Source organism: Modestobacter sp. VKM Ac-2986, from assembly GCF_026967795.1.
Taxonomy (GTDB): domain Bacteria; phylum Actinomycetota; class Actinomycetes; order Mycobacteriales; family Geodermatophilaceae; genus Modestobacter.
Map to the genome: position 1 here is coordinate 1 of NZ_JAPVBH010000006.1, position 113116 is coordinate 113116.

The window sequence follows — 113116 nt, forward strand, 5'->3', positions numbered from 1 at the left end:
TGCGGGTCGGGCCGGTGGAGCTGCGCGAGTCGCAGGTGATGAAGCTGTCCCGGCTGGCCGAGGGCGCCACCTACAAGGAGGCCGTGCGCACCGTGTCGATCAAGGCCCCCGTCGGGCCCGACCGCCGCACCCCGCTGCGGGACGTCGCCCTGCTGGAGAAGCTGCACACGCTGCTCACCGCCGTCCTCGCCCAGCCGGTAGCCGTCGCCGCTTCCCGCTGAGGGTCCTGGGCTCACTCCCGCAGCCGAGGGCCCTCGCCGGTGGGGGAGCAGGTTCGGCGCTGGGTGACCAGTCGGCCACCCCGGCGGACGACGGGCCGGTGACGGCCCGTCCAGGGGCGACCGGTGCGTCCCGGTCGATCCGCATGACCACGTGGTGGGCGCCGCGGTGGACCGGCCGATGGCGACGAGCTGGTCGGTCCCGCTGGTGCACGGTCCGGCGGGACCACGGCACGACCGGCGCGACGCCGGGGCGCCGCCCGCCCGGCCGGACGGCGTCCACGGGCCGGTGCGCGTCGGGTCGTCCCGCGTCGGCTCGAGGTGGCGGCGTCGCCCGACCGGGTGAACTCAGCACCTCGGAGGGCTGAGCGGAGGCCCGCATCGTGGGGCGACCGGGGGCAGTCGCGTGACGATCGACCCACGCGCTCGAGGACTCATCCGGAGATCGGGCGGCCGCTGCGCGTCGGCGTGCGAGCTGCCGACACGGGAGATCGAGGTGCCAGCTGAAGACCAGTGATCGGGTCACCCACCGGCGTCGTGCGCTGCACGTGGTCTGTGCCGTCGGCGTGCTGCTGACGACGGTCGGCAGCCTGGCGGTCACCAGCCAGCTCCTGGACGGCGGGGCGGCCGGGGCCGGCGCCCAGGCCGCAGCCCCGGCCCCGGCCCCGGCCCCGGCACCCCCGGCTCCAGTGGTGCCTCTCGACGGTCCTCCCGGCCTCCGGTCCGACTGGACCCCGGTCTTCGTCGACGAGTTCGACGGCCCGGTCATCGACGCGTCGAAGTGGCGCTCGAACCGTTACGGCGGGGAGACGAACGACGGGGCGTTCAACCCCGAGATCGAGGACGCCTACTACTCACCGGGCAACGTCAGCGTCGTGGACGGCACGGCCGCCCTGACCATCCAGCCGGATCCGCGCACCGTGGACGGGGTCGAGTACACCCACTCGTCCGGGTGCATGACGACACAGGGCAACTTCCTCGCGCAGGACGGTGACTACATAGAGGCGCGCATCTGGATCCCGATCGGGGACGGTCTCTGGCCCGCGTTCTGGACCGTCCCGGACGACAGATGGCCCCCGGAGATCGACATCATGGAGTACTTCGACACCTCGATCCTGCGGCCCCCGGCCTTCGTCTACCACTTCCCGGGACCCGTCGGCATGAGGGGCGAGCACTCGATCCAGCCGTACGGCGACGCAGCCGTCGACTACCGCGACTCGTGGCACACGTACGGACTGCTCCGGACGCAGGGGCGGGTGGTGCCCTACCTCGACGGTGTCGCCTACCCCGAGGCGGGTGTGTCGGCAGGGGTGGACGACCTGCCGCAGTTCCTCACGCTCAACCTCGCGATGTACACCGACCGAGCGCCGACGCCGGGGACGCAGATGCGGATCGACTGGGTGCGGGTCTGGCGACCGAGCTGAGGCCGTGAGCGGCGTCGCGGCCGTGGTGCACGGAGCGGGACCTGCGGCGGGCGCTGTCCGGGAGGGCAGCGGAGACTGAGGGGGTGCCGGCACCCACCTTCGTCACCGTCAGCCCTCGACTGCCCGGGCTCCTCGGCCCTGCAGCCTGGCAGCTGGTCTCCGCAGCCGACCGGCTGGTCGCGCTGCCGGGGGCGGTCGCCACGGCGGAGGCGCTCCGTGTCGCGGGGACGTCCGTCACCGACCTCGCCTCCCTCGCCGAGGTGCCCGCCGGCGCGGTCTGCCTGCTCACCCCGGCCGAGGTCCCCGAGGGCGCGACGGTCCTCGCCGGCGCCCCCGAGCCACCCGGCGCCCGGCTGCTGGACGTCGTCGCGGTGATGGACCGGCTGCGCTCACCCGGCGGCTGCCCCTGGGACGCCGAGCAGACCCACGCCTCGCTGCGCGGTTACCTGCTGGAGGAGGCGCACGAGGCCTACGACGCCATCGTCGAGGAGGACCCGGTCGGCATGCGCGAGGAGCTCGGCGACGTGCTGCTGCAGGTCGCGTTCCACGCCCGGGTGGCCCAGGAGGCGCCCTTCGGCGTCCCCTTCGACGTCGACGACGTCGCCGGTGACCTGGTCGAGAAGCTGGTGCGCCGGCACCCGCACGTGTTCGCCGACGCCGGGCCCCGGGACGTCGCCCAGGTCGAGGCCGGCTGGGACGAGATCAAGAAGACCGAGAAGCAGCGCCGCTCGCCGACCGAGGGCGTCTCCCGCTCGCAGCCGGCCACCTCCTGGGGCGCCGCACTGGCCGGCCGGGCCGCGCGGGCCGGGCTGCCGACCCCGCCGGCCGCCGAGCTGACCGCGACCGACGCCGCCGAGCTGGGGGAGCAGCTGCTCGGCATCGTCGTCGCCGCCCGGGAGCGCGGCTGGGACGCCGAGGACGCGCTGCGCACCGCCGTCCGCCGGTACGCCGACGCCCTGGACGCCGCCGCCCACGCCCGCACCCCGGAGGCGTAGGGCCCTGCCTCGCCCGGCTGTGGGTGAGCACACGGCCGGGACGGGGGCCACGCCCAGCAGCGGCACCTAACGTGGAGCGTTCCGGCCAACGGCGTGCCCGGTCCTCCCGCCCGCGCCACCGCCAGGAGCTGCTGCCGCATGCCCGTGTCCTCCCCGTTCGTCCTCGCCGCCGACGACACCGTCTCCGAGGTGCTGCCGCAGTCCACCTGGCTGCTGCTCCTGGTCGTGGTCGGCGCCGCGCTGGCCGCCTGGCTGGTCGCGGTGGCCATCGGCACCGTCGTCCGCCGCTTCGCCGGCCGCAGCACGGCCGTCGCCGACCTGTCCCGGCGCGGACGCCGTCCGCTGCGGGTGCTGCTGGTGCTCGTCGCGGTCACGGTGGTGCTGGACTCGGCGACCCGCGTCGGGGAGTGGCGCGACGTCGTCGTCCGGGTGCTGGGGCTGGCGCTGATCGCGGTGGTCGCCTGGCTGGTCGCGGTGGCCGCCTTCGTCGTGGAGGACCTCGCGCTGGCCCGCTACGACGTCGACGTCGTGGACAACCGGCACGCCCGCCGGGTGCGCACCCAGGTCACGCTGGTGCGCCGGCTGACCGTGGCGGTGCTGGCCCTGCTGGCGATCGCCGGGATGCTGCTCACCTTCCCCGCGGCCCGGGCGGCCGGCACCTCGATCCTGGCCAGCGCCGGGGTGCTGTCGGTCGTGGCGGGTCTGGCCGCGCAGACCTCGCTGGCCAACGTGTTCGCCGGGCTGCAGCTGGCCTTCACCGACGCCATCCGGGTCGACGACGTCGTGGTCGTGCAGGAGGAGTGGGGGCGGATCGAGGAGATCACGCTGACCTACGTCGTCGTCCACGTCTGGGACGACCGCCGGCTGGTGCTGCCCTCCACGTACTTCACGACGACGCCCTTCCAGAACTGGACCCGCACCGAGTCCGCGGTCCTGGGCTCGATCGAGATCGACGTCGACTGGACGACGCCGTTCGACGAGATGCGCACCGCCCTGGACCGGATGCTGGAGGAGAACAACCTCTGGGACGAACGGGTCAAGGTCCTGCAGGTGACCGACGCGGTGGGCTCGGTGATCCGGGTCCGGGTGCTGGTCAGCGCCAAGGACGGGCCGACCCTGTTCGACCTGCGCTGCCAGGTGCGCGAGGCGCTGGTGGTCTGGCTGCAGCGCGAGCACGGCGCCTCGCTGCCGCGGGTCCGCACCGAGGGCGTGGGCGGCTTCGGCGTCGAGCGCGTCCCGGCTCCCGCGTCGCCGGGGTCCACGGACGCCGTCACCTCACCCAACGCCGGCCTGTTCACCGGCAGCGTCGAGGCCCGGGAGCGGTCGAGGGCCTTCGCCGGCCCCAGCCCCGAGGAGCTCGCCGAACGGTCCCGCAACACCGCCGAGTCCAGGGACGACCGGCCCGCCTGACCGGGGTCCTTCAACTACTGGGTGGTGGCGCTCGGGTCGGAGCCCAGCAGCTGGGGCAGCCAGAACAGCACGGCCGCACACAGCGCGGTCGCGGCCAGGAAGCCCGGCAGGCCGCTGCTGTCGACGTAGGCCCACAGCAGCCCGAGCACCGGGGCCAGGAAGGGCAGGACGCCGTCGGCCCGGGCCTGCCGGGCCATGCCCAGCTCGGTGGCGCCGGGGACGACGGGCGCCTGCCGCACCTGCCCGCGGGGCTCCTTGCCGCGCAGCCGGCCCGAGGGCCACACCTCCGCACCCTCCAGCACCGGCAGCACGGGGCGGCGGCCGGCGGGGTCGCCGTGCACCGTGACCCGGGTCCCCGGCGTCAGCCGGTCCAGCTCCGGCGCCCAGTGCACGGGCAGCCAGCGCCGTCCGGTCGGCGTCGTCAGCTCCAGCCAGCTGCGCACCAGCAGCCCCTGGGCGACCACGACGTGGGTGGCCGGCACCGCCGTCCCCGGCCGGGTGCGCAGCCGGGGCCGCCCGAGCAGCCGGGCCAAGGTCAGCGCGGTGACCACGAGCAGCACCAGCACGACGAGCACCAGCCCGAACAGGACGCCGCCGGCCGCGGCATGGGCGGCGTCCCCGTCGGTGTGCACCAGCGCCCGTGCCCCGGCCGGGGCCGCCGGGTCGTACTGCACGGTCAGCCGCGCGCCCACCGGCACCGGCAGGGGGCGGGGCAGTTCGAGGACCCCGGTGCGCGCGGTGCCGGCGGCGTCGGTGAAGGCGACGTCCAGCCCGCGGCCCTCCGGGGCCGTGCCGGTCGCGGTCACCGTGGCCGGGGCGGTGGCGCTCGCCGCGGCCAGCGGCTCCCGCGCCGACCCGAGCCGCACGCCGAGCACGACCAGCAGGACCAGGCCGACGACGAGCACCGGCACCAGCCCGAGCCGGAGCTGACGGACGGCGCGACGGTGCGGCCGCGGCGGGGGAGGCGGGGCGGGCGAGGTCATCGCCGGTCATGCTCCCAGGCCACCCGGTTGCGGCGCGGTGTGTCCGCGGACCGCGCAGCCTGGCTAGGCTGCAGCCCGTGGCCAGCATCGAAGCCGTAGGCGCCCGAGAGATCCTCGATTCACGAGGCAACCCGACCGTCGAGGTCGAGGTCGCCCTCGACGACGGGACCATCACCCGGGCCGCCGTGCCCAGTGGTGCGTCCACCGGAGCCTTCGAGGCGGTGGAGCTGCGCGACGGCGGCACCCGCTACGGGGGCAAGGGCGTGACCCAGGCCGTCGACGGCGTCCTGGACGTCATCGGCCCCGAGCTCGTCGGCTTCGAGGCCGCCGAGCAGCGGCTGGTCGACCAGCGGCTCATCGACCTCGACGGCACCCCCGACAAGTCCCGCCTGGGCGCCAACGCGATCCTCGGCGTCAGCCTCGCCGTCGCCAAGGCCGCCGCCGAGTCCTCCGGCCTGCCGCTGTTCCGCTACGTCGGCGGCCCGTCCGCGCACCTGCTGCCCGTGCCGATGATGAACATCGTCAACGGTGGCGCCCACGCCGACAGCAACGTCGACGTCCAGGAGTTCATGATCGCCCCGATCGGGGCGGCCTCCTTCGCCGAGGCGCTGCAGGTCGGCACCGAGACCTACCACGCGCTCAAGGCCGTGCTGAAGAAGCGCGGGCTGTCCACCGGCCTGGGCGACGAGGGCGGCTTCGCCCCGTCGCTGCCCAGCAACCGCGACGCCCTCGACCTGATCGTCGAGGCCGTGCAGAACGCCGGCTACACCGTCGGCACCGACATCGCCTTCGCCCTGGACGTCGCGGCCAGCGAGTTCCACAGCGCCGAGGGCTACGCCTTCGAGGGCGCGACGAAGACCTCCGACGAGCTCATCGAGTACTACACCGGCCTGGTCGACGCCTACCCGATCGTCTCCATCGAGGACCCCCTCGACGAGGAGGACTGGGACGGCTGGGTCGCCATGACCGCCGCCCTGGGCAACCGCGTGCAGCTGGTCGGCGACGACCTGTTCGTCACCAACCCGACCCGGCTGGCCGACGGCATCGCCCGTGGCGCGGGCAACGCGCTGCTGGTGAAGGTCAACCAGATCGGCACGCTCACCGAGACCCTCGACGCGGTCAACCTGGCCCACCGGGCCGGCTACCGCTCGATGATGAGCCACCGCTCGGGCGAGACCGAGGACACCACGATCGCCGACCTCGCCGTGGCCACCGACTGCGGCCAGATCAAGACCGGTGCCCCGGCCCGCAGCGAGCGCGTGGCCAAGTACAACCAGCTGCTGCGCATCGAGGAGGAGCTGGACGACGCCGCGCGCTACGCCGGCGCCGCCGCGTTCCCGCGGCTGGCCGCCCGCCAGGGCTGATCCCCGTATGAGCACCGCCCGCACCCGTCGCGCCCGGCCCGGTGGCTCCCGCCGCCGGACCTCGTCGCGGCCGGTGCGGGCGGGCTCGCGCGGTGCCGCCGACAGCCGGCCCGGCCGGCGCACCACCCGCAACCCGGCGCGCACCACGCCGGTCAGCCGGGGACCGCGGTTCACCGGCCGCACGGTGCTGCTCGCCGCGACCGTGCTGCTGCTGGCGCTGACCCTCGCCGGGCCGCTGCGGCAGTACGTCGCCGGCCGCCAGCAGCTGGCCGAGCTGGCCGCCGAGCAGTCCGCGCTGTCCCAGCGCGCCGCCGACCTGCAGGCGCAGCTGGACCAGCGCACCGACCCCGCCTACATCGAGCAGCAGGCCCGCGAGCGGCTCACCCTCGTGCCGCCGGGCAGCCGGCTGGTCATCGTCGGGGACGACGGCGGCCCCGGTGACACGGCCGAGGTGCCCACCGGTGTGCCCGACCCCGGCGCCCCGCTGCCCTGGTACGAGGCGCTGCTGGACTCGGTGGCCCGAGCCGACGGCTGACGGACCCCGTTGCCCCCCACCACGGGCGAGCTCGCGGCGGGACCCTGCAACGGGGCCGGAGGGGCCGTGTGCGAGGCGCAGTCGCTGTCACGCAGACTCGGGGTGTGAGCGAGCGCCCGACCGGAGAAGTGAGCAGCCCCGACGGCCCCGGGCCGGTGGTGGCCCCGCCGTCCCCGCCGGTCACCGAGGAGGAGCGCGCCGTCGTCGGCCGCCAGCTCGGCCGTCCGCCGCGGGCCCTGGTCGGGGTGGCGCACCGCTGCCCGTGCGGCCAGCCCGACGTCGTCGAGACCTCGCCCCGGCTGGAGGACGGCACCCCGTTCCCCACGCTGTACTACCTGACCTGCCCGCGGGCGACCGCCGCGGCCAGCCGGCTGGAGTCCGCCGGCCGGATGCGGGAGTGGCAGGAGGAGCTGGGCCGAGACCCCGAGCTCGCCGCCGCCTACCTCGCCGCCCACGAGAGCTTCCTGGCCACCCGCGACGCCCGGGACGTGCTGCCCACCCGGGCCACCGCCGGCGGCATGCCCGACCGGGTCAAGTGCCTGCACGCCCTCGCCGGCCATGCCCTGGCCGCCGGCCCGGGGGTGAACCCCATCGGTGACCGTGCGGTCGCCGAGATGGGGGAGTGGTGGGCCGCCGGCCCGTGCGCCCAGCCCAGCCCCACCGACCCGGAGGACGTGCGATGAGGGTCGCTGCCATCGACTGCGGCACCAACTCCATCCGGCTGCTGGTCGCCGACGTCCCGCCCGAGGGCCCGGCGACCGACCTGCTGCGCCGGATGGAGGTGGTCCGGCTCGGCCAGGGCGTCGACGCCACCGGCCGGCTCGCCCCGGAGGCGATCGAGCGCACCCGCCTGGTGCTGGCCGAGTACGCCGCGCAGGCCCGCGAGCTCGGTGCCGAGCGGGTGCGGATGGTCGCCACCAGCGCCAGCCGGGACGCCGCCAACCGGGCCGACTTCGAGCAGATGGTGCTGACCACCCTCGGCCAGCTGCCCGACGTGGTCCCCGGGGTGGAGGAGGCTGGGCTGTCCTTCCTCGGCGCCACCGCGTCGCTGACCGGGATCACCGCGCCGTACCTGGTCGTGGACATCGGCGGCGGGTCGACGGAGTTCGTCCTCGGTGACGCCGAGGGGGTGCGGGCCGCCCGCTCGGTCGACATCGGCTGCGTGCGGCTCACCGAGCGGCACCTGCGCAGCGACCCGCCGCCGCCGGACGAGGTGCAGGGCGCCGAGGCCGACATCCGGGCCGCGCTCGCGCTGGTCGCCGCCGAGGTGCCGGTGGGGGAGACGGTGACCCTGGTCGGGGTGGCCGGCACGGTCACCACCGTGGCCGCGCTCGCCCTCGGGCTGCCCGCCTACGACCCGGACGCCATCCACGGCTCGCGCATCCCGGTCGCCGCCGTCCGCTCGGTCGCCGCAGGGCTGCTCACCGCGACCCGCGCCAAGCGGGCCGCGTACCCGGTCATGCACCCCGGCCGGGTCGACGTCATCGGCGCGGGCTCGCTGATCCTGCGGGTGGTCATGGACGCCTTCGACCTCGACGAGGTCGTCGTCAGCGAGCACGACATCCTCGACGGCATCGCCCTCCGCCTCGCCCGCGACTGACCACCCTGTGGGGCCGTGTTCGCGAACACGGCCCCACCGGGTGCTTCAGGCGGCGCTGTCGGCGTTCATGTCCGGGGGCAGCTCGCCGGTGATCGCCTCGTAGACCGCGGTGGCCGCGCGCGCGGCCACCAGCCGGCCGGCCGCCACGAGGACGCCGGAGACCGCGGCCCAGGCGAGCGCCTCGCCCCAGCCGACGCCGGGGGCGGCCGGGTTCTTCGGCGGCGGGTAGCCCCGCACCTTCTCCCACGCCATGTCGGCGAGCTTCTTGACCACGATCCCGGTCGGGACGGCCAGCCCGAGCCCGAGGAGCTTGTAGAGCCCGGGCTCCTTCTCCGCCTGCTTCTTCTTCGCCACGACCCGATCCTGCCCCAGGGGGCCTGCGGCGCGCCCACCGGTCGCGTGCTCTGCTGGTGCCATGGCACGCGACGCCGACGGCTTCCCGGTCACCCGCAGCGCCGGCGGGGTGCGGCGCGGGGCCGCCGGGTCCCGGGAGCTCGCCGTCCTCGACGAGCGCATCTCCGGCTGCCGCGCCTGTCCCCGGCTGGTCGCCTGGCGCGAGGAGGTCGCCGAGGTCAAGCGGGCCTCGTTCCGCGACGAGGAGTACTGGGGCCGCCCGGTGCCCGGCCTCGGGCCGGCCGACGCCCGGATCGCCGTCGTCGGGCTGGCGCCGGCCGCGCACGGCGGGAACCGCACCGGCCGGGTGTTCACCGGTGACCGCAGCGGCGACTGGATCTTCGCCGCGCTGTGGCGGGCCGGGTTGGCCAACCAGCCGACCTCGGTCCACAAGGACGACGGGCTGGCCCTCACCGACGTCCGGGTGTGCGCCGCCGTCCGCTGCGCCCCGCCGGCCAACGCCCCGACGCCGGAGGAGCGGGACACCTGCTCGCCGTGGCTGGCCCGCGAGCTGGCGCTGCTGCCCCGGCTGCGGGTGGTCGTCGTCCTCGGTGGGTTCGGCTGGCAGGCGCTGTGGCCGGTGCTGGCCGAGGCGGGGGTGCCGCTGCCCCGGCCGCGGCCGGCCTTCGGGCACGGGGTCGAGGTGTCGCTGACCGGACCGAACGGGCCGCTGACCCTGCTGGGCAGCTACCACGTCAGCCAGCAGAACACCTTCACCGGCAAGCTGACCGAGCCGATGCTCGACGCCGTCCTCGGCCGCGCGACGGAGCTGGCAAGCTCACGCACCGACGAGCCCTCGTAGCCCAATCGGCAGAGGCAGGCCCCTTAAAAGGGTCCCAGTGTCGGTTCGAACCCGACCGGGGGCACTCGTCCGGGTGACCGGGGCGGGGCGGGAACTAGCCGCCCCCACGTGGCGTTGGAACAGACAGCGTGGGGCGTACACAGCCCCACGGCCCGACCAGTCACCTCGAGGAGATGACGATGCCCAGCAGCAACCCGGCCTTCAGCCGGGGCTTCGCCGCGGCCGGCAACAGCCCGTACGCCGGCTGGGGCGCAGGCCCGCAGCCGACCACCGGCGGAGCGCCCACCCAGTACGACCCGTACGGCAAGCCGGTCCAGTCGCCGTACGCCGCGACCGACCGCGCCTACATGACGATGGACGACGTCGTCACCAAGACCGGCATCAGCTTCCTGGTGACGGTGCTGTCCGCCGCCGCCACCTGGGCGCTCCTGCCCCAGGGCCTGGCCTGGGGCCTGGCACTGCCGTCGGTGCTGGTCGCGTTCGTGCTCGGCATGGTGATCTCGTTCAAGCAGATCGCCAACCCGGCCGCGACGCTGGCCTACGGCATCCTGTACGGCGTCGCGCTCGGCGCCATCAGCGAGGCCTTCAACGACATCTACCCCGGCATCGTCATGCAGGCGCTCATCGGCACGTTCGGCGTCTTCGCCGGCATGCTGGTCGTCTACAAGACCGGCGCCATCCGGGTCACCCCGAAGCTGACCCGCTGGGTCGTCGGCGCCCTCGTCGGTGCCCTCGTGCTCACGCTGGTCAACGTCGTGGTCGGCCTCTTCACCGACGGTGACCCGCTGAACCTGCGCGACGGCGGCCCGGTCGCCATCGGCTTCAGCCTGCTGATGATCGGCATCGCGGCGTTCATGCTGCTGCTGGACTTCGACGCCGCCGACGAGGCCATCCGCCGCGGCGCCCCGCCGAAGTTCGCCTGGTACATCGCCTTCGGCCTGCTCGTCACGGTCGTCTGGCTGTACATGGAGATCCTGCGTCTCCTGTCGTACTTCCGCGAGTGAGCTGACCCAGCACCAACCGACCGTGGCCCGGTCCCCGCGAGGGGGCCGGGCCACGGTCGTGTCCGGGGCTGTTCGTGTCCGGGGCTGTTCGTGTCCGGACGACGTCGTGTCCGGACGACGCCGCGGCTCAGGAGCCGACGGGCTCGGTGGGCACCTGGTCGGCGTCGGCCACCGTGATCTCCGTCGGTGCCCGGCGGCGCAGCCGCGCCCACGGCCCACGCGGGCCGCTCTCGGACCCGCGCACCTCGGTGGGCTGCACCTCGGTGCCGGTGCGCCCGGCGGCCTTGGCGGCGGCCTGCGCGATCGGGCGCACGGTGTTGCGCCGCAGCCGCAGACCGCGGTCCAGCGCGGCCGGCCAGACGCCGAGGGAGTCGGCGACCGAGGGCAGCAGCACGGCTGCCGCGGCGGCGTACCCGGCCGCCGAGGGGTGGAACTCGTCGCTGCTGAACATCGCCCGGTCACTGGCGAACGCCGGGCCGAGCACCGAGCCGAGGGAGACGGTGCGGCCGCCGGCGGCCACCACCGCGATGGTCTGCGCGGCCGCCAGGTTGCGGCTCCACCGGCGGGCCAGCAGTCGCAGCGGCTGGCGGATGGGCCGGATCGTGCCCAGGTCCGGGCAGGTGCCCACGACGACCTTGCACCCCGACTCCTCGAGCCGGCGCACCGCGTCGGCCAGGTGCGCGACGGAGACGGCAGGGCGGGTGCGGCTGGTGACGTCGTTGGCGCCGATCATGACCACCGCGACGTCGGGACGCTCGGCCAGCGCCAGGTCCACCTGGGCGTCGAGCCTGCTCGAGGTCGCCCCGGACACCGCGAACTTCACCAGCCGGACGGGGCGCTCGGCCAGCTCGGCCAGCGCCGAGGCGACCAGCACGCCGGGGGTCTCGGCGGCGCGCTCCACCCCGAGCCCGACCGCGCTGGAGTCACCCAGCACCGCCAGCACGATCGGGGTGCCCGGCCCGCGGCCGTAGCGGCCGTTGCCGGTGGGCGGGTCGGCCTGGGTGCGGTGGGACTGCACCGTGCGGCGGGCCGCCCGGGCCTCCTGGCGCAGCAGCGTCACCAGTGCCGCACCGGCCAGGCCGACACCGCCGCCGCCGTAGACGGCCCCGGTCGCCAGCCTGCGGGCCCTGCTCGCTCGCGTCACGCGGTCCCGCCCCTCTGCACCGGCCCCACCGTCGCGTCCTGCGCGTGGGGCACCGTCTCCCACGTTAGTTGCCCCCTAGCGTGGAGCCGTGGCCGACCGAGCTGATCTCACCCCTCCGAACGAGCGCACCGACGACGTCGCCCGCAGCCAGCAGATCATCGACGTCCTGGTCGACGCCTTCTCCGATCTCATGGCCGCCGACGCGGACGCCTTCCGGACCAAGTTCCGCAAGATGGCCGCCGACCCGTTCGCGTTCTACCGCGGCTCGGCCTGCCTGTTCTACGCCGACATGGCGACGCTGGAGGACCGCTGGAGTGACGAGCGGACGTCGCGGGTGTGGATCCAGGGCGACCTGCACGCCGAGAACTTCGGCACCTACATGGACGGCGAGGGCCGCATCGTCTTCGACGTCAACGACTTCGACGAGGCCTACCTGGGGCACCTCAGCTGGGACCTGCGCCGCTTCGCCGCCAGCTTCGCCCTGCTCGCCTGGCGCAAGGCGCTGGGCGACGACGTCATCGGCGAGCTGCTCGAGGTGTTCCTCGGCTCCTACCTCGACCAGGTCGAGGCCTTCACCCGCTCCGACGAGGACCGATCCTTCGCCCTGACCCGGGACAACACGCAGGGCGCGGTGCACGAGGTGGTCCTGGCGACGACCGCCCGCACGCGCATCGGGCTGCTGGACCGGCTGACCGTCGTCGAGCGCTACGAGCGACGGTTCGCCGACCTGCCCCGCAACCGCCGGCTGGAGGACGACGAGCGGGCCGAGGTGCTGGCCGCGCTGGACCGCTGGCAGGGCACGGTGCACCCGCCCCGGCGCCGGCACGACGTCGCCTACGGGGTGAAGGACGTCGTCGGCACCGGCGGCTTCGGCATCGGCAGCGCGGGGCTGCCGGCCTACACGGTGCTCATCGAGGGCTACGACCAGGCGCTGGAGAACGACGTCGTCCTCTCGCTCAAGCAGGGCAACGTCGCCGCGCCCAGCCGGGTCGTCCGCGACCCGGAGATCAGCTCCTACTTCGAGCACCACGGCCACCGGACGGCGGTGAGCCAGCGGGCGCTGCAGGCCAACGCCTCACAGTTCCTGGGGCACACCGAGATCGGCGGGGTCGGCTTCGTGGTGCAGGAGCTCTCGCCCTACGAGAGCGACCTGGACTGGGAGGACCTGACCGAGCCCGCGGAGATCACCACGGTGCTGACCCAGCTGGGCCGGGCGACGGCGAAGCTGCACTGCGTGGGCGACGCCGACAGCGACCACACGATGGTGCCGTTCCAGACCGAGGAGGCGCTCACGGAGCTCCTCGGCGGCCGGCGCGAGGAGTTCGTGGCCGACATGGTCGCCTTCGCGCACTCCTACGCGCGGCGGACCCAGGACGACCACCGGCTGTTCGTCGACGCGTTCCGGGCCGGGCGGATCCCGGGGATCAGCTCCAGCGGGGCCCACCCGACGCGCTGACCCCGCTCAGCGGATCGGCAGCTCGATGACCATCCCGCGGTGCGGGCCGACCGGACGCAGGTCGTACTCCTCGGTGACGCTGGTGAAGCCGATCCGCTCGTAGAAGCCGACGGCGGCACCGCGGGCGTCGCACCACACCAGCTGGCCACCGCGGGCCGCCACCCGGGACAGGCCCTCGGCGACCAGGGCCCGGCCCACGCCGAGCCCGCGCACCCGCGGGTCGGTGGCCATGCCACGCAGCTGCCAGGAACCCTCACCCTCCCGCCACGGGCAGTCGCGCGGGTGGAAGCGGACGACGCCGACGACCTCGCCGTCCTCGAGCCGGGCGGCCAGGTGGACCGTGTACGGGGCGTCGTCCTCGTCGATCTCGGCGGGCCGGCCCTGGCGCAGCTCCTGGACGCGCAGCGGGTAGGTGGTCGCTGCGTCGACCTGCTCGATCGTGATCGTCCCGGTGGGTGCCTCGGTGCTCACGCCGTCCATCCTCCCCGATGCGCCGCCGGTGGCCCGGGTGAGCCGGGCCACCGGCGGTCGGCCCCGCTGCAGGGTCCCGCCGCGAGTGGGAGGACCCCGTCCTCCTCACCACTCGCGAGCTCGCGGCGAGCCTCGGGACGCGGCCGGGGCAGCGGGTCCTCCGACTAGCGGCCGCGGCGGCCCTTGCGGGCCTGGAGGTAGTCGGCCACCACGTACTCGCCGAGCCGGTCGCTGGAGGGCTGGAACACCCGCCCACCGGCCCGCGCGGTGATGTCGTGCACGAACTCGACCAGCCCCGGCTCCGGGTCCAGGGCGAAGACGTTCATCGTCGCGCCCGAGCGGGCCACCTTCTCCACCTCGGCGACCGTGCGGGCGATCGTCTCCGGCATCGGCGGCCAGCAGAAGTACGGCGTCCCGTCGTCCTCCAGGTGGGCGGTCGGCTCGCCGTCGGTGACCACCAGGACCACCGGCTCGGCGTCCCGGTGCCGGGCCAGGAACCGGCGGGCCAGCATCAGCCCGTGCTGCAGGTTGGTGCCCTGCAGGGTGTCGACGCTGAGCTCGGCCAGCTCCTCGGGGCGCAGCACCTGCGCGGTGGAGGAGAACCCGATGATCTCGATGGCGTCCTGCGGGAAGCGGGTGGTGACCAGCGAGTGCAGCGCCATCGCGGTGGACTTCGCGTCGCCCCACGTGCCGCGCAGCGCCATCGAGTAGGACAGGTCGACCAGCAGCGCGACCGCTGCCCCGGTGCGGCGCTCGGTCTCGACCACCTCGAAGTCCTCGACGGCGATCTGCACCTTCCGCTGCCCGTCCTCCCGCGGCGTGCCGGCGCTGCGCAGGACGGCGTTGCGCACCGTCCGGACGACGTCGAGGGGCTGCTCGTCGCCGAACCGCCACTCCCGCGAGGCCCCGGTCAGCTCACCGGTGGCGCCGGCGTCGGCGACGTCGTGCTCGCCGCGGCCGGTGGACGCGAGCTTCGCGAACACCCGCCGCAGCGCCGTGGCGCCCAGCCGGCGGACCGCCTTGGGCGACAGCTCCAGCTTGCCGTCGCTGCGGTTGAGGTAGCCCTGCCGCTCGAGCTCGCGCTCCAGCTGGCGCAGTGCGGCCAGGTCGTCGACGGCCGAGCGGCCCAGCGCCTGCTCCAGCAGCTCCTCGTCGACGTCGGCCAGCGAGGCGCCGGCGTAGCCCTGCGACAGCTGCTGGCTCAGCGCCTCCAGGTCCGCCAGCTCAGCGACGGCGCTGGTGGCGTCGCCCATGCCCAGCCCCTGCTCGCCGTCGGGCACCGGACCGCCCTGACCCCACGGCAGGTCGGGGCGGGCCTGCCGCAGCGCGTCGTTGAGGTGCGCCATCTCGCTCTGCAGACCCAGGTCGCCCATCGCCTGGCCCATGAGGTCCTGCAGCTCGGCGCGCTGCTCCGGCGACAGCCCGGCCATCATCCGCTGCTGGGCGGCGGCCCGGCGGGCGAGTGAGTCGATCAGCTCCTCGACCGACTCGGGGGAGTCGGGGAAGAACTCCCCGTGCTTCTCCATGAAGTCGGCGAACTGCTGGTCGGTGTCCTCGCCCCGGTTGTGCGCGTCGACCAGCGCGGACAGGTCGGCGACCATGTCCTTGACCGCCTGCATGCCGGCGCCGTCGCCGTCCTGCATCTGCTGCAGCGCCTGCTTCATCCCCTGGAACTGGCTGTCCAGGACCTCCTGCTGGAGCAGGTCCTTGATCTGCTGGTAGGCCTGCGCGGCCTCCGGCGAGCGCCACTGCTTGTCCTTCAGCGCCCGCACCGCACCGGCGGTGTCCTCGGGCAGGGCGTCCAGCTCCTGCTCGGCCAGCCGGGCGGCGTCGTCGGGGTCGGGGAACAGCGCCGTCCGCTCGGCCTCGACCGCGCGGTCCAGCAGCTCCCGGACCTCCTCCAGCGTGCCGTCCATCCGGCCGGCCTGGCGGGCCTGCTTGAGCCGGTCGCGGACGGTGCGCCGCAGCTGGTCCAGGCCGCGGCGGCCGTCGACGCCGCGGCGCAGCAGGTCGCGCATCGCCTCCCGGACGCCGGCACCGGCGAGCACCTGGTCGCCGATCTCGTCGACCGCGGCGGCCACGTCGTAGGGCGGGGCCAGCGGGTCGGGCCCGCCGGCCCACCTGCCGTACCGGTACCCCTTCGGCCTGCGATGTCCCGGCACGTCAGGCCCCGTAGACCGTGCGCGAGCCGTCGGTGTCCTTGGCCAGCCGCCGGGTCAGCCACAGCCCCTCGAGCGCGAACTCGACGGCGGCCGCGGCCTGCTCGGCGGACTCCTCGCCCTCGGGCACCCCGAGCCGGCCCAGCAGCTGGGCCAGGTTCGGCACGGTGCCCAGCTGGCCGAGCAGCCGGGTGGCCGGCACCAGGTCGCCGGACTCGACGGTGTCGCCGCCGGTGAAGTGCTCCTGCAGGCCGGTCAGGTCCAGCCCGCCGCAGCGGGCGCGGAAGGTCTGCGCGGTGGCCTGCCGGAGCAGGTGCTCGAGCACCTCCAGGTCCCGGTCGTCGTCGCTGTCGGAGCCGGAGTCGGCGAACTCGACCTTGCCGCGGCTGGCCGGGACGATGCTGGGCAGGTCGACGACCCGGGCCACCGGTCGTGCCTCGCCGGCCACCGCGGCCCGCCGGACGGCGGAGGCCGCGACGGTCTCCAGGCCGGCGATGGCGAACCGGGCGCTGACGCCCGAGCGCTGGTCGACGTGACTGGACTCGCGCACCAGCCGGGTGAACCGGGCGACGATCTCCACCAGGTGCTCGGGCACCAGCGGGGTGTCCAGGGCGTCGTTGCTGAGCCAGGAGGTCTGCGCCTCCTGGTGCAGCAGCCGGATCTCGTCGGCGAGCTCCACGGGGTAGTGCGTGCGCACCTCGGCGCCGAAGCGGTCCTTGAGCGGGGTGATGATCCGCCCGCGGTTGGTGTAGTCCTCGGGGTTGGCGCTGGCGACCAGGAGCAGGTCCAGCGGCAGCCGCACGCGGTAGCCGCGGATCTGGATGTCGCGCTCCTCGAGCACGTTGAGCAGCGCCACCTGGATGCGCTCGGCCAGGTCGGGCAGCTCGTTGATGCTGAAGATGCCGCGGTTGGTGCGCGGCACCAGGCCGTAGTGGACCGTCTCGGGGTCGCCCAGGGTGCGGCCCTCGGCGACCTTGATCGGGTCGACGTCACCGATGAGGTCGCCGACGCTGGTGTCGGGGGTGGCCAGCTTCTCGCCGAAGCGCTCGCTGCGGTGCTGCCAGCCCACCGGGGTCGCGTCACCGTGCTCGGCGACCTGGCGGTGCCCCCAGACGCTGATCGGGGCCAGCGGGTGCTCGTTGAGCTCGCTGCCGGCGAGCACCGGCGTCCACTCGTCGAGCAGGCCGACCAGGGTGCGGATGAGGCGGGTCTTGCCCTGCCCGCGCTCGCCGAGCAGGACCAGGTCGTGGCCGGCGATGAGGGCGCGCTCGACCTCGGGGACGACGGTGTCCTCGAACCCGACGATGCCGGGCAGGGTGGGCTCACCGGCGGCGAGCCGGGCGAGCAGGTTGGCGCGCAGCTCGGCCTTGACCGGCCGGGCGGTGACCCCGGTGGCGCGGAGCTCACCGAGGGTCGTGGGAGCGGGAGGGGTGGGGGACTGCGAGGTCTGCTGCGGTGCGGCGTCCGTCACCTCGACCACGGTACGACGCAGGAGTGACAGTCGGGTGTCCGTCACGTGTGCGCCCGCCGGGCTGGGAGGATCGCGCCGTGGTCGCCCCGAGTGCAGTGCCCCTGGTCAGCGGAGCCGACGTCGAGGCGGCCGCCGCGCTGCTGGCCGGCGTCGTCCGCCGCACCCCGCTGGAGCACTCGCGGGCGCTGGCCGACCGGGTCGGCGGTCCGGTGTGGCTCAAGTGCGAGAACCTGCAGCGGGCCGGCTCGTTCAAGATCCGCGGCGCCTACACCCGGATCGCCCGGCTCACCGACGCCGAGCGCGCCCGCGGCGTCGTCGCCGCCAGCGCCGGCAACCACGCCCAGGGCGTCGCGCTGGCCGCCCGCGAGCTGGGTGCGGCGGCGACGGTCTTCATGCCCGAGAGCGCGCCGCTGCCCAAGGTGGCCGCCACCCGCGGGTACGGCGCGGAGGCCCGGCTCGGTGGGGCGACGCTGACCGAGGCGATGGTCTCGGCGGTCGAGTTCGCCGCCGCCACCGGCAAGGTCTTCATCCACCCCTTCGACCACCCCGACGTCATCGCCGGGCAGGGCACCGTGGGCCTGGAGGTCCTCGAGCAGTGCCCCGAGGTCGCCACGGTCGTCGTCTGCACCGGCGGCGGTGGGCTGGTGTCGGGGATGGCGGCCGCGGTCAAGGCCCGCCGTCCCGACGTCCGGGTCGTCGCGGTGCAGGCGGCTGCGGCCGCCGCCTTCCCCGCGTCGCTGGCCGCCGGGCACCCGGTGCAGCTGGCCGCGATGGCCACCATGGCCGACGGCATCGCCGTCGCGGCCCCCGGCGACCTCACCCTGGCCCACGTCGCCGGCCTGGTGGACGACGTCGTGACGGTGACCGAGGGCGACCTGTCCCGGGCGCTGCTGTTCTGCCTCGAGCGGGCCAAGTTGGTCGTCGAGCCGGCCGGGGTCGCCGCGGTCGCCGCCGTCCTCGCCGACCCCGGTGCCTTCGCCCCGCCGGTGGTCGCGGTCGTCTCCGGCGGCAACATCGACCCGGTGCTGATGATGAAGGTCGTCCAGCACGGCATGACCGCCGCCGGCCGCTACCTGTCGCTGCGGGTGACGGTGCCCGACCGGCCCGGCTCGCTGGCCGGGCTGCTGCGCGAGCTGGCCGGCCTGCGCGCCAACGTGCTCTCCGTCGAGCACGAGCGGACGACGCCGGCGCTCGACCTCGGTGAGGTGCTAGTGGGCGTCCACCTGGAGACCCAGGGCCCCGACCACGCCACCGCCGTGCTGGCCGCGCTGTCGGCCGCCGGCTACCCGGTGAGCGTCGACTGACCCACCGATGAGTTCCCCCGGCGGCGCCGGTCTCCACCTCCGACCCGCCGCCGCGCCCGGTGGCGGGGAGCCGTGCGTCGTCGGAGGAGTGCTCATGCAACGGACCCACCGGGTCTGCCGGGAAACCCCTGGGAACTGTCGGCGGGGGGCCCTACCGTGCGCGGCATGAACAACGCCGTCGTCGTCGAGGGGCTGGTCAAGCGCTTCGGGGAGAACACCGCGCTCGGTGGGGTCGACCTCACCGTGTCCGAGGGCACCGTCCTCGGGCTGCTGGGACCCAACGGGGCGGGCAAGACCACCGTCGTCCGGATCCTCAGCACCCTGCTGCGGCCCGACGGGGGCCGCGCCGAGGTCAACGGCCTCGACGTCGTGACCCAGGCCGGCCAGGTGCGCGCCACGATCGGGCTCACCGGCCAGTACGCCGCCGTCGACGAGTACCTGACCGGCCGGGAGAACCTGGAGATGGTCGGACGGCTGTACCGGCTCAGCGGCAAGGAGTCCCGCACCCGCGCCGGGGAGCTGCTGGAGCGCTTCGACCTCGTCGACGCCGCCGGGCGCCCGGCGAAGACCTACTCGGGGGGCATGCGCCGCCGGCTCGACATCGCCGCCTCGCTGATCGCCCGGCCGCGGGTGCTGTTCCTCGACGAGCCCACCACCGGGCTCGACCCGCGCAGCCGGCTGGGCATGTGGGAGTTCATCGCCGACCTGGTCCACGACGGGACGACGATCCTGCTCACCACCCAGTACCTGGAGGAGGCCGACCGCCTCGCCGACCGGATGGTGGTCATCGACCGCGGCCGGGTCATCGCCCGTGGCACCGCCGACGAGCTCAAGGCCCAGGTCGGCGGCGAGCGGCTGGAGCTCACCGTGCGCACCGCCGAGCAGCTGGCGGCGGTGGGCGAGGCGCTGCGGCCGCTGGCGCACGGCGAGCCGCAGGCCGACCCGCAGACCCGGCGGCTGTCGGTGCCGGTCACCGGCGGCACCGACACCCTGGCCGAGGCGCTCCGCCGGCTGTCCGGTGTCCGGGCCGAGATCCTCGACATCGGGCTGCGCCGACCCGACCTGGACGACGTCTTCCTCACCCTCACCGGCCACAGCGCCGAGGACGCCCAGCCGGCCGCCGAGACCACCGAGCACGACACCGTCAGCGCAGGAGCCCCCCGATGACCACCCTGGCCGAGACCGTCTCCGACAGCATCGTCATCACCCGGCGCAACCTGATCAAGGTCAAGCGGGTGCCCGACCTGATCGTCGCCGCGACCCTCTCGCCGATCATGTTCGTGGTGCTCTTCCGGTACGTCTTCGGTGGCGCGATCGAGCTGCCCGACGGCATCACCTACGCCGAGTTCCTGCTGCCCGGGATCTTCGCCCAGACGGTCATCTTCGGGTCCACGATCACCGGGGCGAGCCTCGCCGACGACATGCAGAAGGGGCTCATCGACCGGTTCCGGTCGCTGCCCATGTCGCGCTCGGCGGTGCTGATCGGTCGCACGGTCGCCGACCTGGGGCTCAACGCCTTCTCCATCATGGTGATGGCGGTGACCGGGCTGCTCGTGGGCTGGCGGATCAACAGCTCGATCGCCGAGGCGATCGGTGGGTTCCTCATCCTGCTGGTGTTCGCCTACGCCATCTCCTGGCTCATGGCGCTGGTCGGCCTGCTGGTGCGCACGCCCGAGGTCGTCAACAACGCCAGCTTCATCGTGATCTTCCCGCTGACGTTCGTCGCCAACACGTTCGTGCCGCTGGAGAGCTTCCCGACGGCCCTGCGGCGCTTCGCCGAGTGGAACCCGGTCTCCACGGTGACCCAGGCCTCTCGTGAGCTGTTCGGCAACATCCCGGCGAGTGCACCGGAGCCCGCGGCCTGGTCGCTGCAGAACCCGGTGCTCTACACGCTGCTGTGGGCGGTGGCGATCCTGGCGGTGTTCATCCCGCTGTCGGTGCGGGCGTACCTCCGCAGCACCCGCTGAGCAGGGGCCTCCTCGCCCCCCACCACGCGCAGGCTCGTGGCGGGCCCCTGCGAGGAGGCCGACCCCGGCCGGTCGTCCAGGTGACGGCCGGCCGGGGTGCGGGACGAAGATGGGGACGATGAGCACCGCTGAACCGGCTGCGACGCCGGCACCCGAGACCCTGTCCCCGGCCAACCCGTTCGCGGCCCCCTCGACGCTGCCCTACGAGCTGCCGCCCTTCGCCGACATCACCCTCGAGCACTGCCGCGAGGCGCTGGTGGCCGGGATGGCGGCCCAGCGGGCCGAGGTCGCCGCGCTGCTCGCCGACCCGGCCGCGCCCACCTTCGACAACACCGTGGTCGCCCTCGAGCGCTCCGGTGCGCTGCTGGGCCGGGCCGAGGCCGTCTTCTGGAACCTCTCCTCGTCGATGTCCAGCGACGAGCTGCGCGGGATCGAGCGCGAGGTGGCGCCGCTGTCGGCCGCGCACTCCGACGCGCTGCGGCTGGACCCGGCGCTGTTCGCCCGGATCGACGCCGTGCACGCCGGCCGGCACGAGGCGGGGCTGGACGACGAGCAGCTGCGCCTGGTCGAGCGGTACCACCTGGACTTCGTGCTCGCCGGGGCCGGACTCGACGACGCCGGGCGCGAGCAGCTCCGCGAGCTCAACCAGCGGCTGTCGGAGCTGTCGACCACCTTCGGGCAGAACCTGGTCGTGGCCACCGAGGCCGCCGCGGTGCTGGTCACCGACGCCGCCCAGCTCGACGGTCTGAGCCCGGCCGAGGTCGAGGCCGCGGCCGGGGCGGCCACCGAGCGCGGGCAGGAGGGCTTCCTGCTCACCCTGGTGCTGCCCTCGGGTCAGCCGGCGATGGCCAAGCTGCGCGACCGGGAGCTGCGACACCGGCTGCACGAGGCCTCGCTGACCCGCGCCTCGGCCGGTGAGCACGACAACGGGCCGATCGCCGCGGAGATGGCCCACCTGCGCGCCGTCCGCGCCCGGCTGCTGGGCTTCGACACCCACGCCGACCTGATCGCCGCCGACCAGACCGCCCGCACGTCGGCCGCCGTCGACGAGCTGCTCGGTGCACTGGTCACCCCGGCGATGGCCAACGCGCGCGCCGAGGCCGAGGTGCTCGCCGAGCTCGCCGCCGCCGACGGCGTCGAGCTGGCCGCCTGGGACTGGGCGTACTACTCCGAGCGGGTGCGCGCCGAGCGCTACGCCGTCGACAGCGGTGCCCTGCGCCCGTGGTTCGAGCTGGACCGGGTGCTCGTCGACGGTGTGTTCCGTGCCGCCGAGCTGCTCTACGGCTGCACGTTCACCCCGCGCCCGGACCTGCAGGGCTACCACCCCGACGTCCGGGTCTGGGAGGTCTTCGGCGCCGACGGTGCAGCGGTCGGGCTCTACCTCGGCGACTTCTTCGCCCGCGACGGCAAGCGCGGCGGGGCCTGGATGAGCTCCTTCGTCGACCAGTCGGAGCTGCTGGGCACCCGCCCGGTCGTCTTCAACTGCCTCAACGTCACCCGGGCCGCGGCCGGTCAGCCCACGCTGCTGACCATGGACGAGGTCACCACCCTCTTCCACGAGTTCGGACACGCGCTGCACGGGCTCTTCTCCGCCGTCACCTACCCGCGGTTCTCCGGCACCAGCGTGCCGCGGGACTTCGTGGAGTACCCGAGCCAGGTCAACGAGATGTGGGCGCTGTGGCCGGAGGTGCTCTCGCACTACGCCCGGCACGTGGAGACCGGCGAGCCGCTCGCCCAGGACGCCGTCGACGCGATGGAGGCCGCCGCGCTGTGGGGCGAGGGCTTCGCCACCGTCGAGTACCTGGGCGCCACGCTGCTGGACCAGGCCTGGCACCGGCTCACCCCCGACACCGAGGTCACCGACGCGCAGGCGTTCGAGGCCCGGGCGCTCGCCGACGCCGGCGTCGCCTTCGACCTGGTGCCCCCGCGCTACCGGACGACGTACTTCCAGCACGTCTTCGCCGGCGGCTACTCGGCCGGCTACTACTCCTACATCTGGTCGGAGGTGCTCGACGCCGACACCGTGGAGTGGTTCAAGGAGAACGGCGGGCTGCGCCGGGAGAACGGCGACGTCTTCCGCGGCCGGCTGCTGTCCCGTGGCGGCTCGGTCGACCCGCTGGGCGCCTTCCGCGCCGTGCGCGGCCGGGACGCCGACACCGGCCCGCTGCTCCGCCGCCGCGGCCTCACCCCGGCCTGACGTGGGTGGGCTCCGCGGACGACGTCCGCGGAGCCCACCGCCGTCCCACCTGCGCCCGGGCAGGACCGCCTGCGGGGAGGGGTCAGTACATGTCGTCGACGTACTCCGGCGCCTCGCCGGCCGGGAAGTCCTCGTAACCGGGCGGGGGCTGCTCGCCGTCCGGCGCGCAGGCGAGACCGGAGTCCGAGGGGTCCACGGTGCGCACCGGGTGCTCGCCGGAACTGCAGACGCGCTCCCGGTAGGAGCAGCCGCTCGCGCCCGCCGCCGTGAGCACGAGCAGCGGGACCAGCAGGGTCGTCAGGCGCCTCGACACGACGCGCAGCCTACGGAGCCGGCCCGGCGCCCGGGGGCCTCAGAGCCAGGGGAGCTCGAGCACCAGGTCCAGGTCGTCGGGCGCGGCGCCGTCCCGCACCAGGCGGTTGGGCTGGCGGTGGCCGCAGGCGGTGCAGCGGTGCACCACCTGCCAGCCCTTGCCCGACTTCTCCACCAGGCCGATCGGCTCCATCAGCTGCCGGCACTCGCTGGCCCGGTCCCCGGGCAGCTCGTCGACGTGCAGCGACCACAGGCACCACGGGCAGTGGTTGCGGTAGTGGCCGTCGGTGTTGGCCGGCACCAGCGTCGAGCAGTGCCCGCAGACGAAGTCGGTGTTCTCCGCCCGCCGCCCGCGGGCCCGCCCGCCGTCCACCGTGCTGGTCACGCGCTCGCTCAGGGGACGAACGGCTCGACGGCCAGGACCTTGACCGAGATCGTCTTGCCGTTGGGCGCGGTGTAGGTGACCGTCTCGTCCGGCGCGGCACCGATGATGGCCGCGCCCAGGGCCGACTCGGGGGAGTAGACGGTGAGGTCGGTCGTGCCGGCGATCTCGCGCGAGCCCAGCAGGAACTTCTCGGTGTCGTCCTCGTCGCCGTCGAAGGCGATGGTGATGACCGTGCCGAGCGCGGCGTTGGTGGCCTCGGTGGGCGCGGCGCCGACCTGGGCCTTGCGCAGCAGGTCGGTGAGCTGGCGGATGCGGCCCTCGGCCTTGCCCTGCTCCTCGCGCGCCGCGTGGTAGCCGCCGTTCTCCTTGAGGTCGCCCTCCTCGCGGCGGTCGTTGATCTCCTTGGCCATGGCCGGGCGGTTTGCGATCAGCTGGTCGAGCTCGGCCCGCAGCCGGTCATGGGCCTCCTGGGTCAACCAGACGCCCTGGTCCTGCTGGTCGGTGGGGGATCCCACGGATGACTCCCGGTGCTCATGAGGCGACCCCCGGCGACGGGGGTCCTCTCTGGTCAATCCGGGCAACCTAACACCGGCAGGTGGCCGTGTGCAGCCGTCCACAGGACGCCGACGTGGCGCGGGGCACACCAGGGGAGGCCCGGGTGCCCGGCCGGAGGGCCCGGGGGAGGGGGATGATGGGAGGCCAGCAGCACGGCATCGTCGGGCACGGGCCCGACGGGCGCAGCGAGGAGAGATCGTGACCGAACCGGACCAGTTGCGCCTGCTCGCGGTGCACGCCCACCCCGACGACGAGTCGAGCAAGGGCGCCGCGACCATGGCCAAGTACGTCGCCGAGGGCGCCCGCGTCCTGGTGGCCACCTGCACCGGTGGTGAGCGTGGCTCGGTGCTCAACCCGGCGATGGACCGCCCCGAGGTGTGGGAGCGGATGACCGAGATCCGCGCCGCGGAGATGGACCGCGCCCGCGAGATCCTCGGCGTCGAGCAGGAGTTCCTCGGCTTCGTCGACTCCGGCCTGCCTGAGGGCGACCCGCTGCCGCCGCTGCCGGAGGGCTGCTTCGCGCTGGTGCCCCTCGAGGAGGCCGCCGCGCCGCTGGTCGAGCTGATCCGCCGCTTCAAGCCGCAGGTGATGACCACCTACGACGAGCGCGGTGGCTACCCGCACCCCGACCACATCAAGACCCACGAGGTCTCGATGTACGCCTTCGAGGCCGCCGCCGACCCCGACCGGTACCCCGACCTGGGCGAGCCGTGGCAGGTCAGCAAGGTCTACTACCAGATGGGCTTCACCCTCCCGCGCACGAAGGCGCTGCACGAGGCGGTGCTGGCCACCGGCGGTGAGTCGCCGTACACGGAGTGGCTGGCCAACTGGGACCCGGCCAACGACATCTCCCACCGGGTGACCACGCGGGTGCCGTGCGCCGAGTACTTCCCGGTGCGGGACGCCGCGCTGATCGCCCACGCCACGCAGATCGACCCGACCGGGCGCTGGTTCTCCGTGCCGCTGGACCTGCAGACCCAGACCTGGCCGACCGAGGACTACGAGCTGGTGCGCTCGGTGGTCGACGCCTCGACGCCCGAGGACGACCTGTTCGCCGGCGTCCGCACCTCCGAGCGCGTCTCGTGACCGAGGCGTGGACGGTCCTGGCCGCCGCCCAGCAGCAGGTGCCCGAGGACGTCGGCAAGGCCGGCCCGCTGGGGCTGCTGATGATGGTCCTGCTGCTCATCGTTGTGCTGTTCCTGGGCCGGTCGATGGGCCGGCACATCAAGAAGGTCCCGGTCAGCTTCGACCCGGCCGACCAGCCGGTCTCGGTGCCCGACAGCCCCGCGGAGCTGATCGACGGCCCGCAGCCGCGGCAGGTCCCGCAGCCGGGGCAGGAGCTGCTGGACACCCTGCGCCGGGCACCGCTGGCCATCGAGCCGCCGCGCCCCGGGGACGACGGCCGGCCGCAGCCCCGGGGCTGACGGCCGGCCGCGCCCTGCGGCCTACCAGCGGTGCGCCACGTCGATGACCAGTCGGTCACCGGCGGCGCCGGGGAGCACGGACACCCGGAAGGGCAGTGTCGCGCGGGTCCCGACGGCGAGGGTGGTGTAGCCCTCGAAGCTCCCCGCCCAGGCCACCTGGCGGAGCGTGCGGTAGCCGGTCACCGGCACGACCGAGCGCTCGTCGGCCACGCGCACGGTCGGCCGGCCGGCCGCGTCGTACGCCGGTGCGTGCACCACGACCTGCAGCGCGGCGCCGCCGAGGACGGGCACCGGCGTGCCCGAGCCGTCCCGGTGCACGACCGGGACGTAGCGGACGTCGTACCCGCCGAGCGGGCGGCCGCGGAGGTCGACCACCAGACGGTCGAAGCAGGCGTGCTGGCCGGCGCGGACACCGGTCACGGCGACGCCGGCCGAGGTGCCGGCGTCTCTCTCGGGGGTCGAGCCCCAGGTGATGCCGCAGTAGGAGGCGGCGGCCGTGGCCGGGCCGGTGAGGCCCAGCACGGACCCCGCGCTCACGGCGAGGACGAGCAGGAGACGGGACAGGGGACGGGGACGGTTCATGGCGGACCTCCTGGTGTGATGTGCGCCACAGAGAGCGTCCTGCGACACGCCGGTCGGCACCAGATCCCGAGGGACACAGCGACCGCCGAACTCGCGCGTGCCCGTTGGTCACTTCTCGTCGTCGTTGTCCAGCGCCACCGTCCGGGGTGGCCGCGGCGCCGTGGGCGGCGGTCCGCTCAGAGCGCAACGGCGGGAGGGTGCAGCGGCTGATTACATGATTACAGTCGGGTCGTCCGCATCCCTGAGGAGGAACCCGTGCACGCACACCACCGTTTCCCGCCCGAGGGCTTCCCCGGTCGTGGCCGGGCCCGTGGCCGGTCCGCCGACGCCCCGCCGCCGGTCGAGCGCGCCGAGGTCGCCGGCTGGTTCGCCGGCCGGCTGCCCGACGGGTGGTTCACCGGACCGGTCGAGCTGAGCATCGACCGCGACGAGATCACCGTCGTCGGCGCCGTCCCCGAGCCCGACGCCGGCGACGGCGACCCGACCGCCGCCCGCGCCGGCCGCATCGCCCGCTTCCGCGAGCAGACCCGCGGCCAGCGGATGGAGATCGCCGACGCCGCCCAGGCCCGCTACGGCCGGTCGGTCGCCTGGGGCGCCACCTGTGGCGACGTCCGCGAGGTGTTCACCACCCTGTCGGTGCCGGTGATGACCCGGCTGCGCCAGCCCGAGCGGATGGTCCTGGACACCCTGGTCGACGCCGGGGTCGCCCGGTCCCGGTCGGAGGCGCTGGTCTGGGCCGTCCGGCTGGTCGGTGAGCACAGCGACGACTGGCTGACCGAGCTGCGCGAGGCCATGGCCCACGTCGAGGAGGTCCGCGCCCGCGGGCCCCGCTGACGGTCCGCCGGGCCCGTCGCCGGGCAGGGGACACTGGACCGCGTGCCTGAGACCGCAGACCCGACCGACACCGACGTGCTCGTGGTCGGTGCCGGTCCGGCCGGCTCCGCGGCCGCGGCCTGGGCCGCCCGGGACGGCGCCGACGTCGTCCTGGCCGACGCCGCCGTGTTCCCCCGGGACAAGACCTGCGGCGACGGGCTGACCCCGCGGGCGATCGCCGAGCTGGACCTGCTGGGGCTCGGCGACTGGGTCCGCGGGCACGCCCGCAACCGGGGCCTGCGCGCGTCCGGCTTCGGCCAGGAGCTGCTGCTGCCCTGGCCCGGCGGTGCGCTGCCCGACCACGGTGGCGCGGTGCCGCGGACGCAGCTCGACGCCCGCATCCGGCAGGTCGCGCTGGACTCCGGGGCCGCGCCGCTGGAGGGCGCCCGGGCCGTGGACGTCGAGCGCGAGGGCGACCGGGTGTCCGCGGTGGTGTTCCGCCGTCCCGACGACACGACGACGACGGTGCGCTGCCGGAAGCTGGTCGTGGCCGACGGCGTCCGCTCGCCGCTGGGCAGGGTGCTGGGCCGGGAGTGGCACCAGGACACCGCCTACGGCGTCGCCGCCCGCGGCTACGTGACCAGCGGCCGCAGCGACGACGAGTGGATCTCCTCCCACCTGGAGCTCCGCGGCGCCGAGGGGGAGCTGCTGTCGGGCTACGGCTGGGTCTTCCCGCTGGGCGCCGCGGCAGGCGAGGTGAACGTCGGGGTCGGCACGCTGGCCACCGGGAAGCGCCCGGCCGAGGTGCGGCTGCGCAGCCTGCTGGAGCTCTACACCGACCAGCGGCGCCAGGAGTGGCAGATCGAGGGCGCGGTGCGGGCCCCGGCGTCCGCGCTGCTGCCGATGGGCGGGGCCGTGTCCGGGGTGGCCGGGCGCAACTGGGCGCTGGTCGGCGACGCCGCCGGGTGCGTCAACCCGCTCAACGGCGAGGGCATCGACTACGGCCTGGAGACCGGCCGCGAGGTGGTCGGGCTGTTCGGCGAGGACGACTGGTCGCAGGCCTGGCCGGCGACCCTGCGCCGGCACTACGGCGAGGCGTTCTCCATCGCCCGCCGGCTGGCCGGGCTGCTCACCGTGCCGCGGCTGCTCCCGGCGGCCGGCCCGGTGGGCATGCGGTCGAAGGTGCTGATGACCGTCGCGCTGCGGGTGATGGGCAACCTGGTCACCGAGTCCGACCGGGACGTCGTCGCCCGCGCCTGGCGGCTGGCCGGCCGCGCCTCCCTGCGCCTGGACCACCGCCCGCCCTTCACCTGATCAGGGCAGGATCGCGCCGTGCGGATCGCGGGGGTGCTGGGTCGTGTCGGTGCCGAGGGCGTCGACCACGGCCTGACCCTCGCCGCCCCCGTCGACGACGTCTGGGCCGCGCTGGTGGAGCCCGACCGGGCCGCCGCCTGGCTGGGCCGCCTCGAGCCGGGGCCGCAGCGGGCCGGTGACCGGTTCGCCGTCCGGCACGACGGGACGACGACGTCGGAGCACACGGTGGTGACCTGGGCACCGGGCCGCCGGCTGGAGCTGACCTGGGAGTTCCCCGGCGAGCAGCCCAGCCGCCTGGCCGTCGCGCTCGCCCCGACGGCCGCCGGGACCCGGCTCGCCCTGCGGCACACCGGTCTCGAGGACCCGGTCGCCTACGCGGCCGGCTGGCACCGGCATCTGGAGCACCTCGGAGCGCACCTGGCCGGCGCGCAGGGCCCGCCGGCCTGGGCCGGCTACGACGAGCTGGTCGAGCGCTACCGGGTCGTTCAGACGAAGGGCGAGTTGTAGAGCGTGAAGTAGACGGCGATGTAGTGGCAGGTGGCGGCCACGATGGTCATCGCGTGGAAGACCTCGTGGTAGCCGAACGTGCCCGGCCACGGGTTGGGGCGCTTCATCGCGTAGGCGACCGCACCGATGCTGTAGAGCACGCCGCCGACGGCCAGCAGCACCATCGCCGTGACGCCCACCAGACGCACGATGTCGACCAGCACGAACACCGCCGCCCAGCCCAGGACCAGGTAGATCGGCACCCCGAGCCAGCGCGGGGCGTGCGGCCAGACCACCTTGAGCGCCACACCGAGGGCGGCACCGGTCCAGACCGCGGCGAGCAGCCACCAGCCGGTCGGCTCGGGGACCGCCAGGAAGGCGAAGGGCGTGTACGTGCCGGCGATGAACAGGAAGATCATCGAGTGGTCGGCGCGTTTCATCAGCTTCCAGCCGCGCGGTGACCACCGCCGCCGGTGGTAGGTGGCGCTGACGCCGAAGAGCCCGAGGATGGTCAGGCAGTAGAGGGCCACCGGCCACCCGGCCCGCGCGCCCTGGACGAACGCGAGCGGGATGAGCACCGCCCCGGCGACGATCGCGCCGAAGAAGGCGAACAGGTGCAGCCAGCCGCGCATCCGCGGCCGGGTGTCGGGGTGGTCGTAGTCGGCGTCGCCGTAGTCGGTGAGCAGGTGGTCGCCCTGGTGGGTGACGCCCTCGACCCGCTCGCCCTCCTCGCGGACGGCGGTCAGCGCCTGGCCGAGCGGTGCCTCGAGCTCGGCGCCGTCAGCGGTGACCCGGACGTCGTCCCCGCTGTCTGAGGAGGAGGTCATGACCCGAGGTTAGGCAGCGCGCTGGGTGCCGTCACCCCGAGCGCCCTGTGAGGTCGCCGGGAGCCGCGCCGGGCCGCCGCCAGCCGTCCGGGCGCCGGGGACCTACTGTGACCACGTGGGGCTGCGCCAGGAGATCCGGGACGCGCTCACGGTCGTCTACGAGCACCGGCTGGCCCGCGGTCTGGTGGGCGCCGACACGCCGCGGCACGTGGGCGTGATCATCGACGGCAACCGCCGCTGGGCCAAGGCGATCGGCCTGGAGGACGTCAGCGAGGGACACCGCCGCGGCGCGGACAAGATCGCCGACCTGCTCACCTGGTGCGACGAGGCCGGGGTCGAGGTGGTCACCCTCTTCCTGCTCTCCACCGACAACCTCACCCGCCCCGAGCCCGAGCTCACCCCGCTGCTGCGGATCATCGAGGGCGTCGCGCAGGACCTCGCCGGCTCCGCACGGCGCTGGCACCTGCGCGCGGTCGGCGCCCTGGAGCTGCTGCCGCCGGAGACCGTCGCCGTCCTGACCCAGGCCGAGCACGACACCCGCGACCGGCCCGGCGCCACGGTCAACCTCGCGGTCGGCTACGGCGGGCGGCGCGAGATCGCCGACGCCGTCCGCTCGCTGCTGGCCGAGCACGTCGAGCGCGGGACGACGCTGCCGGAGCTGATCGAGGTGCTGGACGTCGAGCACATCGCCGAGCACCTCTACACCCGCGGCCAGCCCGACCCCGACCTGGTGATCCGCACCAGCGGCGAGCAGCGGCTGTCGGGCTTCCTGACCTGGCAGACCGCGCACTCGGAGTTCTACTTCACCGACGTCTACTGGCCGGAGTTCCGCCGGGTCGACTTCCTGCGCGCCCTGCGGGCCTACGCCGCCCGGCACCGCCGCTTCGGCAGCTGAGGGCCCTGCCCGGGCCCGGCCCGACCGGCTGGGAGACTGCAGGCATGGCAGCCGGTGCGGTCGACGTCCCCCTGGAGTACGTGCGGCTGGGGCTGCGCTTCGACCGGCTCGAGCCCGGGTTCGTCGACGCCTACACCGGTGACCCGCGGGTGCGGGCCCGGGTGGCCGACGAGCCGGCGCCCACCGCGCCGCAGCTGCGCGACCAGGCCCGCGGGCTGCTGGCCGAGCTCGACTCCGCGGCCCTGCCGGCCGGGCGCACGGCGTTCCTGCGCGGGCAGCTGACCGGCCTGGAGTGCTCGGCCCGCAAGCTGGGCGGGGAGCCGGTCGGCTTCATCGACGAGGTCGAGGCCTACTTCCAGGTGCGGGTCACCCTCGGCGACCCGGCCGAGTACGCCGCCGCGCACGCCGAGCTGGAGCAGTTGCTGCCCGGCAGCGGCACCCTGTCCGAGCGCTACGCGGTGCACCGCCGGCGCGAGGAGTGCCCGCCGGCGAAGCTGGGGACGGCGGTGCACGCGCTGTCCTCGGCGCTGCGGGACCGGGTCCGGGCGCAGTACGGGCTGCCCGAGGCCGAGACGGTGACCTACGAGGTGGTCACCGACAAGCCGTGGTCGGGCTTCAACTACTACGAGGGCGACTTCCACTCGCGGGTGGCGATCAACGCCGACCTGCCGCACCGGCTGAGCCAGCTGCCGCACCTGGTCGCCCACGAGGCCTACCCCGGCCACCACACCGAGCACTGCCGCAAGGAGATGGGCCTGGTCGAGCGCCAGCACCACGTCGAGCACACCGTCTTCCTGGTCAACACCCCCGAGTGCCTGATGGCCGAGGGGCTGGCCGACCTGGGCGTCGAGGCCGCGATCGGCGAGGGCTGGGGCCCGTGGGCCGCCGAGGTGCTCGGCGACCTGGGCCTGCGCCTCGACGGGCACCTGGCCGAGCGGATCGCCGCCGCCGCGGCCCCGCTGAACCGGGTCCGCCAGGACGCCGCGATCCTGCTGCACGACCGGCACGCCGACCCCGACGTGGTCACCGCCCACCTGCAGCGCTGGGGCCTGGTCAGCCACGACCGGGCGGTGCAGCAGCTGCGCTTCCTCACCGACCCGCTGTGGCGGGCCTACATCTCCACCTACGTCGAGGGCTACGACCTGCTCGCCGCGTGGCTGGCCGCCCGGCCGGCCGGGCAGCCGGTGGCCGACCGGTTCCTGCGCCTGCTCGACGAGCCGCTGACCCCGGCCGGGGTCGGCGCCGAGCTCGCGGCCGGGTGACGCGCCGGACGGCGGGGGAGCGGCGCACGCTGGGCCTGTGGACGGCGGGCTGGCTGCTGCTCTTCCTCCTCATCGGGCTGCTGTGGGTCGGGGACGCGTCCCTGATGTGGCCGGTGCTGTTCGTGCCGGTGGTCTGGGCGGCGGTCGCGCTCCGGCCACGCCGGGACGGCTGAACACGGTCGACTTCCGTCGGTGCCCGGGTGGACACTGCGCGGCGTGATCCACGCCCGCGGCCTGGCCCGCACCTTCCGCAAGAAGAAGCAGGAGGTGCACGCCGTCGCCGGGGTGGACCTCGACGTCGAGGCTGGGGAGATCGTCGGCTTCCTCGGCCCCAACGGCGCCGGCAAGACCACCACCCTGCGGATGCTCACCACCCTGCTCGCCCCCACCTCGGGCACCGCGACGGTGGCCGGCTGCGACCTGATCGGCGACCCGGTCGGGGTGCGCCGCCGGATCGGCTACGTCTCCCAGAGCGGGTCGACCGCACCCGAGGCGCGCGCCGGGGAGGAGGTCGTCGACCACGCCCGGCTCTACGGCATCAGCACCGCCGAGGCCACCACGCGGGGCCAGCAGCTGTTCCGCGACCTGGACCTCGACGGCCTCTGGGAGCGCCAGCCCAAGACGATGTCCGGTGGGCAGCGGCGGCGGCTGGACATCGCGCTGGGGCTGGTGCACGTGCCCGGCCTGGTCTTCCTCGACGAGCCCACGACCGGGCTGGACCCGCAGGCCCGGGCGAACCTGTGGCAGCACATCCGCGGCCTGCGCGAGGAGCGCGGGACGACGGTCTTCCTCACCACCCACTACCTCGACGAGGCCGACGCGCTCTGCGACCGGATCCTGGTCATCGACGCGGGCTCCATCGTCGCCAGCGGTACGCCGGACGAGCTGAAGTCCGACGTCGGCGGTGACGTGCTGACCGTGACCGTCGAGCGCGCCGAGCAGGCGGCCCAGGTGGCTGCGCTGATGGCGGCCCTGCCGGGTGCGGAGGCCCCGCAGGTCACCGACACCCGGGTGGTCGGCCGGGCACCGCACGGCGGCGCTGCGCTGGTCGCGCTGGTGCGCGAGCTGGACGCCGCCGGGGTCGCGGTGGCCGGCATCGAGAGCCGGCGGCCCAGCCTGGACGACGTGTTCCTCGGCCTCACCGGCCGGTCCCTGCGCGAGGAGTCCGCGCCCGCCCGCCCCGCCGAGCAGCTGGAGACCGCGCGATGACCGGCACCACCACGAGTGCGCTGGCGACCAGCAACCTGGCCCGCGACACCTACACCGTCTTCGCCCGGGCCATGCGGATGTCGCTGCGCAACCCGGCCTGGCTGGTGATCAGCCTGATGCAGCCTGTCCTCTACATCCTGCTGTTCGGCCCGCTGCTGGAGCCGCTGTCCGGGCAGCTGGGCGGCTCCAACGCCTACCAGGTGTTCGTCCCCGGCATCCTCGTGCAGCTGGGCATCTTCGGGGCGCTGTTCGTCGGGTTCGGCCTGATCGCCGAGTACCGGGCCGGCGTCATCGAGAGCCAGCGGGTCACCCCGGCCAGCCGCACCGCGCTGCTGCTCGGGCGGGTGCTGCGCGACGTCGTCGTCCTGCTGGTGCAGGGCACGCTGTTGGTGCTGGTCGCCATCCCGCTGGGGCTGCGGGCGCCGCTGGTCGGCGTCGTCCTCACGCTGGTGGTCATCGGCCTGCTGGGCGCGGCGTTCGCGTCGGTGTCCTACGCGCTGGCCCTGACGCTGAAGAGCGAGGACGCGTTCGCCCCGCTGCTCAACGCCGTCGTCCTGCCGGTGCTGCTGCTGTCGGGCATCCTGTTGCCGATGACGCTGGCCCCGGGCTGGCTGCAGGCGGTCAGCGACGTGAACCCGCTCAAGCACGTCGTGGAGGGCACCCGGTCGTTGTTCGACGGCGACTACTCCAGCGGCACCGTGTGGTGGGGCCTCGGGCTGACGGTGGCGATGGGCGTGGCCGGGTGGTGGTTCGGCGTCCGACGTTTCCGGCAGGAGTCCAGCTGACGAACTGACGCCCTCGCGTCACACGTTCGCGTGTCAACGGGGTGCTCCTGTCGGTGGCAGGGCCTAGCGTCCGCGGTGGAGGACGAGCTCACCTCGTCGTCCACGGGAGGCCCGGTTGGTGCGACTCAGGTTGTTCACCAAGGGGGCCGCGTCCCGGCCCCAGCGCCGGGACCCGGCCACCCTCGAGCCGGGGCGCGCCGTGCGCCCCACGGGAGTCGACTCGTGACCACTCGCCGCACGTTCGTCCTCGACACCTCCGTCCTGCTCTCCGACCCGGGCGCGCTGCTGCGCTTCGAGGGGCACGACGTGGTGCTGCCCCTGGTGGTCATCAGCGAGCTGGAGGCCAAGCGCGACCACCCCGAACTCGGGTGGTTCGCCCGGCAGACGCTGCGCGCCCTCGACGACCTGCGGGTCCTGCACGGCCGGCTCGACGCCCCCGTCCCGGTCGGTGACGCCGGCAGCACGCTGCACGTCGAGCTCAACCACAGCGACGCGTCGGTGCTGCCCGCCGGCTTCCGCAACGACAGCAACGACAGCCGGATCATGGTCGTGGCGCTCAACCTCCGCGCGGACGGCAAGGACGTCTGCCTGGTCACCAAGGACGTGCCGCTGCGGGTCAAGGCCGCCGCCCTGGGCCTGGAGACCGACGAGTACCGGGCGCTGGGCGCCGTCGACGCCGGCTGGACCGGGATGGCCGAGCTGGGGCTGGCGGAGGAGGAGATCCAGGCCCTCTACGAGCACGGGACGGCGCACGTCCCGGCCGCCGCCGAGCTGCCCACCCACACCGGGCTGGTGCTGATGAGCGGCCGCGGTTCCGCCTTGGGGCGGGTGGCCCCGGACAAGTCGGTGCGGCTGGTGCGCGGTGACCGCGACGCCTTCGGGCTGCACGGCCGCTCGGCCGAGCAGCGGATCGCCCTGGACCTGCTGCTGGACCCCGAGATCGGCATCGTGTCGATGGGCGGGCGCGCCGGCACCGGCAAGTCCGCGCTCGCGCTGTGCGCCGGACTGGAGTCGGTGATGGAGCGCCGGGCGCACAAGAAGGTCGTCATCTTCCGGCCGCTGTACGCCGTCGGCGGGCAGGAGCTGGGTTACCTGCCCGGCGGTGGCGAGGAGAAGATGGCGCCTTGGGCGCAGGCGGTCTTCGACACCCTCGGCGCGCTGGTGTCCGCCGCCGTGCTGGAGGAGATCATCGCCCGCGGGCTGATCGAGGTGCTGCCGCTGACCCACATCCGCGGCCGGTCGCTGCACGACTCGTTCGTGATCGTCGACGAGGCGCAGTCGCTCGAGCGCGGGGTGCTGCTGACCGTGCTGTCGCGGCTGGGCACCAACTCCCGCGTCGTCCTCACCCACGACGTCGCCCAGCGGGACAACCTCCGCGTCGGCCGCCACGACGGCGTGACCGCCGTGATCGAGGCGCTGAAGGGACACCCCCTGTTCGCCCACGTCACCCTCACCCGCTCCGAGCGCTCCCCGATCGCCGCCCTGGTGACGGAGATGCTGGAGGACCTCCCGCTCTGACCACGTTGCACGCACTCCGGTCGCTGTGCACGTGGTGCAGCCCGTGCACAGCGACCGAAGAGCGTGCAGTGCGGGTCAGCGAGCGCGATCGAGGGCGCGGGTCCACCGGGCGATCAGGGCGCCCGGTGTGGCGAGCTCCGCCCACACCCAGCGGACCACGCCACGTCCCTCGTCCCGGAGGGCGTCCTCTCGGCGCTTCTCCTCGAACACGGCATCCCCGGGATGCTGGCCGGGGCTTAGCAGGCGCCCGTACTTGACCCGCCCGTCGAACTCCCCGACGACGTCGTGCTCCCGCCAGCCGAAGTCGCACCGGCCGATCAGCGTCCCGTCGGGCCGCCGGACCTCCACCTGCAGGTCCGGGAGTGGCAGACCGGCGTCCAGCATGAGCGCACGGCTGCGGCTCTCGCCCACGCTCTCGCTCCTGCGGTCAGCAGCCAGCACCACCCGGCGTGCCGACCGGCTGCCACGGGTGCCGGCCCCGGCATCGAGTGCGGCGCGCAGCTCCTCGGGCGACGTCAGATCGCGTGCCAGGGCTGCGTCCGCGACGGCCAGGGCGGCCGGGAAGGGGACCGCTCGGGCGATGTCCAGGACCGTCCGGGCGACGCTGGTGACCGCGGTCCCGTCGACCAGGACGACGTCCTCGGGTGCCAGACGAGCGACGTGTGACCGGAGCCTGCCCTCGTCACCGCTGCGGGCCGGTGGCTGCCGGGTCACGTGCACCTGGCGGAGCGGCAGCCCCCACAGCGGCAGGTCGTGCAGGACAGCGGCCGACACGTGACTGACCACAGCAGGCACCCGGAGCCCGGCCAGGGTCGCGCGGACCATCAGTTGGTGCTGGAGCCTCGGGCCGGGCTGGGCTGGCCCGACCAGATAGGCCCCGCGTTGCAGCACCGACCACTCGCCTCGCCTACGCCGTCGGCGTATCTCGTCGTCGACCAGACCGGCGTCGAGGGCCTGGCGGCGCAGGACGAGGAACGGGGGCTCGGCAGAGGGACTCACCGCCGCAGCCTCACCCGGCGACCGGTGCGGCGGGCCGGGGGACGACGGTCTGTGGACGGCGGGCCGCGCTGTGGACCGGCTCATTGCTCGCCGTTCGCGCGCGGTGCACGTGCTGCAGCGCGGGCAACGGGGAAGAAGACCGTGCAGTGCGGCCGGCGGACACCGGTGCCCGGCAGAGCGGCTGTGGATCAGGCGGTGGGGGCGGGTTCGCCGTCTGCGGGGGCGGTGGCGGGGTGGGTGCCCGTGCGGCTGGGCCTGACCGGGGGCGGCGGGGTGCTGGCCCAGCGCAGCAGCGCCACCACCGCCCAGCCGGCGGCCAGGCACCACGGCAGCCGGGTCAGGACGTCGTCGGCGCTGAAGTCGCCGCGCAGTGCCAGCAGGAGGACCGGGACGGCCAGCACGAAGCCGGTCATCACGACGTCCCACCGGAACGGGCTGATCATGCGCCCATCTCCTCCAGGCGCTCGCACAGCAGGGAGGCCCAGCGGTGGGCGGTGGCGCGGGCGCCGTCGACCAGCGCGACCGGCACGTCCACGTGACCGAGCACGGAGGCCGGGTCGGCGGTGGCGTCGGTGTCCTGCACGATCACGGCGTCGACGCGGGGGAGCGCGTCCAGCCACGGCACGAGGTCCTCGGGCTTGCGGGTGGAGTCCATGACCGCCCAGACGGTGGCCGGTGCCCACACCGAGAGCATGTGCTCCAGCCACGGGCCGCCCGAGGTCCGCAGCGGGGCATCGACGGCGACGATGGTGACGGTGTCGCTCGTGGCGGTGCGGCGGCGCTCGAGGGCGGTCTCCAGCGAGGTGATGCGGCTGGTGCTCTGCGCCATGCCGGCCAGCGCGCCGGCGGCGGCCCACTGCACGTCCTCGGGCTCCAGGCGCAGCGACAGGGCCAGCGAGCGGGCCGCGGCGAAGGTCTCCGCGCCCGGGCCGACGACCATGATCACGTCGCCGGGCTCGGCCACCACGTAGGGCGCGGGGGCCAGGTGCTCGGTCAGCGTCCGGGTCAGGGCCGCGTAGACGCCGCGGGTGGCGGCGTCGGCGGAGAAGTCCGGGCCGAGCATGACGTCGGGGACGCCGAGGGTCAGCAGCTGGAGCTCGAGCTCTTCCGGGCCGGTCATCGCGAAGGGGGCCAGCGCGGTGGACGGCGCCGGGACCAGCCGGGTGACGGTGGCCAGCGTGGTCCCGGTCTCCTCCGCGGAGGGCAGGGCCGTCGCCGGACGGGACGCCGGGGCGATGGACACCGGGGCGGTCGCCTGGTGCGGACGGGCGGTCACCGCGGGCCGCGTGGTGGCCGGCACCGGGGGCCGGCCGCGGCGCACCGGGGGCACGCCGGGACGCCCCAGCAGCGCCGGGCGGCCCGACCCGCCGAGCGCCTGCGGCATGAGGGACAGCGCCGGGAAGGCCGTGGTCGCGTCGAGGGGCAGCGGTGCCGGGTCGCTGGCGGTACGGGCCAGCGTCACCGGGACGGCGGACCGCTGCTGCTCGGGCGTGCGTGCGTCCATGTGGCGGACCTCCTCGGCCGGGGACTCGTCGACGACGACGGCGTCCACGACCATGGTCTGGGCGGCGGCCACCTGGGCGGCGCGCTGGGCGACACGGGCGTCGCTGGCGTAAGCGGTGCCGCGCTGGGCGGCGACCCGGTGGGAACCGGTGTCGTAGGCGCTGGGCGCGGTGGTGTCGCAGGCCCACGGCTCGGGGACGTCGCGGACGCGGTCCTCGGCCAGGGCGTCGGGGAAGCGGTGACGCCCGCGGCCGGAACCGTTGGCCGCCAGCACCTCCTCGAGCAGGTCGGCGAGCTCCTCGTCGGCGGTGCGCACCGACTCGACCATCGACAGCGCCGGCACGTCCACCTTGACGGGCGCGACCAGCGCGGCCACCTCCGCCCGGACAGCCGCGGCACGCGCAGCCTCGATGCGGGCAGCCTCGACACGCGCGGCCTCGATGCGGACGGCGTCGATGCGGACGGCCTCGGCAGCTTCGGCCTCGGCCTGCAGCCGGGCGGCCTCGACGCGCACGGCCTCACGGTGGGCGGCCTCGAGGCGGGCAGCCTCGGCGCGGGCGGCTTCGATGCGCGCCGCCTCGATGCGCGTCGCCTCGATGCGCGCGGCTTCGATGCGCGCTGCCTCGATCCGGACGGCCTCGAGCTCGGCCTGACGGCGAGCTGCCTCGACGGCCGCCTCGGCCTGGAGCCGGGCAGCCTCGGCGCGGGCGGCCTCGGCGGCCTCCGCCTCGGCCTGCAGCCGGGCGGCCTCGATGCGGACGGCCTCCGCGCGAGCGGCCTCAGCGGCCTGCGCCTCGGCCTGGCGGCGGGCGGCCTCGGCAGCCTCCAGCTCGGCCTGCAGCCGAGCGGCCTCGAGACGCTCGGCCTCGAGCCGGGCCGCCTCAAGACGCACGGCCTCGAGCCGGGCGGCCTCGATGCGGGCGGCCTCGGCGGCCTCCGCCTCGGCCTGCAGCCGCGCAGCCTCGAGACGCTCGGCCTCGACGCGCTCTGCCTTGAGCCGAGCGGCCTCCACCCGGGCAGCCTCCAGCCGGGCGGCCTCGACACGGGCAGCTTCGATGCGGGCGGCCTCGGCGGCCTCCGCCTCGGCCTGCAACCGCGCGGCCTCGAGGCGCTCGGCCTCGAGACGCTCGGCCTCGACACGGGCGGCCTCGACACGGGCGGCCTCGACACGGGCGGCCTCCAGCCGGGCAGCCTCCACGCGGGCAGCTTCGATGCGAGCGGCCTCAAGACGCGCGGCCTCGAAACGCGCGGCCTCGAGACGCGCGGCCTCGAGACGGGCGGCCTCGAGACGGGCGGCCTCCTCGGCCTCGGCCTGCACCTGGGCGGCCTCCGCCGCGACGGCAGCGGCCGCGGCGGCCTCCGCGGCGGCGCGGGTCCGGGCGGCCTCGGTGCGGGCGGCTTCGACACGGGCGGACTCGACACGGGCGGACTCGACGCGGGCCGACTCCGCTGCAGCGGCCCGGGCCTGCTGACGTGCGGCCTCGGCGGCGGCTGCCTCGACCCGGGCGGCGGCGGTGCGGGCTGCCTCGGCAGCGGCCGCCTCGACGGCGGCGGCCTCCGCGAGGGCGGCGGACTCCTCGGCGGCCTCAGCGGCGGCCACCTCCGCAGCCACCTCCGCGGCGGCCTGGACCGGGCTGGAGGCCACCATCCGGGTCAGCGCAGCGGCGAACGGGGAGGGACGCACGGGCTCCTCGACGGCCGGCTCGGCCGCCGGGCGCTGGGCCCGCAGCTCCTCCGCCGACAGCATCAGGGTCGCCTTGGCGGGAGCGAACGGCTTGGGCGCGGCGGCACCACGCCGGCCGGCAGCGGCTGCAGCGGCGGCGGTCCGCCCCGGGGAGCGGGGCGCGGACCGGACCGGTGCCGGCTCGTCGATCCACTCGTCGACCCACTCGGGGGTGGCGGCGCGGGCGGCGGCGACGGCCCGCGCCGGGCTGGCGACCCGGTCGGCGGCGATCCGGTCGGCGGCGAGGGCGCGGGCGGTCACCGGGCGGCGGGCCGGCTCGGCCGGGGCGGCGGTGGCGCCGGCCCGGTCGTACAGCGCAACCTCTGGTGTCTGCGGGGCGGCCGCACCGAGGAGCTCGGCGAGCTCGGCCATCCGGTCGTCCAGGGACGGCGCGGCGGCCGGGCGGGGGGTGCGGGCGGCGTCCTGGGGCACGGCGGACGCGGCGGCTGCACCGGCGTCCGTGGCCTTGGGGACCTCCACCTCGGCGATGAACCGCTCGTTGGTGAAGAAGCCGAACATCCCGCCGGAACGGATGCGGCGCACCCCGACGACGCGGGCCGAGGGCCCGAACTGCTCACGCGCGGCGGCGATGGCCTCGTCACGCGTGGCGGCCTCAACGGACTGCGTAGGCACCGCTCACCACTCCCAGGGACTCGATCTGTGCTGTGCGGGACACCTCGTTGTAGGAGATGACCGACAACCGGGGCAGGACCTGGCGGACCAGGCGGGACAGTGCGGCGCGGACCTGCGGGGAGCAGACCAGCACGGGGGAGAGGTTGAGCCGTTCGGCGTCCTCGAGGAGGTCGGTGCAGCCACGGACCAGGACGTCGACGGTGTGGCCGTCCAGGGCCAGCACCTGACCGCCCTCGGTCTGCCGCACCGACTCCAGGAGCCGCTGCTCGAACGAGGGGTCCAGGGTGATCACGTGCAGCCGCTCGTCCTCGGTGACGTAGGGGTGACTGATCGCCGCACCCAGCGCGTTGCGCACGGCCTCGACCAGGCCGTCGAGGTCGGTGGAGACCTTCGCCCGCAGCGACAGCGCCTCGAAGATGCGCACCAGGTCGCGGATGGAGACGTTCTCCTCCAGCAGCGCCTGGAGCACCTGCTGCACCTGCCCGAGGCTCAGCAGTGCGGGGGTGAGCTCGTCGGCGACGGCGGGGTGCGAGCGGCGGACCATCTCCACCAGCACCTTGACGTCCTCGCGGCCCAGCAGGGCGGAGGCGTTCTGCCGGACGACCTCGGCCAGGTGCGTGGTGATGACCGAGGAGCGGTCGACCACCGTGGCGCCGGCCATCTCGGCCTGCCGCTGCAGCTCGGCGGGCACCCACTTGGCGGCCAGCCCGAAGACCGGCTCGCGGGTGGCCTTGCCGGGCAGCCCGTCGAGGTGGTCGCCGATCGCCAGCACGGTGCCGGCGGGCGAGGAGCCCTTGGCCGCCGGGACGCCGTTGAGCCAGATGACGTACTGCGAGGCGGGCAGGTCGAGGTTGTCGCGGGTGCGGACCAGCGGGATGACCAGGCCGGTCTCCATGGCGACCTTGCGGCGCAGCGCCTTGACGCGGTCCAGCAGGTCGCCGCCGCGGGCGGTGTCGACCAGCTCGACGAGGTCGAAGGCGACCTCGAGCTCCAGCGGGTCGACCCGCATCCGGTCGGCGATCGCCTCGGGGGAGTCCGGCTGCGGCTCGGCTGCGCCCTGTGCCGCGGCCGCGGCCTCGGCGTCCTCGTCGACCTCGGGCTCCTCGGTCATGCGTGCGGCGAGGACGAGGAAGAGGCCACCGACGAGCAGGAAGGGGAGCTTCGGCAGGCCGGGGATCAGGCACAGGCCGAGGGAGGCGCCGCCGGCGATGCGCACCGGCATCTTGAACCGGCCGAGCTGGGCCATCAGGTCGCTGCCCATGTCGCCGTCGGTGGCCGACCGGGTCACGATGATGCCGGTGGCGGTGGACATCAGCAGGGCCGGGATCATCGACACCAGGCCGTCGCCCACGGTCAGCAGCGAGAACGTCGTCACGGCCTCGGCCGGCGCCATCCCGCGCTGGATCACCCCGATGGCGAAGCCACCGATGAGGTTCACCAGGGTCACGATGATCCCGGCGATGGCGTCGCCCTTGACGAACTTGGACGCACCGTCCATCGAGCCGTAGAAGTCGGCCTCGGCGGTGACCTCGTGGCGGCGCCTGCGCGCCTGCGCCTCGTTGATCAGGCCGGCGTTGAGGTCCGCGTCGATGGCCATCTGCTTGCCGGGCATCGCGTCGAGGGTGAAGCGGGCGCCGACCTCGGCGACGCGGCCGGCACCGTTGGTGATCACCACGAACTGCACGACGGTCAGGATGATGAAGATGACCATGCCGACGACCAGCGAGCCGCCGATGACGATGTGGCCGAAGGCCTCGATCACCTTGCCGGCGTAGCCGTCGGTGAGCACCAGCCGGGTCGAGGACACGTTCAGCGAGAGCCGGAACAGCGTCGCGACCAGGAGCAGCGAGGGGAAGACGGCGAAGTCCAGCGGCCGCCGGATCTGCATGGCGACCAGCAGGACCAGCAGCGAGATCGCCAGGTTCAGGCCGATCAGCAGGTCCATCAGCGCAGCGGGCAGCGGCACCACCAGCATGAGGACGATGGCGACGACTCCGATGGGTACTGCCGCCTTGGCCAGCTTGCCCATGGGACCTCGTTCCTGTGCCGCTGAGGTGCCGGTGCGCTCCTCACCGACCTTCTCGGCAGCCGTGGGAACGGTCCGTACCGCTGGGCCGGACGCGGGCAGCCCGCAGACCCCGCTGGTCACACCCGGCCCCACCGGCCCCGCGGCGGTGGTGGGGGAGTGACCCACGGGTCAGGAGGGTCCTTCCTCAGCGGCGGCGGCGGCCCGCCTTGGGCAGGTCCTCGACGGCCGGGGCCTCGAAGCCGGGGCGGTGGACGCCGCCGCGCACCCCCTTGGCGGACAGGTGCATGACGAAGGCGAGCACCCGGGCGACGGCGGTGAACAGCTGGGCGGGCACCTCCTGGCCGACCTCGCAGGAGCCGTGCAGGGCCCGGGCCAGCGGGATGTCCTGCACCATCGGCACCCGGCACTCCTCGGCCCGCGCGCGCAGCTTCGCCGCCACCTCGCCGGCCCCCTTGGCGACCACCCGGGGAGCGCCGCGGAGCGGGTCGTACTTCAGCGCCACCGCCACGTGCGTGGGGTTGACCAGCAGCACGTCGGCGTCGGCGACCTCGGACATCATCCGGTTGCGCGACATCGCCATCTGGGTCGCCCGCCGCTGGGCCTTCACGTGCGGGTCGCCCTCGGCCTGCTTGTTCTCCTGCTTGATCTCGGTGTGGCTCATCTTGAGCTGCTTCATCATCTTCTTGCGGACGACGACGTAGTCGGCGACCGCGATGGCCAGGCCGGTGATGCCGACGACCCGGAACATCAGCACCGCCGAGTCGGTGAAGGTGCGGGTCACCTCCGACAGCGGCAGGGCGCCGGAGGCGGCGACCAGCTCCTGCGCCCGGTCCGAGGTCACGACGATGACGACGGTCAGCGCGACCGTCTTGATGATCCCCTTGGCCGCCTCCCACAGGCCCTGGGTGCCGAACATCCGCTTGATCCCGGGGAAGGGGTTCAGCTTCTTCAGCGTCGGCTTCATGCTCTTGGTGGCGAAGGTGACGCCGCCCTGGGCCGCCGAGGAGAGCGTGCCGATCAGCATCATGGCCAGCGCCGTGGGCAGCAGGGCGAACATGAAGACGCTCAGCGCCTGCCCGAGCAGCGCCGAGATGGCGGCCGGTTCCGGGTTGCCGGCGATGGCACCGATCTGGACGAACAGGGTCTGGACCTCGCCGAAGCCCTTCTCCACCAGCATCGGCAGCAGCACGCTGGCCGCCGCCGTCCCCAGCCAGGTGCCCAGCTCCTGGGTCCTGGGGATCTGCCCGTCCTTGCGGGCCTTCCTGAGCTTCTCCGGTGTCGGCTTCTCTGTCTTCTCACCGCCCGGTCCGTCCTTGGCCATCAGTCACCTCCTCCCGGGTGGTCGCGCACGTCAGCCGCTGCGCAGCGAGGTGATGGCCTCGAGCGCGTTGTCCATCAGGCCGTCGAGGGCGGAGGGCAGCAGCGGGAAGGTCAACCCGAGCATGGTCAGGGTGATCATGATCTTGACCGGGAAGCCCAGCGAGAAGATGTTCAGCGCGGGCGCGGCCTTGGACAGCAGCGCCAGGGCGACGTCGGCCAGCATCAGGACGGCGACCATCGGCCCGGCGATCTGCACGGCGGCCAGGAACATCATCGAGAACGCCGTCAGCATCACCGGCCCGAGCTGCTCGGCCGGCAGCGAGCCGCCGAGGGGCAGCCCCTGGTAAGAGGTGACGAACCCGCGCACCAGCAGCATGTGCGCGCCGCTGGTGAACAGCAGGGTGATCGCCAGCAGGTGGTGCAGCCGGCCGATCACGCCGTGCGAGCTGAGCGACAGCGGGTCGTAGGCCGGCTGCATGGTGAAGCCGCCGGTCACGTCGATGAGGTCGCCGGCCAGCTGCACGGCGGCGAAGAACAGCTGGACGATGAAGCCCAGCGCCGCGCCGATGACCGCCTCGGTGATCGCCGTGACGACCAGGAACCCGGCGGTCACCTCCGGCACGGTGCCGACGATGTGCGGGAAGGCGACCAGCGACAGCGCCAGGGCGAGCGCGGCCTTGGCCGGCTTGGGGATGCTGCCGGAGTTGAACGGCGGTGCCATGACGATGAACCCGGTGGCCCGCGCACTGGCGAGCAGCAGCGCCGCCAGCGTGGCCGAGGGGACAGACAGGTCCATCGTGACCTCAGGTCCGGCCGAGCAACCGCGGCAACGACTCGAACAGCTGGTTGGTGAAGGAGACCAGCTCCGCCAGCACCCAGTTGCCGGTCACCAGCAGCACGATGGCCACCGCGATGATCTTCGGGACGAAGGAGAGGGTGGGCTCCTGGATCTGGGTCGCCGCCTGGAACAGCGAGATCAGGAAGCCGACGAGCAGCGCGGTCAGCAGCACCGGGGCGGCCACCTTGGCCCCGAGGATCATGGTCTTGACGGCGATGTCGGTGACGTCCGCGTCGCTCATGCGTAGGACCCCACGAGGGCCGAGGCGATCAGCGACCACCCGTCGACGACCACGAACAGCAGCAGCTTGAACGGCAGCGACACGACCGTCGGCGGGACCATCATCATGCCCATCGCCATCAGTGCGGCGCTGACCAGCATGTCCAGCACCAGGAACGGGATGAACACGACCAGCCCGATGATGAAGGCGCTCTTGAGCTCGGAGAACACGAACGCCGGCACCAGGGTCAGCATGCTCACCGACGCCTCGTCGGCCGGCCGCTCCTCACCCGACAGCCCGATCATCATCTTGAGCTCGTCGTCGCGGGTGTTGTCCAGCAGGAAGGTCTTCAGCGGCGCGACGCCGCTGTCGTAGGCGGCCGAGGCCGAGATGGAGCCGTCGAGGTAGGGCTGCACGGCGACGTCGTTGATGTCGCCGAACACCGGCCCCATCACGAAGATCGTCAAGAACAGCGCGATCCCGGTCAGCACCTGGTTCGGCGGCGAGGTGGGCAGGCCCAGTGCGTTGCGGGTCAGCGCCAGCACCACGAGGATCTTGGTGAACGAGGTGACCAGCAGCAGCGCCGAGGGCGCGATCGACAGCACGGTGATCGCCAGGATCAGGGTCACCGCGCTGCTGGGGCTGTCCCCGCCGATGGAGATGTCCAGGCCGCCGCCGTCGACGACGGGGGCGACCGGCTCGCTGGGCGCGACGGGTGCGGTCGGGGCGGCGAGTGCGGGCCCGGCGAGCGCGAACAGGGCGCCGGTGACGGCCAGCATCAGCAGCGGCATCAGCCACGAGAGGCGGCGGACGCGGTGGGCGGCGGCCGGCATCCCGAGGGAGGTGGCCATCAGTGGCGCACCGTCCGCTCGCGCAGCTCCTGCACGACCGACGTCCAGGTGCTCTTGTCCAGGACCGAGCCGGCCAGCGCGCCCGGGCCCGTGGGCACCGGGATCCGCCGGGTCATCGGCACCGGCTCACCGTCGGTGCTGGCCTTGGCCGGCCCGAGCTGGGCGGCCAGCGCGGCCTGCAGCTCCTCGTCCTCCACCTCGGCCAGCAGGGTGACCTGCTCCTCGGTCGAGCCGACGACCAGCACCCGGCCGGCCACGCGCAGCACCGAGACGGTGCTGGCACGGCCCATCCGCTGCCGCGCGACGACCTCGATGACGCCGGTGGCACCGCCGAGCCCGCGCTTCTGCGCCAGCTTGCTCGCGTAGAACAGCACCCCGGCGATGAGCCCCAGGCACAGCACCAGGCGGATGACCATCCACGTCATGACTCGACTCCGAGCTCGTTCCGCTCCTCGGTCGCTGGCGCTCCCTGCGATGCTCGCTCGCTCATCGTCTTCGTGGTCATGCGCCCGGCGCCCCGTACTCGCCGGAGTCGGTCACGATCTCGCTGATCCGCAGCCCGAAGTCCTCGTCCACGACCACGATCTCGCCGCGGGCGATGAGCGTGCCGTTGACCAGCAGGTCGGCCGGTGCGCCTGCGGCCCGGTCCAGCTCGATGACCTCGCCCGGGTGCAGGGAGAGCAGCTCGGCGACCGTCATCCGCGTGCGGCCGATCTCGACGGTGACCTCCATGGCCACGTTGCGCAGCAGGTCCAGGCTGCCGCGCCGCTCGCGCGGACGGGGCAGGGTGACCTGCAGGGCGAGCGTCGCGCAGATCTCGTTGCCCTGCAGCAGCGGGACGGCGAGGAAGACGCCCTTGTCGCGCAGGCCGTCGAGTGCGGGGACGACGTCCTCGACCCGCTCGGCGGCGACCCGGACCTTGCCCAGCGCGGCGGCGGCGGCCTCGAGCGCGGGGCGCAGCGCGGTCGCGACGTCCATGGCGCCGACGGGGGAGTTGGTCAGCGCGCTGACGATCTCCTCCGAGAGCACCAGCACGATGTCGCCGCTGACCTCGCCGCCCAGTGCGGCGGTGACGGCCGCGCCGGGGGCCGGGGGCAGCGGGACCGCCTCCGGGTCGGCGACGGCGTCCCCGGCGCGCAGGTCCAGCTCGGCGGGCATGGCCGCCGCTGCGGCCTGCGCGGCGGCGGCGACCGCGGCGGCGATGGTGTCGGAGTCGGACGGGGTGCTGAAGGCGGTGGTCATGGTCGATCCTGTTCGCCGGTGCCGGTGTCGGGGACGATCTCGGCGGCCAGACGGCGCCGGTGGTTGCTCGGGAGTGCCTGGGCGAAGACCACGTCGTTGGTCGTGACCTCCAGCGGGGAGTCCTGCGCGTGCCGCAGCAGCAGGACGTCGCCCTCGGCCAGCGACAGCAGGTCGCCGGAGGGCACGACGATCGGGTTGAACCGCACGCTGACGTCGACGGGGACGTCGTTGAGCCGCTCGGTCAGCGCCTCGAAGGCGCGCTGCCGCTTGTGCCGCGCGGACTCCGACAGCTGCGGGGACGCCGCGTTGGTCAGCGACGGCGCGAAGGCGGCGAAGGGCAGCACGAGGGTGGCCTCGGGCTCGCGCTCGCCGATGCGCAGGCTGTAGGACCCGACCATGACCGTCTCGGACCCCGAGGCGGCCTGGGCCAGTTGCGGGTTGTACTCGACGCCGTCGACGACCGGCTGCAGTGGCGTGATGTGCGCGAAGGCCTCGGCCAGCTCGCCGAGCAGCCGGTCGAGGAGGTGGCCGGTGATGGCGCTCTCCATGCCGGTCATCGGCCGGACGGGCTGCTCGCCCTCGCCGGACCCGCCGAGCATGTGGTCGACGATCGCCATCGCCGTCTCCAGCGGGTAGGCCAGCAGGCCCTTGCCCGGGAGCGGCTCCAGGGTGAAGACGGCGAGGAAGTAGGACGGCGGCAGGGTGGCGATGTAGTCGTCGTAGGAGAACTGCTCGATGCCGACGAGCTCCATCCGGGCCCCGGTGCGCAGCATCGAGGTCAGGGTGGTGGTCGCCTGGCGGGCGAAGTTCTCCTGCGCGATCTGCAGGATGCGGACGTGCTCACGGGAGAGCTTCGTCGGGCGGCGGAAGTCGTACGTGCGCGGTACGCGACGGCGCGAGCGCCCCTGCCCCTCCGGGCTCCGGGGGGCAGGGACGCTGGGCGCGTCGGCCGCGATGTCGGACAGGCTCACGCATGTCCTCATCGGCGGGGCCCGGGGGGACCCTGACCGCCGGGGACCAGCCGGCACCGGGGAACCGGCACCGGCTGGTACGGGAGCGCCCCGGTGGGGGTGAAGCGTCAGGAGTGGTGCTGGCCGGCCCCCTCGCAGGGGCCCGGCACGAGCTGGCGAGTGCCGGGGGGCGAGGGGGTCCTTCGTCTACTGGGTGACGTAGCTCGTGTACCAGATCTCGTAGACGTCGCCGTGGTAGGCCTCGATGACGGCCTCCTCGAAGTGGGCCTTCATCGCCTCGCGGTTGTTCTGCACGTCGGGCAGGGCCGCACCGGAGAACTGCGAGATGGCGATGTCCATGGCCTTGGAGCCGTCGGGCTTGGCGCCGGCGCCGTGCCCGCCGCCGGCGTGCAGGTCGTAGGCGGCCGACATCTGGAGGGTGAAGCCCAGCTTGAGGTAGCTGCCGCCGGCGAGGTTGATCGCCACCGGCTCGACGGCGAGCACCACGGTGCCGGCCTCGGGGGCGGGCTCCGCCTCGGCCTCGCCACTGCCGCTGAAGACGAAGAAGTACGCCGCCGCACCGATCGCCAGGACGGCGACCAGCCCGATGATCAGCAGCTTCTTCTTGCCGCCCTTCGTGCCCTCCTCGTCCGCGGGCTTGGCGTCCTTCGTGGTCCTGTCCTTGCTCATCCGTGTCCTCCCTCGGAGTCGGTGGTGCCGTGACCTGCGTCTTCGGTGGTGCTGACCGTGGTGGCCCCCTGCGTGCCCGCGGCCGGTGCGGCGGTGCCGTCCTGTGCCGCCGCCTCCAGCCCGGGGAGCAGGGCGTTGGCCCCGGGGGACGCGGTGGACGCCACGACGATGTCCACCCGCCGGTTGACGGTGACGAAGCTGGGGTCGCTGTCGGGGACCAGCGGCCGGGTGCTGCCGTAGCCGGCCGCCGACATCCGGTCCTCGGCGAGGCCGTCGGCCTCGGACAGGTGCCGCAGCACCGTGGTGGCGCGGATCGCCGACAGCTCCCAGTTCGACGGCCAAGGGCCGCCGCGGGTGACCGGCAGCGAGTTGGCGTGCCCCTCGACGCGGAGCGGGTTGGGCAGCGCGGACAGCCCGGGCGCCAGCGCGTCCAGCACCGTCTTCCCGGCGGGCAGCAGCACGGCGGACTCCGGCTCGAAGAGCACCGGGTCGGAGACCACCCGCACGACCAGACCGCGTTCGTCGATGACGAACTCCGCCGACCCGGCCTGGCCGGCCGCGGCGACCGCGGCCGCCAGGGCCTCACGTGCCGCCGCCAGCTGGTCGTAGACCGCCTTCGCCTCCGCGGCGGTCCGCTCCGCCTGGTCGGCGGCGACCGCCTCGGCGGCCGCGGCCTCGGCCGCGGTCTGCGCGGTGCCGTCGATCGCGGCCTCCTGGGCGACCTGGACCGGCTTGAGCGGGCTGTCGTTCTCCGTCGGGGCGTCGATGGCGGCGCCGTCGTTGAGGATGGTGACCGGCGCCCCGCCGCCCTCGCGGGCGCCCTCGGCGAAGGCGGTGAACTTCGCCGCGTCGATGGAGCTCATCGCGTACAGCACCACGAACAGCACGAACAGCAGCGTCATCATGTCGAAGCCGGACACCAGCCACCGTTCGTGGTTCTCGTGCTCCTCGTGCTCCTCGTGCTTCTTGGCCCGGCCGCCGTGGCCGCCGTGACCGCCCTTCCCGCTCTTGCCGGTCTTGCTCATGCCGCCTCGCGCTCCTGCTCACTGGGCGGCACGAGGGAGGTGAGCTTGGCCCGCACGGTGCGCGGGCTGGTGCCGGCCTGGATCTCGGCGATGCCCTCGACGAGCAGCTCCATCTGGGCGGCCTCCAGCGCGCTGACGCGCAGGATCTTGGCGCCCATCGGCAGGAACCAGAAGTTGGCCGCCATGACGCCCCACAGGGTGGCGATGAACGCCGCGGAGACCATCGGGCCCAGCGCCTCGGGGTTGCTGAGGCTGCCCATGACGTTCATCAGGCCGACGATGCAGCCGAGGATGCCGATGGTCGGCGCGTAGCCGCCCATGTTGTTCATGAACTTGGCGGCGACCTTGTCCTCGGTCTTCTTGGCCGTGATCTCGCCCTCGAGGATGGTGCGCAGGTCCTCGGGGTCGGTGCCGTCGATGCTCATCTGCAGACCGCGCTTGAGGAACGGCGACTCGATCTTCTTGACCTCGGCCTCGAGGGCCAGCAGGCCTTCCTTGCGGGCCTTCTCGGCCAGGCTGACCAGGACCTGGATCTGCTCGGTGGCCGGCGGCACCTTGCCCGGCACCAGGGCCATCTTGAACCAGGTCGGGATCTTCTTCAGGTCGGCCATCGTCTGGCTGGCCAGCGCGGCCCCGAAGGTCGCGATGATGACCAGGATGATCGCCGGGAGGAAGATCAGCGACGTGGGGTCGGCGCCCTCCAGGACCATGAAGACGAAGAAGGCGACCAGGGAGATGACGAACCCGATCAGGGTGGCGGGGTCCATGGGTCAGCGCTCGTCTCGGCTCGGGAAGGGCACGACCGAGGCGTTCTCGGTCCCCTTCAGATCTGTGGTCGTGGGCGGGCGGTACTCACCGCGGTCCATCTGGAAGGCGACCGCCTGGATGCCCGCGCGGTAGTCGCGGACCTCGCGGACGACCTGGTCGACGGTCTCGGTGACGACGTACTTGGTGTCGTCCCGGAGCGTGACCACGGTGTCGGGGTGGCCCTCTACGCGCTGGATCAGCTCGGCGTTGAGCACGAAGTGCTCGCCGTTGAGGCGCGTCAGACGGATCACGGGGGAGCTCCTGGGGTCGGGGCGACGGCTGCCGGTGCGGGCGTCGTCGCCGTCGCACTGGTGTCATCGGGAGGTGGTGCGGGGTGCTTGAGCCCGGCGGCCCGATCCCCCCGCGGGGGTGAGCGGGCCGCCGGGGCCGGTCATCAGCGCTTGAGCTGGACCAGGTCCTGCAGGATCTCGTCGGAGGTGGTGATCACGCGGCTGTTGGCCTGGAAGCCGCGCTGGGCCACGATCAGGCCGGTGAACTCCTCGGCCAGGTCGACGTTGGACATCTCCAGCGCCCCGGCCGACAGGGAGCCGCGCCCGCCGGTGCCGGCCGCGCCGATCAGCGGGTTGCCGGCGTTGCCGGCCGCGCGGAAGGAGCTGTTGCCGGCCTTCTCCAGCCCGCCGGGGTTGGTGAAGGTGGCCAGGGCAAGCTTGCCGAGGGACTGCTTGAGCCCGTTGGAGTAGGTGCCGACGATCGTGCCGTCGTTGCTGAGCGAGTAGCCCTGCAGGACGCCCATCGCCGAGCCGCTGTCCTCGGTGGTCTTCGCCGCGGCGTCGTTCTTGCCGCCGAACTGGGTCAGGTTCGCCAGGTCGACGGTCACGGGGCCGGACGGGCCGGTGAGGGTGAGGGGGGCCTGACCGGCGGGCAGCGTGCCGTCCGCGTTGAAGGTGATGGTGGGGGGGTTGGAGGCCATCGGCACCGGCGAGCCGGAGAAGGCGTCGGCGAACTCCACCGACCAGGTGTTCGCCCCTGCCAGCTTGGTCATGGTGACGCTGACCGGGTGGGCGTTGCCCAGGTCGTCGTAGACGCTGATCTGCGAGGTGACCGGGGTGGTCGACCCCGCCGCGGACAGGTTGCCGCCGAGCGCGAAGCCGGTGGTGGCGACCGGGGCGAGCACCTGGCCGGAGGGGATCCGCAGGTCACCGATCGGGCCGTTGACGTCGACGGTGCCGTCGGCGCCCGCCGTCCAGCCCTGCAGCTTCGCCCCGTCGGGGGTGACCAGGTTGCCCACGCCGTCCAGGTCGAAGGACCCGGCGCGGGTGAACAGGTTCTCGTTGCCCTGCTTGGTGACGAAGAAGCCGTCGCCGCTGATCATGAAGTCGCTGGCGCGGCCGGTGTTCTGGGTCGAGCCCTGACCGAAGTTCGTGGTGATGCCGGCGACCTTGACGCCCAGGCCGACCTGCGCCGGGTTGGTGCCGGCGGTGTCGCCCTGCGGCGAGGACCCGTTGCGCAGCACCTGCGACAGGGTGTCCTCGAAGACGGTCTGGCTGCCCTTGAAGCCGACGGTGTTGACGTTGGCGATGTTGTTGCCGGCGACGTCGAGCTTGGTCTGGTGGGCGCGCAGGCCGGAGATGGCCGAGAACATGGAACGCAGCACGGGAGGACTCCTCGTGGTCGGTGAGCGGGGTGGTGGGCGGGCGCGGCGGCCCCGGGGTCAGCCGGCGGGCGGCGTGGTGCTGGACGGCGTGCTCGCCGGGGGGGTGGTGACGGGGGTGGCCACCTCGGCGACGGTGATCTCGGTGATCCGGCCCAGCGGCACGGACTTGCCCCCGACGATCGCCTGGGGCTCGGAGCCGGCGGCGACGAGCACGGAGGACACCGCGCCGGTGAGCGTGGTCCCGGTGTCGTCGGTGTAGGCGACGTGCTTGCCCACCAGCGCACCGGCGCTCAGCGAGCGCTGCAGGGTCAGCAGCTCGGCGTTCTGGGCCGCGATCTCCTCGAGCTTCTCCACCTGGGTGAAGGTCGCGGTCTGGGCCATGAACTCGCTGCTGCTGGTCGGGTTGCTGGGGTCCTGGAAGCGCATCTGGGCGACCAGGAGCTTGAGGAAGGTGTCCTTGCCCATCTGGTCGGCGCGGTCGGCGCTGGGGCTGGCGGTCTGCGTCGGGGTGCCGACGGTGCCGGTGATCGGGGTGGTCATCGAGCGGCCTCCTGGTCAGACGCGGACGTCCACGCCGGACGACGTGGACGTGTCGGTGGTCGGGGTGCCGGTGGTCAGGTGCTCCGGAGCAGCTCCCCAGGCGCGGCCGCGGGGGGCCTGCTGGCCGGGCTGGCCCGCGCCCTGCTGCCCGGCGCGGGCGTCCAGCAGCTGCTGCTGGGCCGAGCGCGAGCCGGCGCCGCCGTCGCCGGGGGCGGTGCCCACCTCGAGCGAGTTCAGCGAGAGGCCGGCGCCCTCGAGGTCGCGGCGCAGGTCGGGCAGGGCGTCGAGCAGGGCCCGCCGGCTCGCGTCGTGCGCGCCGAGCAGGGAGAGGTCGAGCGCGCCGTCGGTGACGGTCACCGCGACGGTGACCGGGCCGAGGTCGTCGGGGGTGACGACGACGGTCATCGTCTGGCTGCCGTCGGGGGCGTGGCGCAGCACCGCGAGGTGCCGGCCCAGCTGCTCGGCGACGGGCGGCTGCGGGACGGGGACGGCGGGGGTCGCCGCAGCGGCCGGCGCGGTGGACGCGGCCGGTGCCGCAGCGCCCAGGGTGAACGCCGGCTCGGTGTCGACGGTGACCGCGGGCGCCTCGGCTGCGGGCGCGGCCGGGGCGGTGGGCTCGTCCGACGAGCCGTCGGGGGTGCCGGCGGAGGTGCCCGCCCACGCCGGGGGCGGGAGCAGCAGCGGGGTCACCTCGCCGGCCGGCGAGGTACCGGGCCCGGTGCCCGGGCCGGAGGTGGTGACCGGCGCCGGGTCGAGGACGACGGTGAGGGCGGGGAGTGCGGGGTCCTGGTCGACGGCGGCAGCCGGGTCGGCGGGGACACCGGCCCCCGGCTGCGGGACGGCTGGGCCGGTCGCCGGGACGGGCAGCGGGGGAACGGTGAGCGCGGGGACGGGCAGCGTGGCGGCCGGCAGCTCGCCGGTGGGGCCGGCCACGGTGGCCGCGACGACGACGGCGGCGGGCAGGGCCGCGGCGGGGTCGGCGACCTCCCCGGCGGGCGCGGTGGCCACCGGGGCCGCGGCGGCCAGCAGCGCCCACAGGCCCGGCGGCAGCGGGACGGGGACGGCGGCGTCGGTCGCGGGCTCGGTGTCCTCCGCGGGTCGCTCGCCGTCCGCGGGGTCGGTCGTGGTGGCGTCGGTGGCCGGCGTTGTCGCGTCGTCCCGGACCGGGGTGCGGTCCGTCGCGTCGGTCGTGGCGCGGTCGCTGCGGGCGCGGGCGCGGGCCGCGTCGTCGGCGCGGCTGTCGCGGGGGGTGTCGCGGCTGGTCTGCAGGGCGCTGTCGAGCGCGCTGGCGAAGGCCGGGGCGCTGTCCGGGGACGAGGACGCCGCATGGCGGGCGCCGGCGCGGGTCGCGGCCGGCACCGGGGGGAGGACCGAGGGAGCTGTCATGACCAGGCCTTCGCGGTGTCGGTGACCTTCTGGACGTAGGACTTCGTCTCGCCGTACGGCGGCACGCCACCGGCGCGGCTCACCGCACCGGGGCCGGCGTTGTACGCGGCGAGCGCGAGCTCGGTCGAGCCGAACTGCTGCGTGAGGCTGCTGAGGTAGCGGGCCGCGCCGTCGATGGAGGACGCCGGGTCGCCCGCGTCGACGCCCAGGCTCTTCGCGGTGGCCGGCATGAACTGCATGAGGCCCCGGGCGCCGGCCGGGGAGACCGCCGAGCTGTCGAAGCCCGACTCGGTCTTCGCGACCGCGGCCAGCAGCGCGGGGGAGACCCCGTGCCGCGCGCCGGCGGAGGCGAACAGGTCGGCGTAGGGGAGGCCGGCGAGGGCCCCGCCGCCGGCGGGCGGAGCGGTCGCGGCGGCCGCGCCGTCGGGCAGCACCCGGCGGATGAGGGTCGGGGTGCCGACGTCCTGCACCTTCACCACCTCGCCCTCCTGGGGCGCGGCGATCATCTTGCCGCCGCCGAGGTAGATGCCCACGTGGTCGATGCCGGCGCGGGAGGACGAGTGGTCGAACAGGACCAGGTCGCCGGGCTGGGCCTCGGCGAGGGAGGCGACCGGGCGGCCGGCGGTGGCCTGCTGCGCGGAGGTGCGCGGCAGGTCGATGCCCAGGTCGGCGTAGACCCGCTGGACCAGCCCGGAGCAGTCCAGCCCGGAGGCGTCGGTGCCGCCCCACTTGTAGGGGACGCCGAGGTACTTCGTCGCCGCGCCCACGACCTCCGCGCCGGTCCCGGTGTCGGCGCCGGCCGGGGCGGTCGCGGGCGCGGGGGCGGCGGTGGCCGAGGCGGTGCCGGTGAGCCCGGCGGCCGTGGCGGCGCTGGTCCAGGAGGCGGCCGGCGCCGCGGGCACCGGCGGCAGGAAGCGGGCGTGGATCGCGCTGATCCGGCTCTGGACCGCGGCTAGTCCGTCCACGTCTCCTCCTCCTCCGTCGTCCGGGTGCTGTGCGCGCCGGTGACCAGGTCGTCGATCGCCCGGGCCTCGGCCGCGTCGGCGGCTGTCTGCAGTGCGGACACGTGCCGCTCCCGCAGGCGTTCCAGGGCCTTGGTGCGCTGCGCGGCGGCTGTCCACCGTGCGCGCACCAGTTCGGCCTGCTCCGCCTGGGCGAGTGCGAGTGCCCGTGCAGCAGACACATCGGCAGCCGCGGCGGCCGACGCGACCATCGCGGCGATGAACGCACCGCCGGAGGGGTGCGCGGGCAGCGCCCGGGAGGTCAGGGCGACGGCGGCCCGCTCGGCCCGCTCGGCCGCCTCGGTGGCCTGCTGGGCGGCCTGGGCGGCCGCGAGGGCGGCGGTCCGCTCCTCGGTGCGGCGCAGCCGGAGCACCGGTTCCAGCCGGAAGGCGGGCTGCTTCACGACGCGGTGCCGGGGTCGCCGGTGGTCCCGCGACGGGGGCTCATGCGGCGGTGGCGAGGGCGTGCAGTCGGGCGAACGCCTCCGGTGGCGGGGTGGCGTCCTCGACCGACTGCCGCAGGAAGGCGTCGATCGCCGGCACCAGCCGGCGGGCGCGGTCCACGAGCGGGTCGGTGCCGGTCTGGTAGGCGCCGATCTCGATGAGCTCCCGCACGTCGCGCAGCGCGGCCATCATCCGGCGCACCTCCCGGGCGTCGGTCATCTGCGCACCCGGCACGATCGTGGTGGCCACCCGGGAGATCGACTCCAGGACGTCGATGGCCGGGAAGTGGCCCTGGGTGGCGAGCTTGCGGGTGAGCACCACGTGCCCGTCCAGGATCGACCGGGCGGTGTCGGCGATCGGCTCGTTGTGGTCGTCACCCTCCACCAGCACGGTGTAGAGCCCGGTGATCGACCCGGTGGTCGACGTCCCGGCCTTCTCCAGCAGCTTGGGCATCATCGCGAAGACGCTCGGCGGGTAGCCGCGGGTGGCCGGCGGCTCACCCGCGGACAGGCCGACCTCGCGCTGGGCCATGGCGGTGCGGGTGATCGAGTCCATCATCAGCAGCACGTCGCGGCCCTGGTCGCGGAAGCCCTCGGCGATCCGGGTGGCCACGAACGCGGCCTTGAGCCGCACCAGCGGCGGCTCGTCGGAGGTGGCGACGACGACGACGGTGCGCGCCATGCCCTCCGGGCCCAGGTCCTCCTCGAGGAACTCCCGGACTTCCCGCCCGCGCTCGCCGATCAGCCCGATCACCCGGATGTCGGCGTCGGTGCCGCGGGTGATCTGGCTCATCAGGGTCGACTTGCCCACGCCGGAGCCGGCGAAGATGCCCAGGCGCTGGCCGCGCCCGATCGGGACCAGGGTGTCCAGCGCGCGGACCCCGGTGGCCAGCTGCCGGTCGACCCGGGCGCGGGTCAGCGCGTTGGGCGTCTCGCTGGTGAGGTCGACGAAGCGGGTGGTGCCGCCCAGCGGCGGTCCGCCGTCCATCGGCCGGCCCAGGCCGTCGAGCACGCGGCCGAGCAGCTGCTCGCCGACGGGCACCTGCAGCGGCATGCCGGTGGCCCGGACGCGGGCGCCGGAGCGCACCCCGGACAGGTCGCCCAGCGGCATGCAGGTCAGCCGGTCCTTGCTCAGGGCGACGACCTCGGCCAGCAGCGGCCGCGGCCCGGTGGCCACCTCCACGAGGTCACCGACCGCGGCGGCGACGCCCTCGACGGTGAGGGTGAGCCCCATCGCGCCGGTCACCATGCCGGTGAGCTGCGGGCGGGCGGCCGCGCGGGCGCGGGTCAGGACCTCGGTGGCGCTCACGGGCGGAGCACCTCGCGGACCCGCTGGAAGGCCGCCGACAGCTGGGCGTCGACGCGCTGGGTGCCGGCCTCGGCCAGGGCCCCGGCGCGCTCGACGGTCTCGTCGCCGACCACGGTGACCGACCCGGGCAGCGAGGCGAGCGCCTCGGCGGGGACCTCGGCGAGGTCGTCGGGGTGCAGCCGCACGCGGACCGGGACGTCGGTGGGACAGAGGACGAGGGCGCGGCGGACGGCGTCCATGCCGGCGCTGTCGGCGAGGGCGACCTCGCGGCCGAGCAGGTCGCCGACGAGCAGCACGACCATGTCCAGCACGTCCTCGCGCAGCTGGTCGACGACGGGCACGGCGGTGGCGTCGAGGCGTTCGACCGCAGCGCCCATCGCGGCGGTGGCCGAGGCCAGCCGCCGCTCCCAGCGGGCCTGCACCGCGGCGAGCCGCTCCTCGGCGGCCTGCTCGGCGGCGCGGACCACGGCCTCGGCGGCGACCAGGCCCTCGGCGTGGCCGGCGGCCCAGCCGGCGCGGCGGGCCTCCTCGCGCAGCTTGGCCAGCTGCTCGGCGTAGACCTCGCCCAGCCGCAGCCCGACCCGGGTGGTGGAGGCGGCGTCGGCGCGGGCGGCGGCGTCGGGGACCGGGACCGGGGCGACCCGGACCGGCGGGACGGGCGCCCGGGGCGCGGTGACCGGGGGGACCTCGTCGCGGGGGGCCGGCACCGGCTCGGCGGTCGGGGCCTGCGGGGCGGCGCCGTCGGTCGCGCCCCGGGGGCCCGAGCGCCGTCCCCACGTCGGGGCGCCCTGCGCCCGCTGGTACGGGACGGCGTCGGCGGCCGAGGCCCCGCGCAGGAGCAACGTCTCACGCGACGAAGTCATCGTCCCCGCCACGCGAGATGGTCAGCACGCCCTGCTCCTCGAGCACGCGGATGACCGCGACGATCTTGGCCTGGGCCTCCTCGACGGTGCGGGTGCGCACCGGGCCGAGCAGCTCGATCTCCTCCAGGAGGTTCTCCCCGGCACGCTCGGAGAGGTTGCGGACCACCTTGTCCCGGACGTCCTGCTTGACGCCCTTGAGCGCGGTGGCCAGGTCGTTGGCCTCGACGTCGCGCAGCACCAGCTGCAGCGACCGGTCGTCGATCGTGACGATGTCCTCGAAGACGAACATCTGCGAGCGGATCCGCTCGGCGAGCTCGGGGTCGCTCTTCTCCAGCCACTCCAGGATCGAGCGCTCGGTGGGCCGGGAGGAGCGGTTGATGATCTCGACCAGGGTCTCCACGCCGCCGACGGTGGCCATGTCCTGGTAGGCCAGCAGCGACCCCATCCGGCGGCCGAGCTCCTCCTCGACCATCCGGACCATCTCCGGGGCGGTGCGGTCCATCATCGCGATCCGGTAGGCGACGTCGGCCTGCTGGTCCGGCGGGAAGCCCGACAGCACCTCGGCCGACTGCGGCGCGGGCAGGTGGGCGAGCACGAGGGCGACCACCTGCGGGTGCTCGTCCTTGAGGAAGGTGACCAGCTGCCGCACGTCGCTGTTGCGCAGCGATGCGAAGGGCAGCTCGGTGTAGACGACGTTGAGCCGGGACAGGATGCCGTCGGCCCGCTCCTCGCCGAGCCCGGCTGCGAGGACCTCGCGGGCGAACTCCACGCCGCCGGTGCCCACGAAGCGCCGGGCGTTCATCAGCGTGTGGAACTCGGTGAGGACGTCGTCGACGTCGGCGCCGTCCACGCCCTGCAGCCGCATGAGCTCACCGGTCAGCTGCTCGACCTCGGAGGGGCGCAGCTGCGCCAGGACGGCGCCGGCCTCCTCCTTGGACAGCTGGGCGAGGAACACCGCTGCCTTGCGCAGCCCGGGCAGTTCCCTGCGGGGGACCGCGATCTGGGCGGTCGCCGGCATCCCGACGAGCTGTTCGACGCTGGCGATGCTCATGGCCGGACCCCGCGCTCGTTCCGCTCCTCGGTCGCTGGCGCTCCCTGCGATGCTCGCTCACGCGGTGTCGTCCCGGCGATGCTCACTGCTCAGTCCTCCTGTCACCGGACGCGTTCGGCGTCCCCTTCTTCCATCGGCAGTCCGGGACGCCGACGGGCCGGGTCCGGTCGGACCCGGCCCGTCGGCGTCGCGGTGTCACCTCGACTCGGCGAACCAGCCGCGCAGCATGGTGGCGACCTCGTCGGGACGGTCGCTGACCATCTCGGAGATCTCGCCGCGGACCTTCTCCCGCTGCGCGTTGGCCAGCTGGGCCGCGCGGTCGTCGAGCTCGGGGTCGCGGATGCTCTCGACCTGGATGCGCTCGTAGTCCAGGGGCTCGTCCTCGAGCTCCTCGTACTCCTCGCGGTTGCGCCGCGAGCGGAGCCAGACGACCAGCACCAGCAGGGCGATGCCCAGCGCGATGCCGCCGGTCTTGATCATCGACCACATCTGGGCGGCTTCCTCGGCCTCCCGCTCGGCGGCGAGGTCGGCGGCGGCCTGCTCGGCGGCGGAGGTGTCGAAGGCCATCGTGGCCACCGTGATCGCGTCGCCGCGGGCGATGTCCAGCCCGATGGCGGTGCTCACCAGGTCCTGCACCTGCTGCTGGTTCAGCCCGCCGGCCGCGGCGGAGTCCATGGCCACCGAGACGGTCAGCCGCTGCACGTCGCCGGGGGCGTTCTGCACCGTCTCCACCGTCTTGTCGACGGGGTTGTTCGTGGTGGTCGACTCCTTGTTGTAGGCGGAGTCGCCGCCGGGGGTGCCGGCCGTGTCCTCGGCGCCCAGCACGCCACCGACGGCACCGGCGGTGCCGGTGTACTCCTCGGTGGTGCGGGTCTCCGACGTGGGCACGTTGGCCGGGTTGTACTGGTAGCTCTCCTTGGTGGTGTCCCGCTTGGAGAAGTCCAGGTCGGCCCGGACGGAGACCACCGACCTCCCCGGCCCGGCGACCCGGTCCAGGATCTGCTGGGCGTTGGCCGCCAGCCGGGCCTCGTAGCCCTGCTCGGCCTCGGCCTGGGCGTCGCCCCCGCCACCGGTCACGCCCTCGCCGGCGGCCGACAGCACGGCTCCTGTGGAGTCCGCGACGGTGACCGCGTCCGGGGCCATGCCCTGGATGCTGGAGGAGACCAGGTGGGTGACGGCGGTGATCTGCTCGCCGCCCAGCTCCGCGCCCGGAGCCAGGTCCAGCAGCACCGAGGCGGTGGGCTCGCCCTCGTCGGTGGCGAAGACGTCGTCCTTGGGCATCGCGACGTGCACGACCGCGGACCGCACGCCGTCCAGCGCCTTGAGGGTGGTCGACAGCTCGCCCTCCAGCGCCCGCTGGTAGCTCACCTGCTGCTGGAACTCGCTGGTGGTGATGCCCTGCTTGTCCAGCAGCGCGTACCCGGTCTCGTTGCCCTCGGGCAGGCCCTTCCCGCTCATCGCCAGGCGCAGGTCGTACACCGCGTCCTGGGCGACCATGATCGTCCCGCCCCCGTCGGCCAGCTGGTAGGGCACGCCCTGGGCGGTGAGCTCCTCGACGATCGCCGAGGCGTCGGCCGAGGCCAGGTTGCTGAACAGCGGCGACAGGGTCGGCGCGGTGATCCAGCGCGTGAAGACAAAGCCGCCGAGCAGCAGACCGGCCAGCAGCAGGCCGATCACGATCTTCTGCCCGACGCTGATCGTCGACAGCAGCGTCTTGACCCGGTTCAGCGGGCCGGCGAGGGCGGGGGGCATCAGACCGGCATCCTCATGATCTCGGTGAAGGCGGCGACGGCGGAGTTCTTCAGCGTGACCACGGTGTCGGTGGCCAGGCGGGCCTCGGTGCTGGCGATCATGTAGTCGTGGGCGTCGCGCAGGTCGCCGGTGGCCGCCTTCAGCGCCAGGCTGTCCACGTTGCCCTGGACGGCGTTGAGCTGGTCGATCTGGCCGGTCAGGACGTCGGCGAACCCGCCGTCGCCGACGGCGGAGGTCGCCGACGGGCTCATCGAGACGCCGGAGACACCGGACGTCCCGTCGATGTTCGGCGTGGGCATCCCGGCGGTGAACGCGGAGATGGCGGAGATCGGCGAGGTCATGGTCAGCCCTTCCCGAGCTGCAGGGCCATCTGATAGGCCTCGGTGGCGCTCTTGATGGTGGCGAGGTTCGCCTGGTAGCCGCGCTGGGCCATGAGGAGCTGGGTCATCTGGTCGCCGAGGTCGATGTCGGGGCGGCGGACGTAGCCCTCGGCGTCGGCCAGCGGGTTGCCCGGCTCGTAGACCATCCGGCCCTCGGCCGAGCCCAGCTCGGTGCGCGCGACGCGGACGCCGCCCTCACCGGAGCCGTAGTCGACCGCCTGGGCGACGACCATCCGCTCCTGGAAGGCGTCCTCGCCGGCCGGGTTGACGGTGTTGATGTTGGCGATGTTGTCCGAGACGGCGTCCATCCACTTGCGGTGGACGAACAGCGAGGACCCGGCGATGCCCAGGGTGTCGAAGGCGGCCACGTCACTGCGTCCGGAGTGCGGAGCGGAGGAGGGCGTACTTGCCGTCGAGGGCGCTGATCGACAGCTGGTAGCGCAGGCCGGTCTCGGTGGCGATCACCGTCTCGGTGTCCAGGTTGACGTTGTTGCCGTCGGTGCGGGTCGGGTCCAGCGAACGGCTCGTCATCGACCGGCCGACCACGGGGGTCTCGCCGTTGGCGATCTCGTTCTGCAGGGCCGACTCGAAGTCCACCCGGCCGGCCAGGAAGCCCGGCGTCTGGACGTTGGCGATGTTGTCGGCGGTGACGCGCTGACGCTGCTGGAGTCCGGTCAGGGACGCGTGCAGCGCGGTCATGGTCGAGTCGGTGATGATCACCGGACGCTCGGCAGGGAGCGACGGAGCACGGGGTTCCTCCGGGTACGGCGGGACGCGCGCCCAGGGGGTCCTGGGAGCGAGGGGCCGCCGATCCGTGGCGAATGGTGCGTTCCGTGCTCCTGCCTTCTCGGCAGGGCGGGCGCCGATCATGACCACATGCACCCGATCGGATGCATGCAGTCACACAATGCACACGTCCCCCGGGGCCAAAGTCGCGCTTTTGGCCCCGGGGGACGGGGGAGTGCGGTGGGGCTGGTGGGAGCTACAGGGCCCGGTCGATGAAGGAGGCGACGGGGCGGGTCGGTGCGTAGGACATCCGGGCGGCCACGTCACGCTGCTTCTGCGACTGGGTGATCCGCTCGACCAGGGCCTCGGCGACGGCCAGCTGGTGCTGGAGCAGCCGGGCAGCGCGCTCGCGCAGGTCGTCGGGCAGCGGGCCCAGGTTGCTCGGGGGGATCCAGTCGGTGGACCGGCGACCCCAGGCGGCGATCTCGTCGGCCCGGCCGCGGGCCAGGGTCGCCTCGGCCTCGAAGACGTCGCCCTCGAGCGCGTCGAGGACGGCCGGCCAGTTCCGCGCCCCACCGTGGGCGACGGGGGAGTCCCCGACCCGGTTGCGGGAGGCGTGGCCGGCGGTCATGCGGGGCTCGAGGCGAGGGAGGCCGCGGCCTCCCGCCACGCGTCGCGCAGCGGCTCGACGATCTTGCGGCAGTCACCCACGCGGCGCAGGTCGCCCTTGACGTTGGCGCGTACCAGCTCGCCGTGCAGCCAGGTGTAGAGCGCGGACAGGCGGGGACCGCCCTCCCACGACTCGACCTGCAGGCTGGACTGGAGCTCCAGCACGATGTCCTGGGCGTGCTGGAGCAGGTTGTTGGCCTGCTCGCGGTCGCCGGTGGTCAGTGCCGACTCGGCCCGCTCGAGGTCCAGGGCGAGCCGGTCGTAGAGCATCACCAGCAGGCGCTGGGGCGAGGCGGTGCTGACGGCATCGCCGAGGTAGCGGTTCCGCAGGGTGGCGGCACTCATCGGGTTTCCTCCGGGGGAGCGGTGGGTCAGGAGCTCTTCGACAGGGACGCGAGCTGGGAGGACAGCCAGGACGACTTGCTCTGCAGCGTGCCCAGGGCGGTCTCCATGGCGGTGAACCGTGCGGTGATGCTGGCCTCGCGGAGCTCCAGCCGACGGTCCCAGTCCGAGATCTGGCCGGTCAGGCCGGCGGCCCGCTCGTCCTCGCCCTTGGCCCGCAGGGTCAGGATGCCGGTCGTGGTGTTGCTCGCCTGCTTGGACAGCTCGAGCAGCCGCTGGGCGACGCCCTGGACGGCGACGGTGTCGTCGGCGTCCCCGGTCGTCCCGTTCGGCCCGGCGGTGGCGTCGGTCCCGTTGACCAGGGCCTGCACCTTCGCCGGGTCGGCGGCGAGCGCGGCGGTGAACTTCGCGGAGTCGAAGGCGAGCTTGCCGTCGCGGGTCAGCGAGATGCCCACGGTGGAGGCCGAGGCGCCGCCGATGGACGTGGAGATGGTCGACAGGACCGAGCTGGTCAGCGAGCGCAGCGTGCTGTCGCCCTTGAGCGCGGCCTTGCTGCCCGCGGCGGTGTCGGTCTGGGTGGCGATCGCGGACAGCACCCCGTTGGCGGCGTCGACGAGCGCCTTCACCTTGTCGGCGACGGCGCTCGGGTCGCTGGCGACGCCGACGGTGACCGTCGAGCCGTCGACCTTGGCGGCGGTGATGGTCACACCGGGCAGCAGGTCGGTGAACACGTTGCTGGTGGAGCTGGCCGTCAGGCCGCTGCCCAGCGTGAGCTGGGCGTTGCGCCCCTGGTCGTTGAGCAGGAACCCCGTGGCGGGCCCGGAGCCGGTGACGTCGAAGGCGCCCGCGGCGCCGCCGGTGCTGGCGGTGAGCTGCAGCCGGAACTCGTTCGCCCCCAGCTGGACGACCGACGCGGTGACGCCGGCCTTCGCGCCGTTGATGGCGGACGCGGCATCGGCGAGCGTGGCGCCGGCGGGGACGGCGATCGAGGTGGCGGCCTGGGTGGCGGAGTTGGTGACGGTCATCGACCACGCGGAGCCGTCGGCGGTGGCCGAGGCGGTCCGGGAGCTCCACTGGCTGCCGCTGACCATGCTGTGCGTGCCGGCGAGCGAGCTGACCGTGAAGGTGATGGACGAGCCCGGCGTGGCGGTGGTCCCGGCGGTCGCGACGACGTCGGGGCTGGAGCTGCTCGCCTTCGCGGCGGCGAAGGTGGCCGACCTGGTCATGGCCTCGGCTGCGCTGCGCAGCGCGTCGAACTTGGTGTTGACGGCGCGGTAGGCGGCGGCGTCGGCCTTGACGTCGACCAGCTTGTTCTGCAGCAGCTTCTGCGGGTTCGCCTCGATCTGCATCAGCTGGCTGATCATCGTGTCGTAGTTGATGCCCGAGATCAGGCCCGTGCTCACGCTCATGCCGGCCATGTCGGTTCCTCTGCTCTCGGGCTCGCGGTGGTGACCTGCGGTGGGGGGGAGGACGCCGATGAGGGGGGAGGCCGTGGGGCCTCCCCCCTCACCGGGTGGTGCTCAGGTGGTGCGGGTCGATCAGCCGCGCAGGAGGGAGAGCAGACCCTGCGTGGACTGGTTCGCCTGGGCCAGCATGGCCGTGCCGGCCTGGCTCAGGATCTGGGTCCGGGAGAAGTTGGTCATCTCCTGGGCCATGTCGGTGTCGCGGATGCGGCTCTCCGACGCAGACAGGTTCTCGACCGTGGCGTTCAGGTTGTTGATCTTGTGCTCGAGGCGGTTCTGGGTGGCACCCAGCTTGGCGCGCTCGGTGGAGACGGTGCCGATGGCGGTGTTCACGGCGGTGATGGCCGCCGAGGCGCCGGCGGCGGTGCCGATGGCCGAGGCGTTGACCGACAGGCCGGAGGCGCCCATGTTGCCGATGGACAGCGACAGGGTCTCGCCGGCGTTGGAGCCGACCTGGAAGTTCTTGGCCGTGTAGGTGCCGTTGAGCAGGTTGGTGCCGTTGAAGGTGGTCTTCGTGGCGATGTCGTCCAGCTCGGACTTGAGGGCGGTGAACTCCTCGTTGGCCTTCGCCTTGTCGGTGTCGGACAGCGAGCCGTCGTTGCTGGCCTGCACCGCGAGGTCACGCATGCGCTGCAGGATCGAGTGCGTCTCGGTCAGGGCGCCTTCTGCGGTCTGCACGACCGAGATGCCGTCCTGGGCGTTGCGGGAGGCGACCTTGAGGCCACCGATCTGCGAGCGGAGACCCTCGGAGATGGCCAGGCCGGCCGCGTCGTCGGCGGCGCGGTTGATCCGGAACCCGGAGGAGAGCTTCTCCAGGGACTTGCTCATCTGGCCGTCCGTCACCGACAGGTTGCGGTAAGCGTTCATGGCGGCGACGTTGGTGTTGACGCTGAGACCCATGGTGTTCCTCCGTGGAAGTGGGTTTTCTGGGTGGTACCCGCTGCATCCGTGCTGCGGGGCGTTGCCTCACCTGTAACGGCGCCCGGGGCACCGTCCTTGAGCCGAAACGCAGAGATTTCCCGGACTCCCTCGGGCGGGTGGCACGAGCGGGTGTCCGGGCAGGTCGCAGCGGTCGGCGTGGTGCCGGCGGGTGCGCGCGGTGCCGATACCGGGACCGACGTCTCCTGCGCCGCGTGGCGCGGGCCCACCTCCACGGACCAGGCGGCAGTCTGGCCGGTGAGGGGAGGTGGGCCGAGGCCCGACCGGGGAGGACCCCGCGACCGTGAACGTCCTGCTGTGCACCACCGTATTCAGCGGCTCCAAGTACCACCGCATGACCGAACCCGCGCGGGCGGTGCAGGAGGCCGGTCTGGGGGTGGACGTCACCCTCAGCCACGGCATCTCCACCACGCTGGTCCAGCGCCCCGGCGACGCCGAGCTCTCCATCGGCTCAGTCGACGCCCGGGGTGCCGACGTCGTCGTGCTGCAGCTGCCCAAGACGGTGGCGATGCTGCAGATCGTGCGGCTGCTGCAGGCCCAGGGCGTCGCCGTGGTCGTGGAGATGGACGACCTCTTCTCCGCGGTGCCCTACGGCCACACCGGGCACGACACGCTCGTGCGCGGCGGCATGGCGAAGCTGGCCCTGGCCTGCGCCCGCGAGGCCGACCTGGTCACGGTGTCCACCCCGGCGCTGCTGGGCGAGTACGCCCCCCGCGGGCGGGGCGTCGTGGTGCCCAACGCCATCCCGCGCCGGATCGCCGAACTGCCGCCGGCCTACGCACGCGACCCGGAGACGGTCACCATCGGCTGGACCGGGTCGGTCGGGGTGCACCCCTACGACCTGCAGGTGATGGAGTCCGGGCTGGAGCAGGCGCTGGAGCGGACCAGCGGGCGGAGCCGCTTCCTGGTGGTGGGCGCCGCCGACGACGCCCGGGAGCGGCTGCGGCTGACCCGCGACCCGGAGACCGTCCCGTGGGTCGCGGACGTCGAGGAGTACCTGGGGCTGGTGGGGGAGGCGCTCGACATCGGCATCGCCCCGCTGCGTGACGACCGTTTCAACGCCGCCAAGAGCTGGCTCAAGGTGCTCGAGTACGCCGCCCGCGGGGTCTACGCGGTCCGCTCTCCGAGCGCGGAGTACGAGCGGCTCGGGCTGGGCCGGCGGGCGAAGTCGCCCCGTGACTGGGCCACGGCCCTCACCGCCGCCGTCAAGGACCCCGACCGCCGGCGTGAGCTCGCCGAGGCCGACCGCGAGGCGGTGCTGGCCGGTCACCTGACCGAGCACACCGCGCCCCGCTGGGTCGACGCCTGGCGGCAGGCCCGGGAGAACCGCACCCGCAGCCAGCGACTCAGCGCCTGACCGAACGACGACGACGAAGGCCCTCTCCTCCGCACCGGAGGAGAGGGCCTTCGTCGTCGTGTGTGCCGCCGACCGGGTGGACGTGCGCGTGCCCCCGGCCGACGTCGCCGTCGACCGGGGGCACGGTGGTGCGGGGGTCAGGTGGTGCGGGGGTCAGGCGGACTGCACGGCCGCGTCCCGCTCGGGGAGGATCCAGCGCTGCCGCGAGCGGGGCCGCGGCTGGGGCACCGTCGCAGCCGGCGGGGCTGCGGTCTCGCGGGCGGCCGACTGGCCGGAGGTGACCCGGTCGACGTAGGCCCGCTGCTGGTTGCGGGCCCGCACCCCGCCGGTCGGGGGCACCACGGTGCCGTCCCAGATCTCGCTCATGGCGGCGTGCAGCAGGGTCAGTGCCCGGGCCCGCATCTGCGAGACGCGCGACAGCGTGACCCCGAGGGAGTCCGCGATGTCGGTCAGCGACTCGTCACCGAAGAAGTTGCGCTCGACGACCTCGTCGAGGCGGTCGGGCAGCGCCCGGATCGCCTCGTGCAGGTGCCGGGCCCGCTCGCCGCGCAGCAGGGCGCGCTCGGGGGAGTCGCCGGTGTCGGGCAGGTCCAGGCTGCCGCCCTCGGTGCCGGTCTCGGCGTCGATGCTCACCATCACCGCCCGGTGCACGTCGATCTGCAGCGAGTCCAGCTCCGAGCGCGGGACGCCGAGGCTGGTGGCCAGCTCCTCGCGGGTCGGCGGCCGGCCCAGGCTGAGGGTGAGTGCGTCGGCGGCGGCGTCGGTGCGCCGGGCCGCGGCCCGCACCGACCGGCTCGCCCAGTCCCCGGAGCGGAGCTCGTCGAGGACGGCGCCCTGCAGGCGGGGGAGGGCGTAGGTGGCGAAGGTGGCGCCGGCGTCGGGGTCGAAGCGCCGGGCGACCTCGACCAGCGCGATGCTCGCGCAGGAGAGCAGGTCGTCCCGGCTCACGTGGCTGGGCAGGGAGATGCGGGAGGCCACCGCGTTCACCGCGAACTGAGCCAGCGGGAGATGGGTGGTCACCAGCGCGTCGACGTCGGTCGGTCGGCGGTCGAGCACGGCGGAGCGGGCTGGGGTCACGGCCCTGTACTCGGCTGGTCCGGGCCTGCACGAGACCGGGCTGCGCCACATTTCTCCGCCGGGCAGATCTCGACTTGACCACGCCCGGCGCGATGCCGATGCCACATCGACAGCGCCCACCGGACAGGTGGGCCCGGCCTGCACCAGGGCTGCACACGACCACCACGGAAGGCGGCCTGCGTGGACCACCAGCACCTGTCGACGTTGCTCTGGCGGGAGCAGGAGCTGCTCGACCTCCTGCTGTTCAAGGCCGAGGAGAAGCAGTACCTGATCCTCACCGGCAAGAGCCGGTGGCTCGCCCGGATCGCCCACGAGATCGAGGTCGTCCTCGAGCAGCTGCGGACCCTCGAGGTGGAGCGCGCCGCGGCCACCGAGCAGATCGCCGGCCGGCTCGGCCTGGAGGTCAACCCCTCGCTGCGCACCCTCGCGGACGTCGCGCCGGCCCCGTGGAACGACCTCTACACCAAGCACCACGAGGCGCTGCTCGTCCTGGTCTCGGAGCTGCGCGGGCTGTCCGACGCCAACAAGGAGCTCATCGAGAGCGGCCTGGCGGTCATCGACGACGCGCTCGCCACCAGCCGGCCCGCCGCGTCGGCCGGCACGTACACGCAGTCGGGCCGGGCCTCCGGCAACGCCTACCGCTCGGTCACCCTGGACGGTTCCCTGTGACCGCCGGCGCACGACCCACTGCGTCCCCCACCCGCGAGTCCCACACCAGCGAGGAGTCGTAAGTGAGCACCTTCTCGGGTCTCAACACCGCGACCACCGCCCTCTGGGCGCAGCAGCGCGGCCTGGACGTCACCGGTCAGAACATCGCCAACGTCAACACCCCCGGCTACACCCGGCAGCGCGCCGAGCTGCAGTCGGTGGGCGGCAACGTCGTCCCGGCGCTCTACGCCACCAGCAACCAGGTCGGCCAGGGCGTCGACGCCGACAGCGTCATCCGCATCCGGGACGCCTTCCTGGAGGGACGCGCGCAGCTGGAGAGCGGCGCCACCGCGCGGCTGACGGTCGCCGACGCCACCCTCGCCCAGGTGGAGCAGGCCTTCCGCGAGCCGGGCACGACCGGCGTCCAGGCCAAGCTGACCGCCGTCTACACCGCCTGGCAGGACGTCGCCAACCACCCGAACGACAACTCCACGGCCGGCGCCCGCACCGCGGTCCTGCAGTCGACGGCCAGCCTCGTCGGTGAGCTGCGCACCACCAGCGCCACGCTGGACAAGCAGTGGACCCAGACGCGCGAGAGCCTGTCCGTGCTGTCCGAGGAGGTCAACGCCACCGCCGCCTCGATCGCCGACCTCAACACCGCGATCAAGCGCGGTGTCCAGGCCGGCCTGCCGGTGAACGAGCTGGCGGACAAGCGTGACGGCCTGGTGCTGGAGCTGTCGGCCGCCATCGGCGCGACGTCCCGTCCCGGCGACGACGGCCAGGTCGACGTCGTCGTCTCCGGCGCGACGCTGGTCTCGGGCGGCACGTCGGTGGGCCTGACCTTCCGGGGCGGGCTGGACCGGGTGGCCGCCACCACCGACCCGCCGCGTTTCGTCACGGACCCGGGCGGCACCACGGTGGCCGTGGGCGGCACGGCCGGTGGGAAGGTGACCGCGCTGACCACCACCATCCCGAAGTACCTGAGCCAGCTCGACGCCGTCGCGCAGAAGATCGCCGACGAGTTCAACACCGCCCAGACCGCCGGCTACGACCAGGCCGGCGTCCGCGGGCTGGCCCTCCTGGGCGGCCCCGGTGGGTCCGCCACGGTCACCGCGGCCACGATCGAGGTGCTGCTCGGCGACCCGGCGCAGCTCGCCGCGGCCACGGTCGGCCCCGGGCCGACGTCGGACGGCAGCAACGCCGCCGCGATCGGGAAGCTGCAGAACAAGGCGGGCGGTGCGATGAGCGCCTACCGGTCGCTGATCGTGGGGCTGGGCGTCGAGGCGTCGGTCGCCACCAGCAGCCTGGCCACCCAGGCCGTGGTCAGCAGCCAGGTCGACGCCGCCCGCGACTCGGTCTCCGGGGTCAACCTGGACGAGGAGATGACGAACATGATGCAGTTCCAGCACGCCTACTCCGCCGCCGCGCGCATGATCACCACCATCGACGAGACGCTAGACGTGCTGATCAACCGCACCGGCCGCGTGGGGCTGTGACCTGATGCGGATCACCCAGCGCTCGATCGCGCTCACCAGCCTGCAGGGTCTCAACCGCAACATGGAGGCCATCGGCAAGCTGCAGCAGCAGCTGACGTCGGGGCGCACCATCAACAAGCCCTCCGACGACCCGACCGGCACCAACACGGCGATGCAGACCCGCCAGGAGCTGGCCGGTGCTGTGCAGCACGCGCGGAACATCTCCGACGGGATCAGCGTCCTCGACGCCACGGACTCGGTCCTGCAGAGCATGATCGCCCAGGTCCACACCGCCAAGGAGCGGGCGCTCAACGGGGTCAACAGCGGCTCGATGTCCGAGGCCGGCCGTGCGGCGGTCGCCGCAGAGCTCGTCGGCATCCGGGAGAGCCTGCTCGGCCAGGCCAACACGGTCGTGCAGGGGCACCCGCTCTTCGGCGGGGTCACCAGCGGCACGACCGCCTACGACGTGACCACCGGCGCCTACCAGGGCTTCCGGGCTCCCACGGGCCCTGCCGACACCGCGGTCATGGTGACCCGGCAGGTGTCCGACGCCGAGGCCGTCCGCGTGGACATCACCGGGCCGGAGGCCTTCGGCGTCACCTCGGCGGCCGGGGTCACCCCGGCGACGCGGGACCTCTTCACGATCATCGGCGACCTGGCGGAGAACGTCGTGGACGACCCGGCCGCGGTGGCCGCCGACCTCGACGCGCTGGACGTCGCGCTCAACTCGATGCTGAAGGCGGTCACGGACATCGGCAGCCGGACCAACCGGATCGAGACGGCCAAGCAGGTCAACAGCGACCTGCAGCTGACGCTGACCACGCGCTCGGGCGAGATCGAGAACATCGACCTGGCCAAGACGATCATGAACCTGGAGATGCAGCGGACCGGCTACCAGGCCGCGCTGGGCGCCACGGCCAAGGCCATCCAGCCCACCCTGCTGGACTTCCTCCGCTGATCGCCGGCGGGGGCGCCCGTTTCGCGCCCGCCCCTGCCGAGAAGAGTGTCAGGGCCGCACCACCGCGGTGGTGCGGCCCTGCGTCCCGCCGCAGCGGCGGGACCTGCCACGGATGGCCCACACGAACCCATGGAGGGGTACCCATGCTCACTCTCACCCGCAGCGTCGGCGAGAGCATCCGGATCGGCGAGGACATCGAGGTCTACGTCGTCGAGGTGCGCGGCGGCACCGTGCGGCTGGGCTTCAAGGCCCCCCGCGAGGTCGCCATCCACCGCGAGGAGGTCTACCGCCAGATCGCCGAGGCGAACAGCCTGGCGGCCGAGGTGGCAGCCGACGCGCTGGGTGCCTTGTCAGCATTCGCACCAGCGCTGGAGCACTCGACTAGCAAAGAGTGACATGACTGTGATCGGTTCGACTCAATAGTCGTTCACCTCAGTTGCCACAGTAGTCACAGGACGGCGAGTCTCGCCGTCAGAGGCATCCTGGGTGCGCAACTCTTCCCCCACAGCGCCACCGCTACTGGGGGAGATCGACATGGCACTCAGCGCATTCGCACCGAACACGACCGCCGGCATCGACCTGCGGATCGACCCGTCCGCTGCCGACGGCCTGCGCCTCGTCGAGGCCGTCGGCAGCGACGTGGACGCGCTCGGCCCCGCCTGCGCGGAGTCCACGGACGCGACCTGGTCCGAGACCGTCGTCGTCCACGTCCAGCTGCGCCCCCGGCGCACGGGCACCCGCCGCTGCCTGGCCGCGCTCACCGCGCTGGCCGCCCGGCACGAGCAGGTCTCCTTCTCCCTCACCGGCCTGTCCGGCGACGACCGCGTCGTCCGGGTCACCGTCGGCGTCGAGCTCGGCCCGCGAGAGCTGATCGCCAAGTTCTCCGACGAGGCCCAGGCCGCCTACGCCTTCGTCGACGGTCTCTTCACCGACCTCTACGACTTCATGCCGGTCTACGTCGCCGAGCCCAGCGCCGTCGAGCGCAGCGCCGCCGCCGGCGTCCTCGAGGCCGCCGCCGCCCCCCGCGCCGCCGCCCCGGTCGCCGCCCCCCGCGCCACCGCCGCCCCGCGCATCCCCTCCCCGCGCACGCCCACCGGCGAGTCGCTGCGGCACGCCGTGCCCGTGCCCGCCTGATCGACCGCCCCCGGCGCGCCACACCGGCTCGCGCCACCGGCTTCTGCACCCTCACCCCTTCCACCTGCACTTCCCCTCAGGAGGACCCGGTGTCCGAGTTCGTCACCGCCCCGACCGCCGCCCCGACGACGTCCACCCGCCCCGCGGGGCTCGCCCCGGCGAGCGCCCCCGAGGAGCGCCGCACCCGCGAGCCGCTGGTGTTCGGTGGCATCCCCGAGGCCGACGGCTGGCTCCTGGCCCCCATCACCCCGCGCGACCGGGTGCACTTCCGCACCGACCGGGAGCTGCCGCTGGCCGAGTTCCGCGCCGCCTTCCCCGCCGACGTGACCGTCACCTACGACGAGGGCGACGGCCTCTACCGGGTCGACGGGCAGCCGGGCACCGGGGACGAGATGGCCGCGCTCACCCGCGCCTGGTGCGCCACCCACGGCTACGCGACCGTCGGTCTGCGCCCGGAGACCGGCGTCCGCCGCCGCGCGCCGCGCGACCTGCCGCCGGCCTTCCTCGACGGGCTGTGCCGCCACTACTGCCGGGTCAGCCTCAAGCGCCTCCAGCGGAACATGAGCACGATCCGTCTGCACCTGCCCGACAACGACGACGTCGACCAGCAGGTCGCCGAGTGGGTGCTCAAGGCGGTGTCCCAGTACGACGAGGCCAAGGGCGTCCCGTTCGGCGCCTTCCTGGCCACCCAGCTGTCCAAGTGGGTGCACGACCTCGGGCGCAACGCCTACGGGCGCACCGCGGCCGACACCGAGAACAAGCAGCAGAAGGCCATCGCCGCCTTCACCGCCGAGCACCAGCGGCGTCCCAGCGAGAAGGAGCTGGCCGCCTACATGGGGCAGAGCGTCGCCACCTTGCGCCGCAACTCCCAGACCGTCGCCACCCTCAACGGGCTGCGGAACCTGCAGTCGCTGGACGGCGGGGCGGACGCGGTCGAGTTCGTCGTCCCCGACAGCGCCGAGGTGCCCGACGAGATCATGGGGGAGGCCGAGCAGACCCTGCTCTCCCACGCCCTCACCTCCGCCTGCGCACCCGACCCGACGGCCCGCCGCGACCAGCGCGCCGCGCAGCCGAACGTGCTGGGCTGGGCCACCTGGTACCTGACGACCTGGGGCGGTCAGACCAAGACCCAGCTCTCGGCCGACCTCAACACCTCCGTGCGCAACATGAACGTGCACGCCGACCGCGCCGAGCAGGCGCTCAAGGCGCGCCTCTCCGAGCTCGGCGGCTGAACGGGCGCAACCGTTCGCACGGTGGGCCCCTGCAGCGGTGCCGCCCGAGCACGTCACCTGCGCCCCGGACCGCCTCGGCGGGCCGGGGCGCAGTCGTGTCCGGGATGCCGGGGGAATCTGGGTCGTTGCACGGGTCCAACCGGTCCCCGACCTGCCGATATCCATCTCGTGACCACGCCGGACCGCTCCCGCCGCCCCGCGGGGCGGACCGGGACGACGGCCGCTCCGCCCCGGCTGCCGGTGCGTCCGGGCGACCGCCGGCCGGCGGTCCGCGCATGAGCGTCCCCCCGGCCGTCGAGCCCGACCACGTCGTGCTCGTGCCGCACTGGCTGACCGCCCCCGACCGTGCGGAGGTCGAGCGTGCCGTCACCGAGGCCCTCGAGGTCGGCCCGGTCCACCCGGTCGCCGCCATCCACCTCGGCGACGTCCTCACCGAGCTGCACGTGGCCGCCGCGCGCGAGTTCGTGTGGCCGGCACCGGTCGCCCGCGTCCGCCTGGCCACCGGCTGGGGCGCCGACGTCGTCCCCGTCCGGCTGTCGGCGCTCGAACTGGCCAGCGTCCTGTCGCTGCCCGGCCTGGAGCCGGTCACCCGGGCGGCGCTGACCGGGGGGCGCAGCGCATGAGCGAGACGCTCTTCGGCGCCCCCGCCGGGCTGTTCGCGCGGCTGAACCGCACCGAGGTGCGGGTGCCCGACGTCCGGGCCGCCCTCGCCCGGCTGACCCCGGCCGACGTCGACCCCGAGCTCCGGTTCGACGTCTTCGAGGGCACCGGCGCCGGCCCGATGGTCGTCCTCGAGGAGGCCGGCCGGCGCACCCGCGTGCTGCTGGCCGAGCTCGCCACGCAGATGACCCGGTCCCGCGTCGCGGCGACCCCGGAGGGGGTCACCGCCGCGGTGGTCGCCTGGCTGGCCCGGCGCCCGGTGCCCGACGAGGTCGCCGCCGCCGCCGGCACGGCACTGCTCGACTGGTCCGACCCGGGGGAGACCGTCCTCGGCTGGCGGGTGACGGTGACCCGCGGCGCGCTGGTCGTCCCGTGGCGCCCCTCGCGCACCGCCTCGCTGCCGCTGGTGCACCAGGTGCGCTCCGCGGCTCTGGGCCGGGCCGCCACGGTCGACGCCACGCTCCGCCTGCAGGGCCCGGTCGGGCTGTGCACCGCCACCGACGCCCCCGGCCTGGACACCGCGGTCCTCGTCCGCCCCGAGTCGCTGCTGCAGGAGATGGCCGACCGCGGGCTGCGGCTGCGCGACGGGCACGTGGTCGTCAGCCCCGGCCGCCCGGTGGCCTGCGCCGAGGGCCCGGTCGCCCGCCGGCTGGCCGCCGAGGCGACCGAGCCCTGCGCCACCCTGCCCTGGCAGACCGTCGCCGACCTCGGCTGGGCCTGACCGACCCGACCGGCCCGGCCCCGCTCAGGCGAGGCTGCCGTACTCCCAGTGCCACGGCTCCGGGTTCTGCCCGCGGGCCTGCGCCCAGTCCGGGTGCACCCAGCCGAAGTGGCCGGCGTTGAGCTGCATCCACGCCGTCTGCGCGGTGCCGAAGACGTTGACCCCGCCGCACAGGTCCACCGCGAGCCCCCAGCCGTGGTTCGACGTCCCCGGCACCGCGGTGATGCGCGGCTTGCGGGCGTGCGCGTCGACCTGCGCGCCGAAGGAGCGGTAGGAGTCGGTGATGCACAGCGGCGTGCCGAAGGCGCCCTGGTAGGCCGCCGACATCGCGGTGTACGCGGCGGCCGCGTCGCAGCGCAGCCGGTGGGACGGGCCGATGCCGCACAGCTGGTCGGCCGGGATCCGGCCGTTGGACCAGCCGCCCCAGGCCGCCTCGGCCGGGCTGGCCGCGGTACCGGGGGCCTGCGGCGGTGCGCTGCAGGTCACCGGGCCGGCGGCGGGCACCGGCAGCGGGGTCGGGGTCGCCGACGGGACGGTGACCCGGACGGCGGTGCTCAGGTCGCCGACCTCGTGCACCGCGACCTGCCAGCGGTCGGCGGAGGCGGACAGCACGCTGGTGCCGCCGAGGTAGAGCCCGACGTCGTCCAGGCCGGCGCCGGCGCGGGTGCTGAACACCAGGTCACCGACCTGCAGCTGGCCACTGGGCACCGGGGTGCCCTGCGCCCACTGCCCGGCCAGGTCCCCGGCCAGGCCGAGCCCGGCCTGGGTCCAGGCGGTCGCGGTGAGGCCGGCGCAGTCGTAGCCGTCGGGGCCGCTCTGCCCGGCGAGGTAGGGGCGACCGAGCTGGGCGAAGGCGGCGCTCACCGCGGCGATCGTCTCCGCGGGCAGCACGGTGAGGGTCTGGCCGTCGGCGTAGGCGGTGGCCACCCCGGGCACCGGGTCGCCGGAGCCGGCGCGCAACGGGGCCAGCCCGCGGGGCAGGTCGTCGGCGTCGGTCAGCTCGGCCGCGGTGGGCGGGGTGACGTCGGCGGCGACCAGCCGGTCGAGGTAGGACTGCCACCCGGCGAGGGCGGCCGCGTTGCGCTCCTGCTGCTCGGCCGAGGCCGGGCTGGTCGACAGTGCGGCCCACCGTGCGCTGGTGCCCGGGTGCAGGGTGGCGACGAGGTCGTGGACCTCGGCCAGGACGGCGGCGGCACGGGTGCGGGCGGCGGCCGCGGCGTCCTCGGCCGCGGCGGCCTCGTCGGTGAACCGCGCCGCGTGGACGGCGGCCTGCGCGGCCCGCGCCACCTCGGCGTCCCGGTCGTCGGTGAGGTGCTCGACCAGGCCCGCGGCGTGCAGGACGTCGGCGGTGGCCCCCGGGGCGTCGACCGAGAGCCGGCCCACCGGCCAGCGCTGCGCGGGGGTGCCCTTGTAGGCGGCGGCGGCACGGGTGCCGACGGCGGAGCGGGCGGCGGCCGCGTCGGCCAGGGCGGCGGTGCCGGCGTCCCGGGCCTGCCGGGCGCGCGTGTCGGCGGCGGCCGCCTCGGCCAGTGCGTCGCGGTGGCGAGCGGTCGCCTCGGCCAGGGTGGCGGCGGTGGCGTGGGCGTCGTCGGTGGGCGCCTGCGGGACCTGGCCGGCCTCGGTGGGCGGCTGGGTCAGGACGCCGAGCAGGAGCAGGACGGCGAGCGTGGCGCCGGTGAGCACGCCGAGCCGGTCACGCCACCGTCGCAGCGCCCCGGGAGTGCGGGTCCGCCTGGGTGCGGGACGACGGGCAGCGGGCCGGCGCGTGCCCGCAGGACGCGGCCGGCCGGTGCCGGAGCCGGTGCGGGCTCGAGGCGTGCCGGACCGGGGCGTCCCGGTGCGGGCGGCGGGGGTGCGGGAGGCGGGGGTGCGGGTCGTGGCGGCCGGGCGGCGGGTGGTCGACGACGTCGTCCGGGGTCGCTGCGCGGTGACCTGCGCGCGTGGTGCGGTCACCGTCGTCCCCCGGGTCCGAGATCGGTCCGGGCGCCAGGTGGCGTCCGGTGTCCTGATCCCATCGACGGAGGCCGGGGGGCGGTGTAGGTCCCTCACCCCACCGGGGGACGACGCTCACCCCATGGGGGGAGACGCGACGAGGCCCCGCCGTCCGGGTGGACGGCGGGGCCTCGGGGAGTGCGGGGTCCTGCTCAGCGCTGGGAGAGGTCCACGAACTGGCGCTCCGTGGGGCCGGTATAGACCTGCCGCGGACGGCCGATCTTGGTGGCCGGGTCCTCGATCATCTCGCGCCACTGGGCGATCCACCCGGGCAGCCGGCCCAGGGCGAACAGCACGGTGAACATCTTGGTCGGGAAGCCCATGGCCCGGTAGATCAGGCCCGTGTAGAAGTCGACGTTCGGGTAGAGCTTGCGCTGGATGAAGTAGTCGTCGTTGAGCGCGATCTCCTCCAGCTGGCGGGCCAGGTCGAGCAGCTCGTTGTTGCCGCCCAGCTTGTTCAGCACGGTGTCGGCGGTGGCCTTCACCAGCGCGGCGCGCGGGTCGTAGTTCTTGTAGACCCGGTGGCCGAAGCCCATGAGCTTGACGCCGGGCTCCTTGGCCTTGACCCGGTCGACGAACCGGCCGATGTCGCCACCGTCGCGCTTGATCGCCTCGAGCATCTCCAGCACCGAGGAGTTGGCCCCGCCGTGCAGCGGGCCCGACAGCGCGTGGATCCCGGAGGAGATCGAGGCGAACATGTTGGCCTGCGCCGAGCCGACCAGCCGCACCGTGGAGGTGGAGCAGTTCTGCTCGTGGTCGGCGTGCAGCACGAAGAGCATGTCCAGGGCCTTGACCAGCTCCGGGTCGGCCTCGTACGGCTCTGCCGGGAACCCGAAGGTCATCCGCAGGAAGTTCTCCACCAGGCCCAGCGAGTTGTCCGGGTACAGCATCGGCTGGCCGACGGACTTCTTGTAGGCGTAGGCCGCGATGGTGGGCAGCTTGGCCAGCAGTCGCACGGTGGACAGCTCGACCTGTCGCTGGTCGAAGGGGTCCAGCGAGTCCTGGTAGAAGGTCGACAGCGCGCTGACGGCCGAGGAGAGCACCGGCATGGGGTGCGCGTCCCGGGGGAAGCCGTTGAAGAACCCCTTGAGGTCCTCGTGCAGCAGCGTGTGCCGCCGGATCCGGTCGTCGAAGGCCGCCAGCTGGTCCGCCGTCGGCAGCTCGCCGTAGATCAGCAGGTAGGACACCTCGACGAAGCTGGCCTTGCCGGCCAACTGGTCGATCGGGTACCCGCGGTAGCGCAGGATGCCCGCGTCACCGTCGATGTACGTGATCGCCGAGGTGCAGGAGGCGGTGTTCACGAAGCCGATGTCCAGGGCGACCTGACCGGTCGTGGCCAGCAGCTTGCTGGTGTCGATGCCCTCGGACCCCTCCGTGGAGGGGATGACCCGCATGGGCAGTTCGCCGCCGGGCCAGCGCAGGGCGACGTCTGGGGTGCTCGCTGTCTCGCTCATCACTCCGGACGCTACTGCTTCCGGCGCCGGTTCGGGCGGCAGGGGTCCAGGTGTTCCTCCGGCACGGGTGCCGATGGCGGGACCGGTCGCGTGCACCGGTCCCGCCATCGGCGGGCCACCGTCCCGGTCAGCCCTGGCCGACGGGCCGCGCGAACACGTTGACCTGGCCCGAGTGCCCGGCCGGCAGCGGGAACGGCAGGACACCCCCGTCGCTCTCGGAGAGCGCGGTGAACTCGAACTCGCCGGCGCGGCGGAGCAGGGCGACCGCGTCCTCCTGCGTCCACCCGTGGTCGGCGGCGGCCACCGGCGTGTACTCGAAGACGACCGTGGGCCGGACCGCGGCGATGAAGCCGAGCGCGCCGCGGAGGACGCCGAGCTCGTGGCCCTCGACGTCGATCTTCACCACCGAGACCCCGTCGAGCTCGCCGGCCGCGTGCAGCGTGTCCAGCCGGACGGCCGGGACGGTGACCGACTCCCACTCGTTGAGCAGGCCGAACTGGTGGCGCCGCGCGGAGGCGATGGCGCTGTTGCCCGGGGTCGTGTTGAAGGACAGCGAGCCGTCGGCGTCGCTCACCGCGGCGTCGAGGAGGGTCACGTTGTCCGCGTCGTTGAGGGCGATGGTGGCCGCGGCCAGGCGTGCGGTGTCCGGGGACGGCTCGAACGCCAGCACCTGCCCGCCCGGCGCCAGGTGCGCGGCGATGCTCACCGCGAGCACACCGATGTTGGTGCCCACGTCGACGAAGTCGCCCGGTCGCCGGGAGAGCTCGGCCCTGAGCGCGTCGATGAGGATGCTGTTGCACCCCGGGTCGACCGCGTGGAGCGCGGAGGGCCAGTCCCGGGCGTCGCCCAGGAAGCGGACGCCCCCGGCGTGGGTGCCGGTGAAGAAGGGCCGGTCGGCAGGGACGTCGGCCCGGCGCCGCTCGAAGTCCCGGATGAACTCCTCGCCCACCGTGGTCAGCAGCTCGGTGCGGCGCCCGGACCGCCGGAACTGCGCGTCCACCAGCGCCGTCCACATCGCGCTGGGGTCACCGATCTCCTCCTGCACGCCGGCGAGGACCTCGCGGCACTCGGCGAGACCGCGCCGGGTCAACGGGGGCACCTCGACGGCGCCCGCGGCCGGTCCGGCGGTGTGCCCGGCCGGGTCGAAGGTCCACGTGGCGATCGAGCGGCTCTCGTGCCACCGGCCGCCGTGAGGGACCACGGCCAGCCACGGTCCGGTGAACATCATCGCGGGGGCGTCGGAGGGCACGAGCTCGACGTCGATGTCCGGGCCGGCGGCCAGCGCCGTCTCCAGGAGGGGGATCGCGGCCTCGAGGTCCGCCGGCGGTACCGCCACCACCGCGAGCTCCGCGACCCCGGCGGCGAGCACCTCGCGGAGGGCCTGCACGGTCGCGTCGACCTCGGCCTGGTCGAGAGCCGGGACGGCGAGGGCGACGGGGTGCGCCCGGGTCCACACGTCCAGCTCCTGGGCGAGGTGCTCCCGCACGGCGGCGCCGTGCGCCCGCTCGGGCAGCCCCTGCGTCGGCGTCCCCGCGGTGGGCCGGGTCAGCTCCACCAGCGCGGCGGTGGAGAGGTAGGCGGCCTCGAGGGCGGCGCCGTGGTCGGGGGTGTCGATCAGCGAGTGCAGGCGGGCCGCGGCCTCCAGCAGTGCCCGGGCCTGGGCGCGCCGCTGCTGACCGGCGTCGAGCAGGAAGCCGTTGCGGGCGCCCCAGTCGATCAGCCGGGCCCAGTCCCGCTCGCCCCGGCCGACGTAGCGGGGGTTGTGGGAGTTCTGCCCGGCGTGCTGGCGGAAGCGGCTGAGGGTGTTCGGGGTGTAGAAGGCAGGCCCCTCGGCCAGCAGCTTGAGCCACAGCTGCACGTCGTTGAGCACGTCCACCGTGCGCCCGTCGACGAGCCACAGGTCCTCCGGTGCCACGTCCTCGCGGCGGAAGAGCACGGTGGTGGGCTCGCCGATCACGTTCGCGCAGTTCACCAGGACGTGGTCACCCAGCGGCCGGCCCTCGATCAGACCGGGGCGGTCCGCCACCTTGGCGAACTCGTGGCCGGGTACGGGACGGCCGTCCTCGTCGATGAGCACCCGCTGCGAGAAGGCCAGCGTCGCCTCGGGGTAGGACTCCATGCCGCGGACCAGTTCGCGGACGCAGTCGGTCGCGAGCACGTCGTCGTGCATGAGGAACTTGACGTACTCACCGCGCGCCTCGGCCAGCAGGCGCCGGGGGTTCTCCAGCGGGCCGACGTTCGGGTCGAACCGGAGCACCCGGACCCGCGGGTCCTCGGCGGCCACCGCGCGCAGGATCTCCGGCGTCCGGTCGGTCGACCCGTCGTCGCCCACCAGCACCTCGATGTTGCGGTGGCTCTGGCCGAGCGCCGAGCGCAGCGCCGCCCGGAGGAAGCGCTCACCGTTGTACGTCGGGACGAGGACGCTCACGAGCGGGTCAGCGCGGACGGCGGTGGTCTGGGCGCGCTCGGGCGTCCGGGCGGCCTCCAGGATGCGGCGCCTCGTCCACAGCTGCGCGTCCACCCCGTAGGCGCGTCGCGCGGTCCGGAGTCCCGCCTGCGCGACCCGCTGGAGGCCGCCGGGCTCGGCGACCATGTCCAGGACCCGCTGCGCGACCTCGACGGGGTCCGCCGGGGGCATGTGGATGTCGTGGCCGTCGGTGAAGAGGCGGTTCTGTCCCAGCGGGTCGGTGGCCACCAGCGCGACACCGCAGAGGGCGGCCTCGACGCAGGCGCCCGTGGGGAAGCCGTCGAAGGCGCCGGGGGCCAGTCGCCCCGCGGCCGTCGGGGAGAGGACGACGTCCATGCCCGCGTAGAAGGCGCGCAGCTCGGGCGTGCTCAGCGTGCTGGCGAAGGTCAGCGGCAGGTGCGCGTGCTCCGCGTCGACGTCAGCGGGGCCGAACCCACCCACGACGTGGCCACGCACGGGGAGGCCGGCGTCCGTGAGCAGGCGCAGGGTCTGGAGGAAGACGGGCCAGCCCTTGTCCGAACCGTCGGCGGTGTAGCGATGGGCCACGAAACAGACGTCCAGGACCGGCTTGCCGGTCCCGAAGTGGTCGGTGCGCAGGCCGGGACCGGGTCGCAGGTAGCCGGGGTCGACGGTGACACCGAGGACCTCCGTCACCGGGACGTCGCTCGAGGACCTGATGAGCTCGGTGACGACCGGCTGCGTGGTGATGACGTGCTCGAGCATCGGGGAGGCCAGGACCCTGCGGAGCATGCGCTCGGTGCGGGGCGTGCCGGGGTTCAGCCCGCCGCCCGGGTACAGCGTCAGCACGAAGGGCAACCCAGCGCGCTCCAGGTCGGCCACGAAGTGGGCGGCGTTGTTGAGGAACATCACCGACGCGCACTCGAAGTCCCCCAGCCGACGGGCGTCGTAGGACGACACCTGCCGGTGGGTCTCGGGGTGCAGGGTCGCGTACTCGGTGAGCAGCGACGGGAGGTCGGGCACCGTCGTCATCACCTCGGCGACGACGCCCTGCCGCAGCATCCAGTCGAACTCCGCGATCCGGAAGCCGGTCCCCTTCGTGGGGAAGTAGTCGTCGAGGACGACGACCCCGCGGCGCGCGCCAGGTGTCCTGCCGCCTGCCGTCGCGGCATCCGGTACCGCGGTGGGGACGGCAGCGGAGCCGGTTCGGTCGGCCACGGGGTCGAGGGCTGCGTCGCCTCGGAGCTGCCGGAGGACGGCCGGCCCGAGCAGGTGACCGTGCTCCGGCAGGAGCGCGCGGGCGTCCAGCGGCGCCCCGTCCTGGTCCGGTCCCGGACCGCCGCCGGGGTGGACCCGGTGCGACGTGGCGACGTCCGGCACCAGTCCGACGGGTCCGTACGCCGTGGTCGCGAGGTCGAGCAGACGTCGGCACGCCGACGTCTCGAAGACTCCCGGGTCGAGCCGGTGGAGCACCTCCGACCGGTACACGACGGAGCTCGACGTCACCGGCCAGCCGCCGTCCGCCAGGTCCGCGGCGGTGGCGCCGCCCTCGGGGAGCTGCGCGTCGAGGGCCGGCACGGTCCGTGACCCGCCGGTCGTGCTGTCGACGACGAGGGTCCGGGTGGCGGCCATGGACAGGCCGGGGTGCTCGTCCAGCAACCGCACCCGCTGCTGCAGCGCGTCCACCGACAGCCACTCGTCGCCGGCGTCGAGCAGTGCGACGTAGGCGCCGCAGCACGCGACGAGCCCGCGGTGGAGCGCGAGCTCGGGCTCCTCGTCCGCCCCTGAGGGCTGGACGTGGGCCGGGATGCCCACGCGTCGCGACCACGCCGCCACGACGGAGGCTGTGCGGTCGTCCGCGGAGCGGTCGACGACGACCACCTCGATCGTCGACTCGAGCACCTGGCTCTCGATCGACGCCAGAGCGGTCGCGAGGTGCTCTGCGGAGTCGCCAGCGACCAGCAACACGCTCACTCGGGGATCTGTCACGAGCTGCACTCGCCTTTCGGGTGGGGACGGAGGAGGAGGGGGCGCCGCTCGGGCCGGTGGCCGGGTCCCGGGGGACGGGGTCGGCCAGGATGGTCCTGTTCCCCCTCGTGGGGCGGGCGACCTCGGAGGAGCGCGTGGTGGTGCGACGACTCGTCGTGATGGGTGCTGGCGGACACGCGCGCGAGGTGCTCGACGTCCTGGAGTCCCTCCCCGAGGGCACGGCGTGGGAGCGGGTGACCGTCTTCGCCGAGCCGGGTGCGACCACCCCGGGTGCTGCTGCCCTGATCTGGCAGCGAGGCCACGAGCTGGTCGACGTCCTCCCGACGGACGCCACCCACCACCTGCCCGCGGTCGGCGACCCGGCTCTGCGCCGGCGCTTTGCGGAGCTCGCCGAGCGCCACGGACTGCTGCCGGCCGGCGCGGTGAGCCCGTCGAGCACTGTGCCGGAGGCGCTGCGCGGCGTCCCGGGCCTGGTGGTGTTCCCGCGCAGCCACGTCAGCACGAACGTGACCCTCGGTGCCCACTGCCACCTGAACACCGGGTGCCAGGTCAGCCACGACGGCCGGCTCGGCGACCGGGTGACGCTCGGCCCGGGGGTCCTGGTCGCCGGTGGGGTCACGATCGAGGACGACGCGTTCCTGGGCATCGGCGCGGTGGTGCTGCCCGGTCGCCGGATCGGCCGTGCCGCCGTGGTGGGCGCCGGTGCCGTGGTCGTCCACGACGTCGCCCCGGGGACCACGGTCGCCGGGAACCCCGCCCGCCCGCTGGGCTTGCGCTGACCGGGACCCTGCGGCACCGCCGCCGGTGACCGTCTGCACGCCGCGGTGCGGGTCGGGCCTCACAGCGCCGTGGGGGTGCGGACCACCTGGCCGGCCGCGGGGTGGGCCGCCGTGTGCACGGCCGGCACCGACGCGCGCGGCGCGGGGATGCCCGCCGCGTGCCCGGCGCTGGTGGCCGGGTCCGCGACAGGGCGGCTGACGGGGCCACGAGGTGGGGTCCGGCTGACGCTCAACACGAGGTCCCGGATCCGCTCCAGGGCCGGGGCGGTGAGGTCGTTGGCCATCGGCAGGCCGATGATCCGCTCGGCCAGCGACTCGGTGACCGCCAGGCCCCCGACCTGTCTGAACCGGCTGAGCGCGGGGAGCTGGTGCATCGGCGGGTCGAAGTAGGCGCGCACCTCGATGCGGGAGTCCGACGCCTTCTGCAGCAGCCGGTTGCGCATGGCGTGCGTGGGCAGGGCGATCGGCACGAACTGGAAGGTCGACCCGGCCGAGCCGGCCTGGAAGGCGATCCCGCTGGACTGCAGCTCGTCCCGCAACCAGGCGGCGGCAGCGCGGCGGTGCGCCAGCACGTCGTCGAACCGGTCGAGCACGGCCAGGCCCACGGCACCGGTGAGCTCGGGCATCTTCCCGTTGATGCCGAGGTGCCCGGTCACCGACCGGGTCTGGTCGAAGCCGAAGTTGATCAGCTCGGAGAGGGCGTCGAGGACCGCGGCCGAGCGGGCGGTGACCAGCCCGCCCTCGCCGATCGCGAACGGCTTGGTGGCGTGGAAGCTGAAGACCTCCGCATCGCCCTGGTCGCCGAGCTGGCGGCCGTCCTCGTCGACGGCGCCGAAGCCGGCCGCGGAGTCGACGACGACCGGGACGCCCAGGTCGCGCGCGACGGCGGCCAGCGAGGCCCGTCGCGCCCGGCTGGGGGCGGTGCCGAAGGTGGAGCACTGCAGGACCCCGGCCAGCGAGCCGCCCAGGTCCCGCAGGCGGGCGAGCGAGGCCTCCGAGGGGAGCCAGTCGTGGGGGTCGATGTCGATGAACACCGGCTCGAAGCCGGCCCAGACGACGGCGTTGACGCTGGCCACGAAGGTGAAGGAGGGCACGGCCACCAGGCGGGCGCCGTGCGGGGTGCCGAGGCAGGCGCGCAGCGCGACCATCAGCCCCGACGTCGCGTTGTTGACCGCCACCCCGGGGTGCTCCAGGCCCAGGTGGTCCGCGCAGGCGCGCTCCAGCCGGGCGACGCACGGGCCGCCGTTGGAGAACCAGCGCAGTCGCTCGGCCTCGGCGAACCAGGGCTCGACCTCGCCGAGGCTGGGCAGCATGGGGGCTTGGAACCGGATCAGCTCGTGTGCGACCACCGTGTGCACTCCTCACGTGACAGGACCCGCCCGAGCGTGGGCTCGCAGCGTCCGTCGGTGTGTCGACGGGTGTCCGGACCGGATGGGGTGCGCCCCGGCTGGGGTGCGCACCCGGCGGGGTGGTCCCGCCCCGGCTCCGGACAGGACGGATCCTCGCCCGGCCGGCTCCGGGCTGGTCCTGCGACTCGCCGTCACCGCCGGGCCGGGCAGGGCCCGGGCGGCAGGGGAGTGCACGTGGTCCCCAGGAGCCGCACGAGCCCCAGCCGACGCAGGGCGGCTGGGGCTCGTGGGACGGCCTGGACGGGTGCTCGCGAGGCGTTACGGGTGGGTCATCGACAGCACGTCGAGCGCGGCGTCCAGCTGTTCTTCGGTGAGCTTGCCGGCCTCGACGTAGCCCCGCTCCACCACGACCTCGCGGATCGTCTTCTGCTCCTTGAGCGACTGCTTGGCCACGATCGCAGCCTCCTCGTAGCCGATGTACTTGTTCAGCGGCGTGACGATCGAGGGGGAGGACTCGGCGTAGACGCGGCACTGCTCCACGTCGGCGACGATGCCGTCCACGCAGCGGTCGGCCAGGATCCGGCTGACGTTGGCCAGCAGCCGGATCGACTCCAGCAGGTTGCGGGCCATCAGCGGCAGCGTCACGTTGAGCTCGAAGACGCCCGTGGTGCCGGCGTAGGTGATCGCGGCGTCGTTGCCGATGACCTGGGCGCCCACCTGGATGACGGCCTCGGGGATCACCGGGTTGACCTTGCCCGGCATGATCGAGCTGCCCGGCTGCAGGTCGGGCAGGGCGATCTCGCCCAGACCGGTGCGCGGGCCCGAGCCCATCCAGCGCAGGTCGTTGACGATCTTGATCAGCCCGACGGCGATCGTCTTGAGCTGGCCGGAGCCCTCGACCAGGGCGTCGCGGGAGCTCTGCGCCTCGAAGTGGTTGCGCGCCTCGGTCAGCGGGAGGCCCTGGTCGGCGGCCAGCCGCTCGATGATGGCGGCGGCGAAGCCGGGCGGGGTGTTGATGCCGGTGCCCACGGCCGTGCCGCCCAGCGGCAGCTCGCCGATCCGGGGGAGCGAGGCGTGCAGCCGCTCGATGCCGTAGCGGACGGCCGCCGCGTAGCCGCCGAACTCCTGGCCCAGCGTGACCGGGGTGGCGTCCATCAGGTGCGTGCGGCCGCTCTTGACGACGGTCGCGAACTCCTCGGCCTTGCGCTCCAGCGACGCCGCCAGGTGCTCCAGCGCCGGCACCAGGTCGCGGACGATCGCGCCCGTGGCGGCCACGTGGATCGCCGAGGGGAACACGTCGTTGGACGACTGCGAGGCGTTGACGTGGTCGTTGGGGTGCACCGGCGACCCCAGGGCCTCGGTGGCCAGGGTGGCGATGACCTCGTTGGTGTTCATGTTGCTCGAGGTGCCCGAGCCGGTCTGGAAGACGTCGATGGGGAAGTGGTCGTCCCAGTCGCCGCGGGCCACCGCGGCGGCGGCGGTGGAGACCGCCTCGGCGACGTCGCCGGGCAGGACGCCCAGCGAGGCGTTGACGCCGGCGGCCGCGCCCTTGATCGCGGCCAGCGCGGCGATCAGCTCGCGTTCGATGGGCGTGCCGGAGATGGGGAAGTTCTCCACGGCCCGCTGGGTCTGGGCCCGCCACTTCGCCCAGGCGGGCACGCGGACCTCGCCCATGGAGTCGTGCTCGATGCGGTAGTCCCCGCCGGCGGTCTCGGTGGCCACGCTGCGCTCCCGGTGTGGTGTCGATGGTGATGGTGCTGCGGGAGCGACCCTAGATCCCTCGAGGGGATGACGCGGCCCGGCCCCGTCGGCCCGGGGAGGCCGCGGGGCGCCCCGGCGGACCTACGCTCCGCGCGACCCCGATCCCAGGAGTGACCGTGTCCGGTTCCACGCAGCCCCCGCCCGACGGCGGCGGGTCCCCGTACGTCCAGCCGCCGGCCGGCGCCTGGACGCAGTCGCCCGCGTGGACGCCGTCCTCCGCCTGGACGCCGTCCGGTGGGTGGGCGCCCGCGGCGGCGGCCGCCGAGCCGGTGCCCGGACGCGGGCGGGCTGTGGTGCTCGTGCTCGCGGGGGCGGCCGCCGGTGCGCTGGTGGCCGCTCTGGTCGGCGTCGTCCTCCTGCTGGCGGGCGCCCGCGAGATGGTCGTGGAGGCCGGTGCCGTGGCCGGTGAGGGCATCGCCTCGGGCATGTACGACGACATCGGCGTGTACGAGTACGAGTACGACGAGGAGGGGGCGGTCGACCCCTACGCGATGCCCGAGCCCGAGCAGTTCCCCGCGGTCGAGCCGGGCGCGCTGGGGCCGGACCCGGTGCTCGACGCCTATGCGCAGGGCTGCTTCGGCGGCGACCTGCAGGACTGCGACGACCTGTTCGTCGAGTCGCCGCCGCTGTCGCAGTACGAACAGTACGGCGGGACGTGCGGCGGCCGGGTCAAGCTCGGCTCGGTCTACGCCTGCACCGAGCTCGACTGACCGGCGGAGGACCCACCATGTCGCAGCCACCGGCCGCACCCCAGCACGCCGGGGAGCCGGGCAACCCGGGGGAGCAGCCCCCGTACGGCCAGCCCCCGTACGGCCCGCCGGCCTGGGGGCCGCCGCAGTACGCACCGCAGTACGGGCCACCCCAGTCGTGGCCGCCGTACCCCGCCCCACCGCCGAACCGCACCGGCCTGCTCTGGGGCCTGGTCGCCGCCCTGGCCACGGTCGTCCTCGTGCTGACCGTCCTCCTCGTCGTACGCCCGGCCTCGGGCCCGGGGCCGCTCTCCCTCCCGCCCGTGCCCGTGCCGGCCCCGGCGGCCACCCTCCCGCCCACCGGGCTGGGCGCGGACGCGGACCTGGACCGGCTGGCGCAGCAGTGCTCCGACGGGCAGATGAACCCCTGCGACGACCTGTACCAGGAGTCCTTCCCCGGCTCGGACTACGAGGCGTACGGCGACACCTGCGCCGGCCGCCGGACGGCGGGGGAGGACACCTCCTGCGCCGACGTCTTCTACGACTCCTGAGCTGCCCCGCCGGGCCTGGTGGTCGGGCAGGACCGGCCCATGACGGACGACGCGGGCGGCGCCGACGGGACCGACGCGCGGGAGTCGCCCGGCCGCTGGCGGGCACTGCTGGACCGGCTGGCCGCCCGCCGCCCCGACTCGCCGCCGCTGCCCTGAGCAGCGGGGGGCCGGGACGGCGGAGGGCTCAGCTCCCCGAGCCGAAGGGGACGGCGGCGTACTGCTCGAGCTTCTCCAGCGAGTGCAGGCTCTCGATCGAGCGGATCGTGCCCGACCGCGAGCGCATCACCAGCGACTGCGTCGTGCACCCGTCGGCGCGGTACCGCACGCCGCGCAGGAGCTCGCCGTCGGTGATCCCGGTGGCGACGAAGTAGACGTCGCCGGTGACCAGGTCGTCGATGTGCAGCACCCGGTCGAGGTCGTGGCCGGCGTCCAGCGCCTTCTGCCGCTCGGCGTCGTCCCGCGGCCGGAGCCGGCCCTGCAGGGCGCCGCCCAGGCACTTGAGCGCGCAGGCGGCGATGATCCCCTCCGGGGTGCCGCCGACGCCCATCAGCAGGTCGATGCCGGTGCCCTCCCGGGCCGCGGCGATCGCACCGGCGACGTCCCCGTCGGAGATGAAGGTGATCCGGGCGCCGGCGTCGCGCACCTCCTGGACCAGCTGCTCGTGCCGCGGCCGGTCGAGGATGCAGACGGTGACGTCACGGGGGGCGACCCCCTTGGCCTTGGCGACCCGCCGGACGTTCTCCGCGACCGGCACGGTGATGTCGACGACGTCGGCGGCGGCCGGACCGGTGGCGATCTTGTCCATGTAGAAGACGGCCGACGGGTCGTACATCGAGCCGCGGTAGGCCACGGCCAGCACCGAGATCGCGTTGGGCATGCCCTTGGCCATCAGCGTGGTGCCGTCGACGGGGTCGACGGCGACGTCGAAGGAGCCGCCCTGCCCGTCGCCGACCTCCTCGCCGTTGTAGAGCATCGGCGCCTCGTCCTTCTCGCCCTCGCCGATGACCACCACGCCGTGCATGCGGACGGTGCCGATCATCGCGCGCATCGCGTCGACGGCGGCGCCGTCCCCGCCGTTCTTGTCGCCGCGGCCGACCCATCGGCCGGCGGCCATCGCCCCGGCCTCGGTGACCCGGACCAGCTCCATGGCGAGGTTGCGGTCCGGTGGCGGCCGGTCGGCCGGCCCCCGGTAGTCGGACGGTGCGGGCAGCGGGCCATCGGGGAGCGGCAGGGACACGAGACCTCCGGGAGGCTGCCCGGCGACGCTGTCGGCGCCGGGGGGAGCGGTGCTGCGATCCTAGGGGCATGACCGATCCCGGCCGGCCCGCCCAGCACCCCGGCGAGCAGGTCCCCACCCGCCCCTCCGGCGCGACGGCCGCCGCTGAGCCGGCGACGCCCGAGCAGGCGGTCCAGGCCACGTCGGCCTCGATCAAGCGGATGCAGCGCTTCACTGCGGCCAACATGGTGCGCTCGCTGCTGCCCCTGATCTTGATCTGCCTGGTCCTGGTGGTCTTCCCGACGCTGCGGCAGAACGCCAGCGACCCGGTCCGCGAGGTCGACCCGACCAGTTCCGAGCGCGCGGCCGCCGAGCTGGCCGGCTACCCGCTGCAGGTGCCGCGCGGGCTGCCCGACGCGTGGCGGCCCACGAGCGTGCGCACCAACGCCGGGTCGGCCTCGACCGGTGACCCGGTGACCCTGCAGATCGGCTGGTTCACGCCCGAGGAGGAGTACGCCTCCTACGTGGTCAGCGACGACCCGCGGGACCCCGCCCTGGACGACGTCCTCGCCGGGGCCACCGACGCCGGCACCGCGGAGATCGACGGGGAGACCTGGCAGCGGCGCACCACCGAGCGCGGCGAGACCGCCCTGACCCGGGACGACGAGGGCGCGACGCTGCTGGTCACCGGCTCGGCCGGGGACGCGGAGCTGACCACCCTCGCCGGCTCGCTGGAGCCCTACGCGCCCTGAGGCCTCAGTCCTCGGCGGGGGTGGCCGCGGCCAGGCGCTCGCGGGCGCGGTCCAGCCAGTGCTGGCACACCTCGGCCAGCTGCTCACCGCGCTCCCACAGCGCCAGCGACTCCTCGAGGGTCAGCCCGCCGGTCTCCAGCCGGCGCACCACGTCGGCGAGCTCCTCGCGGGCCTGCTCGTAGGTCTGGGTCGGCTCGGCGGACGCGGGCTCGGGGGTGCTCACGGTGTCCCATCCTCCCCGGTGGCCGCCCGGTCGACGCGCACCGGCAGCCGCCCGCCGGCGACGCGCACCTGCAGCCGCTCGTCGTCGCCCACCCCGGCGGGGTCGCGGACCAGGGCGCCGTCCGCCCGCTGCACCACCGCGTAGCCGCGCTCGAGGGTGGCGGCCGGCGACAGCGCGGTCACCTGCGCCCGGGCGTGCACCAGGTCGCGGTCGGCGACCTCGATGCGGTGGGTCAGCGTCCGGGTCGCCCGGGTGCGCAGGCCGGCGACGTCGTCGGCCCGGCCGGCCAGCAGGCGCTGCGGCTCGGCGAGCACCGGGCGGCTGCGCACCTGCTCCAGCCAGCGCTCCTGCTGGTCCAGCCGGCTGCCCAGCAGGTGCCGGGCGCGGGCGCGCAGCCCCTCGACCAGCCGCCGCTGCTCGCCGATCTCGGGGACCACCCGGTGCGCGGCGTCGGTCGGGGTGGCCGCCCGGACGTCGGCGACGTGGTCGACCAGGGTCGTGTCGGTCTCGTGCCCGACGGCGGTGACCACCGGGGTGCGGGTCGCGGCGATCGCGCGCACCAGGCCCTCGTCGGAGAAGGGCAGCAGGTCCTCGACCGAGCCGCCGCCGCGGGCGATCACGATCACCTCCACGGCCGGGTCGGCGTCCAGCTTGCGCAGGCCGGCGATCACCGACTCGGCGGCGGTCGGGCCCTGGGTGGCGCAGTTGTGCACGGTGAACCGGACGGCGGGCCAGCGGCGGCGGGCGGTGACCAGCACGTCGCGCTCGGCGGCGCTCTCCCGGCCGGTGATCACCCCGATCACGGCGGGGGCGAAGGGCAGCGGGCGCTTGCGGGCGGCGTCGAAGAGCCCCTCGGCGGCCAGCAGCCGGCGGATCCGCTCGATCCGGGCGAGCAGCTCGCCGAGCCCGACGGCGCGGATCTCGGTGGCGCGCAGGGAGAACGAGCCGCGGGCCACGTAGTAGTCGGGGCGGGCCCGCACCACCACCCGGGCGCCCTCGGTCAGCTCCAGCCCGGGCCGGTCGGCGACGTCCCGCGGGCAGGTGACCGGGATGGACAGGTCGGCGGCCGGGTCGCGCAGGGTGAGGAAGACGGTGGCGGCGTTGCCGCGCCGGGACAGCTGGGCGACCTGCCCCTCGACCCAGACCTCACCGAGCCGGCCGATCCACTCGGCCACCTTGCGGGACACCGTGCGCACCGGCCACGGCTGCTCCGGGGAGGAGGGACTCGTCACGCCCCGAGCCTGCCACTGCCGGGGTCGGCCGTCAGCCGGGGTAGTCGGGGGCGGCGGGGAGACCGAAGAACTCCTCCAGGGTCGCGGTGCCGGTGCGCTGCAGCTCGGTGGCCAGCTCGACCCCCACGTACCGCACGTGCCACGGCTCGTACCGGAAGCCGGTGACCTCGGTCTTCCCCTCCGGGTAGCGGACGACCCAGCCGTACTCGGCGGCGTGGGCGGCCACCCAGCGGCCCTCGTCTATGGCGCCGAAGCACCGGTCGATGTCGCAGCCGCCGCCCCCGACGTCGGCCGCGAGACCCGTCTGGTGCTCGCTGTGGCCGGGGCGGGCGACCTGGATCTCGGCCTGCGCCTCCCCGAAGCGCGCGACCTGGGCCCGGAAGACGCCCACCTGGTAGTCGTAGGAGCGGTAGGCGCTCTGCACCGTGATCGTCAGCCCCTCCGCGGCGGCACCGGCGAGCATCGCCTGCATGGCCCCCGCGGCCTCGGCGCGCAGCTCGTACCCGCCGCCGACGGGCACCAGGTCGGCGGGGGCGTGGTCGACCGGGGAGACCGGGCGGGCCTTGTTGACCACGACCCAGGGGCTGGCCGGGTCGTCGAGGGAGAACCGGGACCGGTCGAAGGCCGGCTCCACCGGTGCGCTGCTGGACGGCGTGGGCGTCGGCGTCGCGGACGGGGTGGGCGTCGGTGCCGCCGACGGGGAGGTCGGGGCCGTCACGGGCTGGGCGGCGGGTGCCGGGGTGGCCGGGGGTGAGCGCACCTGCTCGACCACCAGGACGGTGCCGGCCACGAGCGCCACGACCAGCAGGCCGAGCAGCAGCCACAGCCGGGGGCGTCGTCGCCGGGGAGCGGGCGCGGCGGAGGAGTCCCTGCCGTCGGTCACTGGTGCCTCCTGCTCGGTGGCCGGCGTCGTCTGACCGGACGGTGCCCGATCCTGGCAGCAGGCCGGACGGGCCGACCGCAGGTGGGTGCGGTCGGTCCGTCGTCCGGGGAGGTCAGCCCCGGTCGGCGCTGAGCTTCTCCAGGCGGTTCTGCAGCAGCGTCACGTACGGCGCGCGGGCCTGGGTGGCCCGCTCGTAGTCGAGCAGGTCGGCCACCGTCTCGGCCGGGTAGGCCCGCAGGTGCCCGCGCAGCGCCGGGATGCTGAAGGTGTCATAGCCCTCGACCGGGCTGGCCGGCGCCGGCTCGTCCGGTGCCGCCTCGTCGGCCGGCTGCTCGACGGCCTCGTCCGCGCCGTCGGCGGTGGTGAGGACGTCGCCGGTGGACGCCGTGTCGGACGCGGCGTCGGCCGGTGCGGAGTCCACCGCCGGGACGGCGGGGACGTCACCGGCGGCCGGGTCCAGCGCAGGCACACCGGCCACGGTCTCGTCGGTCACGGTCTCGTCGGCCACGGTGCCGTCCGCGTCCGCCGCGGCGGGGGTCGCGGCGGAGCCGTCGAACAGCGTGGGCGCGTCCTCCGGCGGGGTGTCGCCGACGGCGGCGTCGGCGACCAACTCGTCGGCGACCGCCGCACCGATCGACTGCTCGTCCTCGGCCAGGTCGGTGACGGCGTCGGCGGTCAGGTCCTCGAGGACCTCGTCCGGCACGGTGTCGGGCACCTCGGCGGCGACCTCGTCGGCCACCTCCGCGGCCAGCTCGTCGACGGCGGCGGTGATCGCGTCGGCCTCGGGGTCGGCGGGGAGCGCGGCGACCTCGGCGGGGGAGAGCTCGGCGTCGTCCTCGGCGATGGCCTCGATGAGCGCCTCGGCGGAGACCTCCGCGGGCGGGTCGTCGAAGGAGACCTCCTCGGGGTCGGCGTCGGCCAGCTCGTCGGCGAGCTCCTCGGCCACCAGCTGCTCGTCGACGAGGTCGGCGTCGGCCAGTTCCTCGGCGTCGAGCTCGGCGGCCTCCTCCGGGTCCTCCTCGACCAGGTCGAAGGGCGAGGTGCGCAGCCCGCCCGACCCGGCGGTCGGCGCCGGGAGGTCGTCGTCCTCGTCGTCGTCGTCGAAGGTGGCCATGCCACCGCCGACCCCGCCGACGAGGCCGTCGAGCAGTTCGTCGCCCCGGGCGACCAGGCCGGAGTACTGCTGCTGCAGTCTCAGCGAGGACTGCAGGGCCAGCCCGATGAGCCGCACCGGCAGCCCGGGGAGGGTCTCGGGCAGCTTGCGGGCCTCGTCCAGGACGGTGGCGGCCAGTCCGGCGGCAGCGCGGACCGCCTCGGGGATCTCTCGAGCCATGCCCCCAGCGTGCCCCACCTGGGCTTCTGCGGCAGCACGACGAGACGCCCACCACTCGTACGGGCCGTCGCGGGGCCGCGGACGCAACTAGCATGGGGGCATGGCTGAACCGCGCGGACGCGTCCTGCTGGCCGACCCCCGGGGCTACTGCGCCGGCGTCGACCGGGCGGTGATCGCGGTCGAGAAGGCGCTGGAGATCCACGGGGCGCCGGTCTACGTCCGCAAGCAGATCGTCCACAACAAGCACGTGGTGGCCACGCTCGAGCGCCGCGGCGCGGTGTTCGTCGACGAGACCGACCAGGTCCCCGAGGGCGCGGTCGTCGTCTTCAGCGCGCACGGGGTCTCCCCGGCGGTCAAGGAGCAGGCGCGCGAGCGCTCGCTGACCACGATCGACGCGACCTGCCCGCTGGTCACCAAGGTGCACATGGAGGCCAAGCGGTTCGCCAAGGACGACTACGACATCCTGCTGATCGGCCACCGCGGGCACGAGGAGGTCGAGGGCACGATGGGCGAGGCCCCGGCCCACACCCAGCTCGTGGACGACGCCGAGGACATCGCCAACGTGCAGGTGCGTGACCCGGAGAAGGTCGTGTGGCTGTCCCAGACCACGCTGTCGGTCGACGAGACGCTGTCGAAGGTCGACTCGCTCAAGGCCCGGTTCCCCGGTCTGCAGAGCCCGCCGAGCGACGACATCTGCTACGCCACGCAGAACCGCCAGCAGGCCGTGAAGCAGATGGCCGGCGAGTGCGACCTGGTGCTGGTGGTCGGCTCGACGAACTCCTCGAACTCGGTGCGGCTGGTCGAGGTGGCGCTGGAGGCCGGTGCCCGCTCCTCGTACCTGGTCGACTTCGCCTCTGAGATCGACGAGGCCTGGCTCGAGGGCGTGCAGACCGTGGGCCTGAGCAGCGGCGCCTCGGTGCCGGAGATCCTGGTCAGCGAGGTGCTGGACTGGCTGGCTGCCCGCGGCTTCCCGGACGTCGAGACGGTGAAGGCGGCCGAGGAGCGGCTCGTGTTCGCCCTCCCGCACGAGCTGAAGACCCGCCGCGCCACGCTGGCGGTCGACGAGAAGGCCTGAGCCCCCGCCCCCGCACGGGGGCCGGGACGCAGGAAGGGCCGGCACCCCACGGGGTGCCGGCCCTTCCTGCGTGCGGGGGTCAGCGGCGGGCGACGAGCCGGAACAGGCCGAGGACGACGGCGGCGCCGGTGGCCACGCCCATCGCGGGGAAGCCGCGGACGAGCAGGGTCGCCAGCGACGGCAGGCTCAGCGTGGCCGCGGGGGCCAGCGCGACGTTCACGACCGCCACCGCGACGTAGACCAGCGGCGGGGCGACCACGACGGTCAGCAGGTCACGGCGGCGGGTGACCAGCGCGGCGACCGCGGTGCTCGCGGTCAGCGCGACGACGGTGACCAGGCCGAGACCGGAGCTGAGGAACGAGTCGATCCCGGCGGCGACCAGGGTGACCAGGAAGACGCCGAGGACGGCCAGGGCGCCGTGCACCCGGGGACCCGGGGCGGGCTCGACGCGTCGGACGGTGGCCGAGGCGCCGGTGCGCCGTCCGTCGCGGGCCGCCGGCGGGGGAGCCGACGAGCGGCGCTGCTCACCGGGGTGGCCGCCGCGGCGGGGGTCGACGGGCACGGAGGGGCGGCCCTGCGGTGCGCGGGGACCGCGGTCACGCGGCGGCGGGCCACCGGCGTTGCGCGGGGAGTCGCCCCCGCTGCGCTGGGCGCTGCCCCCGGCACGGGGCGACGGGTAGCCGCGCCCCGAGACCTGACCGGCCTCGCTGCGTTCTGCACGCACGGCGTCCTCCCGCCTGGCACTGACAGTGACCGGAGCGATGGTGCACCTCCTCCTCGACGGCGGAGCACCACAGCGCACCACCGGGTCGGGCCACGGTATCGGCCCTCCCTGAGTAGACGCTGCACCTCGGCCGCGCGGCGGGTCAGATCTCGCCCATGTCGGCCGGTGCCGGTGTGGGGATGTGCAGAACCGTGTCCCACCTGCCCCACGGACCCCGTGCGGTCGGATCGGCCGACGTCGGCGGAGGTCCAGGTCACACCGAGGTGCGGCCGACGGGGGTCAGTCGGGGAGGCCGCTCCAGCTCGGGACGTGCCGCGCGGGCGCCGGGACGGCGGGCAGCTCGGTGACCGGGACCGCCCGGCCGGCGAGCGGGGCGGAGACCGGCGGCAGCGGGCCGGAGGTGGCGTGCACCGGCAGCCCCGGCGCCGACAGGCCCGGCAGGGGGAGCTCCCCGGTCGGCCGGGCACCGGCGTCGGACCCGGTGTCGGGGTCGGTGCCGCCGTCGGCCGCCGAGCGGAGCACGCGCACGGACCCCTCGACCGGGGTGGGGGTGGGCACCGGGCTGCCCGCGACGCCGAGGTCGTCGAAGCGCCGGGTCGCCACCAGCACCGACCGCTCGTAGGAGCCGAGGGTCTCGTTGTAGCGGGTGAGCGTGGCGCCCAGCGCGGAACCCAGCCGGGTCAGGTGGCCGGAGAGGGTGGTCAGCCGGGCGTGCACCGTGCGGCCGACCTCGAGCACCGCGGCCGCGTCCTGCGCCAGCCGCTCCTGCCGCCACGAGTAGGCGACGGTGCGCAGCAGCGCCAGCAGCGTGCTGGGGGTGGCGATGATGACGTCGCGGGCGAAGCCGTGCTCCAGCAGCCCGGGCTCGGCCTCCAGCGCGGTGGTGAGGAACCCGTCGGAGGGGACGAAGAGCACGGTGAAGGGCGCTGAGGAACCGAACGCGCTGGGGTACTGCCGGGCGGCGAGCTCGTCGACGTGGGCGCGCAGCTGCCGGGCGTGGTCGGCGACCCGCTGGGCGCGCACGCCCTGATCGGTGGCCTGCACCGCCTCGATGTAGCCGGTGAAGGGCACCTTGGCGTCGACGATCACCTGGCGGCCGTCGGCGAGGGTGACCACCAGGTCCGGCCGCACCCGGGTGCCGTCGGGGGTGGTGCCGCCGGGCTGCTCGACGAAGTCGCAGTGCTCCAGCAGCCCGGCGACCTCCACCACCCGGCGCAGCTGCAGCTCACCCCAGCGGCCGCGCACGTGCGGGGTGCGGAGTGCCGTGACCAGCGCGGCGGTCTCCTGGCGCAGCAGCGCGGAGGTCTGGCCGATGGTGCCGACCTGCTCGCGCAGCTCGCCGTGCGCGGTGGCCCGGTCGCGCTCGATGCCGGCGAGCACCCGGTGCAGGTGGTCCAGCGACTCGTGCACCGGCTCCAGGGCGTCGGGCGCCGCGGGCTGCCGGCCGCGCAGCGCGACCACGCCGAGGGTGATCGCCACGCCCAGCAGTGCGCCGACGAGGAGCCCGAGCAGCAGCGAGGCGGCGTCCATGGCGACCAGGGTGCAACAGCCCGCCGACAGTTCCGGTGAGCGCGCGCCGTCCGCGTGGCCGACAGTGCGTGCATGACCGAGCCGCTTGCCCAGCCCCGGGCCATCCACCACGTCCGCCTCACCGTGACCGACATCGGCCGGTCCAAGGGGTTCTACCGCTCCCTGCTCGGGCTCGACCCGGCCATCGACACCAGTGACCAGGCGGGTGAGCCGGGGGTGTCGGAGGACCCGGCCCGCTACTACGGCGGCTGCGTCTTCGACCTCGGCGACCAGCTGCTGGGCCTGCGCCCGGTCGCCGACGCCGGTGACCGCTTCTCCTCGACCCGGGTGGGGCTGGACCACCTCAGCCTGGCCGTGGGCTCCCGGGACGAGCTGGTCGCCGCCGCCGCGCGGCTGGACGAGGCCGGGGTCGAGCACGGCGAGGTCACCGACCTGACCGACGCCGGGCTGGCGATCCTGTCCCTGCAGGACCCCGACGACATCAACCTCGAGCTCACCGCACCGCTGGCCTGACGGCGGATCAGCTGCCGGCGTGCGCGGCCTCGTGGTCGAGCAGCCAGCGCTTGACCGGCGTCCCCCAGCGGAAGCCGCCGAGCCCGCCGCTGGAGGACAGCACCCGGTGGCAGGGCACGAACAGCGCGGCGGCGTTGCGCGCGCACGCCCCGGCGGCGGCGCGCACCGCCGCCGGGCGGCCGCAGCGGGCGGCGAACCCGGCGTAGGTGTCGGGCTCGCCCGGCGGCACGGTGCGCAGCACCTCCCACGCGTCGGTGAGGAACGGCCCGGACCGCTGCTGCACCGGCACCGCGTCGATGGCCGTGAGGTCACCGTCGGCGAAGGCGGTGACCACGTCGAGCACGGGCAACGTGTCCGCCCGCTCCAGGCCGTCGGGCCGCAGCGACCGGTGCACGACGGGCAGCAGGTCGCCGACGTCGTCGGTCCAGCCGCTGGCCAGCACGACGTCCTCGCCGTCGGGCCCGGTGGTGACGACGACGGTGAACGGGCCGGGCGGGGTGGCCACGGTGGCGTAGCGGGCTGTGCTCATCGAGGTGCGGCTCACGACGGGCTCCGATCGACGGGACGGGTGAAGAGGGACGGCACGGCGAGCGCCCACAGGTGCATCACCGCGTAGGAGCGCCACGGCTGCCAGCGGGCGGCGGCGTCGGCGTCGGAGCTGCCCAGCGTGGCGAGGCTGCGGCGCAGCGCCAGGTCGCCGGGCAGCCAGACGTCGGGGTCGGCCAGCCCGCGCATGGCGACCAGCGCCGCCGTCCACGGGCCGATCCCGCGCAGGGCCAGCAGCGACCGGCGGGCCTCGTCCCGGTCGGCGCCGGGGCCCAGCGACACGGTGCCGTCGGCCAGCGCGGTGGCGAGGGTGCCGACGGCCGCCCGCCGGGCACCGGTCAGCCCGACGTCGGACAGGTCCGCCCCGGCCAGCACCGCCGCGCGGGGGAACGCGTGGGTGAGCGTGCCGACCGGCTCCGGCAGCGGCTGCCCGGCCAGCGGGAGCAGCCGGGCGGTGAGGGTGCGGGCCCCCGCGACGGACACCTGCTGGCCCAGGACCGCGCGCACGGCGACCTCGTCGGCGTCCACCCCGGTGGGCACCCGGCGGCCGGGTGCGCCGGCGACCAGGTCGGCGAGGGCGGGGTCGGCGCCGAGCACGGCGTCGACCGCGGCCGGGTCGGCGTCGAGGTCCAGCAGCCGCCGGCAGCGGGTCACGGCCACGCCGAGGTCGCGCAGCTCGGTCAGCTGCAGCCGGGCGGTGACCGAGGCGCCGGCGCCGGGGGAGAGCCGGACGACGGCCGGCCCGTGCGGCAGGTCGAGCACCCGGGAGAACGTCGTCCCGTCCCACTCCTCCAGGCCGGGGACCGCGTGCGCGCCCAGGAACAGCAGCACCTCGTCGGCGGCGAAGGGGGCGCGGGCGGCCAGTCGCAGGGTCAGCCAGCCGGGGGCGCCGCCGTCGGTGCGCGGGGTCGCCGGGCGGAGCGCCGACGGTGTCGTCCCGAAGACCGACCGCACCGTGTCGTTGAACTGCCGGATGCTGGCGAAGCCGGCGGCGAAGGCCACGTCGGCCATCGACAGTTGGGTGGTCTCGATCAGCAGCCGGGCGGTCTGCGCCCGCTGCGCCCGGGCGAGGGCCAGCGGCCCGACGCCGAGCTCGGTGGTGAGCAGCCGGTTGAGCTGGCGCTCGGAGTACCCAAGCCGGGCGGCGAGCCCGCCGACGCCGGTGCGCTCGACCTCGCCGTCGGCGACCAGCCGCATCGCCCGGGCGACGACGTCGGCGCGCACGTCCCACTCCGGCGACCCCGGGACGGCGTCGGGGCGGCACCGGCGGCAGGCGCGGAAGCCGGCCGCCTGGGCCGCGGCCGCGGTGCGGTGGAAGGTGACGTTGTGCTCCAGCGGGGTGCGTGCCGGGCAGGAGGGTCGGCAGTAGATGCCGGTGCTGCGCACCGCGGTGACGAACCAGCCGTCGAAGCGCGGGTCGCGCCCGGCGACGGCGCGGTAGCAGCGCTCCGCGTCCAGCTCCACCGTCGTCATGACCCGAGCATGGCACCGCGGCGCCACCTCGACCGGCGGCTTTCGGACACGGCGGTGACGCCCACCGGTGTCCATCGACCGGTGGACGGCGGACCCCCGGATCGGGGGTCCCGCCGGGCGCCGCGCGCCGACAGGCTCGGCGCATGACGACGACAGCGGTGGCCCCGCCGCCCGTGCGGACCGGCAACGCGCCGGCCGTGACGGTCCGGGGACTGGTCAAGACCTACGGCGGGACGACGGTGCTGGACGGGCTGGACCTGGACGTGCACCGCGGGGAGTGCTTCGCGCTGCTCGGCCCGAACGGGGCGGGCAAGACCACCACCATCGAGGTGCTCGAGGGCGTGCGGCGCCGCGACGCCGGGACGGTGTCGGTGCTGGGGGAGGACCCGGCGACCGCCGGCCGCACCTGGCGGGCCCGGCTGGGGGTCGTCAGCCAGGGGGAGGGCGCCGGACAGGCGCTCAGCGTCCGGGAGACCCTCGACCACTTCGCCCGCTACACCTCGACCCCGCGGCCGGTCGACGAGCTGCTCGCCGCGGTCGGCCTGACCGGGCAGGCCGACGCCCGGGTGGCCGGCCTCTCCGGCGGCCAGCGGCGCCGGCTCGCCGTGGCCCTCGGCGTCCAGAACCGGCCGGAGCTGGTGTTCCTCGACGAGCCGACCACCGGCATGGACCCGGTCGCCCGCCGGCAGTTCTGGCAGCTGGTGCGCGACCTGCGTGCCGACGGGACGACGGTGCTGCTCACCACCCACTACCTGGACGAGGCCGCCGAGCTCGCCGACCGGGTGGGCGTCGTCGCCGGGGGTCGGCTGGTGGAGGTCGCCCCGCCGGCCGAGCTGGGCGCCGGGCTGCGCCGCGAGGCCACCGTCCGCTGGCGGGAGCCCGGCGGCTGGCGCGAGGTGCGCACCGAACAGCCGGCCGGCGTCCTGCGCGACCTGCTCGCCGCACACCCGTGCGGCGAGGTGCCCGACCTGACCGTCACCCGCCCCGGACTCGAGGACGTCTACCTCGCCCTGGTCGGCGCCACCCCCGGAGGAGACCCCCGATGACCAGCACCCTGACGCCCGCCCGCCCGGCGCCGCCCTCGACCGCGCGGATCGCGCTGGCCCGGGTCGGCCTGGAGCTGCGGCTGTTCGCCCGCGAGCGCCAGCAGGTGGTGTTCTCCTTCGCCTACCCGCTGGTGATGATGGTGGTCTTCGCGTCGGTGCTGGGCGGTGACGAGCGCCCCGGCGGCATCCCGTTCGCCCAGTACTTCCTGGCCGGGATCGCGGCCACCGGGATCATGCTGACCAGCTTCCAGGCCGTCGGGACGGCGATCGCCGCCGAGCGCGAGGCCGGTCTGCTGGGCCGGTTGCAGCTGCTGGGCACCCCGCCCGCGGCCTACTTCGCGGGCAAGGCCGGCCAGGTGCTGGTCACCACCGCGGTGCAGCTGGCCCTGTTGCTGCCGCTGGCCCGCTACGCCTACGACGTCCCGATGCCGGCCGACCTCGGGCACTGGCTGACGTTCGGCTGGGTCGCCGCGCTGGGCGCGCTGGCCGGGACGGTGCTGGGGATCGCGGTGTCGGCGCTGCCGGGCAGCGCGTCCTCGGTCACCACGACGATCTCGGGGTTCGCGATCGTGCTGCAGTTCTTCTCCGGGGTCTTCTTCGGGTTCACCGAGCTGCCCGGCTGGATGCAGCAGGTGGCCGCGCTGTTCCCGCTGAAGTGGCTGACCCAGGGGATGCGCTCGGCGTTCCTGCCCGAGCAGGCCGGCGCGTTCGAGGTCGCCGGCGGGTGGGAGCACGGCCGGACCGCCCTGGTGCTGGTCGCATGGGTGATCATCGGCGTCATGGTGTGCACGAGGACCTTTCGCTGGCGTCGGGCCGCCGGGTGAGGTCCCGGTCCCGGGCCGCCGCCGTCCCCCCGTGGGGGTCCGGCAGCGCCCCGCTGTCCGAGCACGGCTGGCGGACCGCCGTCCGGGTCTGGCACGTCGCGTTCGCCGCGATGGTCGGGACGGCGCTGGTGCGGGCGGTCGCGGTCGTGGATGCCGAGGGCGGGCCGCGGCCGCTGCTGGTCGGTGCGCTGCTCGCACTGGTGGTGGGCTGGGTCGTGCTGGGCACCCCGGCGCTGACCAGGCGCGACCCCGCGCGGGCGACGGCGTACCTCGCGCTGCTGGTGCTGGTGATCGGCGTCGTCGCGTGGATCGAGTCGTCGCTGCTCTTCCTGATGTTCCTGGCCTACCCGCAGGTGTGGTTCGTCGTCCCGACCGTGCCGGGGGGCGTGGTCTGGACGGTGGTGCTGGCCGCCGCCAGCACCACCGGGCCGTTCGTCGCCTGGGCGCGCGGCGACGAACCGCTGTGGGGGCCGGGGCAGACCCTGGTCGGGATGGTGTTCAGCCTGGCGATGGGGCTGTGGGTGCACGGCCTGCTGGCGAAGAGCCAGGAGCGGGCCGACCTGATCGAGCAGCTCGAGGCGACCCGCGCCGAGCTGGCCGAGGCCCACCACCAGCAGGGGGCGCTGGCCGAGCGGGAGCGGATGGCCCGGGAGGTGCACGACACCCTCGCCCAGGGCTTCACCAGCATCGTCGTGCTGGCCCAGACGGCGACGGCCCAGCTGCCGGGCGACCCGGGGGCGGCGGCGGAGCGGGTGGCGCTGATCGAGGAGGTCGCCCGGGAGAACCTCGCCGAGGCCCGGGCGATGGTGGCCGCCTCCGCCCCGGTGGCGCTGGACTCCGCGACGCTGGTCGAGGCCCTGCAGCGGCTGACCGAGCGTTTCGGCCGGGAGACGGGGCTGGCCACCCGGCTGGACACCGCGGCGCTCGGCTCGCTGGACCAGGGGCTGAGCCGCAGCCAGGAGATCGTGCTGCTGCGCGGCGCCCAGGAGGCGCTGACCAACGTCCGCCGGCACGCCTCGGCCAGCGCGGTGGTGCTGCGGATCGGCCGCGTCGGGGACGTCGTCGCGGTGCACGTGGAAGACGACGGCGTGGGCTTCGACCCGGCCGGGTCGGCGGGCATCGGGCTGGCCGGGCTGCGCGACCGGGCCGAGGAGGCCGGCGGCGCCGTCGACGTGGCGTCGGAGCCCGGCCGGGGCACGCGGGTGACCGTCCGGGTGCCGGTCCGGTGACCCGCGTGCTGGTGGTCGACGACCACCCGGTGGTGCGCGGTGGTCTGGTCGGCTGGCTCGCCGCGCAGCCGGACCTGGACGTCGTCGCGGAGGCCGGCGACGGGTTGGAGGCGCTGGCCGCAGTGGCCGAGCACGCGCCGGACGTCGTCCTGATGGACCTGCGGATGCCCCGGATGGACGGCGTGACGGCGACCGGCCGGATCACCGCCGCGCACCCCGGCGTCCGCGTGCTGGTGCTGACCACCTACGACACCGACGCCGACATCGTGCGGGCGGTGGAGGCCGGTGCGGCCGGCTACCTGCTCAAGGACACCCCGCTGCCGCAGTTGGCCGACGCCGTGCGGGCCGCGGCCCGCGGCGAGACGGTGCTGGCCCCGCCGGTGGCGGCGAAGCTGATGTCCCGGATGCGTGCGCCGTCGGTGGAGGCGCCGACCGCGCGGGAGCTGCAGGTGCTCGGCGGGGTGGCGCGCGGGCTGACCAACGCCGAGATCGGCCGCGAGCTGTTCATCGGCGAGGCGACGGTGAAGACCCACCTGGTGCGGGTGTTCGCCAAGCTCGGCGTCGACGACCGCACCCGGGCCGTCATGGTCGCCGTCGAGCGCGGCCTGCTGTCGGGCCCGGGGTCGGCCTGACCCGTTCGTCAAGGGCTCACGGACATCTGTGGACAGGGCTCTGAGCTGCGCTTTCGTCTTGTCCGGTGCGTTGATTGCCGTTGGACTTCGAACACCTGATCGAATGTCCGGGAGGTGTCCGTGAGCGAGTTGTGGTCGGCTCTGGACGCCCTGGCGGTCGAGGAGCTGCACAGGTTGTCCGAGGGGCAGGTGCTGGACCGGACGGCGTTGCTGGTGCAGATCGGCAACCGGGTGGCCGCTGAGCTGACGCGCACGGTCCGGCACGGGGAGCTGACGCAGGCTGCCGAGCATGACGGGCTGAAGAGCATGCGGTCGTGGCTGATCGGTCATGCGCGCGTGGCGCCTGCCGACGCGTCGCGGGTCGTGCGATCCGGTCGGGCGCTGGAGCACTTCCCGGTGCTGGCGGCCGGGTTCGCGGACGGGGACGTGACCGCGGCGCAGGTGGACGTCGTTTCCCAGGCGGTCGGCCCGGTGGAGCGGGCGCGGGCCGAGGAGCAGGGCATCGACCTGGCGTCGTTCGACCAGGCGTGGGCGGCGGTGGCGGTCGAGGCGTCGCACCAGACGCTGGTGACGGCGGTGCGGGCCTTCGAGGACGCCCTGGACCCCGACGGCGCGGAGCCCGACCCGACCGAGGGCCGGCGGCTGTCGATCGCCAGGCACGCCGACGGCAGCGTGACCGGCCGCTTCGACCTGGACGCGGTGGGCGGGGAGAAGGTGCAGGCCGCGATCGAGTCGATCGTGCAGGCCGACCGGCCGAAGGGCGACGACCGCACCCGGGCTCAGCAGAACGCCGACGCACTCGTGCAGCTGTGCGACAACCAGCTCGCGTCGGGTCACCTGCCCACGCTGCGCACGGTGAAGCCGCAGGTGTTCGTCACCGTCGACGTCGAGGACCTCGTCGACCCCTCGGCCGGTCCAGGTGCTGCCCGGACCGGGTTCGGCGCGACGCTGTCGGCGGCTCGCGCCCGATGGGTGGCCTGCGACAGCGCGGTCACCCGGGTGGTGATGGGCCCGGACGGCGTCCCCTTGGACGTGGGCCGCACCCACCGGGTGGTGCCGCCGCACCTGCGCAGGGCCGTCGAGCAACGCGACGGGCACTGCGTGTTCGCCGGCTGCGGCGCACCCACGCACTGGTGCGACGTCCACCACCTGGTCGAGTGGGCCAACGGCGGCGACACCTCGCTCGGGAACTCGGCGTTGCTCTGCGAACGCCACCACACGAAGGTCCACCACGGGTTCCGGGTCGCCCGCGACGACGGTGCGCCACCGGGTCACCGATGGCGCACCTGGCGGCCCGACGGCAGCGAGATCCTGATCGGCCCACCGCTGCAGCGGTGAGGTCGCGGTCGCCGCGCCCGTAAGCTCGTCTCTCGTGAGTCTCACCATCGGCATCGTCGGCCTGCCCAACGTCGGCAAGTCGACGCTGTTCAACGCCCTGACCAAGAACGACGTGCTCGCGGCGAACTACCCGTTCGCCACGATCGAGCCCAACGTCGGGGTGGTGGGCGTGCCCGACCCGCGGCTGGCGAAGCTCGCCGAGGTCTTCGACTCGAAGAAGACCGTCCCGGCGACGGTGTCGTTCGTGGACATCGCGGGCATCGTGCGCGGCGCCAGCGAGGGGCAGGGCCTGGGCAACAAGTTCCTGGCCAACATCCGCGAGAGCGACGCCATCTGCCAGGTGATCCGGGTGTTCAGCGACCCCGACGTCGTGCACGTCGAGGGCAAGGTCGACCCGGCCGACGACATCGAGACCATCAACACCGAGCTCGTCCTGGCCGACATGCAGACGCTGGAGAAGGCGATCCCGCGGCTGGAGAAGGAGTCGCGCAAGGACAAGGAGCGCAGGGTCCTGCACGACGCCGCCGTCGCTGCGCAGGAGGTGCTCAACAGCGGGAAGACGCTGTTCGCCGCCGGGGTCGACCCCGAGCCGCTGCGCGAGCTGACGCTGCTGACGACCAAGCCGTTCCTGTACGTGTTCAACGTCGACGCCGACGAGCTCGGCAACGCCGAGCAGCTCGACCAGCTGCGCGCGCTCGTCGCCCCGGCCGAGGCGATCTTCCTGGACGCCCAGACCGAGTCCGAGCTGATCGAGCTGCCCGAGGAGGAGGCCGCCGAGCTGCTGGCCTCCATCGGCCAGGACGAGCCGGGGCTGGACCAGCTGGCCCGCGTCGGCTTCCGAACCCTCGGCCTGCAGACCTACCTGACCGCCGGGCCGCAGGAGTCGCGGGCCTGGACGATCCCGGTCGGCGCCACCGCGCCCGAGGCCGCCGGCGTCATCCACACCGACTTCCAGCGCGGCTTCATCAAGGCCGAGATCGTCGGCTTCGACCAGCTGATGGAGGCCGGCTCGATGGCCGTGGCCAAGACCAGGGGCTGGGTGCGGATCGAGGGCAAGGAGTACGTCATGGCCGACGGCGACGTCGTGGAGTTCCGCTTCAACGTCTGACGGAGCGGAGACTCCCAGGTCAGTGGCTCGTCAGCGACGTCCAGTCCGCACGGAGTGCGCAGGATCGTCGAGTGCGGCGGACGCCAGGTCGATCGTCGATGTCCCGGACCGAGACGCCGCACCTCGGCGTGGTCCGACCGTCCTGTGAGCGAAGGTTCGAGGTCGGCACGATCGCGTGGCGGTACGGTGTGGTGGTCACGGGACCTCGTCCCAACGGCCTTGGTGCATCTGACACTGGTGCACCCGTGCTGGGTCACCCCTGGGTGTTGACGCTGAGCGGAGCTCCCGCCCAGTCGTGGCCAGAAGGGGGCACGGTGCCCGACACCGGCAACCCGCCCGTCAGCACGGATGCAGCCGTCGATCAGGTCCACGCGCTGGTCCTGAGCGGACACTCGATGGACACCCTCCTGCAAGCGGTCGTCGACACGACCACGAGCAGCCTGCCCGGGCACGTGCAGGCCTCACTCACGGTCGTCGTCGGGTCCCGTCCGGCCACCGCCGCCTACAGCGGGCAGCTGGCCCTGGACCTGGACGAGACGCAGTACGAGCACGGCCACGGCCCGTGCCTGCACGCGGCGAGGACCGGTGAGCTGATGGAGATCACCGACGCACGCACCGACGCACGGTGGCCGGCCTACATGCCCCGGGCCGTCGAGCGCGGCAGCCACAGTTCACTCGCGCTGCCCGTGCCGGTGACCGGTCTGCACGCTGCACTGAACATCTACAGCACCGCGGACCACGTGTTCGACCGGTCCGACCACGCCGCCGCCGCCCGGTTCGCCCGTGCCGCCGCTCACGCGGTCACCAACATGCACGCCCTGCAGGCCGCCCGCGACGTCGCGGGGAACCTCGAGGTGGCCCTGCAGTCCCGAGCGGTCATCGACCAGGCCAAGGGCATCCTGATGGAGCGCGGCAAGCTGACCGCCGAGCAGGCCTTCCAGGCCCTGTCCCAGACCTCGCAGCTCACCAACCGCAAACTGCGCGACGTCGCCGACCACCTGGTCCGGACCGGGGAGCTGCTGCGGCCGGCCGCTCGCCGCTGACCCACCCAGCGCTCGCCGGAACCCGCTGAGGGGTCGGCCTCAGGCGGTCACGCAGGACGCGGGGAGGACTGCCGCCCACACGTGCTCGCGGGTGCCGATGACCGCCCAGCCGACGGCGGCGGACAGGCGGGCGATCAGGTGCAGCCCCAGTCCGCCCGCCCGAGGCCGGGTCGCGGTCGGCGGGCACGCTCACGGGCCGGCGTCAGCGGGGCCGCAGTCGGGCAGTTCGCCGGTCCCCACGAGACGGGCCGCCACGTGCTGCACCGTGCTGCCGGCCCGGCCGGCCGCCTCGGTGAGGAGGTGGTGGGCGGCCTCGGCGGACACGTCGTGCCGCTCGATCACCATGCCCTCGGCCTGGTGGACGACGTCGTCGCGCTCGAGCTCCGTCCGGAGCCGCTCGACCAACGTCTGGGTGGCCTCGTAGTCGCGCACGTTCCGGGCAGCGCCGGCCGCGTAGGAGGCGAGCCGGACGGCGGCCGAGCGTGCCTCGTCCGTGAAGGCGCCCACCTGCGGGGCGTAGATGTTCAGCGACCCGGCCAGGTCCGTGGAGATGGGCAGGGGCACCGAGAGGGAGCTCAGCGTGCCGTGGGCCAGTGCCTGCTGCACGAACGCGGCCCAACGGCTCTCGGAGCGGGTGTCGGCGACCTCGATCGGCTCCCCGGTGACGGCCGAGTGCAGGCAGGGCCCCTGGTCTGATGCGTACTGCGCCTCGTCGAGCGCTGCGGAGAGCGGGCCCGTGGTGGCTGCGGTGGTGGGACGCTGCCCGTCCAGGAGGGTGACCGACGCCTCGACGCCCCCGGGAACGACCTGCTGGGTCAGGTCCGCCACCGTCTGCAGCAGCTTCGCGGTCGAGGTGTCCTGCAGCGGCAGGCCGGCGAGCTGCTCGAGGGCCTGGGCGGTGGACAGGGACGGGCGTCGATCAGCGTGCGGCATGGCTCAGCTCCGGTGTGACGTGCACCGGGGATGAGGGCCTCGGCAGAAATCCCGGACCGGGACTCCGCGAACACGCGCCGTGGGATCGACGCGGCACTTCGCCTCGACCCTACGCCGATCCGTCTGCGAGGGGGCCGGAGTGCAGTGTCCGTCACGCCAGGAGTGCGGGGTCACCACCATCGACCTGCTGGACCGGGGGCGACACGGAGACAGGACGTCCACAGGCGAGGACGACAGGTCTCGACCGACGAGGGGGAGCCGCTCACCCTGGCCCTGGCCGTGGACGGCCCTGACTCCAGCTGCCCATGGCGACGCGCGGGGGTGGTCACTGGGAGCGGTCCCGGTCCAGCGCCAGGTCCTCGACCGGGACGTCCCGGTCGAGGACCTGCCGGGCGAGTTCGTCGAGGGTCACGCCCTCGGCACGGGCGCGGGCGCGGGCGCGGGCGCGCAGCACCGCGAGCGCGTCGCGTCGGGCCGCCCACCGGGAGCCGAGGGGGGCCTCGGCGGCGGCGCGGGCGAGGCGCTCGGGCAACAGCGCGGCCCCGGGCAGGTCCAGGGCGGAGGAGGCCAGCGCGACGCGGACCTGCTCGATGAGGTCCCTGGCCTCCTGGCCGGCCGATGCGCCGACGCGAGCGCCAGGTACCACCAGTCGGCTCAGCTCGCCGACCTCATGGAGGTGTCCCACCGGATGGTCGGCACACGCGTACGGGCGACGTCCGTCGTACGGTGTCCGGCGTGAGCCCTGACGAGCTTGTGGACGAGCTGGTCCAGGCCCAGGCGGAGCTGGCCGCTGCCTTGTCCGACGGCGAGGAGCTGCGGCGCGCGCTGGTGAGCAGCAGGTAGATCGGGATGGCGATGGGCATCCTGATGGAGCGGTACGGGCTCACCGCGGAGCAGGCCTTCGACGGGCTGCGTGACCTGAGCCAGCGGCGCAACGTGAAACTGCGGGAGGTCGCCGAGCAGCTGGTCTTCACCGGTGAGGCCGACCGACCACGTCCGTGAGCACGCCGAGCAGGACCAGATCCCACTGTGGAGGGCACCGTGTCAGACCAGGCAGATCAGCAGCCCGACCGCGCGGGCGACGGGCACAGTCCTTGGGCAGGTGAGCAGCGGGCGCGCTCGTCCTGGCGCAGCGCGGAGCAGCGGGACGACGCAGCCGAGGCCGCCGACCGTCGGGCGCAGGACCGGGACACGGCCGCCCGCGCCCGCGACGACGCGGCCGACCACCTCGCTGAGAACGCGCGGACGCGCGAGGAGGAGGCGCACCGACGGATCCGGGAGATGACCCAGCGGCTGAACGCCCTGGACGCCGCCGAGGCCGACCAGCACGTGCACCTGCAGCAGGCGGGGCGGGTCATCCAGGACGCGATCGACGCCGGGGCCGACGAGCCATTGGCGGAGCTGTTGCGGGTCGTGCTCCAGCGGCTGGACGTGCAGTTCGGCGACGTGATCGCCGCCGGGATCCAGCGGTCGACGCTGCGCAACGACCTGCGGCACGCCGACCAGCAGCTGGCGGGCGCGGCCGATGACCGGACCGCCGCGTCGGCCGATCGGGCCGCGGCCGCCGCGGACCGGGCCGCCAGCGCCGGGGACCGCGCGGACGCACTGACCGCACGCCGGTCCGCGGCCACCCACCGCGCTCGGGACTGATCCCGGCCGGGCGCCGGGACGTCGATGCGGTCGACGAGGCCAGGTGCAGGTACCGAGCGGACCGAGGCGGCCGTACGAGCGGTGGTCAGGACGTCGGAGCGAGCCCCAGGTGTCCCCACACGTGCTTGCGGCCTCCGCTGACCGACCAGCCGTAGGCGTCGCACAGCCGGGTGATCAGGTAGAGACCCAGGCCGCCGGTGGCCGGGTCCCTGTCCGGTGCCGCGATCGGGGCGTGCTGCACCCCGGCGTCGGTGACGTCGATGAGCCAGCCGCCGTCGGCGGCGGTCACCTCGGCACGGACCGGTGCCCGTCCGTGCCGGACGCCGTTGGACGCCAGCTCCTCGTAGGCCAGCAGCAGTCGTTCGACGTCGTCGTCGACGTGTCCCGGTGGGACTCCCGCCTCCAGCACCCTGGTGCGGAGCTCGGTGCGGGAACGGGTCAGGTCGGCTGCCTGCCGCAGCTCCCAGACCCAGGCGGGGAGTCGCCCGGAGAGCGGTGGGGGCAGCGGTCGTTCCGACCACAGGGGTGCGTCCATGGGTGCGCGGGGATCCCACTCTGCTCGGGGACGGTCCATCGTGCGGAGGTCGACGTCCGGTGTCGAGGGTGTGGGCGGACGTGACCGCAGTTCTGTGGTCAGCGCGCTGACCGTACGTGCCCGGCCGCACATCGGCAGCCTGGCTGCGGTCGGCGACCAACGGCTCTGCCACCGGCGCACCGGCGCACCGGTCATCGGCCCTCGGCGCAGCGGCCCGGCCCGACCCGTCGACGAACGGTCCGGCTCGGATCGGGGTGACGCAGGAGAGGTGGTCGCGCTCAGCCCGGTCGTGCGGCCTCCTACGCTGCAGCGGTGAACTCACCGGTCGACGGCGCGTCGATGGCCCTGGCGGCGGAGCTGCCCAGCGTGGCCCACGACTTCCCGGCCGCGGTGCTGTTGATCGACACGGACGCCGAGCAGGTCGTCTTCGCCAACGACCTGGCCCTCCAGCTCGCCCCGGACCTGACCCTCCCGGTCCGGGTGGAGGACTGGTCGCGGGCCGCGGGGCTGCAGGTCCTCTCCGGTGGTGAGCTCACCGACAGCAGCACCCCGCTGACCGCGATCGCCTCCGGTGACCCGGAGAGCGGGCGGCAGGTCAGTGCCGCCCTGCGCTCGGAGGCCAGCCGCGCCCGGGAGTGGCTGTGGGCGATCGGCATGCCGCTGCAGGGCGCACCCGAGCCGCTGCGGGCCCGCGCGCTGCTGGTCCTGCTGCCGGTGCGGTTCCCGGAGGCGATCGCCGGTGCGCAGGCCGCAGCCGCCGACAGCCGTGCCCACCGGTCGGTGCTGGCCAGCGGGCTGACGCTGGCCATCAGCGACCCCACCGCCGACGACGACCCGCTGATCTGGGTGTCACCGAGCTTCGAGCAGCTCACCGGCTACACCTCGGCGGAGGCGCTGGGCCGCAACTGCCGGTTCCTGCAGGGCCGGGACACCGACCCCGAGCCGCTGGCCACCCTGCGCGCCGGTCTCGCGCGTGAGGAGACGGTCAGCACGACCGTCCTGAACTACCGCCACGACGGCTCGGCCTTCTACAACCACCTCGTCATCTCCCCGGTCTTCGACGCTGAAGGGGTGGTGACCCACCGGGTCAGCGTGCAGAGCGACGTCACCGCGCAGGTGCTGGCCGCGCGGGAGCGGGACGTGGCCCGCGCCGCGGTCGAGGAGGCCCGGCGGGCGGAGGCGGCGGCGGAGGAGGCGGGGCGCTTCGGCCGGCTGCTGCTGACCATGAGCGAGGCGCTGACGGCCACCACGACCCTGCAGGACGTCGCCGCCACCGTCACCGGTGTGCTCGCCCCGGAGCTGGGTGCCTCCAGCGGCGGGCTGCTGATCGCCGACCCGGCCCGCACCTCCCTGGAGTTCGTCACCACCGTCGCGATGCCGGCCGACCTGGACGCCTCCTGGTCCCGCATCGGCTGGGACGAGGACGCGCCCCTGGCCGTCGCGGTCCGCACCCGGCAGACGGTCTTCCACCGCGACGTCGCGGCACTCAAGGCCGCCCACCCCGGCGTCACCGCGCACGCCGAGCTGCCGGCGATGGGCGCCAGCATCAACCTGCCCCTGCTCGCCGGTGCCGACGTCGTCGGCGCGATCGTGCTGATCTGGGACTCGCCGATGGAGCTGCCCCCGCAGCAGCGGACGGCGCTGCAGGCGTTGGCGCGGTACACGGCCCAGGCCGTGCAGCGCGCCAGCCTCCTGGCCGACCGGCGTTCGGCGGTGGAGGTGCTGCAGCAGTCGCTGCTGACCCAACTGCCCGAGCCGGACCACCTGGAGCTGCGCTCCCGCTACGTGCCGGCGGCAGTGGGGGAGTCGGTGGGCGGTGACTGGTACGACGCGGTCGTCCTGCCCGACGGGGCCACCGCGCTGGTCATCGGCGACGTCACCGGTCACGACGTCGCCGCTGCTGCGCACATGGGGCAGCTCCGCGGGCTGCTGCGCGCCTTCGCCTACGACCGGGTCGACCCGCCGGCCGAGATCGTGGGCCGATTGGACCGGGCGGTCGAGGGCCTGCACGTCGAGGGCCTGGCCACCCTCGTGCTCGCCCGGATCGAGCAGACGCCGGAGGACGCCGAGCAGGGACTGCGCCGGCTGCGCTGGACCAACGCCGGGCACCCGCCACCGATCCTGCTGCGCCCCGACGGCAGCACCCAGGTGCTGGAGACGACACCGGAACTGATGATCGGCGTCCGGCCGGATGCCCGACGCAACGACCACACCCAGGTGCTCGCGCCCGGCGCGACGCTCCTGCTGTACACCGATGGGCTGATCGAGCGCCGCGGCCGCGACCTCGACGAGGGCATCGTCGACCTGCGCCGGACCCTCACCGAGTGCGTGGACTGCACGCTGGAGGAGCTCCTGGACCACCTGCTCGCGGAGCTGGTCGGGAGCTCACCGCAGGACGACTGCGCCCTCCTCGCCGTCCGCGCGCACCCGGAGGACCGCCCGCGCCCAGCCGAGGCCGGGCCGGGCCACACCGCACCGAGGTCCGAGGCGACCTGATCCACCGTCACTGCTGTACCGGGACAACACCCCGTGGCGGGGTCGTCGCGACTCCGCCTGCCGGAGTCCGGTGGCAGCCGGAGGTCGGAGGTCCGTCCTCCGGGAACGGTGGGCGGCAGCGCTGGCCGCTGTCCGCCGGGAGGTCGGCGGACCCATCACGGACGACGGCCGGGAGCGGAGGCGAGCAGGTCGCGAGCCGCCCTGACAGAGCGTCCGGTCGGGTGGTCCGTCGGGGGCCGAGGTCGCGTCGTCCAGCCCGCAAGAGCCCGCAGTACCGCATCGTGGCTGGTCATCGACGTCCGAACACCCCATCGACCTCCCGCTTCGACGTCTGAGCCGGACGAGCTGCACGCCTCCACTCGCCGACGACGGTCCAGTGGAGGAGGGTCACGGCCATGACGCTCGGCGACGAGCTCTTCGGGGGCAGTCCCGTCTCGCCCAAGGCCAGGTACGCCGCGACGTGGGTCAGCGGCACCGTCTTCCTGGTCCTCGCCGTGGGCGCGTGGTTCCTCCCGGTCGACCTCGTGCCGGACCCGGCCGGCAGGTGGGGCATCTGCCTGGTCAGCGGGGCGCTGGTCGCCTCCTGCTGGTGGGGCAACCGCTGGATCCGCGCAGGGATGCGCAGGGATCCCGAGGCCGAGGGCCGGGACGCCGGGGCGGGTGGACCGGGCTGAGCAGCGCCCGGCGCGGAGTGGGTCCACCGCGTCCCCCGGTGGAGGGACGGTCCGCCCGACTGGGATCCATCCGGGCCTCGGGGACGTTGGCCTGGAGAACGGCCGCCTGCAGCCGATGTCCGGAGGACGTCACCGGCGGGGACGCCAGGATGACCGGCCGGGCCGCGCGATCGAGGAGAGTCCATGAACTACCTGCGTCAACTGCAGGCCGAGCGACCCGTGCTGTTCTGGGTCGTCCTGCTGGTCGGCTTCTTCGTCGCCTTCCAGCTGCTGATCTTCCTGGCCACGCTGATCATCGGGCCGTTCGGGCTGCCGTCCTGGGTGCCGCTCGTCGTGGTGGTCGGCGGTCTGGTCCTCGTCGCCCGGCGCCAGCAGCGCTGACCCGGGCCCCTGCTCACGGGCAGGGGCGCCAGGTGTCCCCGTCCTCCTCCAGCGGCAGCACGGTGGTGGTGTCCAGCCCGCTCGCGGTCTCGAACACCAGGCGCGCCGCGCCCGACGTGCGGCCGTTGCTGCTGACCACCTCGATGCCCTCCAGCCGGTAGCCGGTGAGGTCGGGCGACGAGTGCTCCTGCGCCAGCGCGTCCGCGGTGACCACCGACCGGTCGCCCCCGCAGAGCTGACCCTGGGCGTCGTCCCACCGGCCGTCCACCAGCGCCGTCGCGTAGTCCTCGGCAGCCTGCTGGGCCGGGCCGAGCGAGCCCAGGAACGCGCGGACGCCGAACCAGACCGCGACACCGAGGCAGACGAACACCAGCAGACCGATCGGCAGGCCGATGGTGAGCCAGCGGGACCGCCGGCGCGGAGGGGCTGGCTGGTACGGGTCGGTCGGCGGGGTCCACGGTCCCTGCGTGTACGTCATCGGGCGCGTGCCTCTCGGTACGGCACCGGTCGTCGCCGGCACCGGCGGGCAGGACGGCGGTCGGCGGCGCCCGGGGGAGGTCCCGTCGGCGTCCGGACCTCGGCCGCCTGCGGCGCGATGGGGCAGGATCGGCCTCGTCGTCCGACTTCCCGGGGAGCCCCTGCCGTGACCGTCCCACCCGCATCCCAGCCCCAGGCCGCCATGGTCGTCCCGCTGTTCTTCATCCGGCAGCGGATCACGGTGATGGTCAACCGCTACGAGGTCCGCGCGGCCAACCCCGACGGCACCGAGGGGCCGCTGATGGCCCTGGCCGAGCAGAAGCGGATGAAGCTGAAGGAGGAGGTGGTCTTCTACGCCGACGAGTCCAAGAGCCGCCGGGTGTTCTCCTTCAAGGCCCGTCAGGTGCTCGACGTCAACGCGCAGCA

The 113116-nt window shown here is 74.4% G+C and carries 115 protein-coding genes and 1 tRNA gene (1 of these 116 cut by a window edge); 55 read left to right on the top strand and 61 right to left on the bottom strand.

Annotation, left to right across the window (positions count from 1 at the left end; translation table 11 throughout):
• The 4 genes from O2W14_RS15395 to O2W14_RS15410 all read left to right on the top strand — a co-directional run.
• A partial coding sequence (locus O2W14_RS15395) for a hypothetical protein (protein ID WP_269176987.1) occupies positions 1-221 on the top strand: 221 nt, incomplete at its 5' end.
• A gap of 545 nt (positions 222-766) precedes the next feature.
• Positions 767-1642, top strand: a complete 876-nt coding sequence (locus O2W14_RS15400; protein WP_269176988.1) for a glycoside hydrolase family 16 protein — start codon at positions 767-769, stop codon at positions 1640-1642.
• An 83-nt stretch (positions 1643-1725) separates the two neighbouring features.
• Positions 1726-2637, top strand: coding sequence for a MazG family protein (locus O2W14_RS15405; RefSeq protein WP_269176989.1), 912 nt, complete (start codon positions 1726-1728; stop codon positions 2635-2637).
• A gap of 138 nt (positions 2638-2775) precedes the next feature.
• Positions 2776-4047: a mechanosensitive ion channel family protein gene (locus O2W14_RS15410; RefSeq protein ID WP_269176990.1), complete on the top strand. Its 1272-nt coding sequence runs from the start codon at positions 2776-2778 to the stop codon at positions 4045-4047.
• 14 nt (positions 4048-4061) lie between these two features.
• Here O2W14_RS15410 and O2W14_RS15415 read toward each other — a convergent pair whose 3' ends face one another.
• Complete coding sequence (locus tag O2W14_RS15415) at positions 4062-5030, bottom strand: DUF3592 domain-containing protein (protein WP_269176991.1); 969 nt, start codon at positions 5028-5030, stop codon at positions 4062-4064.
• 77 nt (positions 5031-5107) lie between these two features.
• Between O2W14_RS15415 and eno the strand changes: the two genes are divergently transcribed.
• The 4 genes from eno to O2W14_RS15435 all read left to right on the top strand — a co-directional run bounded on the left by eno (position 5108) and on the right by O2W14_RS15435 (position 8529).
• A complete protein-coding gene (gene eno / locus O2W14_RS15420) occupies positions 5108-6394 on the top strand; it encodes a phosphopyruvate hydratase (protein ID WP_269176992.1) in 1287 nt (428 codons plus the stop codon).
• 7 nt (positions 6395-6401) lie between these two features.
• The gene (locus tag O2W14_RS15425; protein WP_269176993.1) at positions 6402-6929 is read left to right on the top strand and encodes an FtsB family cell division protein; all 528 of its coding nucleotides are present in this window, start codon (positions 6402-6404) and stop codon (positions 6927-6929) included.
• 104 nt (positions 6930-7033) lie between these two features.
• Positions 7034-7612, top strand: coding sequence for a DUF501 domain-containing protein (locus O2W14_RS15430; RefSeq protein ID WP_269176994.1), 579 nt, complete (start codon positions 7034-7036; stop codon positions 7610-7612).
• The gene (locus O2W14_RS15435; protein ID WP_269176995.1) at positions 7609-8529 is read left to right on the top strand and encodes a Ppx/GppA phosphatase family protein; all 921 of its coding nucleotides are present in this window, start codon (positions 7609-7611) and stop codon (positions 8527-8529) included. Before O2W14_RS15430 ends, O2W14_RS15435 begins: the two co-directional genes overlap by 4 nt.
• Before the next feature lie 45 nt (positions 8530-8574).
• On the opposite strand, the gene O2W14_RS15440 is transcribed toward O2W14_RS15435, so the two are convergent.
• Positions 8575-8883 carry a DUF4235 domain-containing protein gene (locus O2W14_RS15440; RefSeq protein ID WP_269176996.1) on the bottom strand — a complete coding sequence of 103 codons (309 nt, stop codon included), beginning with the start codon at positions 8881-8883 and terminating at the stop codon, positions 8575-8577.
• Between the two features lie 61 nt (positions 8884-8944).
• Between O2W14_RS15440 and O2W14_RS15445 the strand changes: the two genes are divergently transcribed.
• The 3 genes from O2W14_RS15445 to O2W14_RS15455 all read left to right on the top strand — a co-directional run bounded on the left by O2W14_RS15445 (position 8945) and on the right by O2W14_RS15455 (position 10728).
• Positions 8945-9724 carry a uracil-DNA glycosylase gene (locus tag O2W14_RS15445; protein ID WP_269176997.1) on the top strand — a complete coding sequence of 260 codons (780 nt, stop codon included), beginning with the start codon at positions 8945-8947 and terminating at the stop codon, positions 9722-9724.
• Positions 9715-9788, top strand: a tRNA-Leu gene (locus O2W14_RS15450). Before O2W14_RS15445 ends, O2W14_RS15450 begins: the two co-directional genes overlap by 10 nt.
• A gap of 115 nt (positions 9789-9903) precedes the next feature.
• Positions 9904-10728, top strand: a complete 825-nt coding sequence (locus O2W14_RS15455; RefSeq protein ID WP_269176998.1) for a Bax inhibitor-1/YccA family protein — start codon at positions 9904-9906, stop codon at positions 10726-10728.
• Between the two features lie 127 nt (positions 10729-10855).
• Here the strand turns inward: O2W14_RS15455 and O2W14_RS15460 are convergent, their stop codons facing one another.
• Positions 10856-11872: an SGNH/GDSL hydrolase family protein gene (locus O2W14_RS15460; protein WP_269176999.1), complete on the bottom strand. Its 1017-nt coding sequence runs from the start codon at positions 11870-11872 to the stop codon at positions 10856-10858.
• An 88-nt stretch (positions 11873-11960) separates the two neighbouring features.
• Here O2W14_RS15460 and O2W14_RS15465 point away from each other — a divergent pair, with 88 nt between their 5' ends.
• Complete coding sequence (locus O2W14_RS15465) at positions 11961-13328, top strand: DUF2252 domain-containing protein (protein WP_269177000.1); 1368 nt, start codon at positions 11961-11963, stop codon at positions 13326-13328.
• Positions 13329-13334: 6 nt separating this feature from the next.
• Here O2W14_RS15465 and O2W14_RS15470 read toward each other — a convergent pair whose 3' ends face one another.
• The 3 genes from O2W14_RS15470 to O2W14_RS15480 all read right to left on the bottom strand — a co-directional run bounded on the left by O2W14_RS15470 (position 13335) and on the right by O2W14_RS15480 (position 17429).
• Positions 13335-13799, bottom strand: a complete 465-nt coding sequence (locus O2W14_RS15470) for a GNAT family N-acetyltransferase (RefSeq protein WP_269177001.1) — start codon at positions 13797-13799, stop codon at positions 13335-13337.
• Positions 13800-13963: 164 nt separating this feature from the next.
• On the bottom strand, positions 13964-15961 hold the full coding sequence (locus O2W14_RS15475) for a VWA domain-containing protein (RefSeq protein WP_269177002.1): 1998 nt from the start codon (positions 15959-15961) through the stop codon (positions 13964-13966).
• 1 nt (position 15962) lies between these two features.
• On the bottom strand, positions 15963-17429 hold the full coding sequence (locus O2W14_RS15480) for a sigma 54-interacting transcriptional regulator (RefSeq protein WP_269177003.1): 1467 nt from the start codon (positions 17427-17429) through the stop codon (positions 15963-15965).
• Positions 17430-17506: 77 nt separating this feature from the next.
• Between O2W14_RS15480 and ilvA the strand changes: the two genes are divergently transcribed.
• The 4 genes from ilvA to O2W14_RS15500 all read left to right on the top strand — a co-directional run bounded on the left by ilvA (position 17507) and on the right by O2W14_RS15500 (position 22897).
• Positions 17507-18733: a threonine ammonia-lyase gene (gene ilvA / locus O2W14_RS15485; RefSeq protein ID WP_269177004.1), complete on the top strand. Its 1227-nt coding sequence runs from the start codon at positions 17507-17509 to the stop codon at positions 18731-18733.
• A 165-nt stretch (positions 18734-18898) separates the two neighbouring features.
• A complete protein-coding gene (locus O2W14_RS15490) occupies positions 18899-19900 on the top strand; it encodes an ATP-binding cassette domain-containing protein (RefSeq protein ID WP_269177005.1) in 1002 nt (333 codons plus the stop codon).
• On the top strand, positions 19897-20700 hold the full coding sequence (locus O2W14_RS15495) for an ABC transporter permease (RefSeq protein WP_269177006.1): 804 nt from the start codon (positions 19897-19899) through the stop codon (positions 20698-20700). Before O2W14_RS15490 ends, O2W14_RS15495 begins: the two co-directional genes overlap by 4 nt.
• Before the next feature lie 118 nt (positions 20701-20818).
• A complete protein-coding gene (locus O2W14_RS15500) occupies positions 20819-22897 on the top strand; it encodes a M3 family metallopeptidase (RefSeq protein ID WP_269177007.1) in 2079 nt (692 codons plus the stop codon).
• 82 nt (positions 22898-22979) lie between these two features.
• Here O2W14_RS15500 and O2W14_RS15505 read toward each other — a convergent pair whose 3' ends face one another.
• Genes O2W14_RS15505 through greA form a run of 3 tightly spaced genes read right to left on the bottom strand, consistent with a single transcriptional unit; the run spans position 22980 to position 24109 of the window.
• Complete coding sequence (locus tag O2W14_RS15505; protein ID WP_269177008.1) at positions 22980-23210, bottom strand: hypothetical protein; 231 nt, start codon at positions 23208-23210, stop codon at positions 22980-22982.
• A gap of 39 nt (positions 23211-23249) precedes the next feature.
• The gene (locus O2W14_RS15510; protein ID WP_269177009.1) at positions 23250-23594 is read right to left on the bottom strand and encodes an RNHCP domain-containing protein; all 345 of its coding nucleotides are present in this window, start codon (positions 23592-23594) and stop codon (positions 23250-23252) included.
• 8 nt (positions 23595-23602) lie between these two features.
• Positions 23603-24109 carry a transcription elongation factor GreA gene (greA, locus tag O2W14_RS15515; RefSeq protein WP_269177010.1) on the bottom strand — a complete coding sequence of 169 codons (507 nt, stop codon included), beginning with the start codon at positions 24107-24109 and terminating at the stop codon, positions 23603-23605.
• Between the two features lie 238 nt (positions 24110-24347).
• On the opposite strand from greA, the gene mca reads away from it, so the two are divergent.
• The gene (mca, locus tag O2W14_RS15520; protein WP_269177011.1) at positions 24348-25235 is read left to right on the top strand and encodes a mycothiol conjugate amidase Mca; all 888 of its coding nucleotides are present in this window, start codon (positions 24348-24350) and stop codon (positions 25233-25235) included.
• Positions 25232-25573 carry a hypothetical protein gene (locus O2W14_RS15525; protein WP_269177012.1) on the top strand — a complete coding sequence of 114 codons (342 nt, stop codon included), beginning with the start codon at positions 25232-25234 and terminating at the stop codon, positions 25571-25573. The genes mca and O2W14_RS15525 overlap by 4 nt, the downstream gene beginning before the upstream one ends.
• A gap of 21 nt (positions 25574-25594) precedes the next feature.
• On the opposite strand, the gene O2W14_RS15530 is transcribed toward O2W14_RS15525, so the two are convergent.
• A complete protein-coding gene (locus O2W14_RS15530; RefSeq protein WP_269177013.1) occupies positions 25595-26155 on the bottom strand; it encodes an AMIN-like domain-containing (lipo)protein in 561 nt (186 codons plus the stop codon).
• Between the two features lie 255 nt (positions 26156-26410).
• Between O2W14_RS15530 and O2W14_RS15535 the strand changes: the two genes are divergently transcribed.
• Genes O2W14_RS15535 through O2W14_RS15545 form a run of 3 tightly spaced genes read left to right on the top strand, consistent with a single transcriptional unit; the run spans position 26411 to position 28789 of the window.
• Positions 26411-26989, top strand: a complete 579-nt coding sequence (locus O2W14_RS15535) for a hypothetical protein (protein WP_163611445.1) — start codon at positions 26411-26413, stop codon at positions 26987-26989.
• Between the two features lie 42 nt (positions 26990-27031).
• The gene (locus O2W14_RS15540) at positions 27032-28282 is read left to right on the top strand and encodes a geranylgeranyl reductase family protein (protein WP_269177014.1); all 1251 of its coding nucleotides are present in this window, start codon (positions 27032-27034) and stop codon (positions 28280-28282) included.
• Between the two features lie 18 nt (positions 28283-28300).
• Positions 28301-28789 carry an SRPBCC domain-containing protein gene (locus O2W14_RS15545; RefSeq protein WP_269177015.1) on the top strand — a complete coding sequence of 163 codons (489 nt, stop codon included), beginning with the start codon at positions 28301-28303 and terminating at the stop codon, positions 28787-28789.
• On the opposite strand, the gene trhA is transcribed toward O2W14_RS15545, so the two are convergent.
• A complete protein-coding gene (gene trhA / locus O2W14_RS15550) occupies positions 28768-29595 on the bottom strand; it encodes a PAQR family membrane homeostasis protein TrhA (protein WP_269177016.1) in 828 nt (275 codons plus the stop codon). The genes O2W14_RS15545 and trhA overlap by 22 nt on opposite strands.
• A gap of 115 nt (positions 29596-29710) precedes the next feature.
• Between trhA and O2W14_RS15555 the strand changes: the two genes are divergently transcribed.
• The 6 genes from O2W14_RS15555 to O2W14_RS15580 all read left to right on the top strand — a co-directional run bounded on the left by O2W14_RS15555 (position 29711) and on the right by O2W14_RS15580 (position 35264).
• Positions 29711-30490, top strand: a complete 780-nt coding sequence (locus O2W14_RS15555) for an isoprenyl transferase (protein WP_269177017.1) — start codon at positions 29711-29713, stop codon at positions 30488-30490.
• A gap of 44 nt (positions 30491-30534) precedes the next feature.
• A complete protein-coding gene (locus O2W14_RS15560; RefSeq protein ID WP_269177018.1) occupies positions 30535-31752 on the top strand; it encodes a DUF885 domain-containing protein in 1218 nt (405 codons plus the stop codon).
• Positions 31749-31925 (top strand): hypothetical protein, encoded by a 177-nt coding sequence (locus O2W14_RS15565; protein ID WP_269177019.1) that lies wholly within the window; start codon positions 31749-31751, stop codon positions 31923-31925. The genes O2W14_RS15560 and O2W14_RS15565 overlap by 4 nt, the downstream gene beginning before the upstream one ends.
• Before the next feature lie 43 nt (positions 31926-31968).
• Positions 31969-32961, top strand: coding sequence for an ATP-binding cassette domain-containing protein (locus tag O2W14_RS15570; RefSeq protein ID WP_269177020.1), 993 nt, complete (start codon positions 31969-31971; stop codon positions 32959-32961).
• A complete protein-coding gene (locus O2W14_RS15575) occupies positions 32958-33746 on the top strand; it encodes an ABC transporter permease (protein ID WP_269177021.1) in 789 nt (262 codons plus the stop codon). Before O2W14_RS15570 ends, O2W14_RS15575 begins: the two co-directional genes overlap by 4 nt.
• A 222-nt stretch (positions 33747-33968) precedes the next feature.
• Complete coding sequence (locus O2W14_RS15580; RefSeq protein WP_269177022.1) at positions 33969-35264, top strand: PhoH family protein; 1296 nt, start codon at positions 33969-33971, stop codon at positions 35262-35264.
• 75 nt (positions 35265-35339) lie between these two features.
• Here the strand turns inward: O2W14_RS15580 and O2W14_RS15585 are convergent, their stop codons facing one another.
• From O2W14_RS15585 to O2W14_RS15735, 31 genes are all read right to left on the bottom strand, one after another.
• Entirely contained in the window at positions 35340-36038 is a 699-nt protein-coding gene (locus O2W14_RS15585; RefSeq protein WP_269177023.1) for a hypothetical protein, read from the bottom strand.
• Positions 36039-36451: 413 nt separating this feature from the next.
• Positions 36452-36706 carry a hypothetical protein gene (locus O2W14_RS15590; protein ID WP_269177024.1) on the bottom strand — a complete coding sequence of 85 codons (255 nt, stop codon included), beginning with the start codon at positions 36704-36706 and terminating at the stop codon, positions 36452-36454.
• On the bottom strand, positions 36703-40122 hold the full coding sequence (locus O2W14_RS15595; RefSeq protein WP_269177025.1) for a hypothetical protein: 3420 nt from the start codon (positions 40120-40122) through the stop codon (positions 36703-36705). The genes O2W14_RS15590 and O2W14_RS15595 overlap by 4 nt, the downstream gene beginning before the upstream one ends.
• Positions 40103-42151 carry a flagellar biosynthesis protein FlhA gene (flhA, locus tag O2W14_RS15600; protein ID WP_269177026.1) on the bottom strand — a complete coding sequence of 683 codons (2049 nt, stop codon included), beginning with the start codon at positions 42149-42151 and terminating at the stop codon, positions 40103-40105. The genes O2W14_RS15595 and flhA overlap by 20 nt, the downstream gene beginning before the upstream one ends.
• Positions 42152-42335: 184 nt before the next feature.
• Positions 42336-43472: an EscU/YscU/HrcU family type III secretion system export apparatus switch protein gene (locus O2W14_RS15605; RefSeq protein ID WP_269177027.1), complete on the bottom strand. Its 1137-nt coding sequence runs from the start codon at positions 43470-43472 to the stop codon at positions 42336-42338.
• Between the two features lie 30 nt (positions 43473-43502).
• Positions 43503-44267 carry a flagellar biosynthetic protein FliR gene (fliR, locus tag O2W14_RS15610; protein ID WP_269177028.1) on the bottom strand — a complete coding sequence of 255 codons (765 nt, stop codon included), beginning with the start codon at positions 44265-44267 and terminating at the stop codon, positions 43503-43505.
• A 7-nt stretch (positions 44268-44274) separates the two neighbouring features.
• Positions 44275-44550: a flagellar biosynthesis protein FliQ gene (gene fliQ, locus O2W14_RS15615; protein WP_269177029.1), complete on the bottom strand. Its 276-nt coding sequence runs from the start codon at positions 44548-44550 to the stop codon at positions 44275-44277.
• Positions 44547-45380 carry a flagellar type III secretion system pore protein FliP gene (gene fliP / locus O2W14_RS15620; RefSeq protein WP_269177030.1) on the bottom strand — a complete coding sequence of 278 codons (834 nt, stop codon included), beginning with the start codon at positions 45378-45380 and terminating at the stop codon, positions 44547-44549. Before fliP ends, fliQ begins: the two co-directional genes overlap by 4 nt.
• Positions 45380-45805, bottom strand: coding sequence for a FliO/MopB family protein (locus tag O2W14_RS15625; protein ID WP_269177031.1), 426 nt, complete (start codon positions 45803-45805; stop codon positions 45380-45382). The genes fliP and O2W14_RS15625 overlap by 1 nt, the downstream gene beginning before the upstream one ends.
• A gap of 76 nt (positions 45806-45881) precedes the next feature.
• Positions 45882-46622 (bottom strand): flagellar motor switch protein FliN, encoded by a 741-nt coding sequence (fliN, locus tag O2W14_RS15630; protein WP_269177032.1) that lies wholly within the window; start codon positions 46620-46622, stop codon positions 45882-45884.
• A complete protein-coding gene (locus O2W14_RS15635; RefSeq protein ID WP_269177033.1) occupies positions 46619-47593 on the bottom strand; it encodes a flagellar motor switch protein FliM in 975 nt (324 codons plus the stop codon). The genes fliN and O2W14_RS15635 overlap by 4 nt, the downstream gene beginning before the upstream one ends.
• A gap of 186 nt (positions 47594-47779) precedes the next feature.
• Positions 47780-48262, bottom strand: coding sequence for a flagellar basal body-associated FliL family protein (locus O2W14_RS15640; RefSeq protein ID WP_269177034.1), 483 nt, complete (start codon positions 48260-48262; stop codon positions 47780-47782).
• Positions 48259-49287 carry an OmpA/MotB family protein gene (locus O2W14_RS15645; RefSeq protein ID WP_269177035.1) on the bottom strand — a complete coding sequence of 343 codons (1029 nt, stop codon included), beginning with the start codon at positions 49285-49287 and terminating at the stop codon, positions 48259-48261. The genes O2W14_RS15640 and O2W14_RS15645 overlap by 4 nt, the downstream gene beginning before the upstream one ends.
• On the bottom strand, positions 49284-50054 hold the full coding sequence (locus O2W14_RS15650; RefSeq protein WP_269177036.1) for a motility protein A: 771 nt from the start codon (positions 50052-50054) through the stop codon (positions 49284-49286). The genes O2W14_RS15645 and O2W14_RS15650 overlap by 4 nt, the downstream gene beginning before the upstream one ends.
• A 3-nt stretch (positions 50055-50057) precedes the next feature.
• Complete coding sequence (locus O2W14_RS15655) at positions 50058-50345, bottom strand: flagellar FlbD family protein (protein WP_269177037.1); 288 nt, start codon at positions 50343-50345, stop codon at positions 50058-50060.
• Between the two features lie 143 nt (positions 50346-50488).
• Positions 50489-51709, bottom strand: a complete 1221-nt coding sequence (locus O2W14_RS15660; RefSeq protein ID WP_269177038.1) for a flagellar hook protein FlgE — start codon at positions 51707-51709, stop codon at positions 50489-50491.
• Between the two features lie 57 nt (positions 51710-51766).
• The gene (locus O2W14_RS15665; RefSeq protein WP_269177039.1) at positions 51767-52249 is read right to left on the bottom strand and encodes a flagellar hook assembly protein FlgD; all 483 of its coding nucleotides are present in this window, start codon (positions 52247-52249) and stop codon (positions 51767-51769) included.
• A 15-nt stretch (positions 52250-52264) separates the two neighbouring features.
• On the bottom strand, positions 52265-53635 hold the full coding sequence (locus tag O2W14_RS15670; protein ID WP_269177040.1) for a flagellar hook-length control protein FliK: 1371 nt from the start codon (positions 53633-53635) through the stop codon (positions 52265-52267).
• The gene (locus O2W14_RS15675) at positions 53632-54600 is read right to left on the bottom strand and encodes a transglycosylase SLT domain-containing protein (RefSeq protein ID WP_269177041.1); all 969 of its coding nucleotides are present in this window, start codon (positions 54598-54600) and stop codon (positions 53632-53634) included. Before O2W14_RS15675 ends, O2W14_RS15670 begins: the two co-directional genes overlap by 4 nt.
• Complete coding sequence (locus O2W14_RS15680) at positions 54588-55040, bottom strand: flagellar export protein FliJ (RefSeq protein ID WP_269177042.1); 453 nt, start codon at positions 55038-55040, stop codon at positions 54588-54590. The genes O2W14_RS15675 and O2W14_RS15680 overlap by 13 nt, the downstream gene beginning before the upstream one ends.
• A 40-nt stretch (positions 55041-55080) precedes the next feature.
• Positions 55081-56388: a FliI/YscN family ATPase gene (locus tag O2W14_RS15685; protein WP_269177043.1), complete on the bottom strand. Its 1308-nt coding sequence runs from the start codon at positions 56386-56388 to the stop codon at positions 55081-55083.
• Entirely contained in the window at positions 56385-57251 is an 867-nt protein-coding gene (locus tag O2W14_RS15690) for a FliH/SctL family protein (protein WP_269177044.1), read from the bottom strand. The genes O2W14_RS15685 and O2W14_RS15690 overlap by 4 nt, the downstream gene beginning before the upstream one ends.
• Positions 57235-58302 carry a flagellar motor switch protein FliG gene (fliG, locus tag O2W14_RS15695; RefSeq protein WP_269177045.1) on the bottom strand — a complete coding sequence of 356 codons (1068 nt, stop codon included), beginning with the start codon at positions 58300-58302 and terminating at the stop codon, positions 57235-57237. Before fliG ends, O2W14_RS15690 begins: the two co-directional genes overlap by 17 nt.
• 195 nt (positions 58303-58497) lie before the next feature.
• Positions 58498-60054, bottom strand: coding sequence for a flagellar basal-body MS-ring/collar protein FliF (fliF, locus tag O2W14_RS15700; protein ID WP_269177046.1), 1557 nt, complete (start codon positions 60052-60054; stop codon positions 58498-58500).
• Positions 60054-60395, bottom strand: coding sequence for a flagellar hook-basal body complex protein FliE (locus O2W14_RS15705; protein WP_269177047.1), 342 nt, complete (start codon positions 60393-60395; stop codon positions 60054-60056). The genes fliF and O2W14_RS15705 overlap by 1 nt, the downstream gene beginning before the upstream one ends.
• 2 nt (positions 60396-60397) lie before the next feature.
• Positions 60398-60802 carry a flagellar basal body rod protein FlgC gene (locus tag O2W14_RS15710; RefSeq protein ID WP_269177048.1) on the bottom strand — a complete coding sequence of 135 codons (405 nt, stop codon included), beginning with the start codon at positions 60800-60802 and terminating at the stop codon, positions 60398-60400.
• Between the two features lies 1 nt (position 60803).
• Complete coding sequence (locus O2W14_RS15715; protein WP_269177049.1) at positions 60804-61154, bottom strand: flagellar basal body rod protein FlgB; 351 nt, start codon at positions 61152-61154, stop codon at positions 60804-60806.
• 262 nt (positions 61155-61416) lie between these two features.
• Positions 61417-61791 (bottom strand): hypothetical protein, encoded by a 375-nt coding sequence (locus O2W14_RS15720; RefSeq protein ID WP_269177050.1) that lies wholly within the window; start codon positions 61789-61791, stop codon positions 61417-61419.
• The gene (fliS, locus tag O2W14_RS15725) at positions 61788-62174 is read right to left on the bottom strand and encodes a flagellar export chaperone FliS (protein ID WP_269177051.1); all 387 of its coding nucleotides are present in this window, start codon (positions 62172-62174) and stop codon (positions 61788-61790) included. The genes O2W14_RS15720 and fliS overlap by 4 nt, the downstream gene beginning before the upstream one ends.
• Before the next feature lie 26 nt (positions 62175-62200).
• Positions 62201-63580, bottom strand: a complete 1380-nt coding sequence (fliD, locus tag O2W14_RS15730) for a flagellar filament capping protein FliD (protein WP_269177052.1) — start codon at positions 63578-63580, stop codon at positions 62201-62203.
• 129 nt (positions 63581-63709) lie between these two features.
• Entirely contained in the window at positions 63710-64534 is an 825-nt protein-coding gene (locus O2W14_RS15735) for a flagellin N-terminal helical domain-containing protein (protein ID WP_269177053.1), read from the bottom strand.
• A gap of 373 nt (positions 64535-64907) precedes the next feature.
• Here O2W14_RS15735 and O2W14_RS15740 point away from each other — a divergent pair, with 373 nt between their 5' ends.
• Positions 64908-65930 carry a glycosyltransferase family protein gene (locus tag O2W14_RS15740; RefSeq protein WP_269177054.1) on the top strand — a complete coding sequence of 341 codons (1023 nt, stop codon included), beginning with the start codon at positions 64908-64910 and terminating at the stop codon, positions 65928-65930.
• Positions 65931-66083: 153 nt separating this feature from the next.
• Here the strand turns inward: O2W14_RS15740 and O2W14_RS15745 are convergent, their stop codons facing one another.
• Positions 66084-67007, bottom strand: coding sequence for a sigma-70 family RNA polymerase sigma factor (locus tag O2W14_RS15745; RefSeq protein ID WP_269177055.1), 924 nt, complete (start codon positions 67005-67007; stop codon positions 66084-66086).
• 180 nt (positions 67008-67187) lie between these two features.
• Here O2W14_RS15745 and O2W14_RS15750 point away from each other — a divergent pair, with 180 nt between their 5' ends.
• The 8 genes from O2W14_RS15750 (at position 67188) to O2W14_RS15785 (ending at position 73835) form a co-directional block, all read left to right on the top strand.
• Positions 67188-67676, top strand: coding sequence for a flagellar protein FlgN (locus O2W14_RS15750; protein WP_269177056.1), 489 nt, complete (start codon positions 67188-67190; stop codon positions 67674-67676).
• Positions 67677-67738: 62 nt separating this feature from the next.
• The gene (gene flgK, locus O2W14_RS15755) at positions 67739-69151 is read left to right on the top strand and encodes a flagellar hook-associated protein FlgK (protein ID WP_269177057.1); all 1413 of its coding nucleotides are present in this window, start codon (positions 67739-67741) and stop codon (positions 69149-69151) included.
• Between the two features lie 4 nt (positions 69152-69155).
• On the top strand, positions 69156-70088 hold the full coding sequence (gene flgL / locus O2W14_RS15760; RefSeq protein ID WP_269177058.1) for a flagellar hook-associated protein FlgL: 933 nt from the start codon (positions 69156-69158) through the stop codon (positions 70086-70088).
• Positions 70089-70231: 143 nt separating this feature from the next.
• Positions 70232-70483, top strand: a complete 252-nt coding sequence (csrA, locus tag O2W14_RS19965; protein WP_331253601.1) for a carbon storage regulator CsrA — start codon at positions 70232-70234, stop codon at positions 70481-70483.
• Positions 70484-70622: 139 nt separating this feature from the next.
• The gene (locus tag O2W14_RS15770; protein ID WP_269177059.1) at positions 70623-71222 is read left to right on the top strand and encodes a hypothetical protein; all 600 of its coding nucleotides are present in this window, start codon (positions 70623-70625) and stop codon (positions 71220-71222) included.
• An 89-nt stretch (positions 71223-71311) separates the two neighbouring features.
• Positions 71312-72454 (top strand): flagellar biosynthesis protein FliA, encoded by a 1143-nt coding sequence (locus tag O2W14_RS15775; protein WP_269177060.1) that lies wholly within the window; start codon positions 71312-71314, stop codon positions 72452-72454.
• A gap of 275 nt (positions 72455-72729) precedes the next feature.
• Positions 72730-73077, top strand: coding sequence for a hypothetical protein (locus O2W14_RS15780; protein ID WP_269177061.1), 348 nt, complete (start codon positions 72730-72732; stop codon positions 73075-73077).
• The gene (locus O2W14_RS15785; protein WP_269177062.1) at positions 73074-73835 is read left to right on the top strand and encodes a hypothetical protein; all 762 of its coding nucleotides are present in this window, start codon (positions 73074-73076) and stop codon (positions 73833-73835) included. Before O2W14_RS15780 ends, O2W14_RS15785 begins: the two co-directional genes overlap by 4 nt.
• A gap of 24 nt (positions 73836-73859) precedes the next feature.
• Here the strand turns inward: O2W14_RS15785 and O2W14_RS15790 are convergent, their stop codons facing one another.
• The 3 genes from O2W14_RS15790 to O2W14_RS15800 all read right to left on the bottom strand — a co-directional run bounded on the left by O2W14_RS15790 (position 73860) and on the right by O2W14_RS15800 (position 81680).
• Positions 73860-75518 carry an NlpC/P60 family protein gene (locus O2W14_RS15790; protein ID WP_269177063.1) on the bottom strand — a complete coding sequence of 553 codons (1659 nt, stop codon included), beginning with the start codon at positions 75516-75518 and terminating at the stop codon, positions 73860-73862.
• Positions 75519-75979: 461 nt separating this feature from the next.
• Complete coding sequence (locus tag O2W14_RS15795) at positions 75980-77281, bottom strand: citrate synthase (RefSeq protein WP_269177064.1); 1302 nt, start codon at positions 77279-77281, stop codon at positions 75980-75982.
• Between the two features lie 127 nt (positions 77282-77408).
• Positions 77409-81680 (bottom strand): FkbM family methyltransferase, encoded by a 4272-nt coding sequence (locus tag O2W14_RS15800; protein WP_269177065.1) that lies wholly within the window; start codon positions 81678-81680, stop codon positions 77409-77411.
• Positions 81681-81784: 104 nt separating this feature from the next.
• Between O2W14_RS15800 and O2W14_RS15805 the strand changes: the two genes are divergently transcribed.
• Entirely contained in the window at positions 81785-82474 is a 690-nt protein-coding gene (locus O2W14_RS15805) for an acetyltransferase (protein WP_269177066.1), read from the top strand.
• A 59-nt stretch (positions 82475-82533) separates the two neighbouring features.
• On the opposite strand, the gene O2W14_RS15810 is transcribed toward O2W14_RS15805, so the two are convergent.
• On the bottom strand, positions 82534-83823 hold the full coding sequence (locus O2W14_RS15810; protein WP_269177067.1) for a DegT/DnrJ/EryC1/StrS family aminotransferase: 1290 nt from the start codon (positions 83821-83823) through the stop codon (positions 82534-82536).
• Between the two features lie 318 nt (positions 83824-84141).
• Positions 84142-85545, bottom strand: coding sequence for a class II fumarate hydratase (locus tag O2W14_RS15815; RefSeq protein WP_269177068.1), 1404 nt, complete (start codon positions 85543-85545; stop codon positions 84142-84144).
• Between the two features lie 155 nt (positions 85546-85700).
• Here O2W14_RS15815 and O2W14_RS15820 point away from each other — a divergent pair, with 155 nt between their 5' ends.
• Positions 85701-86294 (top strand): hypothetical protein, encoded by a 594-nt coding sequence (locus O2W14_RS15820; RefSeq protein ID WP_269177069.1) that lies wholly within the window; start codon positions 85701-85703, stop codon positions 86292-86294.
• A gap of 17 nt (positions 86295-86311) precedes the next feature.
• Positions 86312-86824 carry a hypothetical protein gene (locus tag O2W14_RS15825; protein ID WP_269177070.1) on the top strand — a complete coding sequence of 171 codons (513 nt, stop codon included), beginning with the start codon at positions 86312-86314 and terminating at the stop codon, positions 86822-86824.
• 184 nt (positions 86825-87008) lie between these two features.
• Here the strand turns inward: O2W14_RS15825 and glpX are convergent, their stop codons facing one another.
• Positions 87009-88061 (bottom strand): class II fructose-bisphosphatase, encoded by a 1053-nt coding sequence (gene glpX, locus O2W14_RS15830; protein WP_163611503.1) that lies wholly within the window; start codon positions 88059-88061, stop codon positions 87009-87011.
• Positions 88062-88129: 68 nt separating this feature from the next.
• On the opposite strand from glpX, the gene O2W14_RS15835 reads away from it, so the two are divergent.
• A complete protein-coding gene (locus tag O2W14_RS15835) occupies positions 88130-88792 on the top strand; it encodes a DUF4245 domain-containing protein (protein WP_269177071.1) in 663 nt (220 codons plus the stop codon).
• 4 nt (positions 88793-88796) lie between these two features.
• On the opposite strand, the gene O2W14_RS15840 is transcribed toward O2W14_RS15835, so the two are convergent.
• The 4 genes from O2W14_RS15840 to O2W14_RS15855 form a co-directional block, all read right to left on the bottom strand.
• The gene (locus O2W14_RS15840) at positions 88797-89015 is read right to left on the bottom strand and encodes an exodeoxyribonuclease VII small subunit (RefSeq protein ID WP_269177072.1); all 219 of its coding nucleotides are present in this window, start codon (positions 89013-89015) and stop codon (positions 88797-88799) included.
• A complete protein-coding gene (gene xseA / locus O2W14_RS15845; RefSeq protein ID WP_269177073.1) occupies positions 89012-90247 on the bottom strand; it encodes an exodeoxyribonuclease VII large subunit in 1236 nt (411 codons plus the stop codon). Before xseA ends, O2W14_RS15840 begins: the two co-directional genes overlap by 4 nt.
• A 31-nt stretch (positions 90248-90278) precedes the next feature.
• Positions 90279-91130, bottom strand: a complete 852-nt coding sequence (locus O2W14_RS15850; RefSeq protein WP_269177074.1) for a M15 family metallopeptidase — start codon at positions 91128-91130, stop codon at positions 90279-90281.
• Between the two features lie 112 nt (positions 91131-91242).
• Positions 91243-92463, bottom strand: coding sequence for a hypothetical protein (locus O2W14_RS15855; RefSeq protein WP_269177075.1), 1221 nt, complete (start codon positions 92461-92463; stop codon positions 91243-91245).
• A 100-nt stretch (positions 92464-92563) separates the two neighbouring features.
• Here O2W14_RS15855 and O2W14_RS15860 point away from each other — a divergent pair, with 100 nt between their 5' ends.
• Positions 92564-93538 carry a 4-hydroxy-3-methylbut-2-enyl diphosphate reductase gene (locus tag O2W14_RS15860; RefSeq protein WP_269177076.1) on the top strand — a complete coding sequence of 325 codons (975 nt, stop codon included), beginning with the start codon at positions 92564-92566 and terminating at the stop codon, positions 93536-93538.
• 79 nt (positions 93539-93617) lie between these two features.
• Here O2W14_RS15860 and O2W14_RS15865 read toward each other — a convergent pair whose 3' ends face one another.
• Positions 93618-94262: a DUF6542 domain-containing protein gene (locus O2W14_RS15865; RefSeq protein WP_269177077.1), complete on the bottom strand. Its 645-nt coding sequence runs from the start codon at positions 94260-94262 to the stop codon at positions 93618-93620.
• 279 nt (positions 94263-94541) lie between these two features.
• Positions 94542-95792 carry a DNA recombination protein RmuC gene (locus O2W14_RS15870; protein ID WP_269177078.1) on the bottom strand — a complete coding sequence of 417 codons (1251 nt, stop codon included), beginning with the start codon at positions 95790-95792 and terminating at the stop codon, positions 94542-94544.
• A 72-nt stretch (positions 95793-95864) separates the two neighbouring features.
• Between O2W14_RS15870 and O2W14_RS15875 the strand changes: the two genes are divergently transcribed.
• A complete protein-coding gene (locus O2W14_RS15875) occupies positions 95865-96305 on the top strand; it encodes a VOC family protein (protein ID WP_269177079.1) in 441 nt (146 codons plus the stop codon).
• Between the two features lie 7 nt (positions 96306-96312).
• On the opposite strand, the gene O2W14_RS15880 is transcribed toward O2W14_RS15875, so the two are convergent.
• Both O2W14_RS15880 and O2W14_RS15885 read right to left on the bottom strand, forming a co-directional pair.
• On the bottom strand, positions 96313-96834 hold the full coding sequence (locus O2W14_RS15880; protein WP_269177080.1) for a methylated-DNA--[protein]-cysteine S-methyltransferase: 522 nt from the start codon (positions 96832-96834) through the stop codon (positions 96313-96315).
• 11 nt (positions 96835-96845) lie between these two features.
• Positions 96846-98324, bottom strand: coding sequence for an AlkA N-terminal domain-containing protein (locus tag O2W14_RS15885; RefSeq protein ID WP_269177081.1), 1479 nt, complete (start codon positions 98322-98324; stop codon positions 96846-96848).
• 143 nt (positions 98325-98467) lie between these two features.
• Here O2W14_RS15885 and O2W14_RS15890 point away from each other — a divergent pair, with 143 nt between their 5' ends.
• From O2W14_RS15890 to O2W14_RS15920, 7 genes are all read left to right on the top strand, one after another.
• The gene (locus tag O2W14_RS15890; RefSeq protein WP_269177082.1) at positions 98468-99370 is read left to right on the top strand and encodes an ABC transporter ATP-binding protein; all 903 of its coding nucleotides are present in this window, start codon (positions 98468-98470) and stop codon (positions 99368-99370) included.
• Positions 99367-100194 carry an ABC transporter permease gene (locus O2W14_RS15895; RefSeq protein ID WP_269177083.1) on the top strand — a complete coding sequence of 276 codons (828 nt, stop codon included), beginning with the start codon at positions 99367-99369 and terminating at the stop codon, positions 100192-100194. Before O2W14_RS15890 ends, O2W14_RS15895 begins: the two co-directional genes overlap by 4 nt.
• Positions 100191-101423, top strand: coding sequence for a sensor histidine kinase (locus O2W14_RS15900; protein ID WP_269177084.1), 1233 nt, complete (start codon positions 100191-100193; stop codon positions 101421-101423). The genes O2W14_RS15895 and O2W14_RS15900 overlap by 4 nt, the downstream gene beginning before the upstream one ends.
• On the top strand, positions 101420-102055 hold the full coding sequence (locus O2W14_RS15905; RefSeq protein ID WP_269177085.1) for a response regulator transcription factor: 636 nt from the start codon (positions 101420-101422) through the stop codon (positions 102053-102055). The genes O2W14_RS15900 and O2W14_RS15905 overlap by 4 nt, the downstream gene beginning before the upstream one ends.
• 120 nt (positions 102056-102175) lie before the next feature.
• Positions 102176-103393, top strand: a complete 1218-nt coding sequence (locus O2W14_RS15910; protein WP_269177086.1) for an HNH endonuclease signature motif containing protein — start codon at positions 102176-102178, stop codon at positions 103391-103393.
• A gap of 34 nt (positions 103394-103427) precedes the next feature.
• Positions 103428-104501 (top strand): redox-regulated ATPase YchF, encoded by a 1074-nt coding sequence (ychF, locus tag O2W14_RS15915; protein ID WP_269177087.1) that lies wholly within the window; start codon positions 103428-103430, stop codon positions 104499-104501.
• A gap of 395 nt (positions 104502-104896) precedes the next feature.
• Positions 104897-105544 (top strand): GAF and ANTAR domain-containing protein, encoded by a 648-nt coding sequence (locus tag O2W14_RS15920; RefSeq protein WP_269177088.1) that lies wholly within the window; start codon positions 104897-104899, stop codon positions 105542-105544.
• A 189-nt stretch (positions 105545-105733) separates the two neighbouring features.
• Here the strand turns inward: O2W14_RS15920 and O2W14_RS15925 are convergent, their stop codons facing one another.
• Together O2W14_RS15925 and O2W14_RS15930 are read right to left on the bottom strand one after the other, a co-directional pair.
• Complete coding sequence (locus tag O2W14_RS15925) at positions 105734-106477, bottom strand: GAF and ANTAR domain-containing protein (RefSeq protein WP_269177089.1); 744 nt, start codon at positions 106475-106477, stop codon at positions 105734-105736.
• Positions 106478-106802: 325 nt separating this feature from the next.
• A complete protein-coding gene (locus O2W14_RS15930) occupies positions 106803-107162 on the bottom strand; it encodes a hypothetical protein (protein WP_269177090.1) in 360 nt (119 codons plus the stop codon).
• Between the two features lie 164 nt (positions 107163-107326).
• On the opposite strand from O2W14_RS15930, the gene O2W14_RS15935 reads away from it, so the two are divergent.
• Both O2W14_RS15935 and O2W14_RS15940 read left to right on the top strand, forming a co-directional pair.
• Positions 107327-107479: an ANTAR domain-containing protein gene (locus tag O2W14_RS15935; RefSeq protein WP_269177091.1), complete on the top strand. Its 153-nt coding sequence runs from the start codon at positions 107327-107329 to the stop codon at positions 107477-107479.
• 39 nt (positions 107480-107518) lie between these two features.
• On the top strand, positions 107519-108127 hold the full coding sequence (locus O2W14_RS15940) for a hypothetical protein (protein WP_269177092.1): 609 nt from the start codon (positions 107519-107521) through the stop codon (positions 108125-108127).
• 85 nt (positions 108128-108212) lie between these two features.
• Here the strand turns inward: O2W14_RS15940 and O2W14_RS15945 are convergent, their stop codons facing one another.
• Complete coding sequence (locus O2W14_RS15945) at positions 108213-108662, bottom strand: ATP-binding protein (protein WP_269177093.1); 450 nt, start codon at positions 108660-108662, stop codon at positions 108213-108215.
• Positions 108663-108974: 312 nt separating this feature from the next.
• Here O2W14_RS15945 and O2W14_RS15950 point away from each other — a divergent pair, with 312 nt between their 5' ends.
• The 3 genes from O2W14_RS15950 (at position 108975) to O2W14_RS15960 (ending at position 112213) form a co-directional block, all read left to right on the top strand.
• Positions 108975-111158: a PP2C family protein-serine/threonine phosphatase gene (locus O2W14_RS15950; RefSeq protein WP_269177094.1), complete on the top strand. Its 2184-nt coding sequence runs from the start codon at positions 108975-108977 to the stop codon at positions 111156-111158.
• A gap of 395 nt (positions 111159-111553) precedes the next feature.
• Positions 111554-111832: a hypothetical protein gene (locus O2W14_RS15955; protein ID WP_269177095.1), complete on the top strand. Its 279-nt coding sequence runs from the start codon at positions 111554-111556 to the stop codon at positions 111830-111832.
• A 183-nt stretch (positions 111833-112015) separates the two neighbouring features.
• Positions 112016-112213: a hypothetical protein gene (locus O2W14_RS15960; protein WP_269177096.1), complete on the top strand. Its 198-nt coding sequence runs from the start codon at positions 112016-112018 to the stop codon at positions 112211-112213.
• Between the two features lie 13 nt (positions 112214-112226).
• Here the strand turns inward: O2W14_RS15960 and O2W14_RS15965 are convergent, their stop codons facing one another.
• Positions 112227-112691: a hypothetical protein gene (locus tag O2W14_RS15965; protein ID WP_269177097.1), complete on the bottom strand. Its 465-nt coding sequence runs from the start codon at positions 112689-112691 to the stop codon at positions 112227-112229.
• A gap of 165 nt (positions 112692-112856) precedes the next feature.
• Here O2W14_RS15965 and O2W14_RS15970 point away from each other — a divergent pair, with 165 nt between their 5' ends.
• Positions 112857-113116 carry the 5' portion of a hypothetical protein gene (locus O2W14_RS15970; protein ID WP_269177098.1) on the top strand. Its footprint extends 361 nt past the window's final position, so only the first 260 of its 621 coding nucleotides appear in the window; it begins with the start codon at positions 112857-112859; its stop codon lies off the right edge, out of view.

Coding starts and splice junctions, on each gene's coding strand:
- O2W14_RS15415 (WP_269176991.1), bottom strand. CDS start 5,030: ATGACCTCGCCCGCCCCGCCTCCCCCGCCGCGGCCGCACCGTCGCGCC.
- O2W14_RS15960 (WP_269177096.1), top strand. CDS start 112,016: ATGAACTACCTGCGTCAACTGCAGGCCGAGCGACCCGTGCTGTTCTGG.
- O2W14_RS15890 (WP_269177082.1), top strand. CDS start 98,468: ATGACGACGACAGCGGTGGCCCCGCCGCCCGTGCGGACCGGCAACGCG.
- O2W14_RS15825 (WP_269177070.1), top strand. CDS start 86,312: ATGTCGCAGCCACCGGCCGCACCCCAGCACGCCGGGGAGCCGGGCAAC.
- trhA (WP_269177016.1), bottom strand. CDS start 29,595: ATGACCTCCTCCTCAGACAGCGGGGACGACGTCCGGGTCACCGCTGAC.
- O2W14_RS15875 (WP_269177079.1), top strand. CDS start 95,865: ATGACCGAGCCGCTTGCCCAGCCCCGGGCCATCCACCACGTCCGCCTC.
- fliR (WP_269177028.1), bottom strand. CDS start 44,267: ATGGACCTGTCTGTCCCCTCGGCCACGCTGGCGGCGCTGCTGCTCGCC.
- O2W14_RS15435 (WP_269176995.1), top strand. CDS start 7,609: ATGAGGGTCGCTGCCATCGACTGCGGCACCAACTCCATCCGGCTGCTG.
- O2W14_RS15645 (WP_269177035.1), bottom strand. CDS start 49,287: ATGAGCAAGACCGGCAAGAGCGGGAAGGGCGGTCACGGCGGCCACGGC.
- O2W14_RS15640 (WP_269177034.1), bottom strand. CDS start 48,262: ATGAGCAAGGACAGGACCACGAAGGACGCCAAGCCCGCGGACGAGGAG.
- fliD (WP_269177052.1), bottom strand. CDS start 63,580: ATGAGCGTGAGCACGGGCCTGATCTCGGGCATCAACTACGACACGATG.
- O2W14_RS15735 (WP_269177053.1), bottom strand. CDS start 64,534: ATGGGTCTCAGCGTCAACACCAACGTCGCCGCCATGAACGCTTACCGC.
- csrA (WP_331253601.1), top strand. CDS start 70,232: ATGCTCACTCTCACCCGCAGCGTCGGCGAGAGCATCCGGATCGGCGAG.
- O2W14_RS15650 (WP_269177036.1), bottom strand. CDS start 50,054: ATGGACCCCGCCACCCTGATCGGGTTCGTCATCTCCCTGGTCGCCTTC.
- O2W14_RS15860 (WP_269177076.1), top strand. CDS start 92,564: ATGGCTGAACCGCGCGGACGCGTCCTGCTGGCCGACCCCCGGGGCTAC.
- O2W14_RS15455 (WP_269176998.1), top strand. CDS start 9,904: ATGCCCAGCAGCAACCCGGCCTTCAGCCGGGGCTTCGCCGCGGCCGGC.
- O2W14_RS15955 (WP_269177095.1), top strand. CDS start 111,554: ATGACGCTCGGCGACGAGCTCTTCGGGGGCAGTCCCGTCTCGCCCAAG.
- O2W14_RS15855 (WP_269177075.1), bottom strand. CDS start 92,463: ATGGCTCGAGAGATCCCCGAGGCGGTCCGCGCTGCCGCCGGACTGGCC.
- O2W14_RS15770 (WP_269177059.1), top strand. CDS start 70,623: ATGGCACTCAGCGCATTCGCACCGAACACGACCGCCGGCATCGACCTG.
- O2W14_RS15410 (WP_269176990.1), top strand. CDS start 2,776: ATGCCCGTGTCCTCCCCGTTCGTCCTCGCCGCCGACGACACCGTCTCC.
- O2W14_RS15690 (WP_269177044.1), bottom strand. CDS start 57,251: ATGACTTCGTCGCGTGAGACGTTGCTCCTGCGCGGGGCCTCGGCCGCC.
- O2W14_RS15945 (WP_269177093.1), bottom strand. CDS start 108,662: ATGGACGCACCCCTGTGGTCGGAACGACCGCTGCCCCCACCGCTCTCC.
- O2W14_RS15705 (WP_269177047.1), bottom strand. CDS start 60,395: ATGACCTCGCCGATCTCCGCCATCTCCGCGTTCACCGCCGGGATGCCC.
- flhA (WP_269177026.1), bottom strand. CDS start 42,151: ATGGGCAAGCTGGCCAAGGCGGCAGTACCCATCGGAGTCGTCGCCATC.
- O2W14_RS15590 (WP_269177024.1), bottom strand. CDS start 36,706: ATGATCAGCCCGTTCCGGTGGGACGTCGTGATGACCGGCTTCGTGCTG.
- O2W14_RS15425 (WP_269176993.1), top strand. CDS start 6,402: ATGAGCACCGCCCGCACCCGTCGCGCCCGGCCCGGTGGCTCCCGCCGC.
- O2W14_RS15740 (WP_269177054.1), top strand. CDS start 64,908: ATGACCGAACCCGCGCGGGCGGTGCAGGAGGCCGGTCTGGGGGTGGAC.
- O2W14_RS15605 (WP_269177027.1), bottom strand. CDS start 43,472: ATGGCCAAGGACGGACCGGGCGGTGAGAAGACAGAGAAGCCGACACCG.
- O2W14_RS15560 (WP_269177018.1), top strand. CDS start 30,535: ATGGCAGCCGGTGCGGTCGACGTCCCCCTGGAGTACGTGCGGCTGGGG.
- O2W14_RS15720 (WP_269177050.1), bottom strand. CDS start 61,791: ATGACCGCCGGCCACGCCTCCCGCAACCGGGTCGGGGACTCCCCCGTC.
- fliQ (WP_269177029.1), bottom strand. CDS start 44,550: ATGAGCGACGCGGACGTCACCGACATCGCCGTCAAGACCATGATCCTC.
- O2W14_RS15805 (WP_269177066.1), top strand. CDS start 81,785: ATGGTCCTGTTCCCCCTCGTGGGGCGGGCGACCTCGGAGGAGCGCGTG.
- O2W14_RS15870 (WP_269177078.1), bottom strand. CDS start 95,792: ATGGACGCCGCCTCGCTGCTGCTCGGGCTCCTCGTCGGCGCACTGCTG.
- O2W14_RS15925 (WP_269177089.1), bottom strand. CDS start 106,477: ATGCCGCACGCTGATCGACGCCCGTCCCTGTCCACCGCCCAGGCCCTC.
- O2W14_RS15575 (WP_269177021.1), top strand. CDS start 32,958: ATGACCGGCACCACCACGAGTGCGCTGGCGACCAGCAACCTGGCCCGC.
- O2W14_RS15445 (WP_269176997.1), top strand. CDS start 8,945: ATGGCACGCGACGCCGACGGCTTCCCGGTCACCCGCAGCGCCGGCGGG.
- fliF (WP_269177046.1), bottom strand. CDS start 60,054: ATGCCCCCCGCCCTCGCCGGCCCGCTGAACCGGGTCAAGACGCTGCTG.
- O2W14_RS15500 (WP_269177007.1), top strand. CDS start 20,819: ATGAGCACCGCTGAACCGGCTGCGACGCCGGCACCCGAGACCCTGTCC.
- O2W14_RS15965 (WP_269177097.1), bottom strand. CDS start 112,691: ATGACGTACACGCAGGGACCGTGGACCCCGCCGACCGACCCGTACCAG.
- O2W14_RS15885 (WP_269177081.1), bottom strand. CDS start 98,324: ATGACGACGGTGGAGCTGGACGCGGAGCGCTGCTACCGCGCCGTCGCC.
- O2W14_RS15835 (WP_269177071.1), top strand. CDS start 88,130: ATGACCGATCCCGGCCGGCCCGCCCAGCACCCCGGCGAGCAGGTCCCC.
- O2W14_RS15920 (WP_269177088.1), top strand. CDS start 104,897: ATGGACACCCTCCTGCAAGCGGTCGTCGACACGACCACGAGCAGCCTG.
- O2W14_RS15530 (WP_269177013.1), bottom strand. CDS start 26,155: ATGAACCGTCCCCGTCCCCTGTCCCGTCTCCTGCTCGTCCTCGCCGTG.
- fliN (WP_269177032.1), bottom strand. CDS start 46,622: ATGACCACCGCCTTCAGCACCCCGTCCGACTCCGACACCATCGCCGCC.
- O2W14_RS15895 (WP_269177083.1), top strand. CDS start 99,367: ATGACCAGCACCCTGACGCCCGCCCGCCCGGCGCCGCCCTCGACCGCG.
- O2W14_RS15495 (WP_269177006.1), top strand. CDS start 19,897: ATGACCACCCTGGCCGAGACCGTCTCCGACAGCATCGTCATCACCCGG.
- fliS (WP_269177051.1), bottom strand. CDS start 62,174: ATGAGTGCCGCCACCCTGCGGAACCGCTACCTCGGCGATGCCGTCAGC.
- fliP (WP_269177030.1), bottom strand. CDS start 45,380: ATGGCCACCTCCCTCGGGATGCCGGCCGCCGCCCACCGCGTCCGCCGC.
- O2W14_RS15780 (WP_269177061.1), top strand. CDS start 72,730: ATGAGCGTCCCCCCGGCCGTCGAGCCCGACCACGTCGTGCTCGTGCCG.
- O2W14_RS15785 (WP_269177062.1), top strand. CDS start 73,074: ATGAGCGAGACGCTCTTCGGCGCCCCCGCCGGGCTGTTCGCGCGGCTG.
- fliG (WP_269177045.1), bottom strand. CDS start 58,302: ATGAGCATCGCCAGCGTCGAACAGCTCGTCGGGATGCCGGCGACCGCC.
- O2W14_RS15880 (WP_269177080.1), bottom strand. CDS start 96,834: ATGAGCACAGCCCGCTACGCCACCGTGGCCACCCCGCCCGGCCCGTTC.
- O2W14_RS15795 (WP_269177064.1), bottom strand. CDS start 77,281: ATGAGCGAGACAGCGAGCACCCCAGACGTCGCCCTGCGCTGGCCCGGC.
- O2W14_RS15490 (WP_269177005.1), top strand. CDS start 18,899: ATGAACAACGCCGTCGTCGTCGAGGGGCTGGTCAAGCGCTTCGGGGAG.
- O2W14_RS15665 (WP_269177039.1), bottom strand. CDS start 52,249: ATGACCACCCCGATCACCGGCACCGTCGGCACCCCGACGCAGACCGCC.
- O2W14_RS15625 (WP_269177031.1), bottom strand. CDS start 45,805: ATGACGTGGATGGTCATCCGCCTGGTGCTGTGCCTGGGGCTCATCGCC.
- flgL (WP_269177058.1), top strand. CDS start 69,156: ATGCGGATCACCCAGCGCTCGATCGCGCTCACCAGCCTGCAGGGTCTC.
- O2W14_RS15670 (WP_269177040.1), bottom strand. CDS start 53,635: ATGACAGCTCCCTCGGTCCTCCCCCCGGTGCCGGCCGCGACCCGCGCC.
- O2W14_RS15935 (WP_269177091.1), top strand. CDS start 107,327: ATGGCGATGGGCATCCTGATGGAGCGGTACGGGCTCACCGCGGAGCAG.